The organism is Bacillus sp. LQ16, assembly GCF_057784645.1.
This window is the reverse complement of record NZ_CM173491.1, coordinates 2,902,973-3,018,315: the sequence shown is the minus strand read 5'-3', so window position 1 is coordinate 3,018,315 and position 115,343 is coordinate 2,902,973. Positions and strand designations below refer to the sequence as shown.

At 34.4% G+C, this 115,343-nt stretch carries 116 protein-coding genes, 1 pseudogene, 1 riboswitch and 1 other annotated feature (2 of these 119 running past the window's edge); of the genes and pseudogenes, 86 read left to right on the top strand and 31 right to left on the bottom strand.

What is annotated here, in order from left to right:
- The 7 genes from AC3EMB_RS15195 to AC3EMB_RS15165 form a co-directional block, all read left to right on the top strand.
- Positions 1-284, top strand: partial view of a DUF2691 family protein gene (locus tag AC3EMB_RS15195; RefSeq protein ID WP_098127579.1) — the 3' portion only. It extends 184 nt beyond the left edge of the window; the window shows 284 of its 468 coding nt (coding positions 185-468); the start codon falls outside the window, past its left edge; its stop codon occupies positions 282-284.
- Between the two features lie 23 nt (positions 285-307).
- On the top strand, positions 308-823 hold the full coding sequence (locus AC3EMB_RS15190; RefSeq protein WP_459244870.1) for a GNAT family N-acetyltransferase: 516 nt from the start codon (positions 308-310) through the stop codon (positions 821-823).
- On the top strand, positions 824-1,702 hold the full coding sequence (locus AC3EMB_RS15185; RefSeq protein ID WP_488517105.1) for an aminoglycoside phosphotransferase family protein: 879 nt from the start codon (positions 824-826) through the stop codon (positions 1,700-1,702).
- A gap of 111 nt (positions 1,703-1,813) precedes the next feature.
- Entirely contained in the window at positions 1,814-3,142 is a 1,329-nt protein-coding gene (locus AC3EMB_RS15180) for a YjiH family protein (RefSeq protein WP_089171359.1), read from the top strand.
- Positions 3,143-3,362: 220 nt separating this feature from the next.
- Positions 3,363-3,950: a GNAT family N-acetyltransferase gene (locus tag AC3EMB_RS15175; protein WP_089171358.1), complete on the top strand. Its 588-nt coding sequence runs from the start codon at positions 3,363-3,365 to the stop codon at positions 3,948-3,950.
- A 329-nt stretch (positions 3,951-4,279) separates the two neighbouring features.
- Entirely contained in the window at positions 4,280-4,912 is a 633-nt protein-coding gene (locus AC3EMB_RS15170; protein ID WP_000662218.1) for a YdcF family protein, read from the top strand.
- Between the two features lie 154 nt (positions 4,913-5,066).
- A complete protein-coding gene (locus tag AC3EMB_RS15165) occupies positions 5,067-6,215 on the top strand; it encodes an acyl-CoA dehydrogenase family protein (protein ID WP_095690621.1) in 1,149 nt (382 codons plus the stop codon).
- Between the two features lie 215 nt (positions 6,216-6,430).
- Here AC3EMB_RS15165 and AC3EMB_RS15160 read toward each other — a convergent pair whose 3' ends face one another.
- On the bottom strand, positions 6,431-6,901 hold the full coding sequence (locus AC3EMB_RS15160; RefSeq protein WP_000991272.1) for a DinB family protein: 471 nt from the start codon (positions 6,899-6,901) through the stop codon (positions 6,431-6,433).
- 69 nt (positions 6,902-6,970) lie between these two features.
- On the opposite strand from AC3EMB_RS15160, the gene AC3EMB_RS15155 reads away from it, so the two are divergent.
- From AC3EMB_RS15155 to lepB (AC3EMB_RS15090), 14 genes are all read left to right on the top strand, one after another.
- The gene (locus AC3EMB_RS15155; RefSeq protein ID WP_001103806.1) at positions 6,971-7,678 is read left to right on the top strand and encodes an ArsR/SmtB family transcription factor; all 708 of its coding nucleotides are present in this window, start codon (positions 6,971-6,973) and stop codon (positions 7,676-7,678) included.
- A gap of 198 nt (positions 7,679-7,876) precedes the next feature.
- Positions 7,877-8,554 carry a copper homeostasis protein CutC gene (locus tag AC3EMB_RS15150; RefSeq protein WP_000895119.1) on the top strand — a complete coding sequence of 226 codons (678 nt, stop codon included), beginning with the start codon at positions 7,877-7,879 and terminating at the stop codon, positions 8,552-8,554.
- A 23-nt stretch (positions 8,555-8,577) separates the two neighbouring features.
- Positions 8,578-9,129: a signal peptidase I gene (lepB, locus tag AC3EMB_RS15145; protein ID WP_000662490.1), complete on the top strand. Its 552-nt coding sequence runs from the start codon at positions 8,578-8,580 to the stop codon at positions 9,127-9,129.
- A 155-nt stretch (positions 9,130-9,284) separates the two neighbouring features.
- Positions 9,285-10,037 (top strand): IclR family transcriptional regulator, encoded by a 753-nt coding sequence (locus AC3EMB_RS15140; protein ID WP_182813481.1) that lies wholly within the window; start codon positions 9,285-9,287, stop codon positions 10,035-10,037.
- 14 nt (positions 10,038-10,051) lie between these two features.
- Positions 10,052-10,765 carry a 5-oxoprolinase subunit PxpB gene (gene pxpB / locus AC3EMB_RS15135; protein ID WP_000672267.1) on the top strand — a complete coding sequence of 238 codons (714 nt, stop codon included), beginning with the start codon at positions 10,052-10,054 and terminating at the stop codon, positions 10,763-10,765.
- Entirely contained in the window at positions 10,756-11,745 is a 990-nt protein-coding gene (locus tag AC3EMB_RS15130; RefSeq protein WP_053564100.1) for a 5-oxoprolinase subunit C family protein, read from the top strand. Before pxpB ends, AC3EMB_RS15130 begins: the two co-directional genes overlap by 10 nt.
- 18 nt (positions 11,746-11,763) lie before the next feature.
- Positions 11,764-12,525, top strand: coding sequence for a 5-oxoprolinase subunit PxpA (pxpA, locus tag AC3EMB_RS15125; RefSeq protein WP_095690625.1), 762 nt, complete (start codon positions 11,764-11,766; stop codon positions 12,523-12,525).
- 21 nt (positions 12,526-12,546) lie between these two features.
- Complete coding sequence (locus tag AC3EMB_RS15120) at positions 12,547-13,242, top strand: DUF969 domain-containing protein (RefSeq protein ID WP_095690626.1); 696 nt, start codon at positions 12,547-12,549, stop codon at positions 13,240-13,242.
- 1 nt (position 13,243) lies between these two features.
- A complete protein-coding gene (locus tag AC3EMB_RS15115; protein ID WP_001021658.1) occupies positions 13,244-14,206 on the top strand; it encodes a DUF979 domain-containing protein in 963 nt (320 codons plus the stop codon).
- A 15-nt stretch (positions 14,207-14,221) separates the two neighbouring features.
- Positions 14,222-14,869 carry a pyroglutamyl-peptidase I gene (gene pcp / locus AC3EMB_RS15110; RefSeq protein WP_095690627.1) on the top strand — a complete coding sequence of 216 codons (648 nt, stop codon included), beginning with the start codon at positions 14,222-14,224 and terminating at the stop codon, positions 14,867-14,869.
- A gap of 168 nt (positions 14,870-15,037) precedes the next feature.
- Entirely contained in the window at positions 15,038-15,232 is a 195-nt protein-coding gene (locus AC3EMB_RS15105; protein WP_073515524.1) for a hypothetical protein, read from the top strand.
- A gap of 89 nt (positions 15,233-15,321) precedes the next feature.
- A complete protein-coding gene (locus AC3EMB_RS15100) occupies positions 15,322-16,047 on the top strand; it encodes an NAD-dependent protein deacylase (protein ID WP_141241024.1) in 726 nt (241 codons plus the stop codon).
- Between the two features lie 241 nt (positions 16,048-16,288).
- The gene (locus tag AC3EMB_RS15095; protein ID WP_488517104.1) at positions 16,289-18,442 is read left to right on the top strand and encodes a peptidoglycan D,D-transpeptidase FtsI family protein; all 2,154 of its coding nucleotides are present in this window, start codon (positions 16,289-16,291) and stop codon (positions 18,440-18,442) included.
- An 81-nt stretch (positions 18,443-18,523) separates the two neighbouring features.
- A complete protein-coding gene (gene lepB, locus AC3EMB_RS15090) occupies positions 18,524-19,045 on the top strand; it encodes a signal peptidase I (protein WP_340783417.1) in 522 nt (173 codons plus the stop codon).
- A gap of 34 nt (positions 19,046-19,079) precedes the next feature.
- On the opposite strand, the gene AC3EMB_RS15085 is transcribed toward lepB (AC3EMB_RS15090), so the two are convergent.
- Entirely contained in the window at positions 19,080-19,703 is a 624-nt protein-coding gene (locus AC3EMB_RS15085; RefSeq protein WP_340785013.1) for a cephalosporin hydroxylase family protein, read from the bottom strand.
- Positions 19,704-19,861: 158 nt separating this feature from the next.
- On the opposite strand from AC3EMB_RS15085, the gene AC3EMB_RS15080 reads away from it, so the two are divergent.
- The 3 genes from AC3EMB_RS15080 to AC3EMB_RS15070 all read left to right on the top strand — a co-directional run bounded on the left by AC3EMB_RS15080 (position 19,862) and on the right by AC3EMB_RS15070 (position 22,484).
- Positions 19,862-20,386, top strand: a complete 525-nt coding sequence (locus tag AC3EMB_RS15080) for an NUDIX hydrolase (RefSeq protein WP_095690631.1) — start codon at positions 19,862-19,864, stop codon at positions 20,384-20,386.
- A 308-nt stretch (positions 20,387-20,694) separates the two neighbouring features.
- The gene (locus AC3EMB_RS15075; protein ID WP_095690632.1) at positions 20,695-21,552 is read left to right on the top strand and encodes a DUF1259 domain-containing protein; all 858 of its coding nucleotides are present in this window, start codon (positions 20,695-20,697) and stop codon (positions 21,550-21,552) included.
- Positions 21,553-22,289: 737 nt separating this feature from the next.
- Positions 22,290-22,484, top strand: coding sequence for a hypothetical protein (locus AC3EMB_RS15070; RefSeq protein ID WP_089171353.1), 195 nt, complete (start codon positions 22,290-22,292; stop codon positions 22,482-22,484).
- 57 nt (positions 22,485-22,541) lie between these two features.
- Here AC3EMB_RS15070 and AC3EMB_RS15065 read toward each other — a convergent pair whose 3' ends face one another.
- Positions 22,542-23,306, bottom strand: coding sequence for a class I SAM-dependent methyltransferase (locus AC3EMB_RS15065; RefSeq protein WP_089171352.1), 765 nt, complete (start codon positions 23,304-23,306; stop codon positions 22,542-22,544).
- Positions 23,307-24,170: 864 nt separating this feature from the next.
- On the opposite strand from AC3EMB_RS15065, the gene AC3EMB_RS15060 reads away from it, so the two are divergent.
- The 6 genes from AC3EMB_RS15060 to AC3EMB_RS15035 all read left to right on the top strand — a co-directional run bounded on the left by AC3EMB_RS15060 (position 24,171) and on the right by AC3EMB_RS15035 (position 30,507).
- Entirely contained in the window at positions 24,171-24,908 is a 738-nt protein-coding gene (locus AC3EMB_RS15060) for a lipoprotein BA_5634 family protein (protein WP_488517103.1), read from the top strand.
- Positions 24,909-24,934: 26 nt separating this feature from the next.
- Positions 24,935-25,642, top strand: coding sequence for an ABC transporter ATP-binding protein (locus AC3EMB_RS15055; RefSeq protein ID WP_488517102.1), 708 nt, complete (start codon positions 24,935-24,937; stop codon positions 25,640-25,642).
- Between the two features lie 2 nt (positions 25,643-25,644).
- A complete protein-coding gene (locus AC3EMB_RS15050) occupies positions 25,645-27,630 on the top strand; it encodes an ABC transporter permease (protein ID WP_488517101.1) in 1,986 nt (661 codons plus the stop codon).
- 78 nt (positions 27,631-27,708) lie between these two features.
- Positions 27,709-28,407 carry a response regulator transcription factor gene (locus AC3EMB_RS15045; protein WP_001035092.1) on the top strand — a complete coding sequence of 233 codons (699 nt, stop codon included), beginning with the start codon at positions 27,709-27,711 and terminating at the stop codon, positions 28,405-28,407.
- A gap of 8 nt (positions 28,408-28,415) precedes the next feature.
- The gene (locus AC3EMB_RS15040) at positions 28,416-29,651 is read left to right on the top strand and encodes a HAMP domain-containing sensor histidine kinase (RefSeq protein ID WP_000798889.1); all 1,236 of its coding nucleotides are present in this window, start codon (positions 28,416-28,418) and stop codon (positions 29,649-29,651) included.
- A gap of 49 nt (positions 29,652-29,700) precedes the next feature.
- Positions 29,701-30,507 carry a hypothetical protein gene (locus AC3EMB_RS15035; RefSeq protein WP_000483294.1) on the top strand — a complete coding sequence of 269 codons (807 nt, stop codon included), beginning with the start codon at positions 29,701-29,703 and terminating at the stop codon, positions 30,505-30,507.
- A 114-nt stretch (positions 30,508-30,621) separates the two neighbouring features.
- On the opposite strand, the gene AC3EMB_RS15030 is transcribed toward AC3EMB_RS15035, so the two are convergent.
- The 3 genes from AC3EMB_RS15030 to AC3EMB_RS15020 form a co-directional block, all read right to left on the bottom strand.
- The gene (locus AC3EMB_RS15030) at positions 30,622-31,392 is read right to left on the bottom strand and encodes a DNA alkylation repair protein (protein WP_182813147.1); all 771 of its coding nucleotides are present in this window, start codon (positions 31,390-31,392) and stop codon (positions 30,622-30,624) included.
- A 33-nt stretch (positions 31,393-31,425) separates the two neighbouring features.
- Positions 31,426-31,731 (bottom strand): iron-sulfur cluster biosynthesis family protein, encoded by a 306-nt coding sequence (locus AC3EMB_RS15025; protein ID WP_488517100.1) that lies wholly within the window; start codon positions 31,729-31,731, stop codon positions 31,426-31,428.
- Positions 31,732-31,844: 113 nt separating this feature from the next.
- On the bottom strand, positions 31,845-33,311 hold the full coding sequence (locus AC3EMB_RS15020; protein ID WP_001083396.1) for an amino acid permease: 1,467 nt from the start codon (positions 33,309-33,311) through the stop codon (positions 31,845-31,847).
- 112 nt (positions 33,312-33,423) lie between these two features.
- A riboswitch (Lysine riboswitch) is annotated at positions 33,424-33,617 on the bottom strand.
- 384 nt (positions 33,618-34,001) lie between these two features.
- Here AC3EMB_RS15020 and AC3EMB_RS15015 point away from each other — a divergent pair.
- A complete protein-coding gene (locus tag AC3EMB_RS15015) occupies positions 34,002-34,451 on the top strand; it encodes a GNAT family N-acetyltransferase (protein ID WP_488517099.1) in 450 nt (149 codons plus the stop codon).
- A 36-nt stretch (positions 34,452-34,487) separates the two neighbouring features.
- On the opposite strand, the gene AC3EMB_RS15010 is transcribed toward AC3EMB_RS15015, so the two are convergent.
- Entirely contained in the window at positions 34,488-35,390 is a 903-nt protein-coding gene (locus AC3EMB_RS15010) for a sulfite exporter TauE/SafE family protein (RefSeq protein ID WP_001170743.1), read from the bottom strand.
- A 205-nt stretch (positions 35,391-35,595) separates the two neighbouring features.
- On the opposite strand from AC3EMB_RS15010, the gene AC3EMB_RS15005 reads away from it, so the two are divergent.
- From AC3EMB_RS15005 to AC3EMB_RS14975, 7 genes are all read left to right on the top strand, one after another.
- The gene (locus AC3EMB_RS15005; protein WP_071732003.1) at positions 35,596-36,393 is read left to right on the top strand and encodes a VOC family protein; all 798 of its coding nucleotides are present in this window, start codon (positions 35,596-35,598) and stop codon (positions 36,391-36,393) included.
- 14 nt (positions 36,394-36,407) lie between these two features.
- Positions 36,408-37,334 (top strand): aminoglycoside phosphotransferase family protein, encoded by a 927-nt coding sequence (locus AC3EMB_RS15000; protein WP_488517098.1) that lies wholly within the window; start codon positions 36,408-36,410, stop codon positions 37,332-37,334.
- 13 nt (positions 37,335-37,347) lie between these two features.
- Complete coding sequence (locus AC3EMB_RS14995) at positions 37,348-38,091, top strand: metallophosphoesterase family protein (protein ID WP_488517097.1); 744 nt, start codon at positions 37,348-37,350, stop codon at positions 38,089-38,091.
- A gap of 150 nt (positions 38,092-38,241) precedes the next feature.
- Positions 38,242-38,910 carry a nucleoside/nucleotide kinase family protein gene (locus AC3EMB_RS14990; RefSeq protein ID WP_001080565.1) on the top strand — a complete coding sequence of 223 codons (669 nt, stop codon included), beginning with the start codon at positions 38,242-38,244 and terminating at the stop codon, positions 38,908-38,910.
- A 27-nt stretch (positions 38,911-38,937) separates the two neighbouring features.
- Positions 38,938-39,399: a hypothetical protein gene (locus tag AC3EMB_RS14985; protein ID WP_000490271.1), complete on the top strand. Its 462-nt coding sequence runs from the start codon at positions 38,938-38,940 to the stop codon at positions 39,397-39,399.
- A 92-nt stretch (positions 39,400-39,491) separates the two neighbouring features.
- Positions 39,492-40,316: a DUF2785 domain-containing protein gene (locus tag AC3EMB_RS14980; protein WP_488517096.1), complete on the top strand. Its 825-nt coding sequence runs from the start codon at positions 39,492-39,494 to the stop codon at positions 40,314-40,316.
- 80 nt (positions 40,317-40,396) lie between these two features.
- Positions 40,397-40,711 (top strand): DUF3892 domain-containing protein, encoded by a 315-nt coding sequence (locus AC3EMB_RS14975; protein ID WP_000358159.1) that lies wholly within the window; start codon positions 40,397-40,399, stop codon positions 40,709-40,711.
- 86 nt (positions 40,712-40,797) lie between these two features.
- Here the strand turns inward: AC3EMB_RS14975 and AC3EMB_RS14970 are convergent, their stop codons facing one another.
- Positions 40,798-41,238 carry a YaiI/YqxD family protein gene (locus AC3EMB_RS14970; protein WP_000708772.1) on the bottom strand — a complete coding sequence of 147 codons (441 nt, stop codon included), beginning with the start codon at positions 41,236-41,238 and terminating at the stop codon, positions 40,798-40,800.
- Positions 41,239-41,308: 70 nt separating this feature from the next.
- Positions 41,309-42,760 carry a MocR-like pyridoxine biosynthesis transcription factor PdxR gene (pdxR, locus tag AC3EMB_RS14965; protein WP_069355842.1) on the bottom strand — a complete coding sequence of 484 codons (1,452 nt, stop codon included), beginning with the start codon at positions 42,758-42,760 and terminating at the stop codon, positions 41,309-41,311.
- 125 nt (positions 42,761-42,885) lie between these two features.
- Here pdxR and AC3EMB_RS14960 point away from each other — a divergent pair, with 125 nt between their 5' ends.
- On the top strand, positions 42,886-43,797 hold the full coding sequence (locus AC3EMB_RS14960) for a DMT family transporter (protein WP_000832960.1): 912 nt from the start codon (positions 42,886-42,888) through the stop codon (positions 43,795-43,797).
- Positions 43,798-43,815: 18 nt separating this feature from the next.
- On the opposite strand, the gene AC3EMB_RS14955 is transcribed toward AC3EMB_RS14960, so the two are convergent.
- Positions 43,816-44,283: an NUDIX hydrolase gene (locus AC3EMB_RS14955; RefSeq protein WP_000623967.1), complete on the bottom strand. Its 468-nt coding sequence runs from the start codon at positions 44,281-44,283 to the stop codon at positions 43,816-43,818.
- A gap of 96 nt (positions 44,284-44,379) precedes the next feature.
- Here AC3EMB_RS14955 and AC3EMB_RS14950 point away from each other — a divergent pair, with 96 nt between their 5' ends.
- The 9 genes from AC3EMB_RS14950 (at position 44,380) to AC3EMB_RS14910 (ending at position 52,055) form a co-directional block, all read left to right on the top strand.
- Positions 44,380-44,787 (top strand): DUF3980 domain-containing protein, encoded by a 408-nt coding sequence (locus tag AC3EMB_RS14950; protein ID WP_000610492.1) that lies wholly within the window; start codon positions 44,380-44,382, stop codon positions 44,785-44,787.
- Positions 44,788-44,804: 17 nt separating this feature from the next.
- On the top strand, positions 44,805-45,275 hold the full coding sequence (locus AC3EMB_RS14945) for a GNAT family N-acetyltransferase (protein ID WP_001266042.1): 471 nt from the start codon (positions 44,805-44,807) through the stop codon (positions 45,273-45,275).
- A gap of 48 nt (positions 45,276-45,323) precedes the next feature.
- Positions 45,324-46,214: an AraC family transcriptional regulator gene (locus tag AC3EMB_RS14940; protein ID WP_000428682.1), complete on the top strand. Its 891-nt coding sequence runs from the start codon at positions 45,324-45,326 to the stop codon at positions 46,212-46,214.
- Positions 46,215-46,238: 24 nt separating this feature from the next.
- Entirely contained in the window at positions 46,239-47,186 is a 948-nt protein-coding gene (locus tag AC3EMB_RS14935) for a serine hydrolase domain-containing protein (protein ID WP_488517095.1), read from the top strand.
- Positions 47,187-47,392: 206 nt separating this feature from the next.
- Entirely contained in the window at positions 47,393-47,761 is a 369-nt protein-coding gene (locus AC3EMB_RS14930) for a hypothetical protein (protein ID WP_023522327.1), read from the top strand.
- A gap of 64 nt (positions 47,762-47,825) precedes the next feature.
- Positions 47,826-48,911 carry an FtsX-like permease family protein gene (locus AC3EMB_RS14925; protein ID WP_053564121.1) on the top strand — a complete coding sequence of 362 codons (1,086 nt, stop codon included), beginning with the start codon at positions 47,826-47,828 and terminating at the stop codon, positions 48,909-48,911.
- Positions 48,912-48,913: 2 nt separating this feature from the next.
- Positions 48,914-50,179, top strand: a complete 1,266-nt coding sequence (locus tag AC3EMB_RS14920; RefSeq protein WP_488517094.1) for an ABC transporter permease — start codon at positions 48,914-48,916, stop codon at positions 50,177-50,179.
- Entirely contained in the window at positions 50,179-50,850 is a 672-nt protein-coding gene (locus AC3EMB_RS14915; RefSeq protein WP_098125920.1) for an ABC transporter ATP-binding protein, read from the top strand. The genes AC3EMB_RS14920 and AC3EMB_RS14915 overlap by 1 nt, the downstream gene beginning before the upstream one ends.
- A 167-nt stretch (positions 50,851-51,017) precedes the next feature.
- Positions 51,018-52,055 carry an SDR family oxidoreductase gene (locus tag AC3EMB_RS14910; RefSeq protein WP_488517093.1) on the top strand — a complete coding sequence of 346 codons (1,038 nt, stop codon included), beginning with the start codon at positions 51,018-51,020 and terminating at the stop codon, positions 52,053-52,055.
- A 59-nt stretch (positions 52,056-52,114) separates the two neighbouring features.
- Here the strand turns inward: AC3EMB_RS14910 and AC3EMB_RS14905 are convergent, their stop codons facing one another.
- The gene (locus AC3EMB_RS14905) at positions 52,115-52,906 is read right to left on the bottom strand and encodes a DUF4240 domain-containing protein (RefSeq protein ID WP_088022756.1); all 792 of its coding nucleotides are present in this window, start codon (positions 52,904-52,906) and stop codon (positions 52,115-52,117) included.
- A 193-nt stretch (positions 52,907-53,099) separates the two neighbouring features.
- Between AC3EMB_RS14905 and AC3EMB_RS14900 the strand changes: the two genes are divergently transcribed.
- Together AC3EMB_RS14900 and AC3EMB_RS14895 are read left to right on the top strand one after the other, a co-directional pair.
- Positions 53,100-53,567: an NUDIX hydrolase gene (locus AC3EMB_RS14900; RefSeq protein WP_029442679.1), complete on the top strand. Its 468-nt coding sequence runs from the start codon at positions 53,100-53,102 to the stop codon at positions 53,565-53,567.
- Positions 53,568-54,233, top strand: coding sequence for an alpha/beta hydrolase (locus AC3EMB_RS14895; RefSeq protein ID WP_488517092.1), 666 nt, complete (start codon positions 53,568-53,570; stop codon positions 54,231-54,233).
- Positions 54,234-54,280: 47 nt separating this feature from the next.
- On the opposite strand, the gene AC3EMB_RS14890 is transcribed toward AC3EMB_RS14895, so the two are convergent.
- Entirely contained in the window at positions 54,281-56,224 is a 1,944-nt protein-coding gene (locus AC3EMB_RS14890; RefSeq protein WP_000207806.1) for an elongation factor G, read from the bottom strand.
- Between the two features lie 265 nt (positions 56,225-56,489).
- Between AC3EMB_RS14890 and AC3EMB_RS14885 the strand changes: the two genes are divergently transcribed.
- The 11 genes from AC3EMB_RS14885 to colA all read left to right on the top strand — a co-directional run bounded on the left by AC3EMB_RS14885 (position 56,490) and on the right by colA (position 68,859).
- Complete coding sequence (locus tag AC3EMB_RS14885) at positions 56,490-56,918, top strand: MarR family winged helix-turn-helix transcriptional regulator (RefSeq protein ID WP_000204172.1); 429 nt, start codon at positions 56,490-56,492, stop codon at positions 56,916-56,918.
- Between the two features lie 18 nt (positions 56,919-56,936).
- Complete coding sequence (locus AC3EMB_RS14880; RefSeq protein ID WP_000185375.1) at positions 56,937-57,575, top strand: nitroreductase family protein; 639 nt, start codon at positions 56,937-56,939, stop codon at positions 57,573-57,575.
- 38 nt (positions 57,576-57,613) lie between these two features.
- A complete protein-coding gene (locus tag AC3EMB_RS14875) occupies positions 57,614-57,907 on the top strand; it encodes a putative quinol monooxygenase (protein ID WP_000583805.1) in 294 nt (97 codons plus the stop codon).
- A gap of 148 nt (positions 57,908-58,055) precedes the next feature.
- A complete protein-coding gene (locus AC3EMB_RS14870; protein WP_088022751.1) occupies positions 58,056-58,988 on the top strand; it encodes an AAA family ATPase in 933 nt (310 codons plus the stop codon).
- Positions 58,985-60,094: a DUF58 domain-containing protein gene (locus AC3EMB_RS14865; protein WP_095690643.1), complete on the top strand. Its 1,110-nt coding sequence runs from the start codon at positions 58,985-58,987 to the stop codon at positions 60,092-60,094. Before AC3EMB_RS14870 ends, AC3EMB_RS14865 begins: the two co-directional genes overlap by 4 nt.
- Positions 60,095-60,109: 15 nt before the next feature.
- Positions 60,110-60,844 (top strand): signal peptidase II, encoded by a 735-nt coding sequence (locus tag AC3EMB_RS14860; RefSeq protein ID WP_141241026.1) that lies wholly within the window; start codon positions 60,110-60,112, stop codon positions 60,842-60,844.
- A 193-nt stretch (positions 60,845-61,037) separates the two neighbouring features.
- The gene (locus AC3EMB_RS14855; RefSeq protein WP_000843829.1) at positions 61,038-61,544 is read left to right on the top strand and encodes a DUF3902 family protein; all 507 of its coding nucleotides are present in this window, start codon (positions 61,038-61,040) and stop codon (positions 61,542-61,544) included.
- A gap of 258 nt (positions 61,545-61,802) precedes the next feature.
- On the top strand, positions 61,803-62,969 hold the full coding sequence (locus AC3EMB_RS14850) for a serine hydrolase domain-containing protein (protein ID WP_488517091.1): 1,167 nt from the start codon (positions 61,803-61,805) through the stop codon (positions 62,967-62,969).
- Between the two features lie 369 nt (positions 62,970-63,338).
- Complete coding sequence (locus AC3EMB_RS14845; RefSeq protein WP_488517090.1) at positions 63,339-65,093, top strand: adenine deaminase C-terminal domain-containing protein; 1,755 nt, start codon at positions 63,339-63,341, stop codon at positions 65,091-65,093.
- A 112-nt stretch (positions 65,094-65,205) separates the two neighbouring features.
- Positions 65,206-65,718 carry a hypothetical protein gene (locus tag AC3EMB_RS14840; protein WP_488517089.1) on the top strand — a complete coding sequence of 171 codons (513 nt, stop codon included), beginning with the start codon at positions 65,206-65,208 and terminating at the stop codon, positions 65,716-65,718.
- A gap of 504 nt (positions 65,719-66,222) precedes the next feature.
- Positions 66,223-68,859 (top strand): collagenase ColA, encoded by a 2,637-nt coding sequence (gene colA, locus AC3EMB_RS14835; protein ID WP_088022747.1) that lies wholly within the window; start codon positions 66,223-66,225, stop codon positions 68,857-68,859.
- Between the two features lie 218 nt (positions 68,860-69,077).
- Here the strand turns inward: colA and AC3EMB_RS14830 are convergent, their stop codons facing one another.
- Entirely contained in the window at positions 69,078-70,457 is a 1,380-nt protein-coding gene (locus AC3EMB_RS14830; protein ID WP_488517088.1) for a catalase, read from the bottom strand.
- A gap of 301 nt (positions 70,458-70,758) precedes the next feature.
- Between AC3EMB_RS14830 and AC3EMB_RS14825 the strand changes: the two genes are divergently transcribed.
- Positions 70,759-71,976: an aspartate aminotransferase family protein gene (locus AC3EMB_RS14825; protein WP_053564132.1), complete on the top strand. Its 1,218-nt coding sequence runs from the start codon at positions 70,759-70,761 to the stop codon at positions 71,974-71,976.
- 237 nt (positions 71,977-72,213) lie between these two features.
- On the top strand, positions 72,214-73,671 hold the full coding sequence (locus AC3EMB_RS14820; RefSeq protein WP_001186932.1) for an MFS transporter: 1,458 nt from the start codon (positions 72,214-72,216) through the stop codon (positions 73,669-73,671).
- A 56-nt stretch (positions 73,672-73,727) separates the two neighbouring features.
- On the opposite strand, the gene AC3EMB_RS14815 is transcribed toward AC3EMB_RS14820, so the two are convergent.
- Genes AC3EMB_RS14815 through AC3EMB_RS14805 form a run of 3 tightly spaced genes read right to left on the bottom strand, consistent with a single transcriptional unit; the run spans position 73,728 to position 76,901 of the window.
- The gene (locus AC3EMB_RS14815) at positions 73,728-74,837 is read right to left on the bottom strand and encodes a DUF4018 domain-containing protein (RefSeq protein ID WP_000860513.1); all 1,110 of its coding nucleotides are present in this window, start codon (positions 74,835-74,837) and stop codon (positions 73,728-73,730) included.
- Positions 74,812-75,975, bottom strand: a complete 1,164-nt coding sequence (locus AC3EMB_RS14810) for a DUF58 domain-containing protein (protein WP_197242630.1) — start codon at positions 75,973-75,975, stop codon at positions 74,812-74,814. The genes AC3EMB_RS14815 and AC3EMB_RS14810 overlap by 26 nt, the downstream gene beginning before the upstream one ends.
- Complete coding sequence (locus AC3EMB_RS14805; protein WP_088022739.1) at positions 75,972-76,901, bottom strand: AAA family ATPase; 930 nt, start codon at positions 76,899-76,901, stop codon at positions 75,972-75,974. Before AC3EMB_RS14805 ends, AC3EMB_RS14810 begins: the two co-directional genes overlap by 4 nt.
- 206 nt (positions 76,902-77,107) lie before the next feature.
- On the opposite strand from AC3EMB_RS14805, the gene AC3EMB_RS14800 reads away from it, so the two are divergent.
- Together AC3EMB_RS14800 and AC3EMB_RS14795 are read left to right on the top strand one after the other, a co-directional pair.
- Positions 77,108-77,425: a PadR family transcriptional regulator gene (locus tag AC3EMB_RS14800; RefSeq protein WP_098616676.1), complete on the top strand. Its 318-nt coding sequence runs from the start codon at positions 77,108-77,110 to the stop codon at positions 77,423-77,425.
- A 7-nt stretch (positions 77,426-77,432) separates the two neighbouring features.
- Complete coding sequence (locus AC3EMB_RS14795) at positions 77,433-77,969, top strand: DUF2812 domain-containing protein (RefSeq protein ID WP_088022737.1); 537 nt, start codon at positions 77,433-77,435, stop codon at positions 77,967-77,969.
- Positions 77,970-78,356: 387 nt separating this feature from the next.
- Here AC3EMB_RS14795 and AC3EMB_RS14790 read toward each other — a convergent pair whose 3' ends face one another.
- The gene (locus AC3EMB_RS14790) at positions 78,357-78,602 is read right to left on the bottom strand and encodes a hypothetical protein (RefSeq protein ID WP_000433609.1); all 246 of its coding nucleotides are present in this window, start codon (positions 78,600-78,602) and stop codon (positions 78,357-78,359) included.
- Positions 78,603-78,883: 281 nt separating this feature from the next.
- Here AC3EMB_RS14790 and AC3EMB_RS14785 point away from each other — a divergent pair, with 281 nt between their 5' ends.
- From AC3EMB_RS14785 to AC3EMB_RS14760, 6 genes are all read left to right on the top strand, one after another.
- Positions 78,884-79,267 (top strand): VOC family protein, encoded by a 384-nt coding sequence (locus AC3EMB_RS14785; RefSeq protein WP_000364502.1) that lies wholly within the window; start codon positions 78,884-78,886, stop codon positions 79,265-79,267.
- A gap of 14 nt (positions 79,268-79,281) precedes the next feature.
- Positions 79,282-79,824: a GNAT family N-acetyltransferase gene (locus tag AC3EMB_RS14780; protein ID WP_000506654.1), complete on the top strand. Its 543-nt coding sequence runs from the start codon at positions 79,282-79,284 to the stop codon at positions 79,822-79,824.
- Complete coding sequence (locus AC3EMB_RS14775) at positions 79,824-80,405, top strand: kinase (RefSeq protein WP_000106123.1); 582 nt, start codon at positions 79,824-79,826, stop codon at positions 80,403-80,405. The genes AC3EMB_RS14780 and AC3EMB_RS14775 overlap by 1 nt, the downstream gene beginning before the upstream one ends.
- Positions 80,406-80,428: 23 nt before the next feature.
- Positions 80,429-81,007, top strand: a complete 579-nt coding sequence (locus tag AC3EMB_RS14770) for an HAD-IA family hydrolase (RefSeq protein ID WP_088022733.1) — start codon at positions 80,429-80,431, stop codon at positions 81,005-81,007.
- Between the two features lie 256 nt (positions 81,008-81,263).
- Complete coding sequence (locus AC3EMB_RS14765; protein WP_000845548.1) at positions 81,264-81,575, top strand: hypothetical protein; 312 nt, start codon at positions 81,264-81,266, stop codon at positions 81,573-81,575.
- 364 nt (positions 81,576-81,939) lie between these two features.
- A complete protein-coding gene (locus AC3EMB_RS14760; RefSeq protein ID WP_050844076.1) occupies positions 81,940-82,788 on the top strand; it encodes a P-loop NTPase family protein in 849 nt (282 codons plus the stop codon).
- Positions 82,789-82,934: 146 nt separating this feature from the next.
- Here AC3EMB_RS14760 and AC3EMB_RS14755 read toward each other — a convergent pair whose 3' ends face one another.
- Together AC3EMB_RS14755 and AC3EMB_RS14750 are read right to left on the bottom strand one after the other, a co-directional pair.
- Positions 82,935-83,150 carry a helix-turn-helix domain-containing protein gene (locus AC3EMB_RS14755; RefSeq protein WP_000974619.1) on the bottom strand — a complete coding sequence of 72 codons (216 nt, stop codon included), beginning with the start codon at positions 83,148-83,150 and terminating at the stop codon, positions 82,935-82,937.
- A gap of 10 nt (positions 83,151-83,160) precedes the next feature.
- Complete coding sequence (locus AC3EMB_RS14750) at positions 83,161-83,643, bottom strand: DUF2975 domain-containing protein (protein ID WP_053564140.1); 483 nt, start codon at positions 83,641-83,643, stop codon at positions 83,161-83,163.
- Positions 83,644-83,940: 297 nt separating this feature from the next.
- On the opposite strand from AC3EMB_RS14750, the gene AC3EMB_RS14745 reads away from it, so the two are divergent.
- From AC3EMB_RS14745 to desA, 4 genes are all read left to right on the top strand, one after another.
- Positions 83,941-85,614 carry an alkaline phosphatase gene (locus tag AC3EMB_RS14745; RefSeq protein ID WP_088022225.1) on the top strand — a complete coding sequence of 558 codons (1,674 nt, stop codon included), beginning with the start codon at positions 83,941-83,943 and terminating at the stop codon, positions 85,612-85,614.
- 611 nt (positions 85,615-86,225) lie between these two features.
- Positions 86,226-87,056, top strand: coding sequence for a VanW family protein (locus AC3EMB_RS14740; protein WP_088022222.1), 831 nt, complete (start codon positions 86,226-86,228; stop codon positions 87,054-87,056).
- A 289-nt stretch (positions 87,057-87,345) separates the two neighbouring features.
- Entirely contained in the window at positions 87,346-89,733 is a 2,388-nt protein-coding gene (locus tag AC3EMB_RS14735; protein WP_000727447.1) for an immune inhibitor A domain-containing protein, read from the top strand.
- Positions 89,734-90,040: 307 nt separating this feature from the next.
- Entirely contained in the window at positions 90,041-91,072 is a 1,032-nt protein-coding gene (gene desA / locus AC3EMB_RS14730) for a Delta(5) desaturase DesA (protein ID WP_000171497.1), read from the top strand.
- A 289-nt stretch (positions 91,073-91,361) separates the two neighbouring features.
- On the opposite strand, the pseudogene AC3EMB_RS14725 reads toward desA, so the two are convergent.
- From AC3EMB_RS14725 to AC3EMB_RS14700, 6 genes and pseudogenes are all read right to left on the bottom strand, one after another.
- A pseudogene (locus tag AC3EMB_RS14725) lies at positions 91,362-91,649 on the bottom strand (IS4 family transposase); the annotation flags it as partial.
- A gap of 147 nt (positions 91,650-91,796) precedes the next feature.
- The gene (locus AC3EMB_RS14720; RefSeq protein ID WP_098285963.1) at positions 91,797-92,741 is read right to left on the bottom strand and encodes an acetyl-CoA carboxylase carboxyltransferase subunit alpha; all 945 of its coding nucleotides are present in this window, start codon (positions 92,739-92,741) and stop codon (positions 91,797-91,799) included.
- Positions 92,742-92,773: 32 nt separating this feature from the next.
- Positions 92,774-93,220, bottom strand: coding sequence for a MarR family winged helix-turn-helix transcriptional regulator (locus tag AC3EMB_RS14715; protein ID WP_000817653.1), 447 nt, complete (start codon positions 93,218-93,220; stop codon positions 92,774-92,776).
- A gap of 363 nt (positions 93,221-93,583) precedes the next feature.
- The gene (locus AC3EMB_RS14710) at positions 93,584-94,042 is read right to left on the bottom strand and encodes a VOC family protein (RefSeq protein ID WP_140155496.1); all 459 of its coding nucleotides are present in this window, start codon (positions 94,040-94,042) and stop codon (positions 93,584-93,586) included.
- Between the two features lie 449 nt (positions 94,043-94,491).
- Positions 94,492-94,839 carry a VOC family protein gene (locus AC3EMB_RS14705; protein ID WP_016081144.1) on the bottom strand — a complete coding sequence of 116 codons (348 nt, stop codon included), beginning with the start codon at positions 94,837-94,839 and terminating at the stop codon, positions 94,492-94,494.
- A 338-nt stretch (positions 94,840-95,177) separates the two neighbouring features.
- Positions 95,178-96,602 (bottom strand): amino acid permease, encoded by a 1,425-nt coding sequence (locus AC3EMB_RS14700; protein ID WP_016081145.1) that lies wholly within the window; start codon positions 96,600-96,602, stop codon positions 95,178-95,180.
- 267 nt (positions 96,603-96,869) lie between these two features.
- Here AC3EMB_RS14700 and AC3EMB_RS14695 point away from each other — a divergent pair, with 267 nt between their 5' ends.
- Positions 96,870-97,619 carry an IclR family transcriptional regulator gene (locus AC3EMB_RS14695; RefSeq protein ID WP_000250751.1) on the top strand — a complete coding sequence of 250 codons (750 nt, stop codon included), beginning with the start codon at positions 96,870-96,872 and terminating at the stop codon, positions 97,617-97,619.
- A gap of 52 nt (positions 97,620-97,671) precedes the next feature.
- Positions 97,672-99,336, top strand: a complete 1,665-nt coding sequence (locus AC3EMB_RS14690; protein WP_488517087.1) for a M20/M25/M40 family metallo-hydrolase — start codon at positions 97,672-97,674, stop codon at positions 99,334-99,336.
- Between the two features lie 179 nt (positions 99,337-99,515).
- Here the strand turns inward: AC3EMB_RS14690 and proC are convergent, their stop codons facing one another.
- On the bottom strand, positions 99,516-100,334 hold the full coding sequence (proC, locus tag AC3EMB_RS14685) for a pyrroline-5-carboxylate reductase (RefSeq protein ID WP_000360725.1): 819 nt from the start codon (positions 100,332-100,334) through the stop codon (positions 99,516-99,518).
- Positions 100,335-100,674: 340 nt separating this feature from the next.
- Positions 100,675-100,885: a binding site (T-box leader), on the top strand.
- A 138-nt stretch (positions 100,886-101,023) separates the two neighbouring features.
- Between proC and proB the strand changes: the two genes are divergently transcribed.
- Positions 101,024-102,127: a glutamate 5-kinase gene (proB, locus tag AC3EMB_RS14680; RefSeq protein ID WP_097822376.1), complete on the top strand. Its 1,104-nt coding sequence runs from the start codon at positions 101,024-101,026 to the stop codon at positions 102,125-102,127.
- Positions 102,128-102,143: 16 nt separating this feature from the next.
- Positions 102,144-103,391: a glutamate-5-semialdehyde dehydrogenase gene (locus tag AC3EMB_RS14675; RefSeq protein ID WP_001006624.1), complete on the top strand. Its 1,248-nt coding sequence runs from the start codon at positions 102,144-102,146 to the stop codon at positions 103,389-103,391.
- 49 nt (positions 103,392-103,440) lie between these two features.
- On the opposite strand, the gene AC3EMB_RS14670 is transcribed toward AC3EMB_RS14675, so the two are convergent.
- Positions 103,441-104,634: a NupC/NupG family nucleoside CNT transporter gene (locus AC3EMB_RS14670; RefSeq protein WP_000545482.1), complete on the bottom strand. Its 1,194-nt coding sequence runs from the start codon at positions 104,632-104,634 to the stop codon at positions 103,441-103,443.
- A 165-nt stretch (positions 104,635-104,799) separates the two neighbouring features.
- Between AC3EMB_RS14670 and AC3EMB_RS14665 the strand changes: the two genes are divergently transcribed.
- The 4 genes from AC3EMB_RS14665 to AC3EMB_RS14650 all read left to right on the top strand — a co-directional run bounded on the left by AC3EMB_RS14665 (position 104,800) and on the right by AC3EMB_RS14650 (position 108,193).
- Entirely contained in the window at positions 104,800-105,843 is a 1,044-nt protein-coding gene (locus AC3EMB_RS14665) for an ArsR/SmtB family transcription factor (RefSeq protein WP_048565498.1), read from the top strand.
- A 57-nt stretch (positions 105,844-105,900) separates the two neighbouring features.
- Positions 105,901-107,115: an MFS transporter gene (locus AC3EMB_RS14660; RefSeq protein WP_000843810.1), complete on the top strand. Its 1,215-nt coding sequence runs from the start codon at positions 105,901-105,903 to the stop codon at positions 107,113-107,115.
- A gap of 96 nt (positions 107,116-107,211) precedes the next feature.
- Entirely contained in the window at positions 107,212-107,538 is a 327-nt protein-coding gene (gene hmoA, locus AC3EMB_RS14655) for a heme-degrading monooxygenase HmoA (protein WP_000469496.1), read from the top strand.
- 235 nt (positions 107,539-107,773) lie between these two features.
- Positions 107,774-108,193: a VOC family protein gene (locus AC3EMB_RS14650; RefSeq protein ID WP_000773084.1), complete on the top strand. Its 420-nt coding sequence runs from the start codon at positions 107,774-107,776 to the stop codon at positions 108,191-108,193.
- 109 nt (positions 108,194-108,302) lie between these two features.
- On the opposite strand, the gene lsrF is transcribed toward AC3EMB_RS14650, so the two are convergent.
- Genes lsrF through AC3EMB_RS14630 form a run of 4 tightly spaced genes read right to left on the bottom strand, consistent with a single transcriptional unit; the run spans position 108,303 to position 111,992 of the window.
- Positions 108,303-109,085, bottom strand: coding sequence for a 3-hydroxy-5-phosphonooxypentane-2,4-dione thiolase (gene lsrF, locus AC3EMB_RS14645; protein WP_000219785.1), 783 nt, complete (start codon positions 109,083-109,085; stop codon positions 108,303-108,305).
- Positions 109,086-109,091: 6 nt separating this feature from the next.
- Positions 109,092-109,454: a cupin domain-containing protein gene (locus tag AC3EMB_RS14640; RefSeq protein WP_000909986.1), complete on the bottom strand. Its 363-nt coding sequence runs from the start codon at positions 109,452-109,454 to the stop codon at positions 109,092-109,094.
- A 25-nt stretch (positions 109,455-109,479) separates the two neighbouring features.
- A complete protein-coding gene (lsrK, locus tag AC3EMB_RS14635; RefSeq protein WP_098126206.1) occupies positions 109,480-111,042 on the bottom strand; it encodes an autoinducer-2 kinase in 1,563 nt (520 codons plus the stop codon).
- Positions 111,042-111,992 (bottom strand): sugar-binding transcriptional regulator, encoded by a 951-nt coding sequence (locus AC3EMB_RS14630; RefSeq protein WP_141241028.1) that lies wholly within the window; start codon positions 111,990-111,992, stop codon positions 111,042-111,044. Before AC3EMB_RS14630 ends, lsrK begins: the two co-directional genes overlap by 1 nt.
- 179 nt (positions 111,993-112,171) lie before the next feature.
- On the opposite strand from AC3EMB_RS14630, the gene AC3EMB_RS14625 reads away from it, so the two are divergent.
- The 3 genes in view from AC3EMB_RS14625 to AC3EMB_RS14615 are tightly spaced (each overlapping or abutting the next) and all read left to right on the top strand, a layout consistent with a single transcriptional unit that may run on beyond the window.
- On the top strand, positions 112,172-113,653 hold the full coding sequence (locus tag AC3EMB_RS14625) for an ATP-binding cassette domain-containing protein (protein WP_168410570.1): 1,482 nt from the start codon (positions 112,172-112,174) through the stop codon (positions 113,651-113,653).
- On the top strand, positions 113,650-114,603 hold the full coding sequence (locus tag AC3EMB_RS14620; protein WP_000682140.1) for an ABC transporter permease subunit: 954 nt from the start codon (positions 113,650-113,652) through the stop codon (positions 114,601-114,603). The genes AC3EMB_RS14625 and AC3EMB_RS14620 overlap by 4 nt, the downstream gene beginning before the upstream one ends.
- A protein-coding gene (locus AC3EMB_RS14615) for an ABC transporter permease (RefSeq protein WP_000876510.1) crosses the window boundary here: on the top strand, positions 114,600-115,343 show its 5' portion. Its footprint extends 246 nt past the window's final position; only the first 744 of its 990 coding nucleotides appear in the window; it begins with the start codon at positions 114,600-114,602; the stop codon falls past the right edge of the window. The genes AC3EMB_RS14620 and AC3EMB_RS14615 overlap by 4 nt, the downstream gene beginning before the upstream one ends.

Here is a 115,343-nt window from a genome sequence, read left to right as displayed (position 1 = left end):
CAGCTTTAAAAAAGCTAATAAAAGACAACATATATTATCTTTTATTTGTAGACTTAAAAGCATATCCAAAAGGGGAAGTACTAGGAGAAATTGAAACATATGAAGAATTTAAGGAGAGTAAGTGTGAAGTAGTCGTATTAGTAGCGGATGGTGATTACATACAAATTTATGTGAAAAACCAAGAAGAGATTGAAATGATGTATGAAAACGCACGGAATCAAGGATTGTATGTAGAATATATTACAGATGAAAATGATGGAAGGACTCGTATGTCAGTATGGTAGTAATGTGAAAGGGGAACAGCAATATGGAGAGAAATCTAAGTAAAGAATATACAATTCGAATTGCTACCGAAAATGAGAGTGATAGTATTAAAACTCTATTAAAAGAGGTAGCACAATGGCTACAATATAAAGAAGTGGATCAGTGGCAGTATCTTTTAGGAGAGGAAGCTACGGCTGAAATACTAGAATGTATAAGAGAGAAATATACATATGTTGTTCTGAAAGAAGATGAAATAGTTGGTACGGTTACAGTTTCTCCTAAACAAAATGAATGGGATGAACATATTTTTGGTAAAGAGGAAGTTTCTAATTCATTATATATTCATAGATTTGCGGTGAAACGGAAGTATAAGTGGAACGGAATTGGAGAATGGATTTTACAGTGGATAGAAGAGAATGTACAACATGACAAAGAGTATTTGAAGTTAGATTGCGTGGGGCATAATCGTACGTTGAATGATTTTTATAAGAAAAATGAGTTTGAATATGTTGGAAGTACGGATGGGCTTAGTAAGTTTCAAAAGAAAAGGAGAATGTGAATGCATCCAATTAACGTAAGTTTAGTTGAAAAGTTAATACAGGAACAGTTTCCTGAATGGGCCCATTTAGAAGTGAAACCTGTAAAGTTTAGTGGTCATGATAATAGAACATTTCATCTAGGGGATGAGATGAGTGTAAGATTGCCAAGTGATGTGGCATATGCACCGCAAGTAGAGAAAGAAAATAAGTGGTTACCACTATTAAGTAAGGGGCTTTCTTTACCGATTTCTACCCCACTTGCGAAAGGAAATCCGTCTGAAGCGTATCCATTGCCTTGGTCTATTAATAAGTGGATAGAGGGAGAAACAGTTACGAAACAAAACGTTCGTGATTTAAATGAATTTGCAGCGGACTTAGGATCTTTTTTAGTAAAATTGCAATCTATTAATGCGAGTAAAGGCCCTTTAGCTGGACCGCATAATTTTTACCGGGGCGGACTTATATCGGTATATGATGAAGAGGCGAGAGTTGCTATTGAAAATAATAAGGATGTTTTTGACGAGGCATTATTAAAGCACCTTTGGAATTTAGCACTTAGTTCAATATGGGACCGTAAGCCAGTTTGGATTCATGGAGATGTAGCACCGGGGAATTTACTCGTTAAAGATGGAAAACTTTGTGCTGTAATTGATTTTGGTATTTTAGGCGTAGGAGATCCTGCTTGTGATGCAGCGATGGCTTGGACGTTTTTTGATGAAAATAGTAGAAATGTATTTAAAGAAGTATTACGCATGGATGAAGAAACGTGGAATAGAGCGAGAGGATGGGCACTTTGGAAGGTGTTAATTACATATGACGCGAATAGGGATAGTAATGAGAAGGTGGCAGAAGAATCTTATCGTGTCATTCAAGTGATTGTGGATGATTATAAAGGGTAATAGAAAAGCCTATTTTAAAATAGGCTTTTTCATATGATTAAATAGTAGAAATGGAAAGAAGGAATACAACATTATTATACAGAATATTTAGATAATAGGAGGTGTCGAATTTTGAGTGAAATTGAATTAAAGAGTAATGTAATTAAGACAGGGCGAGAGAAGGGGATTATTCTTCGGTTTATACTTGCTAGTCTCGTTGGGGTGTTTATGTTTTTCGTTCCTGTTACGATAAACGGTGAATCGTCTATTATGATTGATCATATCGTATCGTGGATTAGGGCTTCAGTTCCAGGCGTAGTACCTTATTATGCATTATTTGTTATGGCGATTGGTGCGATTTATCCATTTTATACGAAGAAATGGAATGCATCTATCGTAGACATTTGTTTTTCTATTTTAAAAGTAGTTGGCGTTGTTTTCGGCATATTATATTGTTTAAAAGTAGGACCAGCTTGGTTCTTTGCGCCAGATGTTGGGCCGTTTTTGTATGAGAAGCTAGTCATATCAGTAAGTTTGCTCGTTCCAATTGGCTCGGCGTTTTTAGCGTTATTAGTCGGATATGGATTGCTTGAATTTATCGGTACATTTTGTCGTCCGATTATGAGGCCATTATGGAATACGCCTGGGAGATCGGCGATTGATGCAGTTGCGTCCTTCGTTGGAAGTTATTCGCTTGCCCTTCTTATTACGAACCGCGTGTATAAAGAAGGAAAGTATACGACAAAAGAAGCGGCGATTATCGCTACAGGATTTTCTACAGTATCCGCTACATTTATGATCATCATCGCAAAAACATTAGATATTATGCATTTATGGAATGTTTATTTTTGGACTACGCTTGTTGTAACATTCATCGTGACTGCTATCACCGTAAGAATCCCGCCCCTCAGTAGAAAACCAGATACATATGTAACAGAAGAAGGGTTCCCAGAGCCTGTTTATAAAGAGAAAATGTTAGAACGTGCTTGGGAAGATGCGTTAGAAGTATCAAAGTCTGCACCGAGCATTATGAAAAATATTGCAGTGAATTTAAAAGATGGATTTATTATGACGATGGGAATTTTACCATCCATTATGTCAGTAGGATTAATTGGTATCGTCTTAGCGAAGTTCACGCCAATATTTGATTGGATCAGTTATATTTTCTATCCATTTACATGGCTATTACAATTACCGGAAGCAGACTTAGCTGCTAAAGCCGCATCAGTTGGTATTGCAGAAATGTTTTTACCGTCATTATTAGTAGTAAGTGCACCACTCGTGACAAAGTTTGTTATTGCAGTTGTTTCCGTATCATCTATTTTGTTTTTCTCCGCTTCCATTCCTTGTATATTATCAACAGATATTCCGTTAAAAGTATCTGAACTTATTATTCTGTATGTGCAGAGAACGATTTTAACGTTGCTTATCATTACGCCGATTGCTTATTTGTTGCTTTGAACTATAATGTAAGTTCTAAATATATGGCGTTTACTAACTTGTGTAAATAAATATTTATCTTAAAATCGTAGGTAGTGCGAAATTATAAGTGCGATGCTTGAATAAAGGCATCGCATTTTTTATTTTTAGATGTACTATATATTTATGGTGTGAATTTATTTTATATATTAATAAAACGATGTTAATGATATGTTATAGTAACAACAAAGGGGGCTTAAAAATGGAAATTATTCACGAAAGAGCAAAGTTGCGGTTAATGGATAATACTGATGTCGAAACTTTGTTTTCGATTGTAGAAGGAAATCGGGATATTTGGGCGTATTTAATCTCTAAAATGGATAGTGTGCAAGATATGCAACAATACGTTCAAAAAGCGATAAAGGGTTACGGAAGAGGTACTCAAATACCTTTCGTAGTCGTAGATCAACAGACGAATAAGATTGTAGGAAGTACACGTTTATATAATATTTCAGTAGAAGATAAGACAGTTGAGTTAGGGCAAACGTGGTATCATCCGAGTGTGCAACGTACGAGTATAAATACAGAGTGTAAGTATATGCTTCTTCAGTATGCTTTTGAAAAATTGCATATGCTGAGAGTGCAAATTAAGACGGATGCAAGAAATGAAAAAGCACAACGAGCAATTGAAAGGTTAGGCGCAGTAAAAGAGGGTGTGCTTAGAAATGAAAGAAAATTACCGAATGGTTATGTGAGAGATGCGGTGGTGTACAGTATTATCTCGAGTGAATGGCCAGGCGTAAAAGAGAAAATGTTAGAAAAATCAGAGTTGTATAAAGAAAAGTTATAATTCGTGTTTTGAAAGGTATATTGTTCGTGAGGCATGAAAAATATACCTTTTTTCTTACAAAATGCTACTTTATTTTAATTCCTTTTGTTTCATCGTTCCCTTCTGAGAAAAAATTCGTTACAATGTAGTTGTATGGTAATAAACTTATGAATTTAAAAAATGTAATGAAAACCGCAAATGAAAATGAATTGATAATCCTCAATTTTAAATGAAAACCCTTTTATACATAAATAACAAGTAAAGTTCCTTCTTTTAAATAAACTCAAACAAAACGATTTGATATAAATGTTTTTTATAGAAGTATGGATGATGTACGGAGGCAATTACAAATGAAAGAAAATAAGAAGAGTAAGAAAAGACGAATCTTTCAAGTATTTTTACTAATGATTTGTTCTGCTATTTTATATGTAAGTTATGCAGCTTACGATATTTGGAGTTATCGTTTTAAAGCAAATGATGACGTGAAAACGGATGCTGGTATCGTACTAGGCGCAGCTTCATGGAACGGAAAACCATCTCCTGTATTTAAAGAAAGAATTAATCATGCGATTTCTTTATATAGGAACGGAAATATTAAAAAGATTATTTTTACAGGTGGTACAAAGTTCGAGGCAGAACTTGAGGAAGCACGTACTGCAAGAGTATATGCAATGAAACAAGGTGTAAAAGAGGAAGATATTTTAATTGAAACTAAATCCCTTTTCACTGAAGAAAATTTAAAAAATGCGAAGCAAGTTGGAATAGAGAACGGCATACAAACATACACGATTGTAAGTGATCCACTTCATATGAAACGCGCAATGAGAATCGCAAAACATATTAATATTGAAGCGTATGCTTCACCAACGCCGACATCAGCATATAAAACGTTAGATACAGAAATACCATTCTTCTTTAAAGAATTATTCTCGTATATTGGATATGTAACCTCTTTGCCGTTAAAAGCATTGAAGGGGGACTAATATAAGAAAAGGATCTATCCTTAAATAGGAACTTTTCTTATTAGTCAAAAACATTGTATTTTTATCGGAATAGTGAAACAATAGAGAGGTAGCTTCATATAATCATAATGACAAAATGAACGGTTTATGAATCGAGCATAAAGGAGATTATAGTATGGCACTCTCATTTGTTGAAACAGAAGAACAGTCTTTAATTATTGAGAAAATAAATAAATTGATTCCGAAGTTCATGGAAAGGGAGCATCAGCTAAGTGAATTAGGATCATTTCCGTATGAAAATATAAATGATTTGAAAGATATCGGATATACGAAATTAACGTTACCGAAGGAATTTGGTGGTAGTGCGATTTCTTTATATGACTTCGTTTTATTTCAAGAGAAAATCGCGGAAGGCTGCGGAGCTACTGCATTATCGATTGGCTGGCATCTTGGCATTGTGAAAGAGCTAGCGGAAAATCGCTCTTGGAATGATGAGATGTTCAAATGGTTTTGCGAAGAAGTAAGCAATGGTGCGCTTTTTAACAGGGCAGCAACAGAACCGAAAACAGGGAGTCCGACGCGTGGCGGCAAACCAGAAACAATAGCGGTTCAACAAGGCGAGAAGTGGGTTATAAATGGAAGAAAAACTTTTACAACGATGGCGCCAGTACTTGATTATTTTATTATTTCAGCAAGTATGGAAGGCCAAGAAGAAGTTGGTGAGTTTGTTATTCCAAGAAATACACTCGGTGTATCTATTGAAGAAACGTGGGATAGCGTTGCAATGCGAGGGACTGCTAGCCACGACCTTGTCTTACAAAATGTAGAGATAGACAACCGCTTTTTTACGGATGTAAAAGGCGGGAAAGTGAAACAAAAGGGTATTGGCTGGTTGCTACATATACCAGCATGTTATTTAGGAATCGCACAATCAGCAAGAAATTATGCAGTTCAATTTGCGGGATCATACAAGCCAAATAGTTTAAACCATTCTATTAGTTTATTACCGAATGTTAGAAAATTAGTTGGAGAATTAGAACTCGAGCTTATGCAAGCTCGCGTCTTTTTATATCAAATTGCGAAAAAATACGATGAGGCAGAAGATAAACTGTCACTGCAAGCAGAATTAGCGGCAGTGAAATACGCCGTAACAAATGCGGCGATATCCATAGTGGATAAATCAATGCGCATCGTAGGAGCAAAAAGTTTATCAGAAAAAAATCCGCTTCACCGTTACTATTTAAATGTCAGAGCAGGATTACACAATCCACCGATGGATGATGCAACATTGTCTATGCTGGCGGATGCGGCGTTTCGGTCGTGATTTTTGAAGTTTACATTTTATTGTTTATGGATATTATAGTTGTTTTGAAAGCACGGGTTTGATTAGTAATCAAACCCGTGCTTTTTATGTGTATGAAGTACTTAATGGAGATGTAGGTTTTTAATATAAATGATTATCATGGTGTTGTGATTGTTTCTTGTTGAAAAATTCTTATTGTAATGCCAGTTTGGAGGCTGTATAAACATTTTTCGTATTTAATCCCAAATTAAAGGTCTTTCCAAGTTAACCATTCGCAAATATTGTAAAAATTGACCCGCATGGACCGCATCATGATAGGCAATTCGTAATAGCATATCACCTAAATATCGTTGATAGCCAACATCACTTCTATCAATAAGTCTTGAATCTAGCTCGGCTATGCTTATGGATTGAACATATTCTATGAAGTCAGTAAAGTGTGATTGTGCCAATTCAATTTCTTTTTTTACACAAGTAATTGGCTCGTCATCATACGGGGTACGTATGTCGTTTATTGAACCGTTGTTTTTTATAATCATATGATAGTAAAAAGTTGAGCTCCATACGTGACGAATCATTTCACCAAAGGACATAGCCTCAGGATCAGGCTTCCAATTAAGAAAATTATCGGGAAGAGAATTCCATAATTTTTCTGAGCGTCTTCTCGTTTCTTTCAAATTTAATATACTAAGATCAATTGCATTCATAATACATTCTCCTTTACTATTAAACTTAAAATAATTGTATCAATTTAACAGTTAGGGTATCATCGAAATATGAATGTATATCCGAATATCTCATATATAGCTAAACTAATTGCTGAACCTACAAGAGCAATCATCTTAGATTGTCTAATGAATAATCAGGCACTACCTGCTAGTGAATTGGCTTATATGGCAAAAGTGTCACATCCAACAATTAGTTCGCATCTTTCTAAATTAGTAGAAGGGAATTTACTTACAGTTGAACAACATGGTAGACATCGTTACTATCGACTTGCTAATCAAGAAGTTGCAGAAGTGCTTGAAAAGTTAGGGACAATTGCACCAACAGTTCAAGTTCGCTCTTTAAAACAATCAAGCCAACTAAAACAAATTCGTTATGCTCGAACTTGTTATGATCATCTTGCAGGCAAACTCGGTGTAGAGATAACTGAAAAATTACTAGATAGGCAATTTATAATTTTAGAGGATGGAGAATACATTGTAACGGAACAAGGTAAGAAATGGTTTCTGAATTTTGGAATAAATGTTGATGAGGCAGATACAAAAAGGAGGGTATTTGCAAAACCTTGCCTTGATTGGAGTGAACGGCGTTACCATATTTCTGGTTGGTTAGGGTCTGCAATTGCAAAACTGCTTTTTGAACAGGGATGGATTACGAAAACGGATAAGAACCGAGCTGTCCATCTTACAAAGAAAGGTGTAAAGTTATTGGAAGATCAATTAGGCATTGATCTGAAAACTGAGGAAAGAAAAGCTTGAAATTAGAAAAATCCGTCAAAATGAAGGGCTTTTTTCATTATGGTAGGAGTGTACATGAATAATAGGATGTTACCAATAATCGTTGCCAATAAAAAATCTTTCTTTTCATTCTTCTTTTTTAAGTTTTAAAGGAGAAAGCTAGGCTTCTTATTTTTACTAATGTTATAATAAGAAAAAAGCACGAAAAGAGGTCATCTCATGCTAGAGGTTATTGCAACATGTTTAGAAGATGTAAAACGAATTGAAAGTGCTGGCGGGAAGCGGATTGAATTAATTTCATCTTATACAGAAGGTGGTTTAACACCGAGTTATGCTTTTATAAAAAAAGCGGTAGAAGTGGTAAGTATACCAATTCATGTTATGATTCGTCCGCATGCGAAGTCTTTTACATATACGGAAGAAGAAATTGAAATGATGAAAGAAGATATTATAGTTGCACAGAAGTTAGGAGCAGCTGGTGTAGTATTAGGCGTATTAAACGAACGAAATGAAGTGGATGAAGAGAAATTAGCGGATTTACTATCTGTTGTAGATGGAATAAATGTAACGTACCACCGTGCGATAGATGATATAAAAAATCCAGTAGAAGCGATGAGCACTTTAAAGAAGTTTCATAAAGTGACTCACGTTTTAACTTCAGGTGGACAAGGAAATATAGTAGAGAATATTCCGGTGCTTACAGAAATGCAAAAGGTAAGTGATGGTCAAATTCAGCTTGTAGCTGGAGCTGGCGTGACGAAAGAAAATATAAAGCGATTGCTAGATGAAACTGGAATCACGCAGGCGCATGTCGGTACAGCGGTAAGAGAAGGAAAATCATGTTTTTCTGAAATAGATCCTAATTTAGTACAAGAATTAGTTGAAATAATAAAATAAGTGCTTAAGAAAGAGGAGAAACGATGAAGGAAAATACGAAGAAAGAATTATTCTCTTGGGCTAAAACAATAGGGTTTACCCTTGTATTAATTGCTATTATTCGCGGTGTTTTATTTACACCTTCTTTAGTACAAGGTGAATCAATGATGCCCACTTTAGAAAATAACGAACGAGTTCTCGTGAATAAGATTGGTTATAGTATAAGTGGATTAGATCGCTTTGATATTATCGTCTTCCACGGAAAAGAAGGATACGATTTAGTAAAACGAGTAATTGGTTTGCCAGGCGATACAGTTGAGTATAAAAATGATGTTTTATATGTAAACGGAAAAGCGATGGAAGAACCATATTTAAAACAGTTTAAAGAAAAAGCAGTAGGCCGTGTATTAACTCCAGACTTTACGTTAGAACAAATCACAGGGAAAACGAAAGTGCCAGAAGGCCAAGTATTTGTTTTAGGGGATAATCGTGAAGTTTCTAAGGATGGTCGCATGTTTGGCTTTATTTCAGAAGATGAAATTGTCGGAAAAGGACAAGCTGTTTTCTGGCCGTTAAAACAAGTAAGAGCGTTATAAAGTGTGGTGAAGTATGGGAGAGATATTCTTCCATACTTTTTTATTTGCTTAAAATCTATTGATAGAATTGAAAGAATATTTTATAATTTTAAATTATATGTTTGTTTCGAAAAACGGAATTTAAGTTCCGTTTTTCGGAACGAAAGGGAGATAGAATGAGTATAAATAAAACGGCAGTTAAGACAATGGATATTTTAGAGTTGTTTTATGAGCATGAAGAGCTAAGTTTAACTGAGATGGTTCAGCTTACAAATATGCCGAAAACATCTGTTTATCGTTTAATTGGCTCGTTAGAAGAGATGGAGTTTTTACAAAAAAACGAAAAGGGGAAATATCGTTTAGGGGTCGTATTTTTACGGTTCGGTCAACTTGTTTCACAACGATTATCAGTAAGGAATATAGCAATTCCTTATATGAAAGAGCTTAGAGATAGTTTAGGACAGGCAGTTAATTTAATAATTCAAGATGGTAATGACGCAATTTATGTTGAAAAGATGGAAGGTGTTCAGCCAGTACGCGTGTATACGGCGGTTGGAAGAAGAGCACCGCTTTATGCTGGTGCATGTCCGAGAATTTTACTATCGTATTTTTCTGAGGAAGAGAAACGGAGATACATAGAGGAAGTGGATTTAAAACAGTTTGCAGATGGAACAATTGTGGATAAGGAACAATTGCTAGAAGTGTTGCAAATGGCAAAAAAGGAAGGCTACACAATTAGTTATTCTGAGTTAGAAAATCATACAGCCGCAATAGCAGCGCCCATTTACGCAAGTGATGGAACGGTTGTAGCAGGTATGAGTATTTCGGGATTAGCAATTGAGTACAGCGAAAATAACATTTCATATTTTATCGCTAAGGTGAAAGAAACAGCACATCGCATTTCGAAAGAACTCGGCTTTTTGGCATAGAAAGAGGGAGTAGGATGAAATTTTCTGCGTTAGGGGATCAAGCAATTATTGTTACATTTGGTGAAGAAATTAAGATGGATATATATGAGAAAGTACAGCGGTTATTTCAAGCACTGCAGCAACATCCGTTTGCAGGAATGATTGAGTGCGTTCCGTCGTTTACTTCATTAGCTGTTTACTACAATGTATACGAAGTATGGAAGAGAAATGAGAGAAGTGAAAGGTCATATGATTACGTTCGCCAGTATATAAAGGAGCTGTGTGATTCTTATAAAGAAGAAGTAAAACAGGATGTGAAACATATTTCTATACCAGTGTGCTACGGGGGAGAATATGGACCTGATTTAGAAGAGGTTGCACATTATAAAGGTTTACAAGTAGAAGATGTGATTCGAATACATAGTGAAACTACATATTTTGTATATATGTTAGGTTTTACACCAGGGTTCCCGTATTTAGGAGGACTATCAAAAGAATTAGAAACACCTAGAAAAGAAATACCGCGGTTACAAATCTCACCTGGTTCGGTAGGAATCGGCGGAAATCAAACAGGTATTTATCCACTTGAAACACCGGGTGGATGGAATATTATTGGTCGAACACCAATCTCCTTATTTAATCCGGAAGAAGAAACACCAACCTTTATTCAAAGCGGTATGTATTTACGATTTATCCCAATAACGAAGGAAGAGTACGTATCACTTGAGGGGGCTAAAGAATGGATGTAGAGGTTTTGCATGCAGGAATGTTTACAACAGTCCAAGATTTAGGGCGATCTCATTATCAACAATACGGTGTACCAGTTGGCGGGACTATGGATCAAAGTGCACTTCGGATGATCAATATGTTAGTTGGTAATGAGGAGAATGAAGCGGGACTCGAAATGACGATTATGGGACCTAAATTGTTAATAAAGAAAACGACTTTACTTGCGATTGGCGGAGCAGATATGGAACCGTTATTGAATGGAGAACGTATCCCGTTATGGCGTCCCATTTTAGCGGAAGAAGGTAGTATGCTTTGTTTTGGAAAAGTGAAAAGTGGTTGCAGAGCGTATGTAACTTTTGCGGGTGGTATACATATTGAGCGTACAATGGGAAGCAAAAGTACGTACATACGTGCTGCGATTGGTGGTATAGAAGGAAGAATGCTGAAAAAGGGTGACTACTTCCAAATTGGTGCACAACCAGAAATGGCGAGTCGTTTCATTCTAGACTTACAAAAAGATGCGAGAATAAAAACGAAATGGGCAATTAGCAACAGCGTACTACCAAAGTATAAGAAACATCCAAAGCTTCGTGTCATAACTGACTTTGAATATGATCAATTTACAGAAGAAAGTAGAAAGGCATTTTTTACGAAAGAGTATAAGGTATCTAATTATGCTGACCGTATGGGCTATAGGGTTGAGGGAGAAGTTTTAAATAGGAATGAAGAAAAAGAGATTTTATCGAGTCCTGTTACATTTGGAACCATTCAAGTTCCTAATGGTGGACAGCCGATTATATTAATGGCAGATAGGCAAACGACAGGTGGCTATCCGAGAATGGGAAATATCATTTCAGTAGATTTACCTCTTCTTGCCCAGCTAAAGCCGGGGGACTATGTTTCTTTTGAGAAAATTACGCTTGAAGAAGCGGAACAATTGTACATAGAACAAGAAGTAAATATGAATTTATTAAAGAAATTCATCGCTTTACGAAGCTGAAATTAGGAGGAATACATTATGACTACAATCGATTTAAACTGTGATTTAGGAGAAAGTTTTGGCGCTTATAAAATGGGGAATGATGATGAGATTCTTCCGTTCGTTTCCTCTATAAACGTTGCTTGCGGTTTTCATGCGGGTGATCCGTCTATTATGCGTCAAACTGTTGAAAAAGCTTTGGAGCATAACGTAGCAATAGGGGCGCATCCTGGATTTCCTGATTTAATTGGATTTGGTAGAAGAAACATGAATGTTTCAGCAAGTGAAGTATACGATTATGTTCTATATCAAACAGGCGCATTAGACGCATTTGTGAAAGCGGCAGGCGGGAAAATGCAGCATGTAAAGCCGCACGGTGCCTTATATAATATGGCGGCGTCTAATCAGGAAATTGCAGATGCAATTGCAAAGGCAATTTATCATATAAATCCAAGTCTATTACTTTATGGATTAGCAAATAGCGAGGCGTTTATACAGGCTGCAGAAAAATACAAAGTAACTCTTGTACAAGAGGCTTTTGCGGATCGTACATATAAGCAAGATGGTACATTAACGAGCCGTACAGAAGAAAATGCGCTTATAAAAGATGAAGACGAAGCGATAAAGCAAGTACTTCAAATGGTGAAAGAAGGCCATGTAAATGCGGTCAATGGAGAGAAAGTAGCAGTTCAGGCGCAAACGATTTGTTTACACGGTGATGGGGAAAAAGCAGTGCAATTTGCAGAAAGAATATACAGAACATTCAAACTTAATAATATTTCTATTTGTGCACCGAAATAAAAAATAGGGGGAAGTGCTGGGATGATTAAATTAATCGGAATACTACTTGTTGCAGTGGGCTTTTTATTTAGATTAAATACACTTTTAGTAGTTATGGTTGCAGGTATTGTTACTGGTATGGTTTCAGGATTAAGTTTTTATGATGTGATCAGCATGTTCGGTAAATTTTTCATAGAAAATAGATATATGTCTATGCCAATTATATTAACTTTACCGGTAATCGGAATTTTAGAGCGTTACGGTTTAAAAGAAAGAGCAGAAGCACTTATAACGAAATCAAAAGGAGCAACAACTGGAAGAGTATTAATGTCATATTTTACGATAAGAGAATCATCAGCAGCACTAGGGCTTAATATTGGTGGGCATGCGCAAACAGTAAGGCCGCTCGTTGCACCGATGGCAGAAGGGGCCGCGCAAGGTAAATATGGTAAACTTCCTGAAAAATTAAGAGAAAAGATTAAAGCAAACGCAGCAGCTGCTGAAAATACAGCTTGGTTTTTCGGAGAAGATATTTTCATCGCAACTGGAGCTATTTTATTAATGAAAGGATTCTTCGATTCAGTAGGTATGCATGTCGGAGTATGGGATATGGCACTTTGGGGCATTCCGACAGCAATATCTGCACTTATTGTAAGCTGGATTAGATTTAGAAAGTTTGATAAATATATAGAGAAAACAATGAAGGCAGAAGGAAAAGAAGAGAAGGAGGCAATTTAATATGAACATCATCACAATGGATACAATCTATTATGTATTAGGGATAATCGTTGCTTTTATCGCTGTTCGTATCGCATTCGATCGTGAACATCCAAACAGATTCGGTTCTAGTTTATTTTGGGCATTGTTTGCAGTTACATTTTTATTCGGAAATGTAATTCCTTCGTTTTACGTTGGCTGTATAGTGCTCGCTATGGTCGTTTTAGCTTCACTAAATAAAGTAACAAAATCAGAGGAAAAAGAAGTTCCAGTACAAGAACGTGTGAAACATGCTGAGAAATTAAAAAATAAAATTTTTATGCCTGCACTATTAATTCCTATTTTTACAATTATCGGTACGTTGACGTTAGGGAAAATTAAATGGGGAAATGTCTCTCTTGTTGATCCAGATAAAGTAACATTAGTTGCATTAGCGCTTGGTGCATTACTCGCATTCGTTGCGGCGATGCGTATTACAAAATCAAAAATAACAACGCCTGTACAAGAAGGAAGCAGACTATTACAAGCTGTCGGCTGGGCTGTTATTTTGCCACAAATGTTAGCAGCACTTGGCGGTATATTCGCGAAGTCTGGCGTTGGACAAGTTGTTTCAGACTTAGTTGGACAAGTGCTACCGACAGAGTATCCGTTCGTTGCTGTTATGGCGTACTGTTTAGGCATGATGCTATTTACAGTCGTAATGGGAAATGCATTCGCAGCGTTTGCTGTTATTACTGGCGGAATTGGCTTACCTTTAATAGTTCAAATGCACGGCGGAAACCCAGCAATTATGGCAGCACTCGGTATGTTTGCTGGATATTGCGGAACGCTGCTTACTCCAATGGCAGCAAACTTTAATATCGTTCCGGCAATGCTTTTAGAGCTAAAAGATAAGAATGCAGTTATTAAAGCGCAAGTACCAATTGCTCTTTCCATCTTTATTATCAATATGTTTATTATGTACGGCCTTGTATATCGTTTCTAATTAGGAGGGAAAACTATGAAAACAGTATTATTAACAGGGTTCGACCCGTTCGGCGGAGAAAGCATCAATCCAGCTTGGGAAGTCGCAAAAAGTTTGCATGAAAAAACAATCGGAGAATACAAGATTATTAGTAAACAAGTACCAACTGTATTTCATAAATCAATACAAGTTTTAAAAGAATATATAGAAGAACTAACACCGGAAATAATTATATGTATCGGACAAGCTGGGGGCAGACCAGATATTACGGTAGAGCGTGTCGCAATTAATATTGATGATGCAAGAATTGCTGACAATGAAGGGAATCAGCCAGTAGATGTGCCGGTTATAGAAGAAGGACCGGCTGCTTATTGGTCTACACTTCCGATGAAAGCAATTGTAAAAAGACTTCACGAAGAAGGGATACCAGCTTCCGTTTCACAAACAGCAGGTACATTCGTTTGTAATCATTTATTCTACGGTCTCATGCATGAACTAGAGAAACAGGATAAGAAAATAAAAGCCGGATTTATTCATATTCCGTTCCTACCAGAGCAAGCGAGTAACTATCCAGGCCAACCGAGTATGTCACTTTCTACTATTCGTAAAGGGATAGAATTGGCAGTTGAGATAACGACGACGGTTGAGGTGGATATTGTGGAAGTTGGGGGTACGACACATTAAGTAAGATGTTGGGGTAGTACCGAAGTGCGTATGTAGTTGTTATTTTTGTTTGAAGGAAAGATGTATCGTTAGGTTGATAATAATAGGATACATTGCACATTTTAAACTCTCCCATTTTCATGTATAATTATTATAAAAATCGGAATTTTTAAAAATGAGGTGGGTATCTTGAAAAGTTTTGGTATGTTAGTAATCTCTACCGTGCTTTCAGCGGGCCTATTATATTATAATGCTCAATCCTTTTATAATAGGTTTGCCTCTGGAAATACATATTATTGGGTAAACGGTATCCTAGCAGTAATCTTCTTTGTATTCCTTTACAAAAATGCAAAAGATATCATCAAGAAAAACTATATAAAATAAGGAAGTTTAAAGAGTTCTTTATACAAAGACAACACCTCCTGTAAACAACTGGTATAATAAGTATAGGAAAATACATAGAGGTGATTTTTGTGCAATTTGAAGAAGTACGTTCAATTTTAGAAAAAGCGAAGAAAATTACAGTGTTAACAGGTGCTGGTGCAAGTACGGAAAGTGGTATCCCAGATTTCCGTTCAGCAAATGGATTGTATGCCGATGCGAATGTGGAAATGTATTTATCAAGGGGATATTATAATAGGAGTCCGAAAGAATTTTGGAAGCATTATAAAGAAATCTTTCAAATTAATACGTTTCATCAATATAAACCAAATCACGGCCATCGCTTTTTAGCTGAATTAGAAGAACAAGGGAAAGATATTACGATTTTAACGCAAAATATTGACGGTTTACATCAATTAGGCGGTAGTAAGCATGTCATTGATTTACATGGAACACTTCAAACAGCACATTGTCCGAAGTGTAAAGCGGGATATGATTTGCAGTATATGATTGATCATGAAGTGCCTCGCTGCGAGAAGTGTAATTTCATTTTAAATCCAGACGTTGTTTTATATGGAGATACATTGCCGCAATATCAAAATGCGATAACACGTTTATATGAAACAGATGTATTTATCGTTATGGGAACGTCATTAAAAGTGCAACCCGTCGCTTCATTCCCGCAAATCGCAAAGAGGGAAATAGGGGCAACGACAATTTTAGTAAATGAAGAGTTAACAGGGCAAGAATATAACTTTGATTTTGTTTTTCAAAATAAGATTGGTGAGTTTGTTGAAGGGTTATCGTCGGTTAAATAAGTTATTATTTTTATGAAAAACTGAGGTGTATAGAGAACACCTCAGTTTTTTGTTTGAATAAAATTCATGTTATGACTTATGAAGGGGAATGGTAATAAATAGGTTATAAAATTAAAAAACTGAAAATTAAATCTTTTATTTCTTTAGTAATTAATATAAAATTCTATATATATCATATAAATAAATTTGATACATAATGATTTTGCGTAGAAATGTTAATAGAATGAAGCGAGGGAGCGAAATGAGACAGAAAAAGGAGCAGAAAAAACAATCGAAAAAGAAAAAGACTCATATTCCATTTCGGTTAAATGTACTATTTTTTATTGTCTTTCTTTTATTTTCAGCTATTATAATTCAATTAGGTAAAGTACAAATCATTGATGGAGAAACGTATAGAAATGAAGTAAACAAAAAGGAAGATGTAACGGTAAGTACTCCCGTTCCTAGAGGGAAAATGTTTGATCGACAAGGTCACGTTATTGTAAATAATAAACCATTACGAACCGTTACATATACGAAAATGAGAGGAGTGGACTCAAAAGAAGTTTTACAAGTAGCAAAAGATTTAGCTAAGCTAATTGAAATGTCGCAAGAGGACATGGATAAGTTAACAGAGACAGATAAAAAAGATTTTTGGATGCAGTTAAATGAAAAGCGGGCAGCAGCGAAAGTAACGAAAGAAGATGAGAGTAAATTTAGAAAGCAAGAAATAGAAGGAAAAGAGTTAGATAAAAAAGTAGAAGAACTGCGCCGGGAAAGAATTACACAAGAAGAATTAAATGAGCTTTCAAAGGAAGATATAGAAGTATTAGTAATTAAAAGCAAAATGAATGCGGGATATAAAATGACTCCGCAAATCGTTAAAAAAGACGTAAGTGAAAATGAATATGCTGTCGTTAGTGAAAGGTTGGCAAGTTTACCGGGAGTGGATACAACAGTAGATTGGGAACGTGAATACCCAAATGATAAAATACTGCGCTCTATACTAGGTAGCGTTTCTAATGAAAATGAAGGGTTGCCAAGAGAACAATTAGATTATTATTTAGTTCGTGATTATAATCGAAACGACCGTATTGGTAAAAGTTACATCGAAAAACAATACGAAGATGCACTACATGGAACGAAAGAACAGTCTAAAAATATTATGGATAAAGCAGGGAAGATTGTTCGAACAGAAAAAGTGACTGAAGGAAAAAGTGGAAATAACTTGATGTTAACAGTCGATATGGATTTACAGAAAAGAGTAGAGGGAAGCCTTGAAAAGAATTTACGAGCCTTTCATGCTGCAGAGCCGATGATGGATCGTGCGTTCGTAGTAATGATGAATCCGAAAAACGGTCAAATTTTATCAATGGCAGGAAAGAAAATTGTAAATAAAGATGGTGGTATGCAAATAGAAGATTATGCATTAGGAACGATGACAAGTTCTTATGAGTTAGGGTCAACTGTAAAAGGGGCTACTTTATTAACTGGATATCAAACAGAAGCGATTAAGCCGTATACACACTTCTTTGATGCGCCAATGTATTTTAAAGGAAGTTCTAAGCCGAAGAAATCGTGGAAAGAATTTGGGGATATTGATGATTTAAGAGCTTTGCAAGTGTCATCGAACGTTTATATGTTTAATACAGCTTTAAAAATTGCAGGCATTAATTATGTTCCAAACAATCCATTAGATATTAAACAAGAAACATTTAATAAAATGCGCTACTATTTTAGACAATTTGGCCTAGGTGTGTCGACTGGTATTGACCTGCCAAATGAATCAATCGGTCAAATAGGTAGAACTGATAACATACCCGGATTTTTACTTGATTACGCGATTGGACAGTATGATACATATACGCCGCTTCAGCTTGCGCAATATATTTCAACCATTGCAAATGGCGGTTACCGAATGAAACCACAAATTGTACAAGAAGTTAGAGAGCAACCGAATAGACCAGAGGATGCAGGAAAAGTTGTTCGGTCGATTGAACCAGTTGTATTAAATAGAGTGGATATGGAAACTTCGTACATTAATCATGTAAAAGAAGGATTTAGAAGAGTTTTTCAAGAAGCTGACGGAACCGGAACCGGAACATTTAAAGGTCTACCATATAAACCAGCGGGAAAAACAGGAACAGCTGAGACAATATATGGTGGAGAAAGTGATATTGGAAGAGATGAGAACAACAACCGAAAAAAATGTTATAATTTAACTCTTGCCGGTTATGCACCATATGATGCGGATCCGGAAGTAGCTTTTTCAGTTGTTGTACCATGGGTGAATGATGATAAATCAGGAATTAATTCTGCGATTGGTAAAGAGATTTTGGATGCGTATTTTGAATTAAAAACAAATAGATCAAATACAAATTCAATTCCAGTAGAACAACCGAACAAGGCACAGTAAAAATAGTATCACTGCATGGAAACATATTGTGCAGTGATATATTTTTTGAGTTAAAAAGCGCTTTATAAGGTGGGAATGGATATGAAAAAGGAGATTAAGAGAGGCTGGGGAAAGTACATACTATTTATATTGGTGATAGTCATAGGCTACCATTCTTTTACTTTATGTAAGGTGGAAGGGGAATCGATGCAGCCGACTTTATATGAAGAAGACTACGTATTTGTAAATAAAGCGGTAGTACGTCTTTCTAATTTACAACACGGAGAAATTGTCATTATAAAAGAAGAGGATGAATCGAAATATTATGTGAAACGTGTAATAGGGCTTCCTGGTGATGTAATTAACATAACGAACGGAAAGGTATATGTGAACGATCAAAAGCAAGAAGAACCATATACGAACAAAGATTTATTTAACAACACACAAGTGTTTTATAACTTTCAAAAGACAAAAATTCCACCAAATAAGTTATTTGTAATGGGAGATAACCGCGAAGTAAGTAGAGATAGTCGCAATGGCTTAGGATATATTAAAGAAGATAACATAATTGGCAAGGTGGAATTCGTATATTATCCTTTTTCAAAAATGAAAATGATAGAATAAGTGGGGGATGAGCAAAACCCCACTTATTAAAGTTTCACTTTATTTTCTTTAAAAAACCTTTTGGATTAAATGATATGAAAAATTTATGTTTAGACTCGTCGATTATGAAGTTATTGTTTTTAGTTAAAAACTCTTCCACAGCTTCCATTGGGCCAGGACCCCAATCGGGAAGAAGCGGATTTCCGTTAATGGAGGTATCTTCTACAATTATATAACTGCCAGTAGTGAAGATAGATTTATATAGCAAGAGTTCTTTTGAAACATGCTCTTTACTATGATCAGAATCTAAAATAACTAAAATCACATCATCAGGTTTGCGCATACTTACTATTGTTTGGATGGCCTGCACAGAAACAGAAGATGCTGTTAAATACGTAATCCGATTATGTGATGGCCGATTTGGCTGCGGAGTTATATCGATAGTAAGTACGTGACCTTTTCCAATTAAATCTAACATAGAAGCTAAATACAGTGCACTACCACCGTGAAAAGTCCCGCATTCAATAATTAAATCGGGCTTTAATTCATAAATGATTTCTTGATACACAAAGAGATCAGAGGGAAGTTTACAGATTGGAACTCCGAACCAGTGTGTATCGTTTAACCACACGATGCCGTTGTAATATTGGTTTAAAAATTCATTACTTATATTATCGATTTTAAATTCTCCTTTCTAAAAAGGATTCTCTCGTTTGACGTAAAGTGTTTACGCATGAAAGTTGTACTATATATTATGTAGTAAGGAATTATAAGGCGAGTGTTTTTAATTGAAAATAAGCCAAATAACTCATGTGGAAAATGAAAGGAAATGATCGTATGTACAAATACACAATTTGCTTTATTAGAAAAAGCGATAAAATACTGCTATTAAATAGAAATAAAAAGCCGAATATGGGGATGTGGAATGGTGTTGGAGGAAAAATAGAAGAGAATGAAACGCCATACGAAGGAATAATTAGAGAAACGTTTGAGGAAACGGGCATAGAACTTTCAAGTGTAACGTATAAAGGGACTGTTGGTTTTAAAGGTAAAGATCAGCCCCAGGCTAGTGAAGGAATGTATGTGTTCGTTGCTGATTTGCCAGATGGAATGCAAATGAATACACCATTACGTACGGCTGAAGGCTTATTAGAATGGAAAGAAATTGATTGGATATTAGATGGTGATAATAGAGGTGTAGTTAGCAATTTACCAAAATACTTACCGACAGTATTAACAGAAGAAAATAAGTTAAAACATATATTCACGTACGATAACCGGAATATTATTAATTACACAACTGTATGTTTGAAAGAAGATGATGCGAACAAGCGATATGAAAAACAACTTGTTTCTCAATAGAAAGAATACGAAAACAATCAATCTTATAATCTAGTAGAGAATATTTTAATAGAGCAATCGACATTTATAAGTTGATTGCTCTCATTATTTAACTGAGAAAAAGACATGTTTAAAGTGCTCCTTATTATATGTCTATAACTTTATCGTGTAACATAATTTGAAATATAGTATGTACATTGAATAACTTGCTATGGTTCTCTATTAATCTTTCATAATTGTCTAAGCAGTTACTAGATTGCTAGCATAGAATATATTGTCTTCTGCAATTTTAGGAAGATAATCCTATAAAATTTTAGGAGGAATATACTATGGAAATAGAAAATCGACAAGTAGATCCAGTATTTGAAAATCTATGTCAACGCTTTTTTGATATTCTAGGTGGTACTGATCATTCAATTGATCCAGGACCTGTATGTACTGTAACTCGAACTAGAATATTTGATGAAACAGTATTAGGAAGAAAATCAAATTCACCTTTGGTTAATTATCAATTTTTTTCGTTTGAATCTCTTGATGAATCAGGAAATGCACTTTGTTTAGGGGAAACTGCAGCTTTTGAAAATCAGGTTGAACAAGTCCTTACTAATCTTCGTGATCGCGGTATTATCGTATCAGGTTTGCACAATCACTGGATAAATGAAAATCCACGTTTATTTTATATTCACTGGGAATCGATAGATGATCCGATTGCATTTGCGAGAAAATCAAGAGAATCTATTGATTTCTTAGGTCCAGTATTACCACCAGATTTGCCACCACCTGTAGTATCTCCAGAATTTCAAGCATTATGTGATGAATTTACTGCTACATTAGGTGGTGAAGGTGAAATTGAACCAGGGCCTGTATGTTTTGTTATGCGGAATGTGAATTTTGGAGCGACTATCTTTGGAAGACCTGCAAATTCACCTCTTGTGGGGCATCAACTTTTTTCGTTCGAATCCCTCGATCCATCCGAAGTTGCACTTTGTTTAGGTGAAACGGCAACGACTCAAGATCAGACTGATCAACTAATTTCACAACTTCTGAGATTTGGCTTTAAAGTATCGGCATTTCACAATCATTGGCTAGATGATAATCCTCATTTAATATATGTTCACTGGGAATCGATAGAAGATCCAATTGCATTTGCGAGAAAAACGAAAAATGCGATTGCGTTTTTGGGTTAGTTTTAATAAGGTAATTTAACTAAAAGAACTTGCTATTTTATAATAATTGGCAGAGTCGTAACCGCCTTTTGGCAGTAAATGTGCCAGTTGTTTTAGAATCAACGTGATATATTTGTATTGTGAGCGGCGGCAGAAAACATTGCTCATACAATTCCTTATAACTGAAAATGGATCGTCATAACCGATGGCGATGGTTGCAGAGTGAATGAATAGTTGAATTGCAATTTCACATTCAATTGCAATTCACGTTGTGTATACGGAGAAGGGCTTTTGCTCTTCTTCTAACTATTTAATAAAGTATGTAATGAAGATAGATTTAACAACATTAGGTAGCTGAAAGAAAAATGAAATTTCATGTACCTTATTTGAATTACAATATAATAAGTAATTACATAGTATCCAGGGAGGATGCTTTTTATTTTGGAGGAAAGTGAAGGTAATGGGAAACAAGAATATAGTATTAGTTAAGTTTACTGGCAAGGATGATACAGTTGAATATTATTATGAAGGGAAAGTTATGACTCAAGCTATTATCAAATATATGGACAAAATTAAAGCGATGTTTTTAATTTGATTAAAACAATATTAATGCTTGTAGGCGCAACCTTTATTTGGTTAGCGTCTTATTTGTTGTTAAGGAAAGATAGGTAGAAAAAATAGACTAGTAAACAAGCCGTATTTGAAATTTAAACATAGAATAGGATGAGTCTTATTAAAAAGAGGAGGGTCTGGTAGTTATGGGGTGTAATTGTAATTTTAGACATTTCCGAAATTGTAATAGATTTTGGGATGATTTAATGTTTTGTAGATGTAGACATAGAGACTGTGATGAATGTCGTTGTAAACGTGACCGTGATTGCGATTGTGATAAATGTCGACGTAAACGTAATCATGATCGTGACTGTGATTGTGATGAACGTAAAGAGTGGTAAATTTTTTAGGAAGAGTGCTTTGAAGAAAAGCACTCTTTTTGTATTTAGTATTTTATATTACCAGCCTCGAATGGCCTTAATGATAAAGCGATGTTGCTTCACATCAAAATATCCTTTTTGCAAGATAATCTCATGTATACGATATAACTCCTCATAATACCTTTCGACAGTGAAATCAGGAATTTGCCACGGAATTGCTTTTAAATAATAGACGATAGCGCCAATATCATAAAAGCGTTGGAAAGGGAATTCTTCTTTTGTTTCTAAGATAGTAAATCCGTTTTCCTGTAGTTCATTACATGCCGCTTCAAGCGACCAACTTGCAAATTCACTATTTAGTGGTGTGTCAAATTGGTCATTAAGTTCCGCGCAATCGAGACCGCCAACTTGTTGTGTAAGAAATGTTCCATTTGGAGAAAGGATTCTTTTTACTTCAGAAGCAGCATATGATTCATGTTGGTTTAGGATTAGATTAAACTGACCATCTTGAAATGGCAATGCAGTATCATCGTTCACCTCTACAACAGTAACCCCTAAAGGCTCTAATTTCTTTCGAGAAATTGGCACGTTTGGAGCGTAGCCCTCAGTAGCATAAATAGTTGACGGGAACGGTTGTAACATAGATAAAAACTCTCCGCCGCCAGTACCCATATCGAGCATTGATTCTGCATGTTGCATAAGCTGGAAAGCAGTACTGCCGTACGACCACGATAAAGGCTCACTCTTCATTCGACCCGCTTCTGAAATGAAAGAAAAATCCCAGCCGCTAAAATGTGTATTTGCACTTTCTAATAAAGTTAAAAATAATGGATCACGTTTCATAATTGTATCCTCCTATTTTGTAAGTAAATGATATGGTGAGAAAAGAAAAAAGGAGGACCTCTTATGAAAGGGGAACGGTTTTACGTTTCGTGTTCGAATAGATTCATATAAATTCGCTCCTTGTGAGAATAGTAATTTATATATTCGGGATAATCGAGTGGGAATCCTTTGAAATTATAGGAGAAGGTAGTTGTTTGATGAAAGATTGGATGGAGTGTACAGAAAAAGGGTGCACTCAAACTTTAGAAAAGGTATTTAGTAAACTTAAATTTCCGCCCAGCCCTTTTATGAGATATGTGATATTTCTCACTACTATTAAGTAACAATAAAGTCGTACTGTTTATAAAAGAAGTGACGTTTTTGTATCCCTTTGGATTTACTTATCTATGGGATAAGTAAAGAAGTAGACATATAAACTGAATATAAAAACGTTTTAATTCTTTGGAAACATTCCATAATTTAGTATTGTTATATATGGAATAATTTATTTGTACGAAAAGAGGAATAAGATGTTTATACAAAAGTATAAGGGTTTGATGCTAGGGATAGTTGGTGCTGTATTAGGAGTAATATCCTTTGTTTATTTTAAAGATTTAGATTATATATAAGACGGGCCTTAAGTTATTATCTGTAACATTAATCATTATAGGTCGGGTTATTGCCTGTGATTCGACCCGTTTCAATAAAAAAGAGAATAATAACGTATAAGATTATTATTATATAAATTTAGCTTGTTGAGCATGGGGAATACTAATCTTACAAAATTGTAAGATTAGAAGTCACATAGTTAGATAGAAGTCATTAACTTATGAAAAAAACTCATCTATAATCCAGATATAAATCATTTACTAAAGGAGTATTCTAATGAAAAAAATTATAAGTTATACGGTTGTTATTGCTATTTTTATAGGAATAGGATTAGGAGTAAAACGTTATGTGCAAGGTCCAGGACAACCAGTCGATGGGATTCTAGTTAGTGGTACTGCAACTGACGTAGAAAAAGTTAAACAAGAGTTTAAAGATGACACTAAACAATCAATAGACTATAAGGTAAAGTACGTCACAACAACAAAAAGGATTCCATTATCAGAAGAAGATAAGAAACAAAATGATACAAATGAAGAATTTGAAATCAACACTACAGAATATGCAGTTATTAATAGTTCTACCGCGGTAAAATTATTTAATAAGGGACTTCTAAGAGCTAGAAAAGATCCAAATTTAGCATCTATTATTTCTGAGAGGGTGAAAGATAAAAATAAAGTATCTAGTGATCAGAATCTATTATTTTCTTATGCGGCTAAGGATTCTATGGTTGATAATTTTGAAAATAACCAGTTGAATTTGAACGGTAAGATGGTATCTGCCCAGTATGTTAAACAGCAAATTTGGATTGGGTATGCCCCAATGAACCTTGTTATTCTAAACGACCAAGACTATAATACAATTTCTGAATCAGAGTCAATAATGAAATTGATTCAATTTCAAAAACGTAATTTTGATTATAAAAACAAACAAGAAGTAGACAAAGTTTTACAACAGATTGATAAGCTCTCTTCGAATAATCAGAATAAAATAAACTTTGTAGAGGTACAAGACTAAATTAAAATGAAAATAAGGTGATATAAATGGAAATCGTAAGAATAGAAAATGTAGTCAAAAGTTATGGTGAAGGAAATAGTAGGGTAGATGCTTTGAAGGGCATAAATCTTTCTATACAGCAAGGGGAATTTGTTTCAATCGTAGGAGCTTCTGGCTCAGGTAAAAGTACATTGTTGCATATTTTGGGAGGATTGGACCGTCCGAGTTCAGGACAAGTATTTATTGGAGGGAACAATATTTATAATTATTCAGATAATGAACTTTCGATATTTAGAAGAAGAAAAGTTGGTTTTATATTTCAGTTCTTTAATTTAATTCCTGTATTGAATGTGCAAGAGAATATAGCTTTGCCCACTTTACTAGATAATGAACCTGTAGATAATCCTTATATGGACGAAATTATTGAAATTCTGGGACTTCATGAAAGACGAAATCATTTACCATCTGAATTATCAGGAGGTCAGCAACAACGGGTTTCGATTGGGAGGGCACTTATAAATCGCCCACATTTAATCTTAGCTGATGAACCTACAGGAAATCTGGATACTCAAAACACAAAAGAAGTCATGGATTTATTAAGATTGACAGCAAAAAAATATAATCAAACTATTGTATTGATTACTCACGATTTAAAAATTGCATCAACTTCTGACCGTATTATTACAATTGAAGATGGCCAAATCATTTCCGATCAGTGGCTATCCACGAATAAGCCTAAGACGGGAGGAAACTAATCTTGATTGGTAATTATAAACAATTAAGCAGGAGATACTTAAAGGGAAATAAGAAACGAACAATTTTAACTTTGATAGGAATCGTACTCTCTGTATCGTTAATTTCTACAATCGGCCTATTTATGAACGGTACTCAGATTTCTCAAATCGAGAATACGAAAAAGAGGCAAGGGTATTCTTTTCATGCCGTTGTATTAAATTACGATGAATCGATATTGAAAAAAATTAAATATAACCCGCAAATTGAATCATTTGGTTTAATGTCACAGGGAGAAACAGTCCAAGTTGGAGAGGCTGCTGTAAAAATAAATTTTGCTGATGATAACGCCTTGGAATTTTTAAAATACAGTATTATTAAGGGCAGATTGCCATCTAATGATCAAGAAGTTGCTGTTGATCCCTGGGTATTACCTTATATAAAAGAAAATATTCAAATAGGTGATTCATTCGAATTAAATGAAAAAAAATACAAATTGGTTGGTTTTCTAAGTGATAGTACATATACACAGGAAAATAAGGTGGGACGGTTACTAACCTATAAGAGTAAGTTTAGCGCTGGTGAAGGAAAAATATTAGTTGGAATTAGCTCAAAAGCAAACTTTAATGAGGTTTTAGAGGGACTCAAGACCATTTCCGGAGAAAATAATATTAATATAAGTAATGAATTAATTCAATTAGAGAAACCAGGTTACAATAATTCGATTATGGCTACGCTAATTATTACAATCAGCATTGTTGTGATAGCGACAATTGTTGTGATTTACAACGCTTTTCAAATCAGTGTCGTAGAACGAACGAGGCAGTTTGGCTTGTTGAGAAGCATTGGTGCAACACGAAAGCAAATTAGACAAATCGTTCTGAGAGAAGCTACTTTTCTGGCTGTTATCGCTATACCAATTGGAATTATATGTAGCCTAATAGCACTTGCCTCTCTGCAGTTCACTTTTTCACTTTTAATGGAAAATAGTAAAGCGGTCTCGATATTTTATGTTGATTGGAATATTTTACTAGTAAGTTCGATTATTACCTTGCTTTCTGTAATAGCGTCAAGTTTGTACCCAGCTTATTTTGCAGGGAAAATCTCCCCTTTGTTGGCAATTAGTAGCAGGTTGTCAATTAAAAAGGAACAAATCAATAAACAAAAGAATTCCATGGTGAAAAAACCTTTATCTATTCCTTTGAGCATGGCTATGAAAAATGTTAAGCGAAATAAAAATCGCTATACCATTACAATCTTATCAATTATTATAAGTAGTGTGTTATTTATTACTTTCTCGTATTTAATGAGTGTTGCATTTGCATCTAAATCTGTTGATAAGTTATCTGTTAAATCGGATATTACAATTAAGATAGTGGATAATAATCCAGATCATTTAGCTGAAGGTGAACAAGTTTTGTATCAATTGAAATCACTTGAAAATATATCTAAAGTATACGAAAAAAAGGAGAATAGCTTTGAAACTAAATTAAAGGATGTAACTCAATCTTCCGCGACAGTAAAGGAAATAGAAAACACGATTGGAAAAAGCTATTCCATTACAATCGTAAATAATTATCAAGAAAATAAAACAAAAAAAGAAGAAAAACTTACTTTACAAGTGCTTGCATATGGTTTCATCACAGTCATTTCTTTAATTAGTAGCGTTAATATCCTCAATACTATAACTATAAGTATCATGACTAGACGAAAAGAATTGGCCGCTTTGAAATCCATTGGTATGTCACAAAAGGATTTGAAAAAAATGATTACCTATGAAGCTTTGATTTACGGTTTTTCTGGAAGTTTACAAGGAATCTTTTTTGGCTGTATATTGTCTTATATTATATATTTAGCTATATCTGATATGTTGAAAATGACATGGACGATTCCCTATGAGGCTTGTATCATTACGTTTGTTTCAGCTTTAATAATTAGTTATTTATCAGTCTTAAATCCATTGAAAAAAATTCAACAAGATAATATTATTGATAATATCAGAGAACAATAATATTATAAGCCTGGCTAGATTATAGCCAGGCTATTGTAATTGGAGTATAAGCTAGGGGAAAAAAAGGAGAGGGCATACTTGAATAAAAAAATATTACTAGTTGAAGATGATGAAGCTCTTGGCATAGCCATCGAATTTTCATTGAGAAATGAAGGTTATGAGGTGATTAGAGCGTCCAGTGTAAAAGAAGCTAAACACCAGTTTGTTCACAATACATTTGATTTGTCCATCCTTGATATCGGCCTACCAGATGGTAATGGTTATGACTTATGTTTGTATTTTAAAAAGAAAAACGAGAATTCGATTATTATTTTCTTAACTGCACTAGATGAAGAAGCAAATGTGGTAATGGGGCTGGATATAGGCGGTGATGATTATATAACCAAACCTTTTCGGGTTAGGGAACTTATCGCCAGAGTGAAAGTACAATTGCGTAAACAAGCGTCGCTAGAAACGCCATCTCAAATTTTAAGATCTGAGAATATAAGAATCGATACGAACCTAGTCAAGGTTTATAAAAATTGTGAAAGTATTACATTGACGAATTTAGAATACAAGCTGCTATTGAATTTCATGAAGAATTCTCACAAAGCATTAAAAAGAGATGAACTCCTACAACAAATAACAGAAGGAGAAAATGTTTTTTTTGATGAAAACACGTTATCTGTATACATAAAGCGTTTAAGAGCTAAAGTTGAAGACAATCCTCAAAAACCACAGTTTATCGTTACCGAAAGAGGATATGGTTATCGTTGGAGCAAGGACGTGATTGGGTGAGCAAGATAATGAAAAATACCGAGTTAAAAAGTTATATGACGATACTAGCCGTCCTTTTATCTATATTTGTGATTTACCAATTTATTATTCAACAATTATTTTATGATCATTTGAAAAGAGACTCTATTGCAACATGGGGGGAAATTACAGCTAGGTTGGTAGAGCAGAATCCAGAAAATGAAGCGGAAATTATGAAAGTCTTATCAAGTCATTCGTCTCACTCAAGTAAATATCAGGAAAAAGGGACAGAGATCCTAAAGCAATATGGATTATATGAAGACTTGGATTCAAAATTTTTTCCTCACTTAAATAATCTAATTATTAATCACAATCAATTTATGATGTGGGGATTGATTGCTTTTGGATTTTTACTTTTTGTTGCAAACTACATGCAACAAAAAATTATTTTCAATAAGATTAGCCAGCTTACTAGAGCTGCAAAAAAGATAATCGAGGGAGATTACTCGGTTGTCATCAATGAAAATAAAGAGGGGGATTTCGCGAAACTGGCGATTTCATTTCGTTCAATGAGGGATATCATTAGAAAAAATATGCATGATTTGCTTGAAGAGAAACGGTTTTTAGGAGAAATGTTGCAGGATATATCTCATCAGTTAAAAACGCCGCTTTCAACTATTTCTATCTATAATGAAATGTTGTTAAATGAGAAACTATCCCGAGAGCAACAAGCTCAATTACTACAAAATAATGATATTCAGATTTCTAGAATGAATGTCTTAATTCAGAATTTGTTAAAAGTAGCAAAAATTGATGCAAAAGCGATTTCGTTTGATAAAGAGCCAGGGAATTTAGTAGATACGACTGAGGAAGTACTAAATCGCTTGCAAAGCATGATAAGTGATAAAAATATTTTGATTGATTGGAATGCACCTAGAGAAATAGTCGTTATTCACGACAAATTATGGATGCAGGAAGCTTTGTTAAACCTGTTGAAGAATGCAATCGAACATTCTAAACCCGGTGGTAAAATAATGATTCAGGCCAAAAATTCTCCAACCTATACAGAACTAGTAATCCAAGACTTTGGAGAGGGAATTTCAGCTGAAGAATTACCTCATATTTTTGAACGATTCTATAAATCAAGTAGTTCTAAAAAGCACGGATCGACCGGAATTGGATTGGCACTTGTCAAAGCTATTATAGAGGCACATCACGCCTTAATTACAGTTGAAAGTGAAAAAAATGCTTATACAAAATTTACAATTATTTTTATGAAATTTTAATAACAGTTTGGTATATATTTTAATCTTTTTAATATAAAGGGGTTTTTTTATGTTTAATAGATTGAAGTGTTTTCTTTTATCTGAGAAAGAAATAGTTGATACTGTGAAAAAATACAAGGAGGAAAAAATACACGTTTCCATAATAAAAGATTTTTTAGGGGATTTAATCTTAATAAGAACTTTTACATTTTTAATGTTTGTTCCAGTATCAACTTTTATTTTTTCAGTTATAATTTATGGAGCTGTTTTCTTTTTATCAGGCATTAAGATTACTGTTTGGGGCATCACTATAATGTTATTAGTTCCAATAACATTACTTTTCTATATGAATATAACTAATACATCAATTATTATAACTGATTTAGTGAGAAAATTTTTATTAACCATAAAATATCTAAATCCATTTTACTCAATCATAAATAAACCTTGGCTCTTTATTTTTGAATTATTAATTGGTTTTTTATATGTATTTCTGCTATCTTTATTTTCTATTTGGATAGTATTACATTCATTAGAAATAGATTTTTCTGAATTTAGTTCGGAGGACAATCGAAGTTTTCAATTTTCAATTATTATTTTACATACAGCAATTTATTTGTTTATAAGAGTTCATGGCCAGTATTGTAAGACAACTAAGCAAAAAATTAAAAAGCTGAAAATGAAGTTTTATTTATGGTTTTGTTCTATGATTGCAAGTATTGTATATATATTTGAATCACTCTTTAATTATATGAATGGAATCCAAGCAATTTATTTTATTTTTGTTTTAATGATTGCTTTAGAAAGAACAGTGACACATTATAAGAAATTTATAGATTTTTTAGAATGTGAAAATTTGTATGAAAAATATTTTTAGAGAGAAAAGTCTTTTGAAATATAAAAAGTTATACCTACTAAATACTGGACGAGTAAAAAAACGCTATTCTTTTTCTAGAATCATAGGAAAAGATAGCGTTTTTGTTTAATATACTCAAAAACAAAAATCTTTTGGTAAAGTACCATTTTTAATAACTGTTCTTAACCCATGTTTTATAATCCAAGGATTAATAGGATGCTGTTTATCACGTAATTGCTGTAACCACTGAAAAACGAGTTCTTTATCTTCTTTCGTAATATCGTTAATATGATTGGCTACAGATTTTTGAACATATTTAGAAGGGTCATTCATTAATGGTTCAAGAAGTTGTAAATTGTACTTAAAATCACCTTTTAGAGCTTCTATTTTTTTAGCCCAAGGAAGCCTTGGTCTTGTACCTTCAGAAACTAATCTCCTAATGTGGCTGTTTTCGTCATGAATCCACTGTTGTAATATGTTTAGTGTATCTTCATGGTATGTTTCAAGAAAGGGCCGAATGGCATATTCAGCAGTATTCCTTTTCGTTATTTCATACATTGCATTAAACGAGATTTTAAAATCGTTAAGCCCATATTTTTCAACGTATTTTGCAACAGGCATGTACATATATCCATTTGTAAATGTGCCTACTTCTGTTGTATTTTCTGGTCCTAATGTTTTCAGTAATATATGTATTGCGGCATTAAAATCTTTTTGTAAAGCATTGTGTAATTCATCTGCAATTACTTCAATACGCTGTTTTAACTCTAAATTTTCAACTTTACAAGCTACAGAATCTACAAAGATGCTTTTAGAGAAACAAGGATCGTGTTTACAAATAGAATCAGCTATTTTTTCTGCTAATTCTTCATTAAATAAAAATTTTAACGGAACATATTTACCCATTTTTTCACCTCGGTGGTCAAATGAAAACAATTTTTATTTTTTAATCGACAATCCATAAACCAAAGTCTCACTCGGAGTCGTAACACTAAAACCTGTCGTCTTATAATCAAGTTTCACCGTATCACCAGTGTAGTCTTTCGTGAATGAATCCATTTGTACGATAAGCTCTGCATCTTCATATACAACATCATCTGCGTTATATGTATCCCAAATTAAATCGACATCAACGAAAATACTACAAGAGTTCGTCATTGTTCCTCTAATGCGAACGATTTTTTTATCTTCAAGTTCTAATCTATGTATAGCTGCTTTTGCTTCATCAGTAATGCGGATGTTCATTGTATCCCAACCTTTATTTATATTTCCTTTATTATTGCAAAAACAGGAGCAATAGGGAAGTAAAGAGGTTTGCAACAAAAAACGAGCAAACAAATTTGTTTGCTCGTTTCACTTTATTTTAGTTCACATTTATCAAGTGGAATCACTTTTGTTTTTTTCGTAAATTTATAACCTAACCATAGTACTAAGAAGAGTGGTAAACCGATGTAAGAAACGAGTACACCGTTCCAATCAATTGCTTCACCCATAAATGCGCCGTAGTTTTGTCCTAAAATTACGATGATACAAAGTGTAAATGCGAAGATTGGACCGAATGGGAACCATTTTGCTCTATATGGTAAGTCATTTAAATCTTTTCCTTGTGCGATATATGCTTTACGGAAACGGTAATGACTAATTGCAATTCCAACCCATGCGATAAAACCAGACATTCCGGATGCGTTTAATAACCAAATGTATACAACACCATCACCGAATAAAGAAGCAATGAAAGCAATACTACCAACAATTGACGTTACGATTAACGCGTTAACAGGTACACCGCGGCTATCTAATTTACCAAGAAACTTTGGTGCTTTTCCTTGGCGTGCTAAATCCCAAAGCATACGAGTTGATGCATACATACCAGAGTTACCAGCAGATAGTACAGCAGTTAAAATAACAGCGTTCATAACAGAAGCAGCAAAGGCAACGCCCGCTTTTTCAAAAATAAGTGTAAACGGACTTACTGTAACATCACTTGCAGCAAGGCTTTCAGTTGTATAAGGAATTAATAAACCGATAACGAGAATCGCAAGGATATAGAATAAAAGAATACGCCAAAAGATTGAACGAATTGCTTTTGGGATATTACGTTCTGGATCAGACGTTTCACCAGCAGCTACTCCTAATAGTTCAGTACCTTGGAATGAGAAACCAGCTGCCATAAACACACCGATAATTGCCATGATACCGCCGTTAAATGGTGCATCTGCAACAGTGAAGTTTTTAAATCCAACCGTTTCACCGCCCATAATTCCAAAAATCATCATGAAACCAACAATTAAAAAGATAATAATCGTAACTACTTTAATAAGTGCGAACCAATATTCAGATTCACCAAACCCTTTAACAGATAAATAGTTTAAAAGGAAAATAATAGCTAAACATAATCCGCTCCAAATAAGAGAAGGGGTATCTGGGAACCAAAATTTCATAATTAATGTTACGGCTGCAAGTTCAGCAGCAATCGTAATTGCCCAGTTATACCAATAGTTCCATCCAAGTGCAAAGCCAAGTGATGGATCAACAAATTTTGTTGCATACGTGCTAAAAGATCCAGTAACAGGCATGTAAGCTGCAAGTTCAGCTAAGCTTGTCATTAAAAAATAAACCATAATTCCAATTGCGGCGTATGCAATTAATGCGCCACCAGGTCCAGCTGTATGGATGACACCACCGCTGGCAAGAAATAGTCCGGTACCAATTGTACCACCGAGAGAAATCATCGTAAGGTGACGAGATTTTAATCCGCGTTTTAATTCACCTTGTCCTTGTGTAGTTTGCGTTTTAGAGGTAGATTGATTTGTTGCGCTATTCATGTTCAACACTCCTTTTCTTGTAGGTTAGGAAGGAGCGGGGGAGAAAAATACAAAAAACCGCCAAAGGAATTTGGCGGAACGTTTCACAAATAACCACCCCATCATACCCTTCCGTTAAGATAGCACCCCACGTTTACACGGTAATTTTGTAAACGTGACAGTTCTGTTCCTTTCGGAGACAGCCCCAGCTCATATTTCCAGAGAAGAAATATAAACTTCGGCAACTTTTCCTTTCAAACGGAGTCAGCTGACATTCTCTGTGTCTCGTCCGTTTTACTATTAAAAGTCGCAACCTCTACCTCATCGGATTGATGAGGATTTATATATTGCTAAGATTTTTAATATATGGCAATTGTAATGACTTTCTGAATATATTGCAAGATATTTTGTTAGGAAAAGTCAAAAAATATCGGTTATTGTATAGGAAACGCTTGCAAAACTCCACCCGAACCTACTATTATGTAGCAATAAGCAAAGAAAAAATTGTTATACAAATGTTTCGCAAAAAATATTGAAAAACCCTCTAAATTAAAAGAAAATTCAGAAAAATATAATTCGACATAACTATCAAAAGAGGATTATTCCTTAAATTCGTTTCAAAGAATAAGTATAAATTTAACGAATAGGATGAATATTCTTTTTATTTTTAGTAAAATTGAGGTATTGTTTAATTGAAAAGGGGAAATCAATATGAAATTAGAAACAGAAAGGCTCTATATAGTGCCGTGTACAGAAGAGAGAATTCAAATTGCTAACGAGCAAGGATACAATAGCGGTCCGCATATTGTAGGGCATGTAAAGAATGTAAAACAAGATGTGGCTTTATTACCATGGGGGGCGTGGTATGTTCTTCGGAAAGAAGATGATAGCGTTTTAGGTGATATTGGATTTAAAGGTGGACCAAACGAGAATCAAACAGTGGAAATTGGCTATGGATTTATTGAGAAATATTGGAATAAGGGCTATGCAACAGAAGCTGTAAGAGAACTAATCGATTGGGCTTTCAAAACAGGAGAGGTAGAAACAATAATTGCAGAGACACTTCTAGATAATTATAGTTCGATTCGTGTTTTAGAAAAGTTACATATGAAGAGAGTAAATGCTACAGAAACGATGATTAATTGGAAAATAGAAAAATAAAAAATACCGCTCTAAATTGGGCGGTATTTCTTATAGTTATGGTAGCATTTGCTTCTGATCATTTGGATACTCAGCGGTTGATGCGTTAGGACGATTGGAATGATTTCGAACAGCAATGAAAATAGAAATAATAACGACAAGACCAACTGCAACGTAAGAAAGTGAAATAATAGTTGGATCCACTTTAAATGTAGTAAGCAGTGTACGTATATTCGTAAAGATAATAAGACCGCCAACTAATACCCCAAGTAAATGTGCTGGAACGATACGAACTAACCATGCAGCAATTGGAGCTGCGACAATACCGCCAAGCATTAACGCAAATACCCAAACCCAGCTTACTTGTTCCCAGCCAAGTGAGATGAAGAAGCCAATTGTTGCAGCAAGTGAAACAGGAAATTCACTCGTATCTACAGATCCAATAACTTTTCTAGCTTCATTTCCTCTTGCTAGAAGAACAGGCGTCGTAATCGGCCCCCAACCACCGCCACCAGTTGAATCAACGAATCCAGCGAATAAACCAAGCGGCACAAGTTGTTTTGCAGACATACGCTTATTTGAAGTGACAATTTGTTTTTGAATGATGAATCGTAATAAAATATAAACCCCTAAAGTAAATAAAAATACGGAAATGTACGGTTTGATTACATCGCCAGGCAAATTACTTAAAAAACATGCCCCAACAAATGCGCCGATTGCCCCAGGTAATGTAAGTCTAGAAACGGTATATTTATCAACGTTTCCAAATTTGATATGAGATGCGCCAGAAGCTGCAGTTGTAACCACTTCAGCTAAATGAACGGACGCGGAAGCTACAGCCGGTGCAATACCAAACATTAATAATAGTGAAGTAGACGTTACCCCATACGCCATTCCAAGTGCTCCATCGATCAATTGAGCGAAAAATCCGATAATAGCAAAGACAATTAATTTCTGCATAAATAATCCCCCTGTAATAATAAATGAAAAAGACACTTTTCCCGTATGAGAAAAGTGCCTTTGGTTTTTCCAATCAGCAATAATTAAATTTGTTTCATTATAATACATATTAATCGTATAAATCAACTAGGTTTTAAAGTTTTTGAATTGAATGAAAGAAAAATAAAATATACAATAAAAGGATGGAGAGAAAGGGGAGAAAGACATGTTACGATTTGATCATCTCGTTCACACAGTTCATGGTACACCGGAGGAAGCGGCAAAACAAATGCAGGAACTTGGATTTCATACCGCACTAGGCGGAGAGCATACGAACTGGGGTACTTGGAATAGTTTAAGTTATTTTGACTTATCATATATAGAATTTTTAGCAGTTCAACATGAAGAAAAAGCGAAAGAAGCAGAAAATCCATTAGTACAAGAAACAGTGGTGAAACTACAAAATGGAGAAGGAATGCTACAAATCGCAATCCGAACAGATGCAATTGAGGAGCTAGTAGTTAACTTTAAGAAGCACGGCTTACATACGATAGGGCCATTTGAAGGGAAACGCATGAGAAAAGATGGCCGGCTTTTAGAATGGAAAATGTTATTTGTTAAGCAAGAAGAGAACGGACTGAAATTACCTTTCTTTATACAGTGGAATGAAACGGACGAAGAAAGAAGAAATGATTTACGTAACATTGGAACGATTACGGAACATAAAAACAAAGTACAACAAATTGAAACGATCCATTATGCAGTGAAAAACGTTCGAGAAACGGTGCGGAAATGGAAAGAAGTAATGGGACTATCTACAAGCTCAGTTGTGAAAAATGAAAAATGGAATGCTGAGTGTCAAAGTGTAGTGTTTGGAGATATTCATGTACAGTTTTGTGAACCGATTGAAGAAGGGCTAGTGCTAGAACATTTGAATAAGAATGGCGAAAATCCATTTGCAGTAGAGTTTACAGGTGGAAATAAACGAGAGCATGAAGTGCTAGGTAGTTTGTACATATATTAATAGAGGTGAATGTTGTGGAAGAAATGCTTAGAGAGATAGAGAGAAAACTAGAATGGCCTCGTATTGCAAAGTGTACAGCTATTTCAAAAGGTTTTTCACATGAAGAGAAGTATAAAATTGAATTAAAGAATCAAGAAACTTATTTTGTAAAAATATGTGATGCTGTTCATTTTGAACGTAAACAAGAAGAATATACGTATATGCAACAATTAGAGTCATTACATATTCCAACACCCAAGTTAATTCATTTCATAATACTTGAGAAATTAAATAAATGTGTTCAAGTATTTGAATGGACCCGAGGTATAAATGGTGAAGAAGGTTTAACGAAGCTAACGGTGGAAGAACAGTATAATGCAGGAAGAAAAGCAGGGGAAGTATTAAAGAGAATTCACTCAATTGAAAGAGAAAGTGCAAGTAATAAATGGGAAACATCTAGATGGAATAAATACGAAAGATACATAGAGGCACTAGCAGATTACGAGGTGAATTTTCTGGATTTGAAGCCAGTATTAACCTTTGTAGAAAATCATAAAGATTTATTGAAAAATCGTCCAATAAGATTTTTACATGATGACTTCCATCCAGCAAATAGTATGATTCATAATAAGGAGTTTATCGTTATTGATTTTGGTGGATATGATTTTGGCGATCCAATACACGATTTTTATAACGTAGCGATTTTTACTACAAGAATAAGTAAATCATTTGCGGTTGGACAAGTTCACGGTTATTGCGGAGGAGAACCTGATCTACATTTTTGGAAACTGTACTCATTATATGCAGCAATGATATTCCCGGCTGATATCGTATGGACAAACCGAAGCACACCATATTTATTAGATGATATGAAGGAAAGATTAAATGGAATTTTAGAAGATCATAATCATTTTTCATCTTATATTCCAAAATGGTATCAATCAAGTGAATTTAATAAATAAAGGAGTAATTTATATGGATAAAATAGCAGTAATTTCAGATATTCACGGTAATATTCAAGCATTAGAATCCGTGTTAAATGATATTAAATTAAGAGGAATCGAGCGCATTATTTGTCTTGGAGATTTAGTAGGAAAAGGACCTCATTCCAGTGAAGCAGTTGAAATCATTCGTAAAGAATGTGAAGTAGTCGTAATGGGAAACTGGGATGATTTTATTACAAAGCCGACTGAATTTGAAGCATTAAAATGGCATCAAAAACAATTATCAGAAGAACAAAACGACTATTTAAGAAGTTTACCATTTTCAATCGAATTTTTTATGAGCGGCAAACTCATTCGTATGTTCCACGCCTCACCGAGAAGTTTATATGAAAGAATTCAACCACACGCTTCAAGAGAAGAGCGTATTAGTATGTTCGAAAATAGTGATTTGACTGAAAATATAGAAGGGGAAAGAAAACCAGATGTCGTTTGTTACGGTGATGTTCACCAAGCGTTCGTTCAAAATTTCAGAGGGAAAACGTTATGTAATGCTGGTAGCGTAGGAAACCCACTTGAAATAACACAAGCTTCCTATTTAATATTTGAAGGGACATATAATGAAAAAGAAGCGGCGAGCTTTTCTATTCAACTTGTACGAGTACCGTATGATATTGAATTAGCTATCAGATTAGCAGAAGAACTCGAAATGCCAGAAATTGAAGAGTATAAGCAAGAGTTACGGACGGCCTTATATCGGGGGTTTAAGGGGAAGTAAGCTAATAATATATCAACAATTTTTCAAATATATCTATCATAACTTAAAATATATCAACGATTCGACAAAGGATATCAATTTACCGTCAAATAGTGACATGGATTGTTACTTATAATTATATTATGTAAACTAATTATGAAGGGAGATATCATGAACCGAAAACAACGAATCAAAGAAATTGCAGATCATATTGTAAAGCTAAATTTAACCTATCCAACAAGAGTTGGAGTAAGTGGTATTACAGCATCAGGAAAAACAACATTTGCAAACGAATTAGCGGAAGAAATAAAAAAACGAGGATTACCAGTAACACGCGCAAGCATTGATGATTTTCATAATCCAAGAGTGATTCGCTATGCAAAAGGAAAAGAATCTGCAAGAGGGTATTATGAAGATGCACACGATTATACAGCTTTCAAAGAAAGATTATTAATGCCTTTAGGACCTAACGGGACTTTACAGTATGAAACGATTTCTCATAACTTAATAACGGATATGTCTGTACATAATGAGCCGCTATTGGCCACGCAAAATATGATATTAATAGTAGATGGAACGTTTCTATTGAAAAAAGACGTTGCGTATTTATTTGATTACAAAATCTTTGTAGATACAAATTTTGAGATTGCGAGAAAACGTGGTGCGAAGCGGGAAACTGAAGCTTTTGGAAGTTATGAAGAAGCAGAGAAGATGTTTTTGAACAGATATCATGCGGCCTGTAAGATGTATATAGATGAGCATAATCCGAAAGAACTTGCAGATGTTTTATTTGAAAATAGTAAATTTGATGATCCAGTAGTTCTATTTAAAAGACATTAATACAGTTTATATAGGGGGAATGAACATTTGTTTAGATGGTTTCAAAAAAATAATAAAGTGAATGAAGAGAAGGATGGACAATATTTAGAAATCAAAAATGAACAGATAAATGAACAGTTAAAACAAAAAATAATGGAACTAGAGAGTATAAGTGAAGACATTTGCAGTAAGTATCAAAAAATATATGAAGAACGTTTTGCGCAAAATGGTAAATTAAATTTGAAGCTGTCAATTAAAAGAGATATAGACGGTGATGAATTAGAAGAACTAACATCTAAGAATTGTTTAGAGTATGAATATAGATCAGAAATTAATTTTGAATATGATGCTTCAAAATCATGGGAAGTCTGTACTATTTCGCTTTGGTATTATTACCAAGGATATCGAAAAAGTAGTAGCATAGGAACACTTTATAGCGGAACGATTAATGAATTAGAAGAAGAAGTTAAAGCAACATTGGAAGAACTGTTACATAGTGAAGATAATTAATGATTCCATTTTATATTGCGTTAAGAATGGGTTTAATTTTATGATACTAATAGGGAATAATTTAGGAAGAGAAATTTAAAGGGGATAAAAAAATGACAGAAGTACTAGAACTAAAAGAAGAACTACTACAAATTAAAAATAACAATTATGCTGTACCAGAAGACGTAGATGCATATCCATATGCGCAGTGGATGTTAGATTATATCGGATCACCTGATGCTGAACTGCGTGATGATTTGATATATAGTACGCTTCACAAATGGATTACAAATGATGTATTTAGACAAAAAGAATTACGAGGATTAATGCTGCAAGCAATTAGCCCTGATTATTTATTTTATAAAATTGGTGAAAAGGGAACAGACTCTGTTTTTAAACGTGCATTCTCCGTATTAATTCCACCACTTATTTTATCTGTTCATGAAAGAGAACCACTGTTATCTGAAGAACAACTGTACAGTGTGGCAGAACAAGTGCTGGAATATGTATATTTAGAAGAAGATGTAAGAGGCTACGTAGAAGAAAAAGGCTGGGCACACTCTACTGCACATGCAGCAGATGCGCTCGATGCGTTAGCACGTACAATTCAAAATCGTGAGTTTTCATATGCGATTCTTGCGGCTGTTCGTCAGAAGGTTCGATTGAGTGATTACGTATATGTACACTTTGAGGATGAGAGATTAGTAAAGCCAATTATGTCGTTACATAACCAAAAGCTTTTAACTGAAGAAGAGTGGAGCAATTGGCTACATAGTATAGCAACTGTTGAGGACATCCGACATCCGCAGCATGCTATTTTAGTACAAAATATTAGATTGTTCTTAAGAAGTTTATATTTCAGAGTTTTAGAGACAGAGGGTAGCACATCCTTTACAGATGATATATTGGAGACTTTGAAAGGGTTGCGTAGGTATTAAAAATACGTTTTTCTAAGAGAAAAGTACATAAAACCACTACCTCCCAACCATACTAATAAAATGTGTTGGAGGTGAGTTTTATGGACAAAAAAGACTTTGAAAAAGTATATAATGATTATTTACATCAAGGGGAAGAGCAAGCTCAATTTGAAATAGCTCAGGAAGTTACTTCAGGAGCAGAACAAATTGTTGCTGTTCGTAAAAATGATGATGGAGATTTAATAGCGTTTAAAACAAGTAGCGGGAGAGAGTTAGATTATATGACTGCTCTTAATGAAGCAAAATCAGGGAAGTTAGCTCATGTGGACGTATTTCATAAGTATGGCAGAGATATTATACGTAGTGAACCGGATGGAATAAAAGAAAATAACTTAGATAATTTACCTTCATTTTAAACGGGTAAACCTCAAGAAGAGAATGTACATTACGATATTCTCTTCTTTGTTTTGCGAAGTTTTCCTAGCAAATAGACGATTCATTTTTAAAGTGAGATCATACTTTTAAAGAGTGCTCTAAATTTCTCTTTATCTTCTGCTGTAAATGGTTTCGGTCCCTTTGTACGTTTACCACTTTTTCGAACCATTGCACTTAAATATCGTGTTTGTAACAATTGTTCAATGTTATCATTCGTATACTTATAGCCTTTATGGTGTAGAACGATACAGCCTTTTGCTAAAGCGAGCGAAGCAAGACCATAATCTTGTGTTACGATTAAATCTTCTTTTTTTGCTAACTGCATAATTCGGTAATCTGCAGCATCTGCTCCAGAATCAACATAAATTGTTTCGACACCTTTTGGCTGCTCTGCATTAGAATAATGTGAAAAACTAGTAACGAGGGTAACAGGAATTTCCACATTCGTAGCCTCAAAAATAATCACATCTTTTACAGGACAAGCATCTGCATCAACGTAAATCTTCATTTTATCACTCCTATAAATAGGTTCGAGTTGATAATAATGGTAGATTTAGGTTTTGTCAAACGAGAAAGCTTTATTTAAAGTTATTTTCACATACCAAAATAGCCTGGCGTAAACGAGAAATACCTTCCGCAATTTGATCAATATCCACTTTTCCATAAGATAAACGTATATAACCATCTTTCGCACCGAAAATACTACCTGGCATAAAAGCAATTTCTTGTTTTAAACTTTGCATAATGAGTTGTTTTTCGTTTATAGGTTCTTTTAATTTCCCCCAAATGTATATACCACCAGTAGGGTTTGAAAAAGAGATTTTATCATGAAGTTGCTCGTTTAGGGCACGAACGATAACGTCTCTTTTTTCTGCTAATTGTTTTCGTAACGGTACGATATGAGACTGAAATGGTACGGTTTCGAAAAATTGCTGCATAAGCCACTGCGGGAAAATACTCATTCCTAATTCCATTTGGTGCCGTGCGTCTGACAATCGCTCTACGACAGACTGTGGGGCGACAAGCCAACCGACTCGTAATCCTGGCGCAATCATTTTTGATAAAGAATGTACATAAATGACAGTTCCGTTTTCATCTATTGATTTCAAAGTAGGACAAGGTTGTTTCTTTTCTAGCGTCAGCAAACTAGAGGGATCATCTTCAACGATTGCAATTCGTAAATCTGCGCAAAGTGATAATAGTTTTTTTCTACGGTTTGGATGAAGCATCGTCCCCGTAGGATTTTGGAAGTTTGGATTTAAAAAGATCATTTTAATACGGTGTTTTCTATATAACTCCTGTACATCATTTGGATTAATACCATGTTCATCGACAGGTAACGGGAAAATACGAATACCTGCTGATTGGAATAACGGCAAGGAATAACAGTGTGAAGGACTTTCGAAAGCAACGGCATCACCTGGATTTAATAAACATTGCACGATAAGGTGAAGTGCTTGCTGTGCGCCAGATGTAATCATAATGGATTGTTCAGTCGCCTCAACTTTTAAATATTCCTTCATATATTTTACGACCGCTTGTCTTAGCGGGAGATAGCCTTGCGGATGATCGTAACTTAATGAATGCGTTAACGGTTGTTCACGTAAAATCGCTTGTAGTTGATCGTGGGGATAAAGATTACAACCGAGCTCTCCGTTTGCAAAATCAATAATATTTTCATTTTGTTGTACTTCTGCCCGAATATGGCGAAGTAGTGGTAAGTTTGGTAAAAAAGTACCACCTTCTACGAAATTTCTCCAGTTCGGCGTTAATGTTGGAGAAACACCCCACATATGTGTACTCACTCGTGTTCCTTTACCAGTCGTACTCTCTACAATTCCCATAGCACGTAGTTCATTATAAGCAGTCGTTACTGTACTTCTGTTTACATTTAACTGCGTAGCTAATTTCCGTTCTGAAGGGAGGAAGCTTCCTGGAGGAAGTTCTCCATATGTAATACGTTTTTCAATAAAGTCAACAACTTGCTGATAAATAGGGATTTTACTGTCACTATCTAGTTTCCATTCCATAAAAAACGCCTCCGTATCTCTTATATACATCAAGTATAGCAAATTGGCTGGGTAAAAAAACAGCCAATTGGACGGTGTTATATCCAGCCAATTTTACTATGCTAAATAGGGAAGGGGAGATTCGGATGAAACGATGGCAAATGGAATGGCTCCTAGTATCAGTTGCATTAGTATGGGGAGCAAATTATACAATAGGAAAGTATGGAGTGGCATTTATGTCATCCATTCAATTTAATAGTTTACGATTTTTAGTAGCATCACCGGTATTATTACTTATCACTTTTATGATGGAACGCTCATTACGTATTGAAAGAAAAGATTGGTTACGATTAGTAGCAGTCGGTATCGTTGGTACAACAATGTATCAAACGATGTTTATGCTATCTGTGAAATATACTTCAGCAACAAACGCCTCATTATTAATTGCAATGTCACCTATTTTTACAGGGATATTAGCAGTATTGCACAAACAAGAACGTTTTTCGATGAAAGTACAAATTGGTTCAATAGTGGCCTTTGTTGGTGCAGCATTCGTTTTATTAACAGGGCATACAGGAGGAGCTACTTACGAATATGCGTGGCTCGGAAACATAATTGGATTAGTCGCAGCGATTGCGTGGGGATGGTACCCAATATTAGCGCAACCTCTTATAACAAAATATTCCGCAATGAGAGTCACATCTTGGTCAACTTTAATTGGAATTGTACCTCTCGTTGTATATTGTTTATTCAACGTAAATACATTAACGTGGCCAGTAGACATGCCAAGCTGGGGGTCTCTAGCATATTCAATCGTCTTCGCGACAATCTTCGGACTTGCAATGTGGTATGTCGGTATTAGTAAAATAGGCTCAACGAAAGTAATGGTTTATATGTATCTTGTACCATTGTTCGCAGTTATCTTCGCGGCAGTAACTATCGGAGAGCAAATCAACATAATGCAACTCGTTGGCGGACTTATAATCTTTATCGGTTTATATGTTGTAAAAAAGGGTGGAATTCAAAAGCCAGCTCTCAATTTGAAAAAAGTAAGTTAACAATAAAAAGGATCTCTTTCATATAGAAGGAGATCCTTTTGGTTTTTGTAATAAAAGCGCTTGTTCAACAGCCCATTTTTGATGATCATGAATGAGAAGCTCTACAGCAAGTAAAGGAGACATCCACCGCAAAACATGATCTTCCTCACAGTTTTCAGTTTGTGTCTGCACCATGTTCGCAATATAAAAGAACCCATCGTTTAAATAATAAGTATCTTCTTTTTCCGCATAAAAATATCGCATTGCATTACCGATATATTGATTAATTTCAATTACCCATCCTAATTCCTCTAGTAGTTCACGATGTAAGCATTCATCTTTTGTTTCGGTACCTTCCATACCGCCACCAGGTAAAAAATAACGGTCTCCTTTTTGGATAATAGCAATGTTTGAAGAAGTTGAGTTAAAAATAATTGCATAACAACTAGGCCGTAATACATATTGCTCAGTAGGCTTTTTATAACCAAAAATAAGTTTAGATATCATAAAACACGTCACCTCTCTATAAAATACACAAAAGGAATAATAAGGTAAAAATAGAATTGTATAAGTATAATCTTACGAGATTGGAGTGATAACAAAATGATAAATCGAAAGTGTTCGCGCTGTAAAGAAATTACAGGTACATTGCACGGTGGTAAAAAAATTAAGGAAGAATTTCTATGTGAGGACTGTTTGCAAAAAGGAATTGCGAGTGGAGAAATCGAATTATCACAAGTGGAAGAAAAACAAACTTCGTATCTTTCTATAAAAATATTAAAAATAATGAGTGTGATTTATTTAATAGGATCTATTTTAATGGCTTTTTCAACTGGTCCATTTATACATAACCTGGGGTTTGATGAAATGTCCATTTCAGGATCAGAATTAGGTTTAATAAGTATTGTTATGCTAGGTTCTATATTTCAGTCAGTTCTCGTATTTTGCGGGATATGGGTATTCATCCTATTAGTAGAAACAGTCATTAAAATTTATGAAAAAATGAAGTGAGTGAGAGGGAGAAACATATGCGAGTAAGAAACATCCAAGGGGAAGATTATGTAAAGATTCATTCTGTTTTAAATGATTGGTGGGGCGGGAGAGACATGGCTGCCATGTTGCCAAAATTGTTCTTCATTCACTTTCAAGAAACGAGTTTTATTATTGAAGAAGAGGGAGAAACGTTAGGTTTCTTATGCGGTTTTTTTTCACAAACATATAAAGATGAAGCATACGTTCATTTTATCGGTGTGAATCCGAAGTATAGAAGAAGAGGAATTGCATCGACATTGTATTCTTATTTCTTTGATATCGCTCGTGCAAATAACCGTAAAGTTGTAAAAGCAATCACGTCATCAGTAAATAAAAAATCAATACAGTTTCATAGGGAGATTGGCTTTCAAATTGAGGCTGGGGATGATGAGATAGAGGGTGTATCGGTACATACAAATTATGATGGGAACGGCGGGAGTAGAGTGTTATTTTTGAAAAATGTGTAAAGAGAGGCTAACGTGTTGTTAGTCTTTTTGTGATGAGGAGATAAAAGTATGGAGAATAAACAAAGTAGAAATGAGTATGTAAGACGCATACATACAGTTCAAGATTATATAGAATCAAACATAGACAGTTTACTATCCATTGAAGAGCTAGCGGATATAGCAGGATTTTCAAAGTTTCATTTTCATCGAATTTTTAAAGGAATAGTAGACGAGCCGTTATCACGATATGTAAATCGATTGAAGTTAGAAAGGGCAACAAACCTTCTTACATATCGATTGGATATGACGATTACGGATATCGCTTACCATTTTGGTTTCACAGATTCAGCAGTTTTCTCCCGTACATTTAAAAATTATTACGGAGTAAGTCCGTCTCAATATCGAAATCACAATAGCAAGAATTGCAAAGACGTAAGGGGAATTCCTCAATACAATGAATGTAAGAAGGTTCGAGGAAATGTTGAAATTGTAACAGCGGACGATATAAACGTCGCATACATAAGACATATCGGTACATATGAAGAGTTAACGCTAGCTTTTCCAAACATGATAGAGAAATTATTTCATTACGCAGCAGAGGAAAACTATCATGTATTTGAGGATACGAAAGTATTAACCATTTACCACGATCATCATGAATTTACTGAGGACTATCATTTAAGAACAAGTCTATGTGTAACAATTTCAGATGAATCCACAGTAGAAACGAACGACGTTGGAATAATGGTAATACCTTCTGGAAAATATGCAGTAGGACATTTTGAAATATTCCAAGATGAATATAAAGGAGCATGGGATTTCTTATACGGTGAATGGCTGCCAAATAGCGGATATAAACCGAGAGACTCGTATCCTTTTGAAGTATATAGAAATGATCCAAAGCAGCATCCAAAGCATAAACATTTAGTTGATATATATGTACCTATCGAACCTTTTTAATTATTGGTTAAAGGGGAAGGAATAATGAAAACTGCTGAAAAGTTAGATCAGATTATAAAAGAAGAATATGAAAATATGAATGGTATGTTAGTAGTGCAGAAAGGTAATGTTATTTTTGAAAAATATTATAACGGTTACGGTCCAGATGATGCATTTCACATAGCGTCAGTCACAAAAACGATAATCTCTGCGCTAATTGGGATATGTATAGATAAGGGCTATATAAAAAGCGTTGATCAAAGAGTAATAGAATTTTTCCCGGAATATAACGTTAATTCATCTGAAGTAACAGTAAGCCATCTTCTAACGATGACAGCTCCACATCCATTCGTAGACTGGCAGGAACCGTTAGAAGAACTATGTACACAACAAGATTGGATACAATATACGTTAAATAGGATAGGAAGCGGCGGAGAAATTGGATCTTTTAAATATTCATCTGCAGGAGCTCATATACTATCAGCGTTCATAACGAACGCAACAAGAAAAAATGCGCGTGAATTTGCGAATGAATACTTATTTCAGCCACTGGGCATGAGAGAAATTCCAAACTATAATATGAAAGCATTTGGATTTGATGACTTATTCGGAAAAGATGTGAAAGGATGGGTTCACGATCCAAATGGTATTTCGACGGGCGGCTGGGGACTAACGTTAACGGTTAGAGATATGGCGAAGTTTGCACAGATTTATTTGAATGAAGGTATTCATAATGGAAAACAAATACTATCAAAATCATGGATAAAAGAATCGACAGAAATGAACCAAAATCAATATGGTTATTTATGGTGGTTACGAGAAGAAGAGGGTGTCTATTCGTATTGTGCAATGGGTGATGGTGGGAATATGATTTGTTGTATTCCGGAGAAGGATTTGGTTATAGTAATTGCTTCTGAAATTATGCCGAATGCACGGGATAGATGGGAATTGATTGTGAAATATATTCTTCCTTGTATACAGTCAAATCAATAATGATAGCAAAAAGATGGTGTGAATTGGAGTTTCATACCATCTTTTTGTTTTATGACGGAAAGTTCAGGGGAATGTAAGAATTGTGTTAATAAATGTAAATATTAAGTTTTATCGATATATGATTATTTTTTTATGTATAATGAGGACAAGGCCTAAAAATACTTAAATATTTAAGTGAATATTTTAAAAAGGGAGATTAAGGATATATGAAAAGCTTACTTCAAAAAACTTTAGCTGTTACAGGATTAACTGCTTCTTTATTAGGTATGGTTTCTTCCGTTTCATTTGCTTCGATTAGTTGGGATAATAATGCAACGTGGACAGGAAGCGGAGCAAAAGCTAAGGCAACTGCCTATACTGCGAAAAAGAACGAACCTCATTTTTACAAGATGACTGTAAGAGCTAGCTTTGATGATGGGACTTCTAAAGAGTTAGCATTGTATGATGCTAAAATTTCAGATCGTATAAACGTTAGCGTTGCATCCAAAGGACCGGTGACCAGAGGTTATTCGGGTCATGAATGGATAATGGTAGGGGATAGTGCGTACACTTCTAAGGAAATGGTAATTAAATAAAAATCAACAAAACCGTGAAAAAGGATATATACTTTTTTCACGGTTTTTAAAATGAGGAGGATATATGAATCTAGTAATAAAAGAAATAGTGGTGAACAAAGCGATATTCATTATGTTATTTATTACGTTTGTATTGACAATATGGCCGATACTTATCGCAATGTCGACGAAAGATTATTATGATGAAAGATTTTATGATAGTAAAAATGGTTATTTTAATTATTACTATTCCGTTCAACTTACTAATATGGGGGAATTCAATTTCAAACAATTTCAGACGTTAGTAGAATCTGATTTTAAAAACGCTAGCGTTATTACAAATGATATTCGTACTACTATTCCAGGTATCGGCCGAGTAACAATGAATGGTCTCCTTAATAAAAATTGGTCTCCACCATTGCTAAAAGGTTCTCAGATAGAACAACATGAGGAAAATAGTGTAATAGTCGGGAAGAAAATTTATAAAAATACGGAAACAATAAAACTATTTAATAAGGAATATACAGTTAAAGGCGTAGCTGGAGTAAGTACCGAATATGAGTATAATATGAAAATTTATGTCTCTCTAAATGACATGCCAGATGAAGTGAAACAAGTGATACAAAATGAAAAGACATTCCAAATGATCGTTCGTTCTAACGAAAACCCTAAAGAAGAGATAGAAACTTTCATACAGCATTTAAAGCAGAACAATACAGATATAAATGCCAAAGTGATTAGTGAAAAAGAGAACTATGAGAAGGAAAAAAACTCTAGTGAAGCCGTAGAAGAGTTACTCAGTTTTCCAAATAGGCTTTTATGTATAGCTTTAATTACCAGTATAATAGTCAGTTATTATTGGATTTATACGAAGAAAAAGAGTTTGTCGTTAAGGAAAGCTTTGGGAGCAAGTAATGTAAATCTTTTTATTTTTATATTTAGTCAATTGTTTTTATGTGCAATCGCTGCATCAGTCTGTGCAATATGCATTCAATGGATTTTTAAAACTTTGAGTGGAAATATTTTAGAGTTTACAAGTTATAGCATTAGTTTACAATCTACTCATATTGTAATGTGTGTATTTCTTTCACTTACTATAGCTTTTATCCTCTCTGTAATACCATTTGTATATGTGATTAAAAGTGAACCTGCTAAAGCATTAAAGGAGTAAACATGATGAGAATAAAAAGTGCGTTCCTAGCATTAAAAAAGAGATTTCTATTTTCGGTACTTCTTCTAATACAGATTACATTTGGATTAGCAACTATAACGAGTTCAATTAATGTATTTTATAATTTACACCATCTGAATGATAAATCCAGCTCGGTATTAAATGCGGATAAAACATATTTAGTTACTTTTGAAATGACGACAGATAAGTTACAAAGCAATAAATTTAATAAAGAGCAAATTCAAGAAGTTTATAAAACGATTCAACAAAATAAAGATGTGATTTCGTATGGTACATACGAGGCGAGAGTTATTGAAATAGAGTCAAGTAATAGACTATTTCAAAATAGTATGATTACTGATTTGAAACATAAAACGTTTCGCGATGACAGACCTACTATTACAACAATTTTTGTAGATGAAAATTACTATAAAATGTTACAGTTACCTTTAAAATCTGAAGAAGGTTTCTTGCATGAAGATTTTCAAAAAAATAGTGAAGAGAAAACAAAGGTTTTAATGGGTTCATACTTTAAGAAATATTTTCAAGTTGGAGATACAATTAATAATCAATATACAATTACAGGCTTTTTGCCGGAGAATAAATTTATCGTAAATAATAATACGACGAACGCATATTCGAAGTTGGATTACGTAATGATAATACCTATGTCATCTAATAGAGTTGAAAAATATGAAGCAATGTTTTTAAGACTACATCAAAGTACAGTTTTATATTTACGAAAAGATGCAGATGTAAAGAAACTAGAAGAATCAATTCAACTTAAAGGAAACGGCGGTACGTTTTATTTAAAAAATTTGGGTGATGAAATAAATGAAGATGTTACTTTTAACAGCTATTCTGAAATACCTCAACTGATAGTCGGAATCTTATTTATTTTATTCTCAATCGTCGGAATTGTAGTAACGACTATTATTTCTATCTTGATGAGAAAGCGGGAATTTGGTATAAAAATAGCTTTTGGCGAAAGTAAATTTGGAATGTTTATTCAAATTGTTCTAGAGAACATTATTGTAGCAATAGTTGGCTTAGGGATGTCACTAGTTTACTTTTCATGGAGGTATAGGGTTCTATTACAAATGTCGAAGGATTTAAAGGAAGCAACGGTATTAGACTTTAAATTGGATATGCCTATATTGTTTTTAGTATTTCTTTTCTTATTATTGATTATCATTGTCTCGAATGTAATTGTCTTCTTGTTTATTAAAAAGCTTGAACCGAAAACATTAATAGGTGGGATGGAATAATGGGATTAATTGAACTAAAAGATATTAAGAAGGTGTATAGTAATAAGAATCACAATACGTTCGCGTTAAACGGTATAAATTTAACGATAAATAAGGGCGAAATTATAGCGGTAATGGGGCGATCAGGCTCAGGGAAGAGTACATTACTAAATGTTATAGGGTTAATTGATATGCCAAATGAGGGTGAGTATATGTTAAATGGAAAATCATTAACTGAAATTAGAGCAAATAAAGTTCATAAAACAAGAAATGAAATGATCGGATTTATTTTTCAATACTTTGCATTGTTAAAAGAACATACTGTACTGGATAATGTAGCGCTACCACTCACATATAGAAAGCTAAAGCAACGGGAAAGAAAAAATAAGGCGAAGTTCTATTTAGAAAAAGTAGGTTTAAAAGAACATATGCATAAAACACCGGACGAGCTATCAGGTGGACAACAGCAGCGCGTCGCAATTGCTAGAGCGTTAGTAGGTGAACCAGAATTAATATTGGCTGATGAACCGACCGGAAATTTAGATAGAAAAACAGGAGAAGAAATTATGAATTTGCTATTACAACTGAATGAAGAAGGCCGAACGATTATTATTGTAACGCATGATATTGAAGTAGCGAATAAGTGTAATAGAATTATTGAGTTAGTTGATGGGGAAGTTGTGCGGAGTTAGTAATTCAATAATTATATCTAATTTAAGAATCCGTATTGATTAATTTTTCAAAATGGATTCTTTTTATTTGTAGGATTAAAGTAAAATAACAAATCCTCCCGTAACTTTTTATAACAGAAATTCGTTTAACAAAAGAAAGGATTTTTAATGATGAATGGGGGAGAACCATGAAAATTTTAATACTAGGTGGTACACGATTTTTGGGAAGAGCTGTTGTAGAAGAGGCTTTGAACAGAGGGCATGAAGTTACATTATTGAACCGCGGAACAAACAAAGAAATTTTTCCTGAAGTGGAGCAGCTTATCGGTGACAGAAATGGTGATGTATCAAGTTTAGAAAATCGAAAATGGGACGCGGTAGTCGACACGTGTGGATTTTCTCCGCATCACATTAGAAATGTCGGAGAAGTCTTACAAAATAATATAAAGCATTATATATTCATCTCAAGTCTCTCCGTATATAAAGATTGGATTCCGCATGATATTAAAGAAGATTATATATTACAACCCGAACTTACGGGTGATCAAATAAAGGCTGTAGAGAATGGTGAAGTTTCACCTTATGAGTATTATGGTGCACTGAAAGAATTATGTGAAAAAGAAGCAGAGAAGTATTGGCCGGGGCGTGTATTACACGTAAGAGCAGGACTTCTTTCAGGAATGTTCGATTATACAGATCGACTTCCATACTGGATCGGGCGTGTAGCAAAGGGTGGGAAAGTATTAGTACCAGGAAGAAAAATTCGTCCCGTGCAATTAGTTGATATAAAAGATGTCGCGAGATGGGGGCTAAATATGGCAGAACATAATAAAGCAGGAACATTTAATATAACAGGTCCGAATGATGAATTGACGATGGAAGAGCTATTAAATACGTGTAAAAAGGTTACGAATAGCGATGCTGAATTTGTTTGGGTAGACGAATCATTTATGAGTGAACATAATGTGCAGCCTTGGACAGAAATGCCTTTGTGGATTCCAGAAACTTTCCCATTAGATGGTGAGACGAAGCCGTGGAGAGGCGGGTTTTCTATTTGTATCGAAAGTGCGGTTAATGAAGGGCTTACTTTTAGAAGAATAGAAGAGACAGTTACAGATGTGTATGAGTGGATGGAGAGTACGGAAGAATGGGAATTAAAAGCAGGTATTTCAGGGGAAAGAGAAAAGGTGTTATTGGATAAGTGGTATGAAAGAAAGAGAGTTTAAATAAGAATCTTGTGAAAAAAGGACTCTGTTTATTGAATAAACAGAGTCCTAATATAAATCTACCACTCAATTGGTTCTTCTCCGTACATCTCCCATAGCTTAGGAAACATCTTTTTTAAACCTTCCTCATCGTCTTCATCCCAATCTAACTCGATATCAACTTCCTCAAACTCTTCATTTGTTAAGACGTGGTATAGTGTAAAGTATGTATCATCTTCATCCCCAGTCTTCTCCATGTAAACTTCTTGCCCGAAATATAGAGTAAGTTCTTCAATCTCTGGGACGTCATACTCACTCAAGTTTTCTAATGCAGGAATTAATCGTTCTGGATTTTCAATACAAGCTTCGTATGTCTCTTTTCCTTGATATAATAACCATCCGCGGAAGTAATCGAAAGTATCATCTGAACAGCCACCCATAATAATATAGGCTGCTGCCCATAAACGGGAGGTATAGGAGTCTTTCAAAAGGCGATGCATATGCGTATCAAAAGCTACAATTTCATGTACTGTACGTTTAGCAAGGTGGGAAGTAAGCCATTCTATTTGTTCTTCTTGGTCCTCACCTTTCGTTTTTGCACGATGAAGTAGTTCCCAAAATTCTTCTTCGGTTATCGTCTTTTCTTTTATGTAATCTTCCCCTTGAATAGGGTCTATATATCCTTTTTTACGTTTGGAAGCAACTAGTTTATTAGCTTCTTTCATACATTCTTCTTCTGTTTCAAACTCTTTCGCTTTCACGCTGCCAGCTGTGCCGATTTTTCCGTAAAACACAACATAGTCTTTTTCTTTCACAACGATTTTCCAAAACTTATTTGATTTCTCAGTTTGCTGGATTAATAACGTTTCCATCCGTACCCCCATAATGTTTTCTAGTGTGCAATGTGATTGTAACATATGTATATACACTTGTAATGATGAAAAATAAGAGTTCGGAAAATTCGAAAACGATTGAATGAAGTGAATAAATTTAGTAACCTTATTTGTACAGTAATTACATAATTGTTTTGTAATAATTCGATATTTATATAAGGGGGCGTTACGGATGGATCTTACGTTTAAAGTTGAGGAAACATGTTTTAATTACCGCGTTGGAGCAATTTGTAAACAGAATAATAAAATACTTATTCTTCAAAACAAAGGGGAAGATTATTGGTATGTACCAGGCGGAAGAGTGAAAATGCTAGAAAATAGTGAAGCTGCGTTAAAACGAGAACTTGCAGAAGAACTAGCTGTTCCTATGAAAGAGAAGAGATTAATATGGACAGTAGAAAATTTCTTTACACTTTCTGAGCGAAAGTTTCATGAGATTAGTTTTTATTATGAAGTAGAGCTACATGAATTACCTGCGAATGGAGCGGATCAATATATTTTGGAAGAAGAGGGTAGAACGTATTTGTTTAAGTGGGTGCCGGTAGAAGAGTTAGATGCATATAGCTTACAGCCTGCATTTATAAAAGAGAAAGTAAAGGATATAGCAGTTCATACAGAACATATCGTTTTACAAAATTAAATGTATTCGGAGGGGAAAAGGGTGAAGGGGACTAAAAAAGAAATACATATAGATGATAAAGTAATTCGTTACACACATATCGAAAAAGGTTCTAGTAGGATTTGCTTTATGTTCTCAGGTTCAGGATACAATTACGATAAACCGTTATTTTATTATGCAACGATGTTAATGCTTGAACATAAAATAGATGTTATACATATTCATTATTCCTTTGATGGACAATTAATGAATAAATCGATGGAAGAAGTAACGAAAGTAATGATGGATGATATTAATCCTGTAATGAAGGAAGTATTAAAAGCTGAGCAATACAACGAGACTTTGTTTTTAGGGAAATCACTCGGAACAATTCCGATTGCAAATGATTTAATGAAGAGAGAAGAATTCGCGCAGTCAAAAATGATGCTACTTACACCTTTACTGACGTTTGATACAATTTTTGATTCTATCTTACATAGTCGACACGAAGGGCTTTTAGTTATTGGGGATAAAGATCACCAATACAATGCAGATCAAATTGATCAGTTATATAAAACAACTTTAACGATTGATGTTGTTAAAAACGCAAATCATTCTGTAAATGTTGGGGAATATGAAACAAAGAATTCAATTGAAGCGATAGCAAATATAATAGAAAAGCTTAAAGAAGTTGTTAGGAAAAAATAACTTATCAATACATGCAAAAAGAGGTGCGAATTGCACCTCTTTTACTTTTAATAAGCCTTCAACACATGAAGCAAATAATCTTTTCGGTTCAGCGGATTATAATCAACACGTTTTCGAGTAGGGAAGGGAGCCATAAGCTTTGTGAAACCAGCTGGCTTCGTTGTAAATATGCCTTCTCCTTCTGTAAATGAATGTAGTATTCGTTTGAAACTCTCTGTTTTCGCAACAGGTAATGATCCTGTTAACTGATAAGAATTGTAATGGAATATAGGCTCTGCAAAAGTTGCTGGAACGGCAGCGAGTTTATACATTGCAGTACTAATTGCGTGCTCCGGTACAGTTAATTCAAACTCATTTACTGGTTCATATACATATGTTTCAGCTTGCTTTAAAGCATCCATTAATACGATCGGTGTCAAATTTCTAAAGTCACTTGCTGTTGTAACAGGACTAGCATAACCAGTATGTGTTAACGTGACGATAATATCTGTAACTTCCCATCCATATAATCCTTGTTTTAACGTTTGAAATACCGTATCTTCAATCGCTTTATGGAATGCTAAAGGTAGTGATCCGAGTTCAACCCCTAAGTGATATGTTACGCCAGAGTTAAGTTCACCACGTTCAACTTTGAATCCGACTGTTGCGTAAAATGGATTCTCTTTTTCACCCATTACTTCAACAGAATTGCCTAAGCCAATTGGTTTCTCGATACATACAACTCGCGTATTTGAAAAAGTAACTTGCAAATTATATTTCTCATAAAGTGTTGTTTCAATTACTTCTTTTTGTACCTCACCGAAAAGGCGAATGTATAGTTCATTATGAACATCATCTTTCCACACTTTAATAAGTGGATCTTCTTCACATAGCTCCATAAGTGCAGCGTATAAATCATGAATTCTTTCTTTTGATACTGCATCAATGGAAGCTTCCATTTGTGGTTCGGCAAAGTGAATATCTTTTATATAATCCGTACGTTCACCAATAATATCACCAATTTTTATATCATTCAGTCCCCACACTTTGCAAAATTCTCCGCTAGGAACGATAGTAGATTGAACAGCATTTCCGCTATGAAACATACACATTTTTTTAATCTTTTCTTTATGTGGTAGAGACTCATCGCGCTGTATATCAACATATTTTCTAACATGTAAGCTACCTGAAAAAACTCTTATATAAGCAACCTTTTCTCCAGAAGGTTCACGTTCAATTTTAAAAACAACACCGGATAATGGTTCCTCTTGTGCCGATGTAAGAGCTGGCATTAGGGCCGGAAGTTTGTCAAGTAGTTCTGTTACTCCTATACCTGTCATTGCTGAACCGAAAAAGATTGGATACACACTTGCTTGCTGTATTTGCTGTTCTAGTTTTTCTCTTAATAGTGCGTCCGGTATTATTTCGTTATTTACATATGACTCAAGTAATGATTCATTAAATGGTGCTAACAGTTCCATACAATCGTCATATGATTTATATTCAATGATCCGGGCTTCTTTCGCTCCTTCGTTTAGAACAGAGTAGAAGGGGAATGCTTCATTTGAAAGAACCTCTTTTATTTGTTTCATAACTTTTTCAGTGTTTGCTCCACTACGATCAATTTTATTAACGAATAAAATTGTCGGTATGTTTAGTTTCTGTAATGTTCGCATTAAAATTTTTGTTTGTGCTTGCACACCTTCAACGGCAGAGATAACTAAAATCGCACCGTCTAGAACGCGGAATGATCGCTCCACTTCAGCGATAAAATCAGCGTGTCCAGGTGTATCAATGACATTTATTTTTACATCATCAATAAAGAAAGAAACGACAGATGCTTTAATCGTAATTCCGCGTTGTCTTTCTAATTCCATTGAGTCAGTTTGTGTATTACCACTATCTACTCGGCCAATTTCTTTAATCACATTCGTTTCATAAAGAATACGCTCAGTCAAACTCGTCTTGCCAGCGTCTACGTGCGCGACAATCCCTATATTTATTGTTGTCATATATCAATATCCTCATTTCATTTTCCATTTTCATTTCCTCATTTCTATTTGTGTATTGCCGCATTATCAATCACTCTCCAGTTCTTTAAATTAGTATTATTATAGTGCAATTAACATTATTTGTAACGCTACAAAGCGCCTTAATCTGGAAAAAATAAAATGAAAACAAAATGCTTGCATTCTAAATCGATATAGATTATATTAATTGACATATCAACTATTGATACATCAAATGTTTTCGTTTTGATTGTAAAGGAGGGGTAATTTGACAAGTTCATGCTCAAAAGAAGCGATTATTTTATATAAATTACACTTTCTAAATAAAGAAGTAAGTTCGAAATTTGAAGGGTGTACGGGTATGAGCCAGTCTCGATTAGAGCTTATACTTCAGTTATATGAAGTAGGTGAAATTAGTCAAAAAGCACTTCAGCAAGAAGTGAATATTGATAATGCTGCGATAACGAGGCATTTAAAGCAGCTTGAGGCCAATGAGATGATTGTAAGACGTAAAAATCCAGATGATAACAGAATTACGTTAGTTTCTCTTACTGAAGAGGGACGAAATAAAATTCAAGCGTTTCAAGAGGAAAAAGAACGTTTTGCAGCATCTGCATTTAAAGGATTAAGTGAAGAAGAACGCGACAATCTTTTAAATATGTTAAACCACATTCAAGAAAATATAAAAGAATTATAAAAAAGGGAGAATACAACTATGACTAACTCAGTAAAAACAAATGATTTTAACGAAATTTTAACAGGACGTCGTTCAATTCGTAAGTACGACCCTTCAGTGAAAATTAGCAAAGAAGAAATGACAGAAATTCTTACAGAAGCAACACTTGCACCATCTTCAGTAAACATGCAACCATGGAGATTCCTTGTGATTGAAAGTGACGAAGCAAAAGCAACACTTGCACCACTTGCGAAATTCAATCAATCTCAAGTAGAAACATCTTCAGCAATGATCGCTGTATTCGGTGACTTAAACAACTTTGATAACGCAGAAGAAATTTATGGTACAGCAGTAGAGCGCGGACTTATGCCAGCTGAAGTAAAAGAAGATCAAATGAAAAAACTTTCAGCTTATTTCTCAATGGTTACACCAGAAGTAATGAAAGACACAGTACTAATTGACGGTGGTCTTGTAGCAATGCAATTTATGTTAGCAGCTCGTGCTCACGGCTATGACACTTGTCCAATTGGTGGTTTTGAGAAAGATCAAATCGCAGAAGCTTTCGGACTAGATAAAGACCGTCACGTACCAGTTATGTTAATTTCAATCGGAAAAGCTGCTGACAGTGGTTACCAATCAGTACGTCTTCCAATTGAAAAAGTTGCAGAGTGGAAGTAATTTTAAAGAAATAAGTGGAATATGAAAGGGGAAACACCATGATTATTATTCACGCAATATTTCAAGTAGATCCAGCAAAACAACAAGCATTTTTAGAAGAAATTCAGCCACTCATTCACGGTTCAAGAGAAGAAAGTGGAAATGTATCTTATGACTTATATAAAGATACAGAAAAAGAAAGTGTTTATACGATGGTAGAAGTATGGAAAGATGAAGCAGCAGTTGCGAGCCATAATACGAGTGAACACTTCACATCTTTCGTTAGTAAAGCAGCACAATTTTTAACTGCTCCGCTTAATATAAAAGCTTATAATGGAGAGTTAGTAAAATAAGAAGGTAGAAAAAGATGACTTTAGCTTATAGTGCTAAGGTTATCTTTTTTATTTTTACAGGAATATATTTACTTTTATCAGTATGTGTTATAATTTGGAAAATAATAATTCTTAATTTTCTGAATAAGTGAAGACGGGGGATAAATATATGAACATTTTAAAGAAAATCACTAATAATATTTCGAAAGTTATTATAGGAAAAGATGAATCCATAGAACTTGCAGCCATTGCTCTAATAGCAAAAGGACATATTTTATTAGAAGATGTACCGGGGACAGGAAAAACAACACTAGCGAAAAGTTTGGCTAAAAGCGTGGACGCAAAATTTCAAAGAATACAATTTACAGCGGATACTTTGCCCGGAGATGTTATTGGTCTTGAATATTTTAATGTGAAGGAATCGGATTTTAAAACGAGGTTAGGTCCTATTTTTGCAAATATAGTATTAGTGGATGAAATTAATCGGGCTGTACCGAGAACACAATCTTCGTTACTCGAAGTTATGGAAGAGCGTACTGTTACAATTGCGAAACAGACGCATTCATTACCAGAACCTTTTTTAGTAATTGCAACGCAAAATCCTCTTGAATCTGCTGGTACATTTCCTTTACCTGATGCTCAATTAGACCGATTTTTACTTACGATTCGCCAAGGTTATCCTACGAGAGAAGCTGAAAAGGAAATGATGAATCGGTTTCAAACGAATGATCCGTTAGAAACATTACACTCTATTATTTCAAGTGAAGAAATTATTATGATGCAAAAACGTGCAAGAGAAGTGTTAGTAGGAAATGATGTGCAAGATTATCTTCTTGAAATTATTGAGGCAACGCGTAAGCATGAGCTAATTGAAATTGGTGTAAGTCCGCGGGGGACGTTGGCATTTATGAGAGCGATTCAAGCACGGGCTATATTAAATGAAAGAGATTACTGTACGCCAGATGATATAAAGATACTTGCTACATCTATATGCGCTCATCGTTTAACGTTGACAATTGAAGGGGAGATGAAAACAACAAAAGAACAAATCATGAAAGAAATTCTTCATACGATTAATGTGCCGGTGGAGAATGTACGATGAATCAACAACTTGTGTATACACCTTTAGCGGAGCCTTTCGTAATAGGAGTTATGTCAGTTGTAGCCGTTATTTTAAGTGTATTTTCAAGTAATCTACTCATATTATCTCTCGTATTTTTATATGTAATTTTAATAGGTGCTATGCATGTTTATATACGTAAAGTATCTCGTGTTAACTGGGAATACGATCAAGGAAATTCGAATGTTTTTATCGGTGAAACGAACAGGTGCAAAATAAAAATTTCAAACAAATCAATTTTCCCTATTTTTAATGTTGTATTCCGATTTAAATGTGAAAATAAGATAACTTGGAATCATGATGAAATAAATAAAAATAATAGTACAGGTTCAAATTATTATATGAATTTTAATTTAAAAGGAAGAGAGTCAGTTTCATTTGATTTACAAGCTGTGGCATTAAAAAGAGGCATTGCGAAATGGGAAGAGGTTGAAATTGTTATTACTGATCTCTTTGGATTTATAACGAACCATATCACATATAAACAAGTTGATACGCCCTCCTATTTAGTCTTACCAGCTGTTCCGAAAATACAAGTTCCTGAATTACAAGAATGGTCACGAGGATTTCGAAAAGCGATGTCATCACCCTTATATGATGAAACGAAAGTAATGGGAGTAAAGTCTTATAAAAATGAAGATTTTCGTTCTATCCACTGGAGTGCAACAGCGAAAACAGGGACGATAACTGCGAAAAAGTACGAGCGAACGCAATCAGATAAATACGCGATTTACCTCAACTTGCAAAATAAAAGCGGTATTTCTTTGCGAAATGATACAGAGGAACTAATTGAATTAACAGCAGGTATATGCAAACAACTTCTTATGCAAAACTGTTCGTTTGAAGTATGGATCAATAGTGTAAAAGATAACGGTTTGCTACATATAAAAAATGGGGATAATCGGAAACATTTGCAAAATATATTAAAAGTACTTGCCTCAATATCGGACCAAGATACTCCTGTATCTTCCACTTATTTTTACACAGCAGGCTTTCGTCGAAAAGAATTGGATGCAGTTCCTTTAATTCTTGGTACTTCCCCAAGGAAATACACCAGAACGAATAAATGGGTTGTAATTAAAGAATAAGAAGGGGTTTATGTCATGGTTAATAAAGAGAGACATATGGAAGTAAAGTTGTGGAGTGTTAGAGTATTAATACTACTTTTCTTTACGGTTAGTGCGATAACGTTTTCACAAGGTGTTGTGCATGTACAAGACATAGTAAAAGGGCTTTTTTCTAGTAAGACGGAGACAATATCAGAAAGAAATTATGATTTTACTAGTGTAGACTCACAGTTTGATGAACCTGAAAGAATTATAGATGAAGAAACAGGAGTTGTAGATACAAGAACAAAAATAGATAGGAAAATTCCACTTTTTGTACGAAAAAATTCATGGACTGATGTGTTTTCTGTTCTTTCAAATTCATGGATTAGTGTCGTTTTTTATGTAATTATTGCAGTGGTTATTCTATATGTTTTTTATAAATTAATGAGGAAAAAGGTAACGAAATCAGAAATACAACAGGATAAACAATCGATAACAAAAGAAAACACGGATAGAACTGAAAAGAACAAGAAAGTGAAGCATCAGTTTGAACAGCCGTTACCGACAGATACGATAAGAAAAACGTTAGTTGAATGGGAAAGAACATTACCATTTCATGAACAGAGAAGATCCTATGAAACGATGCAACAGTGGTTAAAAAGAATTAGTAGAACGAGAAATATTACTTCGCTATATGAGTCTGTTCGTTATGGTGAAAAGACGTATACGGAGTTAGATGTGGAAAAAATAATGAAGTGGGTAGAGGGAGATGGGAAGGTGGATATGTAAATATCCACCTTTACTTTTTAGTATAGAAATTTGATTATCATGAATCATTTTCAAATATAAAACTGCCTTCAAATAAGAAAATGAAATTAACTGTAAATTAACTTTATTTACTTATACTTCATTACATGTTAACCTATACTTAATTTTTATAAATTATAATTAATTTTTGATTTTTTAAGGGTGTGAAAATGTAATGAAATCGGTATTAAAAAGCATACTTATTTCCTTTGTTTTTTCAGCAGTAGGTATGTGTTGGTTGCTGTTCTTATTATTTCAAGGGGACGGTGATTGGTTATTATCTTGGATAGGCGTATTAATGTCATATTTATCTTTATATACTTTAATAGATTTATACTGTAAAAATACATACGATAAAAAATTAAATAAATGGCTTATAAAAACAGCGGTGACTAGCTTTAGTTTTGCAGTATTAGGAATCTCATTTTGCATCATACATGAGCTATTAACACCATGGAGTCTTAGTTTAATGGTGTGGTATTGGTTGCTAATGTTAGTATTATTTTTAACGACTATAATATCATTAATCAGTTTAGTATTTGTTAATCGTAAAAATCACAATTTCACCGTTGGATATAGAATGCTCATACTTCTAAATGTATTTCTTACATTAGGACCAGTATTATGGCCGTTATTACTTTCTATTATTGGAAATGGTATGAATGCTAGTGCAGGCTGGTAAAAAGGAATTTAGATTAGTTGTGTAAAGAATAGGATGAAAAGCTGATATAGAATTTTAAATGTTTATGAGAACATGTTTACATAAAAAGTGAATACATGTTCTCTTTTTATTTGCATGCATAACTCTACCTCAGTTTACCCTATTTAAATTTAAACGTAAGTATTTTGTAAGGAATGAATAAGAAAAAAGAGAGATTTATCGTATAGGATGAAAGTATAGCTTGAATCAATACGATATTAATAGAGGAGAGAAAGCCTTATGAAAACACGTAATCAAATTAAGTTGGCAAGTTTAGCAGTTTTATTAGCGGGTACTACTCTATCTACACCTGGTTTTACTGTGAAAGCAGAGTCTACTCAAAATATTTCTAATTCGTCACAAGAACCTAATCAAAAGAATCGGAATGGATGGAAACAAGTAATGCAGGAAACAATACAAATTGGGGCACCAGGGGTATTAGCTAAGACGTCTAATAAAGGGAAAGTTAATAGTTATACTGCTGGCGTGGCGGATTTAATTACAAAGAAACCGGTGAAATCGGATTTTCGCTTTCGGATTGGTAGTGTGACGAAAACTTTTACCGCCACGACTGTTCTTCAATTAGTAGGAGAAAATCGCGTACAACTTGACGATCCAATTGAAAAGTGGCTGCCGGGTCTCGTGCAAGGAAATGGGTATGATGGAAATCAAATTACGATACGACAACTTTTGAATCATACGAGTGGTATCGCTGAATATTTAAAGTCAAAAGACACTGACGTAATGAATTCGAAAAAAACGTATACAGCAGAAGAAATTGTGAAAATAGGCCTTTCTCTGCCTCCAGATTTCTCGCCGGGCAAAGACTGGTTGTATTCAAACACAGGATATGTAATATTGGGAATGCTTATTGAAAAAATAACTGGTAATAATTATGCGGAAGAAATTGAAAAGCGAATTATTGAACCTCTGGACTTGCCAAATACGTTTTTACCAGGAAATTCACCCGTTATCCCAGGAAAGAATCATGCTCGTGGATATGTGAAAATGGAAGAAACAGGCGAGTTGAAAGACATTACGTATTATAATCCGAGTTTAGCTAATGCAGCTGGAGATATGATTTCTAATGCGGTTGATTTAAACAAATTCTTTTCATCTTTACTCGGTGGTAAGTTACTGAAGGAACGCGAGCTAAAAGAAATGCTTACTACAGTTCCTGTAGAAGGAAAAGGGGTTGGGGATGGATATGGTCTTGGAATCTATGAGACTAAACTTCCAAATGGTGTCTCAGTATGGGGGCACGGAGGATCAATTCCTGGGTTTATGACTTTTGCTGGTGGAGTAATTGGAGGCAAGCATACATTTGCTGTCAATGTTAATTCTTTAGGTCCGGTTGATATTCTTACACAGTTTGATAAAATGATGCAAGTTGAATTTAATAAATAGATGAAGAAAAAGCGAATAGGTTTCTGCAATAGCTGTAAATAAAAGAGATGCTTTTTAAATTTCACAAATAAGGACAGTATTAACATTCATAATATGGTATTAAGTATATGTAGAACATAAATATGATACAAGTGTATTTCAAAGTGCAATTCAATCTTATAGTTTAGTTTAAAAAAGATGTCAGTTGCATGACATCCTTTTTGTTGTGGGACAAAGAGGTGTTGTTTGTTTTGAAAATTGTTATTTTTGAGAGTATTCCATATAATGAGAAGTATAGGGGCTATACAGGGGAGTTATGAATGGATAATACTTTAGTTTGTTAATTATTTTGTTTTAATAAAAAAGTAAATTGATTTGGAGTGAAATACATTGGGACAAAATCAGTTTAGATGGAGTAACAAGCAATTACGAGAACATGTTGAAATAATAGACGGTACAAGAAGTCCACACAAATTATTAAAGAATGCAACATACTTAAATTCCTATATACGTGAATGGATGCAAGCAAATATTTGGATTTATGATGACCGTATTATATATGTAGGAGAAAAGTTGCCAGAGCAACTATATAAATGTGAAGTCATTGATTGTGATGGAAAGTATGTCGTTCCCAGTTACATAGAACCGCATGCACATCCATATCAGTTGTATAACCCAGAGACGCTAGCAAATCATGCGATGCAATTTGGGACAACGACTTTTATTAATGATAATTTAACTCTATTTTTCACATTAAAACGTGAAGAATCATTTCGTTTAGTAGAGGAATTTAAAAAGATTCCAGCTACTATGTATTGGTGGTGCCGTTTTGATGGACAGACTGAATTGCAAAACGGGGAATCTTTGTTTAATAGTAAAGAAATAATAGAATGGCTGAAACAAGAAGCTGTTCTTCAAGGTGGGGAGTTAACAGCATGGCCAAAATTATTACACGGTGATGATGAAATGTTAACTTGGGTGCAGGAAACGAAGCGATTGCAGAAGAAAGTAGAAGGCCATTTTCCGGGTGCATCTGAAACGACTTTAGCGAAGTTAAAACTGTTAGGTACAGATTGTGATCATGAAGCGATGACAGGGCAGGAAGCTTTCACTCGTCTTATGCAAGGTTACACCGTTTCTCTTAGAAATTCTTCCATTAGACCGGATTTAGAAGTTTTATTAAAAGAATTGTTGGAATTAGGCGTGAAACAGTTTGATAGATTTATACTTACTACAGACGGCTCACATCCTTCGTTTTATGAAAATGGAATGACAAACGTAATGATTTCTACCGCGATAAAACAAGGAGTGCCAGTAATAGATGCATACCATATGGCAAGTTATAATATTGCTCGCTATTATAATATGGAACATGTACATGGTTCGATTGCGACAGGTAGAATTGCTAATATCAATATTTTAGAAAGTAAAGAAAACCCAGTACCAATTAGTGTCCTTGCAAAGGGGAAATGGGTGAAGCGTGACGGTGTAAATACGCATGAAGCATTACATATAGACTGGAGTAAATATAAAGTAACTCCATTATCATTAGATTGGTCAATAGAAAAAGAGAATATGATTTTCTCTAATAAAACGGGGATACACTTATTAAATAACGTTATTACAAAACCATATACTAGTGAAATCAATATAGACTGTGATGAATTATCCACAGATCATGATGAATGCTTCCTCATGATGATTGCTCGTGATGGTACTTGGCGAGTAAATACAGTTGTAAAAGGTTTTGCGAAAGAATTAGGTGGTCTTGCTAGTTCTTATTCCGGCACAGGTGATATGATTCTCATTGGAAAAAGTAAAGAAGATATGCTTACAGCTTTTCGTAGAGTAAAAGAGCTCGGTGGTGGAATGGTCGTAGCAGAAAACAATGAAGTGTTACACGAAATAGCATTACCATTGCTCGGGATTATGTCTAATTTAAAAATGAGTGAATTAATACAGGAAGAGAAACAGATGGTGAAATTACTACAAGAGCGTGGCTACGCGTATGATGATCCAGCATTTACAATTTTATTCTTTTCTGCGACGCACTTGCCTTTTATACGAGTAACACCTATAGGATTATATGATGTGAAAAGTAGTAAGGTACTGGCTTCGCCGGTGAATTTAATAAAGCAATATTAAAAGGAAAGGCCCTATAATAGTCTAAATTATAGGGCCTTTTACATTATTAGTATAAGAATATTGTAAGCCTCAAATGATATAGTATCTAAATCATTTGAGGTGATATGTAAATATGAAAAAAATATTTTACATTTTAAGCATATTTATTCTGTGTGTATCGATACAACACGTTGTACATTCCAAATCAGATGCACCAAGGTTATCTTCGGATTGTCTCGAAGAAAGAAAAGTTCGAGATGAAAAGTATGTGAAGAATATAATACAGGACATTAAATCCACATTTAATTTAAATATTGATGAACATAGTTTTTGGGAAGTAAGTAAAAGAGATCTGGAGGCTGCCCATTTGATGTATGGTGGAAAGGAAAATGATTCTTATTATAATTCGCTAACTAAAATTTATGATAGTGGTGGATTTAGCGAACAGCCCAGCTTATTTGTGAGGGCGCAAGAAGCATTTTTACTTTATAAAGAAAAAGATAATATCAATGTAATGAAACGCCTAAAACTAGACGTTGAAAAAGGGGAATGGCTCGTTATAAAAACGAAAAAGAAGAAAGGGAAAAAAGTGAAATTCAAGCCTTTGCAATGTGAAAAAGATTATATAAAAAAGAGAAATGAATAACAAAATACTTATTCATGCTGTTTTTATTCAACGATATTTTGCTGTTGATTTGAAATAGAAAAAGGTAAACGAACATATTAGCTTTATGGAATATGTTTGTTTACCTTTTTTTGAGAGATTTAAAAATTGGGGATGTTTTTAGTTGGAAATTATGTACTGGCTAATGAACTTATAACATTCAATGAATTTGTTCTTCATAAACATTAGATTTTGTGTCAAATGATTTATACATTGCCGAACCACCTATGTATATTTTATTCTACAGTATTTATAAAAGAATATTGGCCATGCATAAGAAATATGATTGGCACAGTTTTTGCTTGTATTAAATGTAAGGAAGGGAGATTGTATGTAAGGAATCTGTACTCGTAATAGTATAAAACAAGCTACTATTGCATTATTAATCATAGTTGTATTTATAGCGGAACTGTAAATATATACGAATAAGTAGATTTTTGGTTTAAAAATTCTGAATTTTCTTTTAAATTATTAGGGGGCAATGGTATGGTTAAATATTCGAAAATTTCTAAGTGGATTCTTGGTGTTGGACTAGTGACAATAACATGTAATGGTTTGCAAATTCAAGCAGAGACAAAAGAGAAAAATGTGAAGAATGTATTACAAATGGAGCCGGTAGGAATACAGAAATCTGTTGATGAATTGGCGCACCCTTCAAAAGTACAAGAAAATGCATCTTTTACAAAACGGTTAAAATTAGCGGATTTATCGCAGCGTCCACTAGCACCAAACGATAATATTAAACCGTTAGCTGAAGAAAAAAAGTATTCAATGGCTGAGTTAAATCAATTAAATAATAAACAATTAACTGATCTTCTTGTGACAATTAAATGGTATCAAATTCCAGAATTATTTCAGTTTAATAGTGATAGTCTTAAATTCTATCAAGATGATAGTCGAATGCAAGCAATTATTAATAAACTAGCAGAACAAGGACAAGCTTATACGAAAGATGATTCAAAAGGGATTGAAACATTAGTAGAAGCTCTACGTGCAGCATTTTATTTAGGTTTTTACCATGATGAATTAAGCAAACTAAATGAGCGTAGCTACCATGATAAATGTTTACCAGCTTTAAAAACAATTGCAAAAAATCCAAATTTCAAACTTGGTACCTCAGAACAAAATAAAGTAATTGCATCATATGGAAAATTAATTGGAAATGCATCAGCAGATGTTGAAACGGTTTTATATGCAGGTGAAATTTTTAAACAATATAATGATAATCTTGCAACTTTCATTGAAGATCGAACAAAAGGAGACGCTATATATGAGTTGATGAAGGGAATTGACTTTGATATTCAGACGGATATGTACACGACTGGAAAAGAGCCAAAAGATACGATGTGGTTTCGAAATATTGATAACTTTATAAATGAAGTAAATCGTTTTGCACTACTTGGTACAGTAACAAATAAAAACGGATGGTTAATTAATAATGGGATTTACTATGCTGGACGATTGGGCAAGCTTCATAGCACGCCGACAAAAGGACAACAAGTTGTTACAGATGCAATGCGAATTTATCCATATTTAGGAGAGCAATACTTTGTTGCGGCAGAACAAATTACTACAAATTATGGAGGAATAGATGCGAACGGAAAAACTGTAAATTTAGATCAAATTCGAGAAGAGGGTAAAAAGAAATATTTACCGAAAACGTATACGTTTGATGATGGAGCAATTGTCTTTAAAGCTGGGGATAAAGTTAGCGAAGAGAAAATTAAACGTCTATACTGGGCGGCAAAAGAAGTGCGTTCTCAATTTTATCGTACAGTTGGTAGCGATAAACCACTTGAAAGTGGACATGCTGATGATGTGTTAACGATGGTTATTTATAATAGCCCAGATGAGTATCAATTTAATCGTCAACTGTACGGATATGAAACGAATAATGGTGGGATTTATATTGAAGGGACAGGGACTTTCTTTACATATGAACGTACACCAGAGCAAAGTATTTATAGTTTGGAAGAATTATTCCGCCATGAATTTACGCACTACTTACAGGGAAGGTACGAAGTTCAGGGATTATGGGGACAAGGAGAAATGTATCAAAATGAACGTTTAACATGGTTTGAAGAAGGAAACGCAGAGTTCTTTGCAGGTGCAACGCGATTAGATAGTGTAGTACCGCGAAAAAGTATAATTGGTGGGTTATCTAATGATCCTGCAAAACGTTATACAGCATCACAAACATTAAATGCGAAATATGGAACGTGGGATTTTTATAATTATTCGTTTGCGCTGCAATCATATATGTATAATAAGCGCCCTGAAATGTTCGATAAAGTGCATGATTTGATTCGCGCAAATGATGTTTCAAGTTACGATGCATACCGTGCTACATTAAGCAAAGATAATAAGTTAAATGAAGAATATCAATCTTATATGCAAATGCTTATTGATAATCGCGATAAGTATACAATTCCACAAGTATCAGATGAGTATTTAACTCAGCATGATCCAAAATCGCTTTCCGACATTACTTCAGATATTACAAATGAAGCGAAATTAAAAGATGTGAAAGTAACAAAGAATAAATCACAATTCTTTAATACATTTACACTACAGGGGACATATACAGGAAGTGCGGCTAAAGGAGAAGTTGAGGACTGGAAAGTGATGAATGAAGCAACAAATGATATGTTGAAACGTCTTTCAGGAAAAGAGTGGACTGGATATAAAACATTGACTGCTTATTTTGTAAATTACCGTGTAAATAATGCTGGGCAATATGAATATGATGTTGTGTTTAGCGGAGTGAATACGGAAGAAGGTACGGCTGTAGAAAAAGAACCAAATAATTCATTTGAAACAGCAAACCCACTATCTTTGAATATTTTGTTAAGAGGAACCTTGAGTGATCAAGATCAGGGGGATAAATTTGTTATTGATGTAAAGGATCAAAAAGATTTACAAATTTCTGTTACGAACGAACAAAATCTTGGACTGAACTGGGTATTATATTCTGAATCAGATCTAAATAATTATGTAGCTTATGCAACAAAACGTGATGGAAACAAATTGCTTGGAAATTATAATGCAAAGCCAGGGAAATATTACTTAAGTGTATATAAGTATGGTGGTGGAACAGGGAATTATACGGTACAAGTAAAATAGTTTACTATAATTTATTTTGAAAGGAAACTTATTGCATTTTTTAGCAAAATAAAGTATGTAATGTTAAAAATTAAACTATATCAATATATCCCTGTTCTAATTATAGAACAGGGATATATTGGCTTTATATTTTTAAATTAAATAATCTCATTGGATTTTGACAAGAAAATAATTAATATAGATTTGAATTCTCATTCGTAAAGAATACTTTAATCTTCTTAATGCTCTTTCATTTCTGTCTCAATGCTTGTTTTCAAATCAGTTGATACTTGATTGAAATACCCCAAAACGATCTCCCTAATATCATCGGATATAACTTTCAAATCACTAGCTAAGTTCTCAGCGAGATGTTCTTTTTCTATCGGTTTTAACTTCGTATAAAATTCACCAGCCTGCGTAAAGTCATTCTGTTTTGTTATAGAAGTTCTTTCAAGTTTACCTTCAACGTACCTTCCGTCACCGCTTGTAATTTGATTAGCGGGTGTCCAATCGTGCTGTTGGTTAATCGTTAATTTGCGAAATTCGGGACCAATTCTTCTTCTTTGTGAATCACTGTAAATGTTAGCGCGCCCTTGCAGCATTTTATCATCTGATAGTTCTGCACCATCCAGTAAATTAGAAGGGGAGAATGCGACTTTCTCTACTTGTTCCATAAAATTTTCAGGATTTTTATTTAATACCATTTTCCCGACTGGTATGAGAGGATACGCCTGTTCATCCCATACTTTTGTGTCATCTAAAGGATCATAAGATAGGTAAGCTTCATCTTTCGGATCCATGAGCTGGACGTATAAACCATACTCCACTGGTTTACCATTTTCAATAGCATCATATAAATCTTTCCCGCTATAATCAGGATTTTCAGCAGCTAGTTTAATTGCTTCTTTATTAGTAATGTACTGTACACCTTCAAATGGGTACCAATGATACTTTACATACTTTCGATTACCTTCCGCATTTCTCCATACATATGTATTAACACTATGTCCTGGAATGTGGCGAAGACTTTTGGCCGTACCATTATTAGAGTATAAACGGACAACAAAATGAATAGATTCAGGTGCTTTAGCGACAAAATTCCAAAATCTATTAGGGTCTATTAAGTTATTTTTAGGTGAAGGCAATAATGCTTGAATCGTTTCAGGGAAACGCATTGGGTCACGAACAGAAAAAACAGGAATGTGATTACATAAAAGGTCAAAAATTCCTTCTTTTGTATAAAATTTTGTAGAAAAACCGCGTACATTTCTAGCAGTATCCGGTGTTCCTTTTGTACTAACAGCTAACGAAAATCGCACCATAACAGGAACTTTCTCATTAGAATTTTGTAAAAAACTTAATTTAGTATGTTCAGACATCGAATATATCGTTTGAAAATAACCGAACGCACCAAATCCTTTTACATGAACAGGTCTTTCTAAAATTTTTTCATGAATAAATTCTTGTAATGACTCATGCAGTACACTATCTTGCTCTAGTACGGGTCCACGTGAACCAACTGTTTGAGAGTGAAGTTTAGCTTGTTCATTACGTTCGTCATTTTCATTAAAGTCTTTCTCTAGTATAGATTGCCCCTGTTTATCATAGTTTTCATCCATCGATATAGCCTCCAAATCTTTTTTGTCCATTGTTACTAAATATGATTCTATAGCCTTAATTATGTATGACACGCACAGTTCAAAGCAGTAACATACCGCTAGATGAAAAAAACACATATGTAGTGGACCTGTTGAAATAGAAGAAATTATGGAAAAATGAATATCGGGAAGAGAAAGCACACGTTTTACTAAAAAGGTGGAAGAAAACCACTATTAAAATTTCAATCTTAAAACTTAATTTATAAACGATTATATAGAGAATGAACGTTAAAAAAGGGAAAATAACTAGGAGGAATTTAATATGTCGGATTGGTTTCAATTAGATAAAGAATATATGATGTCTACATATTGTCGTACAGAGGTTGCAATGGAAAAAGGAGAAGGGTGTAAACTGTATGATGTAGATGGTAAAGAGTATTTAGATTTATTTTCTGGCGTAGGAGTAAATGTATTAGGATACAATCATCCTAAAATTGTACAAATGACAATGGAGCAAGTTGCGAAATCGTTGCATTTACCGTTTCATTTTTTAAACCCAGTTGCAATTGAGTATGCAAAGAAATTAGTAGATTGTACTTTAAAAAGCGGAAAAGTCTTTTTTACAAACTCTGGTACGGAAGCGACAGAAACGACATTAAAATTAATTGATAAATATAGATTTATTGCGAATGAAGAGCGTGATGGAGTAGTTGTGTTAAAAGATAGTTTTCACGGGAGGACGTTAGGGGCACTGCATTTTACGAGACAAGAAAAGGTATATCAAAATTTCCCTAAAACATCTATTCCTGTATATGAAGTAGAGCGCGAGAATATAGACCAATTAGAAGAAACCATTATTAAAGAAAATCCAATTGCAATTATGCTAGAGCCTGTTTTAGGTAGCGGGGGGATTTATCCTTTATCAAATGAATATTTACATGGTGTTCAAAATTTATGTGAAAAATATAATGTACTTCTTGTCGTTGATGAAGTTCAAAGTGGTATGGGTCGAACGGGAAAATTATTTGCTTATCAAAATTTTAATATCACACCGGACATTATTCAAATTGGTAAAGGAGCAGGAGGCGGGATACCGCTAGGAGGAATTATTGTAGGTGAAAGGTTATGTGATGTATTTTCACCAGGAGATCACGGGACAACATTTGCTCATTCATCAATGGGAACAGCTTTAGGTTTAACTGTATTAAATACATTACTTGATGATGGGTTAATGCAAGAAGCTTATGAAACGTCATTATATTTGAATGACAAACTGCAAGATATTCAGAAAGAAAATGCTTATTATATTCAGGAAGTACGTCATGCGGGGATGATGTTTGGGATAAGTGTGAATGACACGAAAGAAAATGTGAAGAAATTACAGATTGAGTTAATGAATAAAGGGATGTTAGTCGATGTAACACAAGGGAATATTATTCGATTACTTCCGCCGTATATTATTACGAAAGAGGAAATTGACGCATTCACTTATGAGTTTATTTCCTGTATTCATAACATAGCTGCTACAGCAAGTATTTAAAAAAATATAAAAAAATATAAAAAGCTGAAGAAGGCGCTATTTTAGCGCCTTCTTCAGCTTTTTAAAATAGTAAATTACTTAACCTAGAGAGCATCTCATTGGACAAATAATTAATTATGTGAAACAATAATAACAGATAAGGAGACGTTAATTTTCCTTAAGTGCTTCGAATTAATTTTATTCAATAAGAGAAGGTGTGCTTAAAGAAGTTAAATTAAAAAGGAGCTGTTTTATTATATGCAACAAAATAATGATTTAAATTTTGAACCTCAAGACGTTAATATTGTCAATCCTAAACAAGCCAGGAAAGCAGTAATTGCTACTGGTATAGGAAACGCAATGGAGTGGTTTGACTTCGGATTATACGCGTATTTAGCGGTTATCTTAAGTCAATTATTCTTCTCAGGTGTTGATAATAGTGGATTGCAACTTGTACTTACATTCGGTACATTTGCAGCAGCCTTTCTCGTTCGACCAATCGGAGGTGTATTCTTTGGTAGAATAGGAGATAAGTACGGCCGAAAAATCGTGTTAAGTACTACTATTATTTTAATGGCACTTTCTACATTATTCATCGCATTACTACCAACCTATGAACAAATTGGTGTATGGGCACCAATACTACTTTTAGTTGCCCGAATGATTCAAGGCTTCTCTACAGGCGGCGAATATTCAGGAGCAATGGTTTATATCGCAGAATCTTCTCCAGATAAAAAGCGTGGTATACTCGGTAGTGGTCTTGAAATTGGAACACTCTCAGGTTACATTGCTGCATCGGTAATTGTTACCATTTTGACGTTATTGTTAACAGATGAGCAAATGCTCAGCTGGGGATGGCGTATTCCGTTCTTAGTAGCTGCACCAATTGGTTTGGTCGGTTTATACTTACGCCGTCATCTAGATGAATCTCCAATCTTTGAAGAGATGGAAAAAGCACAAGAGGAATCTGAAGACAATGAACAATTTTCATTTATGGATATTATTAAATATCACAAAAAAGACTTCTTATTAAGCACAGTAATTGTCGCCTTCTTTAATATTACGAATTATATGATTCTTTCGTATATTCCTTCTTATCTAACTCAAGTACTTAAAGTCAAAGAAACAACGGGCTTATTAATTATTTCTATTACGATGGCACTTATGATTCCACTAGCACTATATTTCGGTAAATTAAGTGATAAAATTGGTAATAAACGCGTCGTGCAAATTGGTTTACTTGGTTTAACTGTATTTGCAATTCCAGCATTTTTACTAATAGGTAACGGACATATTGCAGCTATATTTGCAGGTATTTTCGTACTAGGTTTCTTCTTAAGTGTATATGAAGGAACATTACCTTCATTATTACCATCACTCTTTTTCACTGATGTACGTTATCGAGCACTTTCGATTTCATTTAATATTTCTGTATCGATATTCGGTGGAACAACACCGCTCGTATGTTCATACTTAGTTCATGCAACTGGTAACCCGCTTGCGCCAGCATTTTATTTGACGGGTGTAAGTATTATTGGATTAGTTGTATTTAGTGTATTATTTGTTACGACTTCAGGGCGTGCGCTAAAAGGTTCATATCCTACAGTAGAAACGAAAAAAGAAGCACACCTAATCGCTAAAGAAGACCCTGAAGAAACACTTTGGTGGCATGAAGAGTCATTAGAAATTGAAGCAGGGAAGAATGCTTCCATTTAAAAAGCAACGTAGAAGTATAAAAAGACTCCTATGAATATAGGAGTCTTTTTGTTACGTTATTTCTTTCGTTTCTTCAAACTTTTCTGATAGGCATAAAGCTTATGAATCTCTTCCTTAAATTCATGCAGAAGTACAATGCTTTTACCATTTGAATAGCGCACCGTATTATAAGCATCTATAATAATATCACTTTGAATATTTACATCTTCTTCATCATTTATTCTTTCTAGCCAAGCTTCAACAGTTTCTCCCCGTTTTCTATTTAAAGGAGGGGTTAACTTACTCTCTAGCTTGAAAATTTCCTTCCGAATTTCGTTATGCGGCGGTTTATTTCGTTTAAAACGATTTTGGTTCGTTCCTTCTTTATTAGTAATGATAGTAGATTCGAAGGCAGGCATATTTGGTAAACTGAATTGTTTTCGTCTTTTTACTATTTTCCAAACAACGTAAATAGCAATGGTTGTACATACTATTATGGTAATGCTATTTATGAGTGTGGGGTCAAAAGCACGCTGTCCAAACACATCCTTAATTTGAGGATCCTTTAAATTCCCTTTATTCGACCAAAAATCATCAGTTTCTTTTAATTCAGCTGCTGAAAATAACGGATTGATAGCGTATCCGAATCCTAATGCAACTGTTTCTATGATATAGGAAAAAATAAGTCGAATGAAAGGAAACACTTGAACAAGTACTATACTCATTACACCAATCGTAATGATAGAAATGAAACGTAATAACTGTTGATTCCGATTTGCCCCAGTTAACCAAAATGTAATCATAATGTGTATAACTAATAGTAACAGCTCCCACAAAGGTGGAAAGGGCGCAAAAAATATGGCTGAAATACTAAACCAAACAATACCGCCTAACGATTTTTGAACTGGATATCCTGGTCCGACTACATGTACGATAAAGAAGAAAAGCGGTAACATAATTGTGCCAAATAGAGAGAATGGGAGAAGGAAAGAACAACCGATTATTTGAGTAATGAACAGTATGACAAATCCTGTTGTTTTTTTCTTCATAAATTTATGAAGAAGAAATACGCCTACATAGCCTGTTGCTAAAAATATGGAAATAGCAACAAGGTCATCCCTTTCTGTTAATAATGAAAGGAGGAGAAGCAAAATAAAGTCATTAACGTGATAGAGCCAAGTTTTCAACCGATTCCACCATCCCTTCGCTATTAATGAGGAACGTTGGCTGCGAGAGAAGAGGGAGTTCATTTTTCTGTAAACCAATGTATATCATTGTAGACGAACGTTCTCTCTTTCTCATTACATAATGAAGGAATCCTTGTTTCGGCAGTAACGTACTATCATCTGAAACACGTGCTAATTCTTCTAAAGCTTTTGCATATTGTGTTTGCCCTTCATGTAACGATAAATGTAATGCACCACCTTCGGCTAATACACTAATAAATAATTCAAACGGTATGTGATGCTTCGTTGCATATTGGCAAATGTATGTTGCGAATGAAATTAAATCTTCAACATTATCTTTCCAACCAAATCCACGATCGGCAGCTAAAGAAAGACAAATCGTCCAACTATAATTTTTTACAGGTTCAAATTGCTTCGCTTGTAATTCCTGCATTTTAGCAGATGCCTTCCAATGAATAGAGCGGAAAGACTCACGCTCATATCGCTTTACACCGATAATAGATGTTTCATCATTGTAAAAAGAAAAATTAGTTCGATAAGAACCAATTAGAAGTTGCTGAAGTTCTTGCAAACCTGCTACTTCTTTAGGAGAAGGATAAACAATAATTTCAGTTTTTAACTTATCGAAAACAGGTAAGTGTACATTTAATAAATGAAAAGGATCTTTTAAAACGCATTCGAACTGTTCAATTTGAAACACACCACGTTTCGTTGCGGTTAATGTTAAATCCCATTTTTGCGCCGAATGTGCAGGTTGTGAAAATGGAAAAGAGAATAACGTTTTTGATATTCGTTCAATTCCTTGATCTTTATGCTGTATAAGAGACGAATCTAAATGAAAATAACAAACACCATTAACGAGAGGTATGTTTGCACCGTTTTTCAAATGAATAAAAAACTGTCCAGATTCATCAGGGAAAAGCCGAGTTGTTTGTCTCTCGTTTATAACTTCAAATTTTTTCTCTATGTAAGCGACATATTTATAAATGAAAATCGCAAATAAATAATAGGAGAAAAAGAGAAACATTATAATTCGTTGCGGCATAAAAAACGTAAATAGTATAGCGCCTGGCACAGTTAGTTGAATAATATGGAGTTGAAAAAATAAAGGTACAGTTACAACACGCTGTCCATTCATGCTTGCTCAATCTCCACAGGTACGTCAACTTCTTTTAAAATACTTTGCATTATATCATTTTTTGTCGTGCGCAGGGCACCTTCCATTGATAAGACAATACGGTGATTCCAAATAGAAGGAATTAAAAATTGTATATCTTCAGGGGTGCAATATTCTCTCCCGCGTAAGAAGGCGTATGCTTGAACTGCGCGCACTAAAGAAAGTGTGGCACGTGGGCTTACACCGTTAGCGATATAATCATGATTTCTTGTAGCATGAGCAAGTTTAATAATGTAATGTTCTAACGGTTCCGAAACAAATATTTCTTTTACTCGTTTTTGAGCTTCTAAAATATCTTCTAATGAGATGACAGATGTGACACTTTCTAATGGTAAATCGTTACGAAAACGTCGCATCATTTGTAATTCATCTTCAGGAGTTGGATAACCGATTGAAATCGTCATTAAAAAGCGATCAAGCTGTGCATCTGGAAGAGGGAAAGTCCCTTGTGATTCAATTGGGTTTTGCGTTGCAATAACAAAGAACGGTTTCGGGAGAGGAGTAGACTGTTTTTCAAGCGTCACTTGTCGCTCTTCCATCGCTTCTAACAAACTAGACTGTGTTCTCGGCATTGCACGGTTAATTTCATCTGCTAGCAAAATGTTTGTCATAACGGGTCCAATTCTTAACTCAAATTCATTTGTTTTTGGGTTGAAGTATTCAATACCTGTTACATCACTTGGAAGTACATCAGGGGTAAATTGAACACGAGAAAAACTACCGCCAATACTTTTTGATATGGTTTTCGCCAGTAACGTTTTCCCAGTACCAGGCACGTCTTCGAGTAGTACATGTCCATCAGCAAGCAGTGAAACAAGCAGTAGATCAATAACATTTTCTTTACCAACAAACACAGATCCTATGTTTTCTTTCAATTTATTTATCATATGTATCATTCCTTTCGGTATAAAAGAGCTAATATTTCTATATTTTAACAAATTATTCAGAAAATTGGTATCATTTTTTAATTCAAAGAAATGGATATTTAATTATTAAATTACTCTTGCATATTTTGGAATATGATTATACAATATCGGTATATGATATATCGTGAGTCGATATATCATGAGGCGATGTATCGGAGGTAGTTATAATGAATGCGAAGGCGCAAAAATATATTCCGTTAACTGAGGCGACATACTACATATTATTGTCACTTGTAAAGCCAATGCATGGTTATGGAATTATGCAAATGGTAGAAGAGATGACAAATGGAGAAGTAAAACTCGGTCCGGGTACGTTATACGGGAATACGACGAAATTACTTAAAGAAAAATTAATTGTTGAAGTTGCCTCTACAGATAGAAAGAAGTGCTATAAGTTAACGCCGTTTGGGAGAGAAGTACTGGAACTGGAGTACAACAGATTACAGCGGTCTGTAAAGAATGGAAATAGTATATTAGGGGAGTGAATGGAAGATGGAGACAAAAAGGGTATTTAAGTTTTTTACGGCATGGAATTTAGAAAAAGAAGAAGCTTTTTTACGAAAGATGCATCAGCAAGGTTGGGCATTACAAAAATATAATTTAATGTATACGTTTCAAAAAACTGAGCCAAAAGATGTAATATACAAAGCTGATTTTAGATTGGTTTATAGAGATTCGAAAGAACAACAACAAGAGTATTTCGAAATATACGAAATGTCAGGTTGGAAACGCGTAACAAGTTTCACAAGATGGAATTATTTTTGTAAAGAAGTAGAAGAGGTTAATGAATTGCCTGATATTTACTCAGAAAAGGAGACGAGGATACAAAAACTAAATGAATTATTGCTATTCCTTGTTATTATATCAGCAAGTATATTACCATCAATGTATAACCTATTTTTAAGCCCGATGGAATCAAGAGTGCCAATGTGGGCGAAAGTTACGACAGGTCTTTCAGGGTGTATGTGGATGTACTTCTTTATAAGACTCTCTTGGAAAATCAAAAAATTAAAAAGTGAAATATTATAATAAAAAGTGGAGTTTAAAAGAAGTTGATGAGAGGTAAAACCGGGATCAACTTCTTTTGTTTCTATATAAACGTAATTTGTTCACTCTTTTTTATATAATAAAAACTATACAATTAAGTTGTAGAACTACTAGTTAAGTATTTATAACCTTATAACCAAATAAAAATCATAAATGAATAAGAAATGATTCTTAATAATAAACCACTAGTTAAAATAATCGAAAATCCTAAATATTAATATTGCTTGATGTATTGTCCTTTTTTGAATATTAAAAAAAGGGTGCGAAGTTTAACATACAATAAGGAAGAAATACATTTTTTTTACCGTATTAAACGAAAAAATCCCTTATAGAAAAAATCTATTTCTAAAAGGGATAGTAATGACATTGTTAGAAAGACTGATTTTGCGCAGGTTTAATAAATTGTTCTGGGTTTTCAACAAGTCCGCATACAGCACACTGGACGCGGTATGTAGGTCCTTGATAGGCCATATGAAAAGCATTCATCGTTTCATTTGTGTATTCTTCTTCTACTTGACCAGTTTGTGGATTTAATTTGACTGGTTTTACTTGTTGTTCAAGAATATTAAAGCGAGTACGGTTCGTTTTACAGCTTGGACATAGCATTGGTTCCATATGTATACACCTCCATTTGTATCATTTCTTAAAATCTTTAATTTTATGCAAGCAAAAAACTTTCTCAATATAAATAGGTGTTTAATGTATTTAAAATTCAGAAAAAATAAAATATAATAAAAGTACGAACTGGTTATGTCCAAACCAAATCTCCTGTTTTATGCCAATAAGCTGGGGGGCCGAGAAATCGGCCTCATTTTTTTTGCTCATTACAACAAAGAACAAGGTTTTTATGAGACTTTTGTCGAAATTTTAGGGATAGATATAAAGGGGGATGTAAAATGGATTTGAAAATGAAGTACATCATTTTATATGTAGAAAAGTTTGAAGAATGTTTAAAATTCTATAAAGATATTTTACAGTTACCTATAAAAGCAGAGCACGGTACATATATTGAATTTAATACTGGAACTACCATTTTAGCGATGAATACGCGGCAAGATGTGAAAGAATTAACAGGACTACCGCTTACAGAAGGTGAATTACAGTCTTCTCATTTTGAATTAGGATTCGTTGTTGAGAATGTACAAAAAACGATTGAGCAATTTAGAGAACAAGGAATCAAGATTTTAGTTGAACCTATTGTAAAACCGTGGGGACAAACAATTGCTTACATTGCTGATCCAGATGGAAATTATATTGAAATTTGCAGTTCATTAGAATAGAGGGAGAAAGAGAGATGGGATTTCCAAAACTAGAAACAGAACGTTTACTCTTAAGAGAACTTACACTATTAGATGCAGAAACGATGTTCCAATATTTTTCGAAAGAATCAGTTATACGTTATTTCGGAATGGATTCTTTTGAAAATATTGAGCAAGCGAAAACAACGATTCAAACGTTTAACAATCGTTATGAAGAGGGCAGTGTATTTCGCTGGGGAATCGAGAAAAAAGGGACGGGCCAATTAATCGGAACGTGCGGATTTCATTTAATTAATAATATTCATAAACGAGCTGAAATTGGTTATGAATTAGATGATACATATTGGGGACAAGGATATGCATCGGAAGCATTACAAGCGATTTTAGCTTACGGATTTGAAATGCTGCAACTGATAAGAATCGCAGCGGTTGTATATGTAGAAAATAAAGCTTCTCAAAAGTTGTTAATAAAAGCAGGATTTCAAGAAGAAGGATTACTTCGAAAACATATGATTCAAAATGGAGTTGCTCATGATACCATTTTATATTCTTTATTAAAAGAAGAGTGGAAGAAGTAATGAGTACAAACGAACTTATAACGATTATGAAGAATCATAGGGAAAATAGATTCATTTTAGGTATAGATGGTTTAAGTCGTTCAGGAAAAACAACATTCGTAGCAAATTTAAAAGAAAATATGAAACAAGAAGGCATTCCGTTTCATATTTTCCATATTGATGATCATATAGTAGAGCGTAATCGACGCTATTATACAAACCATGAAGAATGGTATGAGTATTATTGTTTACAGTGGGATATTACATACTTGAGGCAGAAGTTTTTTCAGAAGTTACAACATGAGACAAAATTAACTTTGCCTTTTTATCAAGAGGAAACAGACTCATGTGAAATGAAAAAAGTGCAGATTCCTATTGTAGGCGTAATTGTTATTGAAGGAGTTTTTCTGCAGCGAAAAGAATGGAGAGATTTCTTTCATTATATGGTCTATTTGGACTGTCCAAGAGAGACAAGGTTTCTACGTGAGAGTGAGGAGACACAGAAAAACCTTTCAAAGTTTGAAAATAGGTATTGGAAAGCAGAGGATTATTACTTAGAAATGGAATCGCCGAGGGATAGGGCGGATTTAGTCATTAAATGATTTGAACATAGCAGGTGAATAGAATGAATATTTTATGGGATTTTGATGGGACGTTATTTGATACGTATCCTGCATATACAATGTTGTTTTCTGAAATATTAGGTGATTCAGTAGAAAAACAAGAAATATACAAAAACTTAAAAATATCATACTCTCATGCAATTCAGTATTATAATATTTCATGCGAGCAGGAAGAAAAGATTAAAGTTTTGAAGGGAAAATTCACGTCAAAAGATATGAAACCTTTTGCAGGTGTCGAAGAGGTTTTGAAATTTGCAAATAAAAATGTGATTATGACCCATAAACATAGGGAAGGGGTTATGGGCATTTTAAAATATTACGGCTGGGAAAAATACTTCGTAGATATGGTTACAATTAACGATGGCTTTCCTCGAAAGCCAAACTCTTTAGCTTATAATCATCTGCATAAAAAATACAATATTGATTTAGCTATTGGAGATAGAGAATTAGATTTATTACCTGCAAAAGAATTAGGTATTTCAACATGTATGTTTCAAGGTAATTGTGATGTAGCGGATTATTCTTTATCACATTACTCGGAGTTTTTTAAGGTAGTGAGTGATAGAGAGTTTTCTTTATAAAAAAAGTTATTAATAAAGACTGTATCTTTCATTTTAAAGGTACAGTCTTTATTTTTTAGAGCTATTATATACCAATTGCCGTGGATTAAAGAATGATTGTATATCTTTAGTAAAGAAATAGTCAGGTTAGTTGTTAGATAGAAATAAACTGACAGATAAAGTGATAGTGTCCGTTTTATCTGCTTTTTATCATAACCAAATTATGGTTATTCATGCTAATATAAACTCATAGCTATATAGAAGGGGTGGGATTAGTATGAAAACAGAAATAGTTCCTAAAAAGAAGTACAGTATAATAAGCTATATATCTTTACTCATCGGTATTTTGTGTTTTTTATTCGTTTTTATAACGCCAACAAGGATAGCGAATGCAGGTAATATAGTTGGAGATTATATTACAATTGCTCTGACAGGTGTAGGTATTATGCTTTCTATAATAACAATGACGAAAAAAACAGAGAAGAAGGGGATTGCTATCCTTTCATTAATACTGTCCTCATCATTTTTTATATTTTGGATCATAGCAATTATCCTATTGTTTACTGGTCAAATTAGTTTTGCGCCGTAATGTGAAATAAAAAGAGTCCTTTTCGTATGATAACGGGTATAGTTACGGGAGTGAAAATATAAAATAACATACAAATTAGGGATGTAAATCACTTATGATTTAGCATCCCTTTTTTTATTGTTATTTCAGTGTTTAAGCGCTTTTATATAGTTAAATAGCGTTCTAAATAATAAGATAAATGGAAAATTTATGTTAAAATAATTATAGAGATTGTGAAAAAATGTTCTTAAACTAGCGTTCAGATTACTTTAAGAAGGTTTTTTCAAAGGAAATGGTAAATATCATATTTTGAAGGGGTGATTGTAGTGGATTAAGTGATTTTTTTAATCTTGGTTAAATACTTTGAAGATAGGGGTTTATAACTATGAATACAAAACTAATAATAGTAGAAGGGTTACCTGGATTTGGAAAATCAACCACTGCAAAGCTAATAAATGAAATTCTAAGCCAAAATAAAATTGAAGTTGAACTATTTTTAGAGGGAAATTTGAACCACCCAGCCGACTATGATGGTGTATCTTGTTTTAATAAATTTGAGTTCAATAGATTATTATCTAACAGTGGAGATTTTAAAGAAGTGCTCCTTAAGAAAGTTCTAAAAAAAGGAAGCAATTATTTATTACCATACAGAAAGATGAAAAATGAGTTTGGTGACCAGTTTTCGGACGAATTATTTAACGTTATTTTAAAAAATGATATATACGAATTACCATTCGATAAAAATGTTGAATTAATTGCTGACAAATGGAATGACTTTGCTGAAATCGCTCTAGAAGACAATAAGGTTTATATCTTTGAATGTTGTTTCATACAAAATCCATTAACTATTGGGATGATTAAATATGGTGAACAAAAAGAAAAAATAATAAATTATGTAATGAAAGTTGCAAAAATCATAGAGAATTTAAACCCAATGTTATTGTATGTAGAACAAGATAATCTTGAATTTTCATTTAGGAAGGCGTTAAAAGAAAGAACTCCAGAATGGTCCACAGGAATTATCGACTATTACACTAACCAAGGCTATGGGAAAGAACATCACCATTCAGGTGTAGAAGGAGCGATAAAAGTTCTTGAAGCTAGAAGGAATTTAGAATTAGAAATATTCGATATGTTAAAAATGAAAAAAGAAACAATCAATAATACAAAATATGAAATTGACTCATATAGGTCAATGTTAAAAGATAAGTTAGCCATACAAATGGTGAAATAGCTTTTTACACTAACTGGTGCTTTAGTTGAAGAGGGAAATAAAAAACGCTCAGAATATTTTCTGAGCGTTTTAGTTTGTTATTTCTAATGTTTATTAGCATTTTTCTCTTCCTAAACTGAACCCATTACTCGTATGAAGGACTCTATTTATTCGGTATCTTCAGGTTGATATTCTAAAATATCCCCCGGTTGGCATTCTAATGCTTTACATATTGCTTCTAAAGTTGAAAAACGGACTGCTTTTGCTTTTCCATTTTTCAAGATAGAAAGGTTAGCCATTGTAATTCCAACCTTCTCCGAAAGTTCTGTTACACTCATTTTTCTTTTTGCTAACATTACATCAATATTAATAATAATTGCCATATTATTCACCTCAGACCGTTAAATCATTTTCTGATTTTATATCTATAGCATCTTTTAATAGTCTTTGGAGAACGGCAGCAAAGACCGCGATTACCATTGAAGCAAAAATCATAATCATTCCGATAATAATAATGCCAGGGGCGTCATCTCTCTCTGCCACGAGATAGAAAAGTGGCATACCTAATACATATAATACACTAATTGCCAATGCGCTGTACTTAATATTTTTTAAAGCTTTAACAGATAACTCAGAGAATGCGTTGTTTGTATCAATATAGTTTAAAAGCTTAAATGTTTGGTACAAAGCGAAGTAATAAGGTATTGCTGTTGCGTATAAGTTGATAAATACAAGGTATTTAATATATGCAATATCCGGATATAATTCTGCGGCGAAGTTTCCTATTTTAGGAACTAAAAAAATGCACATAGCAAGAACGGGGATTCCGATCAGAATCACAACGGTCTTTAAAAAGAGTGTGGATCCTTGTTTCATAAAAAGCACCTCATTTATTTAATATCTTATTAATTTAACATGAAATTTATTGTTAAACAATAAAATTTTATTTCTTTTAATCGAGGATTTATTGTTAAACAAGTAATTAATGAAAAGGATGCTAAATCTTTTTTATAAGATAGATGACACATACCGATATTTAATTAAGGAAAGAAATAGAAAGTAACTATTGTTAGCTTTATGAGAATTGGGAACTAATAAAACATATGTAGGTTGTGGAATGAGAAAGGAAATAAGGTGTATTGAAATGAATGCAAAGTTTATGGAGGAACAATCATGTTGAATTATGGTGTGAAGATGAAAAAGTTACTATTAGTGGGAGCTATAATAGTAAGCGTATTAAGTACGGAAAGTATGATGAATTATCATGCGGCCAAAGCTAAGGTGAAAAAAGTAGAACACCAGCCTAAAAATATAATTATGATGGTTATGGACGGAACAAGTTCAACGGCGACAACATTGGCTCGCTGGTATAAAGGGGCACCGCTTACGTTAGATCAAATTGTAACAGGAGGTGTTCGTACATATTCTGCAGAATCAGCTATTACAGACTCAGCGCCAGCAGCAACAGCATTAGCAACTGGAAATAAATCGAATTCAGGATATGTAGGCGTACTACCTTCTATTGTAAATTCACCTAACTTAAAGCCAATAAAAGAAGAGGACAAGTTACGGCCGGTCGCAAACGTATTGGAAGGTGCAAAACGTACTGGCCGTGCAACTGGAATTGTTGCTACATCTGAAATTCAGCATGCTACTCCGGCGGGATTCTCGGCTCACCATGTCAATCGCAAGCAATTTGACGTAATTGCGAAGCAGCAAGTATATCAAAATATAGATGTCGTATTAGGCGGGGGAAAAGCGGCGCTGCTACCTATGAAAAGTAATGGAATCCGAAAAGATGGTGAAAATTTAGTAAAGGTGATTCAAGACAAAGGATACGATTTTGTTGAAACGAAAGATGCGTTATTGAACTCCAAATCTAATAAAATTTGGGGCTCTTTCTCAAATCATGCTCTTGCGTTTGATATAGATCGTATAGCAACAAATCCAGAACAACCAACACTTTCTCAAATGACAGAAAAAGCAATTCAAACATTATCAAAAGACAAAGATGGTTTCTTTTTATTCGTAGAAGGTAGTAAGCCTGATTGGGCAGCTCATGCTAATGATCCAATTGGGATGATTAGTGATGTATTGGCATTTGATGAAGCGGTAGCAAAGGCGTTACAATTTGCGAAGAAAGATGGGGATACGATGCTCATAGCTTTAACTGATCATGGTAACAGCGGTATCTCTATAGGGAATAGAAATACGACAAAAGGATACAATACTACACCGGTTTCTGCATACATTGATTCATTGAAAAAGGCGAAAATGACACTTGAAGGAACTATAAATAAACTGAAATCTGATTTATCAAATGTAGAAGATGTAGCTAAACTATACGGTTTGGATAATCTAACTCATGATGAAAAAGAAAAATTAAAAGCGGCAAAAAAGAAAATGGATGTAGGACGAATTCTTACTACATTATTGGCTAATCGTGCAAATATTGGCTTTACGACAGGAGGACATACAGGTGAGGATGTATTTTTACATTCTTATGGACCTCAAAAACCAGAAGGCTTAATCCAAAATACAGACATTGCGAAGACGATGGCGAAAGCGATGGGCTTTAACTTAGAAGAAGTAACGAATAAAATATTCTTAGAGAGTGAACAAGCCTTTAAGAAAATCGGTGCAACTGTAACAGCCGACAAAACCGAAGGAGCAAACCCGTTACTCGTAGTAAAACATAATAAAGTAGAAGCACAATTATTTGGTAACAAAAATATAATTCGTATCAATGGTAAAGGGTATGAATTAGGAAGTATTATTGTAGAGAGTAATGGAAAGTGCTATGTACCAGAAGAAGCAATTCAACTATTTGTAAAGCATTCTCGTTAAAAAATTGCCAACCAGTTAAGCTAACTGGTGGCAATTTTTTTGTGTTTATTCTAAATATAAGGGTTCGGATTGTTTTGGAAAGTTTTCCAGATGAGACTTGTATAAATGTGAAAGGGGAATTATATTTTTTTCTTACATTAAAAAATTTCGTTTTGTAGAATAGAGAATTTATACATATAGTAAAGTCTAATGTATTATCAATTAATATTTATGAAAAATATATTAATACTTTAGAATTTCTTTAATTTTCATTATTTTTTATTTAATATTATTCGTTATATTTATAATATGTTTATTTCAATTTATCGTATTGTAGCGCAGTTTCATATAATTATAAAGCAATCATCAAAATAAAATCTCCACTAGAGTAAATTTATTATTTTTTTGCGTCTTTTTTATCCCGCTATTTGCTGGGCAGTAAGACCCCCACCTCAAAATTCAGCGAAAGCAAAGAAGTTAGGTGGGGATCGGGCTGCCTGTAAAAGCCCGATTGGTGAGGGCTGATTAAAGTTTCACTTTATTTACGAAAATTATTATGCAGCTAAGAAAACTGTAGTTCATTGAATTAGAGGTATATTAGAATTTAGTTGAAGAAAGAGAGAGGGAATAAAATGAATATAGTGCACTTACGTCCTAAACAGCGGTCTAAGTATCGCATTATGCTAGGGACGTGGTATTACTCTACAAAGAGATACATTCAGTGGTTAGTAGACGGAAAAACATATGCAAAAAGGCTCCAACAAGAAAAGCTACCTTGTACAGCAATTCAGCACCGAACGATATTACTTCGTAAGCTCAAAGATGTAGATATGTGGTATCAACAGAATAAGGTTGTTAATTTGAAAATTGCTGTAAAAAAACTAAATGGTATCGTCATTAGACCAGGAGAAACATTTTCTTACTGGCGTTTAATAGGTAAGCCTACGAGGAAAAAAGGATATGTAGAAGGTATGGTATTACACTACGGATCTTTTCAAACAGGTATTGGAGGAGGTCTTTGTCAGCTTTCGAATTTAATATATTGGATGACTTTACATACACCACTGACAGTAACAGAACGATATCGTCATAGCTTTGATGTCTTTCCTGATTCGAGGCGAACTCAACCGTTTGGGAGTGGAGCGACTTGTTCCTATAACTATTTGGATTTACAAATTAAAAATGAAACGGACCAACCGTATCAACTTCACCTTTATATGACAGATGAACATTTAGTTGGTGAATGGAGAACAGTCTATCCGCAACTTTATCAATATGAAGTGTATGAGAAAGAACACTCAATTCAACCTGCATACTGGGGCGGTTATATACGACATAATGTGATTCAACGTAAAGTATATAATCAACAGAAACAGTTAATAGAAGATCAATATGTAACGGAGAATCACGCTATAATGATGTATGAACCACTATTAGCTTGTAATAATGAGAATAGTGAGTAATATGATAATCCATAGATTAAATAGTATAGAAAATATTTAATTCTTATTTTTATTAAAAAAATATAAATCTCAGATTTACTGGATTTTGATTGTAACTTAGAACATATAAAAGTTCACTGTTATTTATTGGAGAGCCTGTTTGTTTTTCTATCTTTTGTATTTCACTCTGCATAAAAAAATATTTCTCAACATTTTATTTGTTGAAAAAGATTGAATATTCGTATTATAACGAATATTATGTTGTTATCGGCAAAAAACGATAATTTGCAGACACTGGGGAGGAAATACATTGAAAAAGAAAAAGAAATTAAAACCATTAGCGGTATTAACAACAGCAGCAGTACTAAGTAGTACGTTTGCTTTTGGAGGTCACGCAGCGTATGCTGAGACACCAACATCATCTCTACCAATAGATGAGCACTTAATACCGGAGGAGCGTTTGGCAGAAGCGCTAAAACAACGGGGGGTAATTGATCAATCTGCATCACAAGCTGAGACGTCAAAGGCTGTCGAAAAATATGTTGAGAAAAAGAAAGGGGAAAACCCTGGGAAAGAAATCTTAACAGGAGATAGTCTTACACAAGAAGCTTCTGATTTTATGAAAAAAGTAAAAGATGCAAAAATGAAGGAAAATGAACAGGCACAGCAGCCTGAAGTAGGCCCAGTAGCTGGGCAAAGTGCTGGATTGAATCCAGGAAAATTAAATGGAAAAGTACCTACTACATCAGCGAAGCAAGAAGAATACAATGGAGCTGTTCGAAAAGATAAAGTACTTGTTTTACTTGTAGAATTTAGCGATTTTAAGCATAACAATATTGATCAAGAGCCAGGATACATGTATTCCAAGGACTTTAATCGTGAACATTATCAAAAAATGTTATTTGGTGATGAACCATTCACTTTATTTGATGGATCGAAGATTAACACATTTAAGCAATATTATGAAGAACAATCTGGTGGTAGCTATACAGTTGATGGGACTGTAACAGAGTGGCTTACTGTTCCAGGAAAAGCATCAGATTATGGTGCTGATGCGGGTACTGGTCATGATAACAAGGGGCCTTTAGGACCAAAAGATTTTGTGAAAGAAGCATTAAAAGCAGCGGTAGCAAAAGGAATCAATTTAGCAGACTATGACCAATTTGATCAATACGATCAAGATGGTGATGGAAATAAAAATGAGCCAGATGGAATTATTGATCATTTAATGGTTGTACATGCTGGCGTTGGTCAAGAAGCTGGCGGCGGTAAATTGAAAGATGATGCGATTTGGTCACATCGTTCAAAACTCGGTTCAAAACCATATGCAATTGATGGCACGAAATCTTCTGTTTCGAACTGGGGCGGAAAGATGGCTGCATACGATTATACAATCGAGCCTGAAGACGGAGCGGTTGGTGTGTTTGCACATGAGTATGGCCATGATTTAGGCTTACCAGATGAATATGATACAAAGTACTCAGGACAAGGTGAACCTGTTGAGTCATGGTCTATTATGAGTGGTGGTAGCTGGGCTGGAAAAATTGCAGGAACAGAGCCAACGAGTTTCTCACCACAAAATAAAGAGTTTTTCCAAAAGAATATGAAGGGGAATTGGGCGAATATCCTTGAAGTAGATTATGACAAACTTAGCAAAGGCATCGGTGTTGCGACATATGTAGATCAAAGTACTACAAAATCTAAACGACCTGGAATCGTTCGTGTTAACTTGCCGGACAAAGATATAAAAAATATCGAATCGGCGTTTGGTAAGAAGTTCTATTATAGTACAAAAGGAAATGACATTCATACAACACTTGAGACACCAGTATTTGACTTAACAAATGCAAAGGATGCTAAGTTCGATTATAAGGCATTTTACGAACTTGAAGCGAAGTATGATTTCCTTGACGTATATGCGATTGCAGAAGATGGAACGAAGACACGCATTGATAGAATGGGCGAAAAAGATGTAAAAGGCGGCGCGGATACAACTGATGGTAAATGGGTTGATAAATCATACGATCTAAGCCAATTCAAAGGAAAAAAAGTAAAACTGCAATTTGAGTACTTAACAGATATTGCAGTAGCTTATAAAGGATTTGCGTTAGATAATGCAGCCTTAACTGTAGATGGAAAAGTTGTTTTCTCTGATGATGCGGAAGGTCAGCCAGCAATGACGTTAAAAGGCTTTACTGTGTCTAACGGATTTGAACAGAAAAAACATAATTACTATGTAGAGTGGAGAAATTATGCTGGTTCTGACACTGCGTTACAACATGCACGTGGACCAGTATTTAATACAGGAATGGTTGTATGGTATGCGGATCAAAGCTTTACAGATAACTGGGTAGGCGTTCATCCAGGTGAAGGGTTCTTAGGAGTAGTAGATTCTCATCCAGAGGCAATTGTAGGGACATTAAACGGACAACCTACTGTGAAGAGCAGTACGCGTTATCAAATTGCCGATGCGGCATTCTCATTTGATCAAACGCCAGCATGGAAAGTAAATTCACCAACTCGCGGTATTTTTGATTATAAAGGATTACCAGGAGTGGCGAAATTTGATGATTCTAAGCAATATATCAACAGCATCATTCCTGATGCAGGACGTAAGTTGCCGAAACTAGGACTGAAGTTTGAAGTAGTAGGCCAAGCTGAAGACAAGTCTGCAGGTGCGGTTTGGCTTCATCGATAAAATAAGGTAAAACGAAGAGGAGCTGCCACAAGTCGGTGAAACTGACTTATGACAGCTCTTTTCTTCTTGTGAAAAAACTCTCTGTTTTTTTATGTACTTATTGGAAAAATTCGAAGTTTCTTTGATACATAAAATGCTCCGTCTGTCCAATTATAGAAGCTATTTTGGACGTAAGAAATTTGTAAGTAATGAGTAAGAAAAAAGAGATTTTCATAGTATAAAATATTTATTATAGCTACTTTTAACACCTGATACTAATAGTGTGTTATAATATGAATTAGCAACAAAAAGGAAAGGAATTAGAACAATGACCTTAGAAAATACTAAAAATTTAAAAAAACAAGTTGCTCCTTTTGAAAAATCAACGATTAAAAAAAGTGTTTGGCAACTGATCAACACAATCGTGCCATTTATTATTTTATGGTACCTTGCTTATAAAAGTTTGTCAGTTTCTTATTGGTTAACATTAGTTCCAGCATTGTTAGCCGCTGGATTTATGACAAGGATTTTCATTATTTTTCATGATTGCACCCATTATTCGTTTTTTAAAAGTCGACGTGCAAATAGAATAGTTGGAACGTGTATGGGTGTTTTAACATTATTCCCATTTGATCAGTGGGGGCATGAGCATTCTATTCACCACGCTACGAGTGGTAATTTGGATAAAAGGGGTACAGGAGATATTTGGACGCTTACAGTAGATGAATATGTAGCAGCACCATTTAGACTCCGTTTAGCATATCGTTTATATCGCAATCCATTCGTTATGTTTGGATTAGGTCCGATTTATGTTTTCCTGCTTAAAAATAGATTTAACCGAAAAGGTGCTAGAAAAAAAGAACGTATGAACACTTATTTAACGAATATTTTAATCGTTGCTATTATAGGAATGCTTTGCTGGGCAATTGGATGGCAATCGTTTCTTTTAGTACATGGTTCTATATTTTTAATAGCAGGTTCAATAGGTATTTGGTTGTTTTACGTACAGCACACATTTGAGGATTCTTATTTTGAAGAAGATAAAGAGTGGGAATATGTGAAAGCGGCAGTGGAGGGAAGTTCTTTTTATAAACTTCCAAAAATTTTGCAATTTCTAACGGGTAATATTGGATTCCATCATGTTCACCATTTAAGTCCAAGAGTACCTAACTATAAATTAGAAGAGGCACACAACAATACGCTTCCTTTAAAAAATGTACCAACGATTACGCTTGCTACAAGCTTGCGTTCACTCCGTTTCCGTCTTTGGGATGAGAAAAGTAACAATTTTGTTAGCTTTAAAGATGTCAAAAATATAATTAAAAATAATGTTTCTGTTCGGGTGAAATCTGAACTATAATTGCATCGTATATAAAACTCCCCTTAATCATTTTCGATTTAAGGGGAGTTTTTGTTTAAAGAGTAGATGCCAGATAAGAAGAAAAATTAAATGATTCAAATTATAATTGAAGCAGATTAGAAAATTGCTTGTATGTAAGTACAAATATAAGTTGACAGTAAATACATTATGTTAACAAATGGAGTTGTCATGAATTTTCCGTTATGATAACTGTTCATAGATCCGACGAAAATTAATAGCAAAAAGGGGGGGACACATGCCTATCAACTTAAAAATGAAAACAAAGTGTACTTTCTGTGTACACTTGTTTTTTCATACGCTCACGAAGTTGTTTTTCTGTAAATCGATACATAATCACCCGAGTGAATAGTTTTTTATCCTTTCCAATATAAGCTTCTTTTATTTCATAGGACTGTCCTGATTTTAAGGTATCCATGATGTGCTCTAAATCAACTTTGATGTACTGATATTGTTTTTTTATTGTTCCGTTTCGAAAGTATTCAGGAAATTCATTTTTGACATATATCCTATTGTTTAATTTGAGTCGCGGTATATAGTACACACCACGTTGATCCATTAGAACAAATTATCCTTTTCCATACCGATCACACATCTTTTGTAGAATGATAGTATCAGCATATCCCAGTTTAAGAGGTTACTTGCAAAAATATTTAGAATTTTTTTGCGATAATCCTCCGAAATGTAATACGGATTTTAAATACTTTCATTTATAATTCTCTATTTGTCTATACTTTTCATATCGCTGTTGTATAAGCTCTTCCGAGGATAATAGTATCAATTTTTTTAGAGATGATTCGATTACAGATTCAATCATTTTTGCCTGTGATTGTATATCATTTTGTGCTCCACCTTTAATTTCAGGAATGATTTCATCAATAATTCCTAAATGTTTTAAATCTTTTGCTGAAATTTTCATATGTTCAGCAGCTTCTGGAGCATACTTAGCGTCCTTCCATAGGATAGATGCTGCTCCTTCGGGCGAAATTACCGAGTACCATGAATACTCTAACATATGGATATGGTTACCGACACTAATGCCAAGAGCTCCACCACTTGATGCCTCTCCAATTACAATACAAACAATTGGCACTTTAAGTGTAGTCATTTCAAATAGATTTTGAGCTATCGCTTCAGAAATTCCACGTTCTTCAGATCCTATCCCTGGATAGGCGCCTATTGTATCAATAAATGTAATAATAGGGCGATTAAATTTATCAGCTTGTTTCATAAGTCTTAGCGCTTTTCTATAACCTTCTGGATGTGCCATTCCAAAATTTCTTTCTATACTTTCCTTTGTATTTCTACCTCTTTGATGACCAATAACCGTAACGGGCATTCCTTTAAATTTTGCAATACCACCTATCATTGCTTTATCATCACCATATAATCGATCACCATGAAGTTCGAGAAAGTTTGTAAACAATAAAGGTATATAGTCCAATGTCGTGGGTCGATTACGTAGCCTTGCAATTTGAACTCGTTGAAAAGGTGTAATATTAGAATAAATTTTATCTTGCATTTTATTTAAACGTTTTTCTAATTCATGAATTTCTGACGATAAATCTACATTATTTTCTTTCATAATTTTCTTTAATTCATCAAATTTCTCTTTTAATTCAATAATAGGACGTTCAAAATGCAAACTCATTTTATCCTCCAAATGTTATGACTTACCTGACTCTAATCAAAAGGCTTAGAAATAGAATCAATAAATAATTCAAAACCATCCACAACTATTTTTTGTTCTGATTCTGATAAATTATTGAGAATACTTTGATAAAATGTAATGGATTGCTCTCTTAAGCAATTAACAGTTATGTGACCTTTTTCTGTGAGGTGCAGAAAAAGTTCTCTTCTATTTTTTTCATTTACTTCACGATAAATAAGCCCCTTTTTTACTAACTTATCTACCAATCTACTTACAGTTGAAGTCTCTAATCTAAGTTTATTGGATAGTTGCCAAACAGTTAATTTTTCCACCTCTAGTTCTTCTAACGCCATCATTTGAGAAGTTGGTAAAGGTTTTTCAAATGGTCCATTGGGCAAATTTTGAGATTCAAAAACCCCAGTTATTATAATCATTTTCTTGATATCTTTTCTTAGTTTTAAGGCATCTTCTCTTTTCAAAAAGGTCACCCTCCTACAACTATTGTATCATACATCAATTGTATTATACATGAATATGATTTTTTCACAAGCTTAACGTAAGCCAATATTACAACATGGACGAGATATTTCTTCTTGTTAAAATGGTATAAGTGGATTGTTTTCTACAAATAGCAGAACATCAATTATGTATCAGGGGCCTTTATGGGGTACCGCTCATCGAAATCAAGCTAAGAAAATAAAACTACCCCAAAAACGAAATTTTGTGACAACTTGTGGCGAAATTTCGTTTTTGGGGGGAATTCTAAATTCTTAAGTTGATGGGCATGGGGATAGTACAACATTATATCCAAAAATAAGAAAAGACTTGAACGAAAATTCCATTCATTTTTCTTGGTGTTCCGTATTCCATACACTTAAATAGGATGCATATTCTAGTTCATCTGGATTCTCATGTAACATAGAAATGAATTCTAATTTATTTCCATCACAATCTAGAAAGTATACACTTGCAGCGGGCATCCACCTTTGGACAATTGGCTCTTGATTTCCTTTTCCTTGACTTCCTATCACTTCTATTCCACGTTCCTCTAACCACGCTTTAGAAGTCATTAAAGACTCTAAATTTACACCAAAAGCAAAATGTCTCGGCTCAAAGTCTTCGATATTATTTACTTCCCATAGTCCAAGCATTTGTTGTTTATTTTCTCCGACCCAAAAGAAAGCCACTCTTCTTTTGGAGAGTTTTCTTGCTAACGTTAATCCTAGCTTGTTTTGATAGAAATTTATTGCGTTTTCTAAATTTCTTACATGTAAATGAGTTTCGTATATGTTCTGTATTATTATGATCATTCCTTTCTTTATTGGTAACTACCAATTAAATAGTAAATGTAATTCTAAAGTTGAAATATGTATAAGCCTAGTAATGTACATCTATATCCGATATACCTATTTACTATTATATTGAAATTGGAATGTGATAAATCCCACTGAGGTAGTAAGTGTTTAAATGAACACTCTACTACTTTTGTAGGAGAGGGGATATATCTATTAAATTCAGATGAAATCATATTTAAATAATGAAAAACGCTATTCTTTTCGTAAGAATAGCGTTTTTTTATGTTTTTAAGTTGGTGGCCATAGGGTAGAATTTGAAAAATGAGGATTTACAAAGCTAAGAAGTTTAACTCCACAAAAAAATCGATTTCCTGTGGAGTTAAAGGAATCGACTTTTTTATTTACCTTGATGTATTAACGCAGCTGTTAACTTAATAGTAAATAAGTAGAATCCACTATTTCTCCCAAAGTTCGATCAATCGACCTTCAGGATCCTTAATCCAAATAAACTTTCCAAATTCACTGATTTCTTCTTTCTTCTCTAGAGGTACACCAATATTCTCAAGATGCTTTATAGTCTCGTTTAGATTATGTACTTCGAAATTTAACATCACTTGTTGTTCTTTTGGAAAATAATTGTCATTCTCTGTAAAGAAAGAAAAGATGGTCTCATTTCCTAACTGGGGTTTAATCACAGTTCCATTCCAATCTTCTATATCAAGTTTCAACACTTCACTGTACCATTTTTTTATAACATCAAGATTCTTAGTTCTCCAAAATATTCCTCCAAAACCTTTTATCATCGTATCTAACTCCTGTCTGTCTTTAAATATATATTAAATATATCAAAACAAAACAGTAATAGTAAGCAGAATCATCAACTTATGAATAGTAAAAATAGTAATTGTTAGTATTATAGTATTTACTACATTAACACTTTCTACAACATCATTAGCAGAACTTGAAATTTTGGGAAAGGTATAGAAATGCTCATTTTTCAACCAAAAGTTCACCTGAGCAATCCAGAACTTAAAGTGTTATAAATAATTCTTTCAATAGTAGGGGGAAATGAGAGAAGGAACGATAAAAGACCACACATGAAGTGAAACGCCACGTGTGGTCTTTTATGTATCGTCAAATATTACGAAGTCTCGCTAATTTTACTTTCACTATGAGTGTTAGTAGATATTCTTTTCTTAACTTTAAAGTGATAGTAGGTATAGCAAAAGATGATAAATGGTACAGTGCAATAGATTCCAAGTCGTTGTTCTGGGATAAAAATAAGACTGATTAATATAATGCCATACAATCCAAAACCAAGAATTGGTACGAGTGGATAAAGTGGTGTTTTAAATTTTAAGTCTTCTAATTTTCCACCGTCTGCTAAATAATGTTTGCGGAAAAAGAATTGAGAAACACAAATTGACATCCAAACAATAATGGTAATGACTCCGGAAATTGAAATGAGCCATAAGTAAACCGTTTCAGCAGCTACTACGCTTGTCAAAAGAGAAAAAGCAGAAATAGCTATCGTCATGATTAAAGCGTTGAGAGGAATCCCACGTGATGATAATTTCTTTAAAAAGGCTGGAGCCATTTCGTTTTTTGATAAAGACCAAAGCATTCGAGTAGCAGCGTATAGTCCTGAGTTTGCAACAGAAAGAACAGCAGTAAGAATAACAAAGTTCATAATATCAGCTGCATATGGAATACCGATATTATCAAAAACAGCAACGAATGGGCTCTTTGTTAATCCAGCTTCTTCCCAAGGAATTAAAGCAACAAGAACAAAGATTGCTAAGACGAAGAAAAACATTGTGCGCCATATAATATTTCTAATAGAACGAGGTAAAGTTTTTGCTGGATCTTCACTTTCACCTGCTGCGATTCCAACAAGTTCTGTACCTTGGAAGGAATAGTTGACTGTAACCATTGTTAAAAGAATAGCGGCAAGTCCATTTGGGAATAAACCACCATGATTTACGAAATTTGATAATAGCGGAGCGGGTTCGTCACCTTTTAAATCAATAAAACCGAACATAGCGGCGCCGCCAAGAATAATGAAAGCGATAATGGCAGATACTTTTATACTTGAAAACCAAAATTCTGTTTCTGCATAACTACGAGCAGATAATGCGTTAATAGTGAAGATTGTAACGCCAAATATTAAACACCAAACCCAAACAGGAATATCAGGAAACCAGCGCTGCATTGTAATGCCGGCAGTTGTAAATTCAAGACCGGTCGTATTCGCCCAGCTTAACCAATACAACCATCCGATTGTAAAGCCAGTTGCAGGATTGATGAACTTAGTGGCATATTCTTGGAAAGAACCTGAAACAGGCATGGCTACAGCAAGTTCACCAAGACATAGCATAACGAAATACATTAATAATCCACCGGCCATAAAGGCAAGTACGGATCCGCCAGGTCCAGCTTGACTTATAATAAAGCCAGATCCGTTAAATAACCCCGTTCCAATCACACCACCGAGTGCAATCATGAATAAGTGTCTACTTTTCATCGTCCGTTTTAATTCATTGTTTGTATTGCTTACTTGCGCCATTGTTTTCCTCACTTTCATAGGTGATAGAATAAAGTTTGATATTTTTCCGTATTATGGAATGTATTCCGTGATGTGAAATCTTGTTATAATTTTCAGATAATTAAAAAGAAAAGTCAATATTTTTTTGTTTGCGTTTTCAATTCTTTGTTAGTGATATGTTTTTATTGTTAGAAAATTAAATAAATAGATTGATTTCATTTCGAATGTTTGCTAAATTGATAGTTAATTAAGCATACTAACATATTACGAGTAAAGTTGAGGCGAGTTATGGTACAGTCCATTGATCGAGCGATAAGTATTATTAAATTATTGAATTCTACAAATGAAAAAGAGTATTGGGCTATTTCTGATATAGCTGATGGAACACATCTCCCGGTTAGTACAGTACATAGATTACTTAACTCTTTAATGGAGCATGGGTTAGTTACACAAATTTCAGAGACAAAACAGTACAAAATTGGACCAATGTGGATGGAAATAGGGTTACGTCAATTGGAGAAGGTAGACTACAGATCTGTTGCAAGAGAAGTGATGAAACGTTTAGCTGCTGAAGTGGAGGAAAGTGTCTATTTAAATATTCCAAACGGAACACATTCTATTATCATTGAAAGAATTGATAGTCCTTTAAAAATTCGAGTTATCGATAATCTAGGGGAACAAATTCCACTTTCAATTGGTGCCGCAAATAAAACGATGCTTGCCAATATGAAAACGAATGAAATGGAACATATTGTAGAAAATTTACTTTCTTCATTACCAGAACAAAAGCAAATTCTTCTTAATCAAATAAAGCAAATAAAAAATGAAGGATATGCTGTCAGTTATGGTGAAAAAACAGAAGGGACAGCTTCAGTAGCTGCACCTATTATCGGATTTAATCATAAAGTAGTAGGAGCATTAAGTGTTGGGTTAATTAGTCATCGTATTAATGATGATCGACTATCTTTTCTTATTAGCAAGGTAAAACAAGCGGCTCATGAAATATCAATAAAAATCGGCAGTACATCAGAACTATAATTTTGATAACTGTCGTCATTTTTTTATTCATATAATGGAATTAGTTTTCATAATGCGGAAAAATAGGGGGATTTATATGTCAAAGTGGCAATCAAAAGAACAATTGATTCAATTATTAAGCGGTCTTGTTGAAATTCCTAGTATTACCGGTTCAGAAGCTGAAGTAATATTGCCAGACTTTGTTGTGGAACAGTTATCTGATTTACAGTACTTCAAAGAAAACCCGCATCATTTACAAAAAAATCCGACAGGGGACGGACGATATTTTGTTACAGCACTAGTAAAGAAAAGCGATAGTACAAAAAATACTGTAATTCTAGTAAGTCACTTTGATGTTGTAGATGTACAAGATTACGGAGTGTGGAAAGAAGATGCATTTAATCCTAAAAAGTTAACATCTATGTTTTATTCTCATAAAGATGAACTTCCAGACCATGTACGTGAAGATATAGAACATGGGGAATGGCTGTTTGGTAGAGGAACAATGGATATGAAATGCGGTCTAGCATTACAAATGGCAATGATTGAACAAGCATGTGAAGGAAGATTCGATGGGAATGTTCTTTTATTGGCTGTACCAGATGAAGAAGTGAATTCTGTAGGGATGAGGGCCGCTGTTCCAAGACTGTTAGATTTAGCTAGAGAGCATAACTTAGATTATAAAACGGTCTTAAACTCAGAGCCTATGTTTTCAAGACATCCTGGTGACCAAAATAAGTATATTTACACTGGCTCTATTGGTAAAGTATTACCTGGTTTTCTTTGCTATGGAAAAGAGACACATGTAGGTGAACCTTTTGCAGGCTTAAATGGGAGTTATATGGCTTCATTAATAACAGCAGAATTAGAGTTAAACACAGACCTTTGTGATATTGTAGAAGGGGAAGCGAGTCCTCCGCCAACTAACTTACTTCAAAGGGACTTAAAGGAGGATTATTCTGTACAAATTCCGCATCGTGCAGTTACATTATTTAATTTGTTTTTATTAGAAAAATCAATGACAGATGTAGTTTCATTGTTACGTCAAAAAGTAAAGAAAGTAGCAGAGAAAATAGAAGAGTCGTATGAAAAACATGCATATCGTTTTTCTAAATATAATCCATTTATACCACCTAATCTCAAAGTAAATGTATTAACTTATGAAGAGCTTATCACATATGCAATTGAGCAACATGGACAAGAAAAAATAAATCATATTCAATCTAATATTATAAAAAATAGAGAAGATAAAGATGATCGTGCGGTAACGATTGATTTAGTAGATAAATTAGCGATTTTATGTAAAGAAAAGGCACCGATGATTGTACTTTTCTTCGCTCCGCCGTACTATCCAGCTGTGAGTTCACGCAACAATCCTTTAATAAAAGAGGTAGTTGTAGAAATGGAAAAGTATGCACACTACAATCATAAGATTACATTTGAAAACCAAAATTATTTTGGGGGGATTTCAGATTTAAGCTATGTAGGCTTGCAGTATCCACTGGATTCAATGAGTTCGCTTGTAGACAATATGCCATTATGGGATAAAGGTTATTCAATTCCGCTTCAGGAATTAGAAGAGTTTGATGTTCCAGTATTAAATATGGGGCCGGTAGGAAAAGATGCACATCAATGGACAGAACGTCTAGATGTAAACTACGCATTTGAAACACTAATAGATATGTTACCGAAATGCATTGAAAAATTATTAGTTTCTAATAAAATTACACAATCATAGTATGGAATAGGTAAGGGATAAAATAGAACCTTTAAAGAAGATTTGAATTAAATTATTTTAATATAATTAAAAAGCGGAACGGCCAAGCTCAATTTTATATGAGTTTGGCCGTTTATCATGTAGTGAATTTTTAATTAAAATTATGTGAATTCATAGCTAACGTAATCTCTTTTATAGTTTTATTTTTTAGTTTGACCAGATAGTTCAACAGACTTTTGCGTACAACGTTGCATAGCTGAAATAATCGCTGTTCGTAATCCTTTTTCCTCTAATGTTGCTACAGCTTCTATTGTCGTTCCACCAGGAGAACAAACCATATCTTTCAATTCACCTGGATGTATTCCTGTTTCTAGTACCATTTTTGCAGAGCCTAACACAGCTTGAGCAGCGAATTTATATGCTTGATTTCTTGGCATACCATCTAGTACAGCAGCATCTGCCATCGCTTCTATAATCATATATACATAAGCTGGTGAAGAACCACTTACGGATGTGACAACATCCATTAATTTTTCACTTACGATCTCTGTTTGACCAAAACTATTGAAAATGTTTAGTACATCTTCTAAATCTTTTTCTGTCACCATTTCATTCGGGCATAATGCAGACATTCCTTCTCCAACAAGAGCAGGAGTATTAGGCATTACCCTTACAACCTTTACTTTTTTATTAAATGCATTTTCAGTACTTTCAATACTTTTCCCAGCAGCGATCGTAACGATGATAGCATCGTTTTTGATTACTTCTTTTATTTCATTAATTATTGACGCGTATAGGTCTGGTTTGATTGATAAAATTAAAATATCAGCATTTTTAGCTACTTCATTGTTGTCGGTAGTTGTAGTTAGCCCATATTTTTCACTAGCATTTTTTAAATTAGCAGTGTTTAAATCTGAACAAATAATTTGATTTGAAGACACTATATTTTTGTTTATCATTCCGCCAATCATAGCCATTCCCATATTTCCGCAACCGATGAATCCAATTTGTTTATCCATAATAACTCAATCTTGCTCCTTTTATAATCAATTATATCGGTTTGATATTATTTTCTTAGAATAAGAATAACATCCCTGTGCAATATAAAGAAACATTCTAAGAGAATATATTCCTTTTTGCAACACTAAAAGATAAAAATTAATTATATTCGACATTATGTAAATATATACACTATAATTTAAGGTTTTATGTTTATGAATATGAGTTAAACTTATATCAATTTGTATTTTCATTCAGTAGGGCAATAATTTCATACAAGTAACTTGTGGCTCTATTTATTTTTTAAGATACCTCTTGACACCGAATCGAACTATATCGCATAATATAAAAAAATTAGATTGAAAATCGTTGAAGGGAATTAGTACATATGTCTTCTTGCGAAAGAGAGTGGAATTCACCGGCTGAAAGATTCCTCGTATAGAATGTATCGAACCTATCCCTGAGTCTTAAATGAAAGTTTAGGCGTTCGCCTGCGTTATAGGCACCAAGTGGATATCTATGTATATCAATTAAGGTGGTACCGCGGAACAATGACCGTTTCGTCCTTTTTATTTTATTAAGGGCGAAGCGGTCATTTTTATTTTGCTCTTAAATAATTCAGTGCAGCATTGATGAGAATAGATATAGTTGCAAAGTGAATGAAGTGTAAATTATAAAAACTTTGATTTTAGACTTGGGGGATAAAAAAGTGAAAAAACAACGAATTGTTGTAAAGATTGGAAGTAGTTCCTTGGCAGATAGTCATGTAGGCATCTCTACAGAACAGCTTTCAGATCACGTTGCCGCATTGGCTCGGTTGAAAGCTGATGGGCACGAGGTTGTGTTAATTACATCTGGAGCCGTTGCTGCAGGGTTTTCAGCGCTAGGATATCCTAGCAGACCTGTAACGATTAAAGGGAAACAGGCTGCAGCAGCTGTCGGACAAAGTTTGTTAATGCAGGCGTACACGGAGGAATTCCGTAAATATGGCATCGTTACTGCGCAACTTTTGTTGACGAGAAGTGATTTTTCTAGAAAAGAACAGTATAGTAATGCTTACGCTACGTTAGGAGAATTATTAAACCGTTCCGCTCTTCCAATTATTAATGAAAATGATTCCATCTCTTTAGAGGAGCTGACGTTCGGTGATAATGATATGCTGTCAGCTTTAGTAAGCGGGCTTGTTTCGGCGGATATGCTTATGATCTTTACAGATGTGAACGGGTTATATGACAAAAATCCTCAGAAAAATGCGGATGCAAAAAAATATTATTTTCTTCCTGAAGTTACGGAAGAAATTTCTTCTCTTGCAGGAGATGCTGGCTCAAAACTTGGGACTGGCGGTATGAAATCAAAAATCGATGCTGCAAAGACAGCACTCTCTCTTGGTGTGAGTGTATTTATCGGAACAGGACGTGGGCAGGAAAAGTTTGTAGATGTTTTGAAGGGTAAGGGTGACGGAACGTATGTCGGTAATGCTCCTCAAAAAGAAATGAAGATGAACAAGCAATGGATTGCCTTGCATTCGCTTGTTAGCGGACAAATTGAAGTAGATGCTGGGGCAGCTACTGCCATCATTCAGCATGGTAAGAGTTTACTTCCAGCTGGTGTTACGAATGTATCAGGATTTTTCCAAGTGGGTGAAGTTGTAGAGGTTGTAACGCAACAAGGGCGCGTAATAGGAAAAGGACAATGCACATATAGTGCAGAGGAACTAAGAGATGTAAAAGGTATGCAAAGCCAAGATATTCAAGTAAGAGGCGAGAGACATAGTTATGAAGTCATCCATAGGGATCATTGGGTTTCACTTTAAAAAGGAGGAAATAAAAATGAATGAAGTGTTGGCAAAGGGGATAAAAGCAAAAGAGGTTGTTAGGGAACTTGTACTAAAATCTACAAATCAAAAAAACGAAGCACTTGCTGCAATTGCAAATCAATTAATAAGTGAAACAGCTTATATTTTAGAGGAAAACAAACGGGATATAGAAGAAGGTAAGGCAAAAGGGTTTTCTGATTCTCTCATTGATCGCCTTATGCTGAATGAACAGCGTATTGTTGATATGACAGAAGGGATTAAGCAGCTAATTGAATTACGTGATCCTGTAGGAGAATGTGTAAGTGCATGGGAAAGGCCAAATGGACTATCTATTCAGGAAATGCGCGTACCACTTGGTGTTGTTGGGATGATTTATGAGGCAAGACCGAATGTAACAGTGGATGCTGCTACAATTTGTTTGAAAACAGGAAACGCAGTCATATTACGTGGTAGTTCTTCTGCTATTCATTCTAATAAAGCGATCGTTGCCGTTATTCACAGGGCGCTCAAACAAACAAGCTTACCTCAAGAAAGCGTCCAGCTTATAGAAGATACAACGCGAGATAGCGCAAAGCAGTTGTTTACAATGAAGGATTATCTAGACGTTCTTATTCCAAGAGGTGGCAAACAATTAATCGATACTGTTGTGAGAGAAGCGTCTGTTCCAGTACTTGAAACAGGTGCGGGAAATTGTCATATTTTCATTGATGAAACAGCGGATAAACAAATGGCATTGGATATTATTATAAATGCAAAAACGCAGCGTCCATCTGTATGTAATGCGATTGAAACGATTGTTCTTCATGAGAAGTGGGCAGAGAAATATGGTAGCGAGTTGTTTTCTTCTTTGAAGGGTAGAGGCGTGGAGCTACGTGGTGATCAAAAAGCATTTGCAATGGATTCTTCAATTGTACTTGCTTCAGAAGAAGACTGGGGGACAGAATTTTTATCTCTTACACTAGCAGTGAAAGTGGTTTCCACTGTTGAAGAAGCGATTCATCATATAAATACGTATGGATCTATGCATTCTGAAGCAATTATTACTGAAAACGAGGAAAACGTCAGCAAGTTTTTTACTTCTGTAGATGCCGCGGCACTTTATCATAATGCATCGACTCGTTTTACAGATGGATCCGAATTTGGATTCGGAGCGGAAATTGGTATCAGTACACAAAAGTTACACGTAAGAGGACCAATGGGGCTTCCAGCATTAACTTCTACAAAATATGTGATTCGTGGAAATGGACAAATTCGAAAATAATAATAAAAGACACTCAATTGGCCTGAGTGTCTTTTATTATAAAAATTATTTACCATACAAATAGCCCAACGAGCATAGCACTTAATAAAGAAACAGCCATCCCGCTAACAAGAAGCTTCCAAACATTTTTACCGATGACTGATGATTTTTCTCCGCCAAATAATGAATTGTAAGTTCCGTAAATCATACCTACTGTACTAAAGTTAGCAAAAGAAGCTAGAAATGTCGTTGCAACCGCAACCGTATGCGGTTGTAGCGACTTTAAGTTTGATTTTAAATCCATCATTGCAACAAATTCATTCGTCGTTATTTTGATCCCCATTAATTCAGCTACGTACATAGCATCACTGCCTGATAAACCGAGTAAAAATGCAAAAGGACTAAAGATAATGGAGAAGATTTTTTGAATTGTTAACCCCGTTACAAAAAAGCCTAAAATCCCATTTAAACATGCTGTTAAAGCTACATATCCAATTACCATGGCTAAAATAACGATAACCATATTCATCCCGACTAACATACTGTTTGAAATAGTAGAAAAGAAATCCTTTTTTTCATGTTTGGAAGGTGTGTAAACAACGTCTTCTTCTTTCGAAACTTCCACAGGATTTAATACATTGGCTAAAATTAATGCGTTAATACAGTTTAATGGGATTGCACTGAAAATATATGTTGCTGGAACCATTGATAAATAAGCACCAAGAATGGATCCGCTAACGCTACTCATACTCATAATTCCAAAAGTTAATAATCGATTTTCTTTTAAAACAGATAATTGATCACGAACAACCGCAAGTGCTTCGGTGTTTCCTAAAAACATCATTTGAATCGAAAAGAAACTTTCTAACTTTGGTAAACGAGAAATCTTTGAAATAACTGCACCTACTTTATCAATAATCCAAGTTAAGATTCCAAAATAAGAAAGAATATCAAAGAACGTGATAACAAAAATGATAGGAAGTAACGCGCTAAAGAAGAAATCAATGTGTGGACTGTCCATAGCGGAAGGAAATGCAAATCGAATTCCTTCATTCGCACATGCCAGTAGCCAACTGAAAAATGACGCAATTTTATTAATGATAATACTGCCTAGCTTTGTGCCCAACATAAACCACGTAATAAAAAGCTCCAATATGATGAGGATTACAATTGGTCTCCATTTTATATGTTTTTTATTAGGCGAACATAAGAAAACGATTAATATGACAACGAAAATCCCTAACATATTTAATATGAAATGCATGTCAACCACTCCTTGAGCTTTATTATTTGTATATAAAAAAGCTCTTATTCTTCTTAATTTAGAATGAATGTGGTTTAATTTATATTTTTGCAAATTCTAAAAGAATAGAAGGTAAAATTCGATAAAAATAGAATTTAATACATAGCAAACAAGGAGGGGATAAAAATGGAGGTCTATCACATAAAGAGTAAAAAGAGGGAAACATACAACGTTCAGGTGAAATATTCGATACTTTTCGAATGTGCACTTGGCATTGCAGCAATTACTCATAAAAGGTTAATTGATACACTTGAAAAGACTGAAAGTGAATGGGAAGGAATTAGACAATCATTAACAAATGAGATGAGAGAACACTTACAGTTTGTAGAAGAACATAATACGTGGAAAGCATTGCTTCAGTTGTTGTATGAAGAGGATTTTCAGGATTTATCGCAGTTTCATGCTAAAATCGATTCACTTTCAGAAGAAGATTTGAAGTATATATGTTTACCGTTTTTAGGAGAGAAGTATGAAGAGAAAAGACGTTTAGCTGCAACCGGAGTTGTATGTGCAATACACGAACTAAAGGAACTAACAGATGATCATCAGTTTTATTCTACTTATATTCGCTTTATATGTGATGTAGATGTACAAGTGCTGAAATCTCATTTAATTGCTGTTATGACAGGTTGGTATGAGAGTGTAATTAAGAAAGAGGAAGAAGAAATATTTTCTATATTAAAACGAGATTATGAAGCAAAAAATGAAATGAATAAAAAGATGAAGCCGGAAGAGTTTGTCGAATGGGCGACTGGCGGAGTGAACTATATGCCAGAGCCAAGTGTTCATCACGTACTTCTTATTCCGCAAATGACGTACAGACCGTGGAATATTGAAGCAGATATTGAAGATACGAAAGTATTTCATTATCCAGTTGCGAATGAAAGCATTCATCCCGAAGATCCGTATGAGCCGAATTATTTTTTAGTTCAAAAACATAAGGCTCTTGGGGATGAAGCGAGATTGCGAATTGTAAAAATGTTGTTTGAAAAAGAACGTACTTTACAGGAAATAACGGAAAGATTGCAGCTTGGAAAATCGACAGTACACCATCATTTGAAATTGTTACGTGCAGCGAAGTTAGTTGATATACATGACGGAAAATATGTATTAAGGAAGAAAGCAGTACAGTCGTTAGCAAAAGAATTAGAAGCGTTTTTGAATAGATAATATGCAACAAGAATGTACATAAAGGGAGGAATTTAAGAGAAAAGTTGGTGAGCTATAGTGAAGAGTGTATTGAAAAATCGTTCTTTCTTTTTTATGTGGATTGGTAGTGCAATCTCAGAATTAGGAGGGGCTTTCGGAACGTTATGTAATTCAATTCTAGTATATGAATTAACAGGATCGGAAATGGCTTTAAGTAGTATGTGGCTATTATATTTCATCCCATCACTCATATTGCAATTAATAAGTGGCCCATTTATTGATAAATGGAGCCGGAAGTGGATTATGATTTGTTCACAATGGATACGAGCGTCCGTATTCTTATTACCTTTGGTGATGCTAGTTACAGGTAGTATAGAAGTTTGGCACATTTATGTTGTTCAAATTGTAGTAGGACTTATTACACCACTTTATACACCTGCAAGTCAAGCAATTACACCGAGCATTGTAGGGAAAGAACAACTTCAAGATGCAAATGCGTACATTGATGGAATGACTCGCCTTATGATGTTTCTTGCGCCAGTATTAGGCGGAGTAGTCATTCATTTGATTGGAACAGAACTTACATTATCTTTCGTATGTATTTGTCTATTTGTTAGTGGTGCTTTCTTATTTTATATAAAAGAAAATAGAACGTCGCAACCTATTCGGAAAACGTGGCTAGAACAATTTCTTCACGGTTTTACATATTTTTTCACAAAACCAATCATCGTTTGGCTCGGTATATTTCTTACTTTCGTGCAATTTGGAGTTGGGGTAACGATGGTCACAAATCTTCCTTATATAAAAGACGAGCTATCAGCGGGATATGCGGAATATGGTTATTTTATGGCCGGATTCCCACTTGGCTATGTAGTTGGATCTATACTAGTCGGAAAAGTAACATATAAAAGCCGGCGTATACTTATGCTCGGAGGATTGTTTATAGGGGGACTCACATACATTTCATTAGGATTCAATCATAGTATTATCATTGCAATAATAATTGAAGTAATAGCAGGGATTTGTATTGCATTTTTCAATGTTCATAACACGACAATATGCCAACAAACCGTCCCAAATAATATGATAGGACAAGTATTTTCAGTGCGTTTATTTTTTATACGATCCGCTATGCCATTAGGTGTGTTAGTAGGGGGAATATTGAGTGAAATGTGGGGAGTAAGAGCGCTATATGTAATCATCGGTGCAATTATATGTGTTACATCTTTAATAGGGATGTTACTTCCATATTTCAAATTTTTAGATGAGGCGATAGAAAAGAAATCAGCATAATTCAAAAAATTAAAACTTTACAATTGAAAATAATTATCATAATCAATTATAATAGAAGAATACTAGTATTCGTATAACAAAGAGGGAGTGGGATATATGTTTATCGAAACGAAAACATTTACAGTAAAAGAAGGTACATCAAATATAGTTGTAGAACGTTTCACTGGAGAAGGTATTATTGAAAAATTTGAAGGCTTCATCGATTTAAGTGTTCTTGTGAAAAAAGTAAGACGCGGCGACGAAGAAGTTGTCGTAATGATTCGCTGGGAATCTGAAGAAGCATGGAAAAACTGGGAAACAAGTGAAGAACACTTAGCTGGACATAGAGCAGGCCGTGGTAAACCAAAACCAGATCATATTATTAATGTGGATCATGCAGTTTATTATGTAAAATCATCGAAAGCGGCTTATCAGCAGTCGTAATATATAAGTAGATGATACATGTTGTAAAAGCAAACATGTATCATCTTTTTTTATTACTGGGGGGATGGGAATGATAGAAAATCTTTCATTCATTTAAAAAACGTTCTAGGCTATAGAAAAAAATATTAGACTTATAAAGCATAGTCTTAGATGGAACGCTTGAATATCTTGCCTTACATATTTAAGTGTTATGAAAATGAGTCTATATACCTTCTGTTTAAAAGGAGATGAGTACATGAAGCTGAATCATTTAAATTTATGTGTTGATGACTTATCAGAAGCGAGACATTTCTTTGAAACATTTTTTGATTTTCAATTTTTGGAACAAAAAGGGAAAGCACTTGTAGTTATGAGTGATGAGAGTGGATTTATACTTGTGCTAAGTGATCCAAAAGCATTTAAAGGGAATAAGGAAGTTACGTATCCGGAAGCTTTTCATATTGGTTTTTTAGTGGATACTTCAAATGAAGTTGATCAAGCGTATAATCGTTTAGTAGCAGGCGGCATTGAAATAGATAAGGAACCTTATTCGATGCGAGGTAGTAGTTATGGTTTTTATTTTACAGTATTTAATGGCTTATTAATTGAAGTGTCTTGTCTTGATTATAGAGAAGGTAAGAAAGTTTCAAAGCTTAATAGTAATCACCAAGAGTAATCATTTGAAGGTGTATAAAATTTAAGTATGTATCATATTAGAAGACGAATTAAGAAAGTTTCACTGTAAAGTAAAAAAGACAGACTAATAAATAGTCTGTCTTTTTACATTAATTCTTCACATCATCATAAAGTTCAAGCGCCTCTTTCACATTCAATCTATTCTTCACAATACCATGTATTGCTTGAATCATCGCAGCTGGGTGCTCGGATTGCCATATGTTTCGGCCCATGTCTACTCCGATAGCGCCTTCTTGCAATGCATTGTACGTAATGTTTAATGCGTCTTCAATTGAATCTAGTTTTGGGCCGCCCGCGATGACGACTGGGGCAGGGCATGTGCTCGTTATTTTTTCGAATCCTTCGCAGTAATACGTTTTAATAATATCAGCACCCATTTCAACACATACGCGGGAAGCAAGTGCTAGAAAGCGAGCTTCACGTTTTTGTAATTCCTTTGCGACTGCGGTAATGCCGAGTACTGGTAGGCCGTAATCATGAGCTTCAGAAACTACATTTGCGAGATTTGTAACAGTTTGTGTTTCATAGTCTGATCCGACAAAAACAGAAACGCCAACGCCAATTGCGTTTTGCTTCACTGCTTCCTTCACAGGTGTAACAATTGTTTCATTCGCTAAATCTTTACCGACGACAGTAGCGCCACCGGATACACGCATAACCATTGGTGTGCTGCAGTTTTCAGGAATACAGGAGCTAAGTACACCGCGTGTTAAAAAGAGGGAGTCTGTATAAGGAAGTAAGTTTTTAACTGTTTCAAGTGGTTGTTCTAGCCCGTGAATTGGCCCTAAAAAGTAGCCGTGATCTATTGCTAACATAACCGCTCTACCATCAGGTAAAATTGTATTTAATCGATTTTTAAATCCCCAAGTCATTCAAAATCACTCCTTCGTTAATGTTGGATTTTCCGTTTGTACCGTATCTTTATTTGGTAAATGTGGTGACTTTATAAAAACAGCTTTAAAAGGTTTGTCAGAATGGTTAATCAGATAGTGAGATTCATGAGGGCGAACTTGCAGGACATCACCTTGTTTAATCGGAACTCTTTCGTTATTTACATAGAAGTCTATTTCACCTTCTAACGCATAAAAAACTTCTTCACACGTTGTATGGTAATGATTTTGAAATTCTTGCCCAGGCTGAATGACAACAAGGCCAAGATCAATATTTGGACCTTGTATTAAATATTTCGGCCCGTTATCACCGAAGCGATAGGAGAAGTCATTTTCATTCGCTTTTAACATACAGTTCACTCCTTTATGTAATGTGTTACAGTGCACCAGGTGCAATCCACATATGTGTTGTAAGTCCTTTATCAGCTAAAGCGAGCTGACTGCTATACACGGTTTTCCATGTTTCATAGAATTCTTTGTATAGCTCGTGATTTTCAGTGACTGGTTCAAATGTATTTTCCCACTGTACAAATTGTTCGGCAGTCTCTTCCATAGATGAATATATGCCAGCGCCAACTCCAGCAGCAATTGCAGTTCCTAAAGCAGCCGCTTCTTTCACAACTGGTACTTTTACAGGAATGCCGAGTACGTCTGATAGAATTTGTGGCCATAGTTTCCCTTTAGCGGCACCGCCAGCAAAAACAACTTCAGAAGGGAATGTACCAGTAAGATTTTCAATTAGTTTTAAGTTTCCAAGTGTAACGAAGGCCGCATTTTCTTCAATAGCACGGAACATTTCCTTTTTTCCGCATTTGTCAGCGTCTAAACTTAAATTTAAGAATGAAGGTGCGGCATGACGCCAAGAAATGTAGTTCATAATGTTTGAAAAAGTAAGGATAATACCATATGAACCGACAGGTACGTCTTTCGCTTGTTCTTCTAATAATTCATAAGCGTCTACACCGAGTTTTTCAGCGAACTTTTTTTCTTCTTGGCAAAAAGCGTCTCGAAACCAACGCATAACGAGGCCAGGGAAAAAGGCAATCGTTTCATATTGCCAAAGGTTCGGAACGACGTGACAATTTACTCGAATTGCAGCATTTGGATCCGTTGTTGACTCTGTAATATTCACTTCCTGTTGCCAAAAGCTGCCGCCGCATATTAAAGTTTGATTTGGCTTTACGACTCCAGTCCCGAGTGCTGCCATTTGAGCATCACCGCCACCAGCGACGACAGGAATCCCTTCAAGTAAACCAGTTAGTGCTGCACACTCTTTTGTAACATTACCAATTACAGTGCCAGCTTCATTTACTTTTGGTGAAAATGGCAACGTTATACCACATTCTTTAGCGACTTCGTTATCCCAATTTCTATTTTGTAAATCAAAGATTCCGGACGTACAACCGTTGGAAGGATCGATTTGCAGTACGCCGCTTAATTTATACAAAATCCAATCATTTAACATCGAAAAGGATTGAATATTGTTGTAGATGTCTGGTTCATGTTTTTTAATCCAAAGTAGACGTGGTAAAGCACCCAATGAAAAAGTTTGCCCAGATTTTCTGTATAAATCTTCTTCAAGATGTGAGCGGATTTCTTTTAGCTCACTAACTTCAGCGGATGCACGGCCATCAACATTTGCACATGCCCATATTTCTTGCCCATTTTTATCATATAAAACAAAACCTTCTCGCATACTTGTAGCGCTAATAGCTTGAATAGAAGAGGGAAGTATATTACTTTTTTGCAGAACTTCTTTCGTACACTGTTGTACAAGTTGCCAGTTTTCTTTTTCATCAAAATTCATAGAACCGGGGTAACGAGGATCAGTTTTATGAACCCATTCTTTTTGGCTTACTGCAATTTGATTGCCATGTAAATCAAAGAGAACAGCTCGAATGCTTCCTGTACCAGCATCGAAAGCTAATAAAGTAGACATTAAGAATCACCTTCCTTTCTTAATAAGGAGAGCGCAGTTTCTTCATCAGTAATTAATGTATGAATAAATTTCCCTTTTAAAGCCCCATAAATGGCATCTATCTTTTGAGTACCTCCAGCCACACCAATGACATGCTTCATGCTGCGAAGAATCGTAAGTGGTGTGCCAATTAGACGATTATGATGCGAGAGCTCTAATAAATCACCATTCGTATTATAAAACTGTCCTAAAATATCGCCCGCCCCGTTTTGACTTCGAATATATGTCATTTCACGTAGCGTTAATTTTTCTTTTTTTACAATCGTAGCGTCTTGAGATAACCCGCCAATACCGACAACTGCCGTATGTGCAAGTGAAGCGACATGAAGCATATCTTTCACACTTGGTTCTGATAAAATACTTTGTGCCATTTCAGTAGAAGATGCTAGAAAAGGAGTAGGAATAATATGAAGATCACCTTGCATGTAGTGTAAATAGTTTTGTTTTCTTGGAAGATAGTGGTTTACTCCGCCTGTTAGCGTTACGAATGAAAGATTAATAGAACTTTCAAAATGAATGTTTTCTAGCATTTTACTTATTGTTTCACCCCAGCCGATGCCGAGTAAATCACCTTGTTGGAGATGAGTCTCTAAATATTGTGCAGCGGCTTTTCCGAGAGAAGTAGCATAATTGTCTATTGGAGTAGGGATAATAAAGGCATCTTTCAAGTGGAACTTTTTCATTAAGTCACGTTCAATGCTCAAGCAATGCAAACCGGTTCCTTTTACGTGAAATGTAACGATACCTTCACTGCGTGCCTTATCTAATAACCGGACGACTTTATTTCTTGAAATATGAAGAAGTGAAGCAATCTCTTGTTGTGTTAATTGATCTTTATAATAGTACCAGGCTACTTTAGTTAATAAATTTTCTTCAAAGTTCAGCTGTGACATACTCTTCATCCCTTTCAACAATTGACCAATGCTTAAACATATGTAGCATATATTTTGTTTATTCCAGTTGAAACGATTAATAGCACATTGAAAAAAGTGTTCTAGATATGAAAAAAGGAATATACAATGCTACAAAACAAGTAGAACAAATAATCATTTTCTCAAAAAATGTTCTGGATAGAGGCAGGTGACATCATGTGGAGAATGTGCCCTTATTACAAGTGAAGAAAATGAGTAAGGCGTTTTCGAATCAACTTGTGCTAAAGGAAGTGAACTTACAAGTAGAGCATGGTGATATATACGCTTTAGTTGGTGGCAATGGCGCCGGGAAATCGACATTAATGAAAATATTAACGGGGTTATATTCGTATGATAGTGGAGAAATGTATGTGAAAGGAAAGAGACAGCAGTTTGTAAATCCAAAAGAAGCACACCAAGAAGGGATTTATTTAATACCACAAGAACCGCTCATTTTTCCGCATATGACCATTGAAGAAAATATATGTATCGGGTTAAAAGAAAAGAAAAAGAAACTAAAAGTACAGATTCAGCAATTGATTAGCAGCTTAGGATGGGATATTGACCTTAATAAACTAGGAGGAACATTATCGATTGCGCAACAACAGTTAGTAGAAATCGTTAGAGGATTAATAAGAGAAGCTGAGATTCTTATTCTAGATGAGCCAACATCGACATTAACAACACACGAAATTAAGAGTCTTTTTGTGTTGATGAAAAGTTTACAAGAAAAAGGAATTGGGATGATTTATATTACGCATCGTTTTCCAGAAATCTTTGAAATTGCCAACAAAGTAGCAATACTACGTGATGGAATGGTTGTAAGCCAAGGTGATGTATGTGACTATACATATGACATGCTGATGGAGGGACTATTGCCAAAAGGATATAAACAGAAAGAGAAAATAGAAGTAGTTCAAGAGACAGCAAAGACGAAAAAAATATTAGAAGTGGTTGATATAAATGGTCACGCATTCGAAAATATATCATTCACTGTACATGCGGGTGAGGTTGTAGGTGTTGCTGGCATTATAGGATCTGGCAGAACGGAATTAGCGGAAGCGATATTCGGATTGAAAGCTATAAAATCAGGTTCTATTTTATTAGAAGGAAAATCAATTGATACATGTTCTTTGCATAAAAGACTAAGTGAAGGGCTCGTTTATGTGCCGGAAGATAGGGCGAGAAATGGAATTTTCTCAATTGCTTCTGTTAAAGAAAATATTGCAGCAGCAAGTTTATATCAAAATAATCGCTTTTTTATAAATCAAGAAAAAGAAAGCGCTTTAGTTAATTCGTTTATAGAACAGTTCCGAATTGTTGTACAGAATATGAATAAAGAACTGGCATCTTTATCAGGAGGTAATCAGCAGAAGGTCGTGCTTGCGAAGTATCTTGCATGTAATCCTAAAATTATTATTCTTGATGAGCCGACTCGCGGAATTGATGCGAAAGCAAGGCTTGAAGTGTATGAGACGATAAAAAAAATGAAAAGGGAAGGACTCGCAATTTTATTAATCTCTTCAGATGTTGAAGAAATTGTCCAATTAGTAAACCGTGTATATGTAATGAGAAATGGGCGATTTGTTTCTCATATGGAAAAAGAACAACTGAGTGTGAATGAAGTTACACGCCTTGCATACGGAGGTGTAGCGGAATGAAACATATGTTAAAAATGCATGAAACGTCTATCATACTGTTACTACTAATTTATATAGCTATTGTAGGAATGATAAACCCTAGTTTTATTCAATTTAACTCGTTATCTTTACTGATGAAATCAAGCGTTATTTTAGTCGTTCTAGCAATTGGCCAATCGTTCGTTTTATTTACGAAAAATATAGACGTATCAGTTGGCTCAATTATGGGATTAAGCGCGGCAGTTTGCGGGATGTTGTTAACGAACGGGTATAATGCATTCATGTCAATTCTTGCTGCGATAATGCTTGGTGCTATTATCGGTTTCATAAACGGGATTGGCGTTGCAAAGTTTCGGGTACCAGCCATTATTATGACATTAGGGATGCTAGGAATTGTTAGAGGTGCAATGTTAATCTTCACAGGCGGGAAGTGGATTGAAGATATTCCAAACGATTTTAAGCAGCTGTCATCTATCATCATTCTTGGTTTACCTATAACTGTATGGTTCGTTTTTATTATTTTACTACTACTATACTTCTTTTTAAGAAAAGTGCCATTGGGAAGATACTTTTATGCGGTAGGTGATAATGAAGATGGCGCGAGGCTTATTGGTATACCTGTTAATAAAGTGAAGATATATGCGTTTATGATTTCAGGCATAAGCGCTGCGCTCGCTGGTTGCATATTTGTTATGAATATCGGGTTCGTCCCAAATCAAACAGGTACAGGATTAGAATTACAAGTAATCGCAGCCGCTGTACTAGGAGGAATTCATTTAAAAGGAGGAACAGGTTCTATATTTGGAGCCGCATTAGGAGCATTGTTTCTAGAAGTGATAAGCAGCTCACTCGTCTTTTTAAAAATACCAGCATTTTGGAATAATGCCATTTCAGGCTTTTTATTATTACTCATCATCATATTAGATAGTGTTATGAGAAAGTGGAAGGCAAAAAGGAGGATGAATCTATGAAGTATTTATATAGATGGGAAGGGGTTCTAATTGTATTACTTCTTATAGAATTCATCCTTTTTAGTTTTATAAATAGTGATTTCTTAAATATTAGTAATCTCCTTTTTAGTACAAATGATTTCCTATTTATCGCAATTGCGGCGATACCAATGACTTTCGTTATTGTAACAGGAGGAATTGATGTATCGGTCGGATCAATAATGGGGCTCACTTCGATCTTGATTGGTGTACTTTGGATGAACGGAATACCTATTTTGTTTGCTGTCATAATCGCCCTAATAATTAGTTGTTTAGCAGGAGCTTTAAATGGACTCATTATAAAAATGACAGATGTAGAACCACTAGTCGTTACACTCGGAACGATGTTTTTATACGGAGGAATTGCGCTTGTCATTTCAGGAGGGGCGGGTGCTTCTGGATATGAAGGGATAAGCGGTTTACCTGATACTTATGTACAACTAGCAAATGGTAGTTTTATAGGAATACCCAATTTATTATGGTTACTTATTTCATTAACAATTGTATACACAATTTTGTTTCACCGAACGATATATGGACGCTACGTAAAATTAACAGGTGCGAATGAAAATACAGCAAAATACACCGGGATTAAGACGAAGAAAGTAGTAATCATTGCTTACATACTTTCTGGGTTAGGAGGTGGATTAGGGGGAGTTTTCTTAACTGCATATTTCGGTTCTGCACGTGCTGATATAGGAAGTGAAACAATATTACCAATC

Bases quoted from the DNA above. Each gene is read 5' to 3' on its own strand.
- AC3EMB_RS15190 (WP_459244870.1), top strand. From the start codon at position 308: ATGGAGAGAAATCTAAGTAAAGAATATACAATTCGAATTGCTACCGAA.
- AC3EMB_RS15185 (WP_488517105.1), top strand. From the start codon at position 824: ATGCATCCAATTAACGTAAGTTTAGTTGAAAAGTTAATACAGGAACAG.
- AC3EMB_RS15175 (WP_089171358.1), top strand. From the start codon at position 3,363: ATGGAAATTATTCACGAAAGAGCAAAGTTGCGGTTAATGGATAATACT.
- AC3EMB_RS15170 (WP_000662218.1), top strand. From the start codon at position 4,280: ATGAAAGAAAATAAGAAGAGTAAGAAAAGACGAATCTTTCAAGTATTT.
- AC3EMB_RS15165 (WP_095690621.1), top strand. From the start codon at position 5,067: ATGGCACTCTCATTTGTTGAAACAGAAGAACAGTCTTTAATTATTGAG.
- AC3EMB_RS15160 (WP_000991272.1), bottom strand. From the start codon at position 6,901: ATGAATGCAATTGATCTTAGTATATTAAATTTGAAAGAAACGAGAAGA.
- AC3EMB_RS15155 (WP_001103806.1), top strand. From the start codon at position 6,971: ATGAATGTATATCCGAATATCTCATATATAGCTAAACTAATTGCTGAA.
- AC3EMB_RS15150 (WP_000895119.1), top strand. From the start codon at position 7,877: ATGCTAGAGGTTATTGCAACATGTTTAGAAGATGTAAAACGAATTGAA.
- lepB (WP_000662490.1), top strand. From the start codon at position 8,578: ATGAAGGAAAATACGAAGAAAGAATTATTCTCTTGGGCTAAAACAATA.
- AC3EMB_RS15140 (WP_182813481.1), top strand. From the start codon at position 9,285: ATGAGTATAAATAAAACGGCAGTTAAGACAATGGATATTTTAGAGTTG.
- pxpB (WP_000672267.1), top strand. From the start codon at position 10,052: ATGAAATTTTCTGCGTTAGGGGATCAAGCAATTATTGTTACATTTGGT.
- AC3EMB_RS15130 (WP_053564100.1), top strand. From the start codon at position 10,756: ATGGATGTAGAGGTTTTGCATGCAGGAATGTTTACAACAGTCCAAGAT.
- pxpA (WP_095690625.1), top strand. From the start codon at position 11,764: ATGACTACAATCGATTTAAACTGTGATTTAGGAGAAAGTTTTGGCGCT.
- AC3EMB_RS15120 (WP_095690626.1), top strand. From the start codon at position 12,547: ATGATTAAATTAATCGGAATACTACTTGTTGCAGTGGGCTTTTTATTT.
- AC3EMB_RS15115 (WP_001021658.1), top strand. From the start codon at position 13,244: ATGAACATCATCACAATGGATACAATCTATTATGTATTAGGGATAATC.
- pcp (WP_095690627.1), top strand. From the start codon at position 14,222: ATGAAAACAGTATTATTAACAGGGTTCGACCCGTTCGGCGGAGAAAGC.
- AC3EMB_RS15095 (WP_488517104.1), top strand. From the start codon at position 16,289: ATGAGACAGAAAAAGGAGCAGAAAAAACAATCGAAAAAGAAAAAGACT.
- lepB (WP_340783417.1), top strand. From the start codon at position 18,524: ATGAAAAAGGAGATTAAGAGAGGCTGGGGAAAGTACATACTATTTATA.
- AC3EMB_RS15080 (WP_095690631.1), top strand. From the start codon at position 19,862: ATGTACAAATACACAATTTGCTTTATTAGAAAAAGCGATAAAATACTG.
- AC3EMB_RS15075 (WP_095690632.1), top strand. From the start codon at position 20,695: ATGGAAATAGAAAATCGACAAGTAGATCCAGTATTTGAAAATCTATGT.
- AC3EMB_RS15070 (WP_089171353.1), top strand. From the start codon at position 22,290: ATGGGGTGTAATTGTAATTTTAGACATTTCCGAAATTGTAATAGATTT.
- AC3EMB_RS15065 (WP_089171352.1), bottom strand. From the start codon at position 23,306: ATGAAACGTGATCCATTATTTTTAACTTTATTAGAAAGTGCAAATACA.
- AC3EMB_RS15060 (WP_488517103.1), top strand. From the start codon at position 24,171: ATGAAAAAAATTATAAGTTATACGGTTGTTATTGCTATTTTTATAGGA.
- AC3EMB_RS15055 (WP_488517102.1), top strand. From the start codon at position 24,935: ATGGAAATCGTAAGAATAGAAAATGTAGTCAAAAGTTATGGTGAAGGA.
- AC3EMB_RS15040 (WP_000798889.1), top strand. From the start codon at position 28,416: ATGAAAAATACCGAGTTAAAAAGTTATATGACGATACTAGCCGTCCTT.
- AC3EMB_RS15035 (WP_000483294.1), top strand. From the start codon at position 29,701: ATGTTTAATAGATTGAAGTGTTTTCTTTTATCTGAGAAAGAAATAGTT.
- AC3EMB_RS15030 (WP_182813147.1), bottom strand. From the start codon at position 31,392: ATGGGTAAATATGTTCCGTTAAAATTTTTATTTAATGAAGAATTAGCA.
- AC3EMB_RS15025 (WP_488517100.1), bottom strand. From the start codon at position 31,731: ATGAACATCCGCATTACTGATGAAGCAAAAGCAGCTATACATAGATTA.
- AC3EMB_RS15020 (WP_001083396.1), bottom strand. From the start codon at position 33,311: ATGAATAGCGCAACAAATCAATCTACCTCTAAAACGCAAACTACACAA.
- AC3EMB_RS15015 (WP_488517099.1), top strand. From the start codon at position 34,002: ATGAAATTAGAAACAGAAAGGCTCTATATAGTGCCGTGTACAGAAGAG.
- AC3EMB_RS15010 (WP_001170743.1), bottom strand. From the start codon at position 35,390: ATGCAGAAATTAATTGTCTTTGCTATTATCGGATTTTTCGCTCAATTG.
- AC3EMB_RS15005 (WP_071732003.1), top strand. From the start codon at position 35,596: ATGTTACGATTTGATCATCTCGTTCACACAGTTCATGGTACACCGGAG.
- AC3EMB_RS14995 (WP_488517097.1), top strand. From the start codon at position 37,348: ATGGATAAAATAGCAGTAATTTCAGATATTCACGGTAATATTCAAGCA.
- AC3EMB_RS14990 (WP_001080565.1), top strand. From the start codon at position 38,242: ATGAACCGAAAACAACGAATCAAAGAAATTGCAGATCATATTGTAAAG.
- AC3EMB_RS14980 (WP_488517096.1), top strand. From the start codon at position 39,492: ATGACAGAAGTACTAGAACTAAAAGAAGAACTACTACAAATTAAAAAT.
- AC3EMB_RS14975 (WP_000358159.1), top strand. From the start codon at position 40,397: ATGGACAAAAAAGACTTTGAAAAAGTATATAATGATTATTTACATCAA.
- AC3EMB_RS14970 (WP_000708772.1), bottom strand. From the start codon at position 41,238: ATGAAGATTTACGTTGATGCAGATGCTTGTCCTGTAAAAGATGTGATT.
- pdxR (WP_069355842.1), bottom strand. From the start codon at position 42,760: ATGGAATGGAAACTAGATAGTGACAGTAAAATCCCTATTTATCAGCAA.
- AC3EMB_RS14960 (WP_000832960.1), top strand. From the start codon at position 42,886: ATGAAACGATGGCAAATGGAATGGCTCCTAGTATCAGTTGCATTAGTA.
- AC3EMB_RS14955 (WP_000623967.1), bottom strand. From the start codon at position 44,283: ATGATATCTAAACTTATTTTTGGTTATAAAAAGCCTACTGAGCAATAT.
- AC3EMB_RS14950 (WP_000610492.1), top strand. From the start codon at position 44,380: ATGATAAATCGAAAGTGTTCGCGCTGTAAAGAAATTACAGGTACATTG.
- AC3EMB_RS14945 (WP_001266042.1), top strand. From the start codon at position 44,805: ATGCGAGTAAGAAACATCCAAGGGGAAGATTATGTAAAGATTCATTCT.
- AC3EMB_RS14940 (WP_000428682.1), top strand. From the start codon at position 45,324: ATGGAGAATAAACAAAGTAGAAATGAGTATGTAAGACGCATACATACA.
- AC3EMB_RS14935 (WP_488517095.1), top strand. From the start codon at position 46,239: ATGAAAACTGCTGAAAAGTTAGATCAGATTATAAAAGAAGAATATGAA.
- AC3EMB_RS14930 (WP_023522327.1), top strand. From the start codon at position 47,393: ATGAAAAGCTTACTTCAAAAAACTTTAGCTGTTACAGGATTAACTGCT.
- AC3EMB_RS14925 (WP_053564121.1), top strand. From the start codon at position 47,826: ATGAATCTAGTAATAAAAGAAATAGTGGTGAACAAAGCGATATTCATT.
- AC3EMB_RS14920 (WP_488517094.1), top strand. From the start codon at position 48,914: ATGATGAGAATAAAAAGTGCGTTCCTAGCATTAAAAAAGAGATTTCTA.
- AC3EMB_RS14915 (WP_098125920.1), top strand. From the start codon at position 50,179: ATGGGATTAATTGAACTAAAAGATATTAAGAAGGTGTATAGTAATAAG.
- AC3EMB_RS14910 (WP_488517093.1), top strand. From the start codon at position 51,018: ATGAAAATTTTAATACTAGGTGGTACACGATTTTTGGGAAGAGCTGTT.
- AC3EMB_RS14905 (WP_088022756.1), bottom strand. From the start codon at position 52,906: ATGGAAACGTTATTAATCCAGCAAACTGAGAAATCAAATAAGTTTTGG.
- AC3EMB_RS14900 (WP_029442679.1), top strand. From the start codon at position 53,100: ATGGATCTTACGTTTAAAGTTGAGGAAACATGTTTTAATTACCGCGTT.
- AC3EMB_RS14895 (WP_488517092.1), top strand. From the start codon at position 53,568: ATGTATTCGGAGGGGAAAAGGGTGAAGGGGACTAAAAAAGAAATACAT.
- AC3EMB_RS14890 (WP_000207806.1), bottom strand. From the start codon at position 56,224: ATGACAACAATAAATATAGGGATTGTCGCGCACGTAGACGCTGGCAAG.
- AC3EMB_RS14880 (WP_000185375.1), top strand. From the start codon at position 56,937: ATGACTAACTCAGTAAAAACAAATGATTTTAACGAAATTTTAACAGGA.
- AC3EMB_RS14875 (WP_000583805.1), top strand. From the start codon at position 57,614: ATGATTATTATTCACGCAATATTTCAAGTAGATCCAGCAAAACAACAA.
- AC3EMB_RS14870 (WP_088022751.1), top strand. From the start codon at position 58,056: ATGAACATTTTAAAGAAAATCACTAATAATATTTCGAAAGTTATTATA.
- AC3EMB_RS14865 (WP_095690643.1), top strand. From the start codon at position 58,985: ATGAATCAACAACTTGTGTATACACCTTTAGCGGAGCCTTTCGTAATA.
- AC3EMB_RS14860 (WP_141241026.1), top strand. From the start codon at position 60,110: ATGGTTAATAAAGAGAGACATATGGAAGTAAAGTTGTGGAGTGTTAGA.
- AC3EMB_RS14855 (WP_000843829.1), top strand. From the start codon at position 61,038: ATGAAATCGGTATTAAAAAGCATACTTATTTCCTTTGTTTTTTCAGCA.
- AC3EMB_RS14850 (WP_488517091.1), top strand. From the start codon at position 61,803: ATGAAAACACGTAATCAAATTAAGTTGGCAAGTTTAGCAGTTTTATTA.
- AC3EMB_RS14840 (WP_488517089.1), top strand. From the start codon at position 65,206: ATGAAAAAAATATTTTACATTTTAAGCATATTTATTCTGTGTGTATCG.
- colA (WP_088022747.1), top strand. From the start codon at position 66,223: ATGGTTAAATATTCGAAAATTTCTAAGTGGATTCTTGGTGTTGGACTA.
- AC3EMB_RS14830 (WP_488517088.1), bottom strand. From the start codon at position 70,457: ATGGATGAAAACTATGATAAACAGGGGCAATCTATACTAGAGAAAGAC.
- AC3EMB_RS14825 (WP_053564132.1), top strand. From the start codon at position 70,759: ATGTCGGATTGGTTTCAATTAGATAAAGAATATATGATGTCTACATAT.
- AC3EMB_RS14820 (WP_001186932.1), top strand. From the start codon at position 72,214: ATGCAACAAAATAATGATTTAAATTTTGAACCTCAAGACGTTAATATT.
- AC3EMB_RS14810 (WP_197242630.1), bottom strand. From the start codon at position 75,975: ATGAATGGACAGCGTGTTGTAACTGTACCTTTATTTTTTCAACTCCAT.
- AC3EMB_RS14805 (WP_088022739.1), bottom strand. From the start codon at position 76,901: ATGATAAATAAATTGAAAGAAAACATAGGATCTGTGTTTGTTGGTAAA.
- AC3EMB_RS14800 (WP_098616676.1), top strand. From the start codon at position 77,108: ATGAATGCGAAGGCGCAAAAATATATTCCGTTAACTGAGGCGACATAC.
- AC3EMB_RS14795 (WP_088022737.1), top strand. From the start codon at position 77,433: ATGGAGACAAAAAGGGTATTTAAGTTTTTTACGGCATGGAATTTAGAA.
- AC3EMB_RS14790 (WP_000433609.1), bottom strand. From the start codon at position 78,602: ATGGAACCAATGCTATGTCCAAGCTGTAAAACGAACCGTACTCGCTTT.
- AC3EMB_RS14785 (WP_000364502.1), top strand. From the start codon at position 78,884: ATGGATTTGAAAATGAAGTACATCATTTTATATGTAGAAAAGTTTGAA.
- AC3EMB_RS14780 (WP_000506654.1), top strand. From the start codon at position 79,282: ATGGGATTTCCAAAACTAGAAACAGAACGTTTACTCTTAAGAGAACTT.
- AC3EMB_RS14775 (WP_000106123.1), top strand. From the start codon at position 79,824: ATGAGTACAAACGAACTTATAACGATTATGAAGAATCATAGGGAAAAT.
- AC3EMB_RS14770 (WP_088022733.1), top strand. From the start codon at position 80,429: ATGAATATTTTATGGGATTTTGATGGGACGTTATTTGATACGTATCCT.
- AC3EMB_RS14765 (WP_000845548.1), top strand. From the start codon at position 81,264: ATGAAAACAGAAATAGTTCCTAAAAAGAAGTACAGTATAATAAGCTAT.
- AC3EMB_RS14760 (WP_050844076.1), top strand. From the start codon at position 81,940: ATGAATACAAAACTAATAATAGTAGAAGGGTTACCTGGATTTGGAAAA.
- AC3EMB_RS14755 (WP_000974619.1), bottom strand. From the start codon at position 83,150: ATGGCAATTATTATTAATATTGATGTAATGTTAGCAAAAAGAAAAATG.
- AC3EMB_RS14750 (WP_053564140.1), bottom strand. From the start codon at position 83,643: ATGAAACAAGGATCCACACTCTTTTTAAAGACCGTTGTGATTCTGATC.
- AC3EMB_RS14745 (WP_088022225.1), top strand. From the start codon at position 83,941: ATGTTGAATTATGGTGTGAAGATGAAAAAGTTACTATTAGTGGGAGCT.
- AC3EMB_RS14740 (WP_088022222.1), top strand. From the start codon at position 86,226: ATGAATATAGTGCACTTACGTCCTAAACAGCGGTCTAAGTATCGCATT.
- desA (WP_000171497.1), top strand. From the start codon at position 90,041: ATGACCTTAGAAAATACTAAAAATTTAAAAAAACAAGTTGCTCCTTTT.
- AC3EMB_RS14720 (WP_098285963.1), bottom strand. From the start codon at position 92,741: ATGAGTTTGCATTTTGAACGTCCTATTATTGAATTAAAAGAGAAATTT.
- AC3EMB_RS14705 (WP_016081144.1), bottom strand. From the start codon at position 94,839: ATGATAAAAGGTTTTGGAGGAATATTTTGGAGAACTAAGAATCTTGAT.
- AC3EMB_RS14700 (WP_016081145.1), bottom strand. From the start codon at position 96,602: ATGGCGCAAGTAAGCAATACAAACAATGAATTAAAACGGACGATGAAA.
- AC3EMB_RS14695 (WP_000250751.1), top strand. From the start codon at position 96,870: ATGGTACAGTCCATTGATCGAGCGATAAGTATTATTAAATTATTGAAT.
- AC3EMB_RS14690 (WP_488517087.1), top strand. From the start codon at position 97,672: ATGCGGAAAAATAGGGGGATTTATATGTCAAAGTGGCAATCAAAAGAA.
- proC (WP_000360725.1), bottom strand. From the start codon at position 100,334: ATGGATAAACAAATTGGATTCATCGGTTGCGGAAATATGGGAATGGCT.
- AC3EMB_RS14675 (WP_001006624.1), top strand. From the start codon at position 102,144: ATGAATGAAGTGTTGGCAAAGGGGATAAAAGCAAAAGAGGTTGTTAGG.
- AC3EMB_RS14670 (WP_000545482.1), bottom strand. From the start codon at position 104,634: ATGCATTTCATATTAAATATGTTAGGGATTTTCGTTGTCATATTAATC.
- AC3EMB_RS14665 (WP_048565498.1), top strand. From the start codon at position 104,800: ATGGAGGTCTATCACATAAAGAGTAAAAAGAGGGAAACATACAACGTT.
- hmoA (WP_000469496.1), top strand. From the start codon at position 107,212: ATGTTTATCGAAACGAAAACATTTACAGTAAAAGAAGGTACATCAAAT.
- AC3EMB_RS14650 (WP_000773084.1), top strand. From the start codon at position 107,774: ATGAAGCTGAATCATTTAAATTTATGTGTTGATGACTTATCAGAAGCG.
- lsrF (WP_000219785.1), bottom strand. From the start codon at position 109,085: ATGACTTGGGGATTTAAAAATCGATTAAATACAATTTTACCTGATGGT.
- AC3EMB_RS14640 (WP_000909986.1), bottom strand. From the start codon at position 109,454: ATGTTAAAAGCGAATGAAAATGACTTCTCCTATCGCTTCGGTGATAAC.
- lsrK (WP_098126206.1), bottom strand. From the start codon at position 111,042: ATGTCTACTTTATTAGCTTTCGATGCTGGTACAGGAAGCATTCGAGCT.
- AC3EMB_RS14620 (WP_000682140.1), top strand. From the start codon at position 113,650: ATGAAACATATGTTAAAAATGCATGAAACGTCTATCATACTGTTACTA.